General features: G+C 61.2%; 105 protein-coding genes, 7 tRNA genes and 1 other RNA gene (2 of these 113 running past the window's edge). 30 read left to right on the top strand and 83 right to left on the bottom strand.

Annotated features, from left to right (window positions below; translation table 11 throughout):
* From D8M21_RS03535 to D8M21_RS03510, 6 genes are all read right to left on the bottom strand, one after another.
* A protein-coding gene (locus D8M21_RS03535; RefSeq protein ID WP_048678182.1) for a sulfate adenylyltransferase subunit 1 crosses the window boundary here: on the bottom strand, positions 1 to 564 show its start. 810 nt of this gene lie to the left of the window's left edge; the window shows 564 of its 1,374 coding nt (coding positions 1-564); the start codon lies at positions 562 to 564; the stop codon falls past the left edge of the window.
* On the bottom strand, positions 564 to 1,496 hold the full coding sequence (gene cysD, locus D8M21_RS03530) for a sulfate adenylyltransferase subunit CysD (RefSeq protein ID WP_048678598.1): 933 nt from the start codon (positions 1,494 to 1,496) through the stop codon (positions 564 to 566). Before cysD ends, D8M21_RS03535 begins: the two co-directional genes overlap by 1 nt.
* A gap of 26 nt (positions 1,497 to 1,522) precedes the next feature.
* The gene (locus D8M21_RS03525) at positions 1,523 to 2,227 is read right to left on the bottom strand and encodes a phosphoadenylyl-sulfate reductase (RefSeq protein ID WP_048678181.1); all 705 of its coding nucleotides are present in this window, start codon (positions 2,225 to 2,227) and stop codon (positions 1,523 to 1,525) included.
* Positions 2,224 to 3,945, bottom strand: a complete 1,722-nt coding sequence (locus D8M21_RS03520; protein ID WP_082156592.1) for a nitrite/sulfite reductase — start codon at positions 3,943 to 3,945, stop codon at positions 2,224 to 2,226. Before D8M21_RS03520 ends, D8M21_RS03525 begins: the two co-directional genes overlap by 4 nt.
* 169 nt (positions 3,946 to 4,114) lie before the next feature.
* A complete protein-coding gene (locus tag D8M21_RS03515) occupies positions 4,115 to 4,855 on the bottom strand; it encodes a sirohydrochlorin chelatase (protein ID WP_082156591.1) in 741 nt (246 codons plus the stop codon).
* 3 nt (positions 4,856 to 4,858) lie between these two features.
* Entirely contained in the window at positions 4,859 to 5,647 is a 789-nt protein-coding gene (locus D8M21_RS03510) for an SDR family oxidoreductase (RefSeq protein WP_048678178.1), read from the bottom strand.
* Between the two features lie 119 nt (positions 5,648 to 5,766).
* On the opposite strand from D8M21_RS03510, the gene valS reads away from it, so the two are divergent.
* Positions 5,767 to 8,385 carry a valine--tRNA ligase gene (gene valS / locus D8M21_RS03505; RefSeq protein ID WP_048678176.1) on the top strand — a complete coding sequence of 873 codons (2,619 nt, stop codon included), beginning with the start codon at positions 5,767 to 5,769 and terminating at the stop codon, positions 8,383 to 8,385.
* Between the two features lie 112 nt (positions 8,386 to 8,497).
* Positions 8,498 to 9,949, top strand: a complete 1,452-nt coding sequence (locus D8M21_RS03500) for an LssY C-terminal domain-containing protein (RefSeq protein ID WP_065424193.1) — start codon at positions 8,498 to 8,500, stop codon at positions 9,947 to 9,949.
* Here the strand turns inward: D8M21_RS03500 and D8M21_RS03495 are convergent.
* The 7 genes from D8M21_RS03495 to D8M21_RS03465 all read right to left on the bottom strand — a co-directional run bounded on the left by D8M21_RS03495 (position 9,946) and on the right by D8M21_RS03465 (position 16,159).
* The gene (locus D8M21_RS03495; RefSeq protein WP_048678174.1) at positions 9,946 to 10,566 is read right to left on the bottom strand and encodes a mycothiol-dependent nitroreductase Rv2466c family protein; all 621 of its coding nucleotides are present in this window, start codon (positions 10,564 to 10,566) and stop codon (positions 9,946 to 9,948) included. The genes D8M21_RS03500 and D8M21_RS03495 overlap by 4 nt on opposite strands.
* A gap of 77 nt (positions 10,567 to 10,643) precedes the next feature.
* Positions 10,644 to 11,132 carry a hypothetical protein gene (locus D8M21_RS03490; RefSeq protein ID WP_048678172.1) on the bottom strand — a complete coding sequence of 163 codons (489 nt, stop codon included), beginning with the start codon at positions 11,130 to 11,132 and terminating at the stop codon, positions 10,644 to 10,646.
* Positions 11,133 to 11,320: 188 nt separating this feature from the next.
* Positions 11,321 to 12,613, bottom strand: a complete 1,293-nt coding sequence (clpX, locus tag D8M21_RS03485; protein ID WP_048678170.1) for an ATP-dependent Clp protease ATP-binding subunit ClpX — start codon at positions 12,611 to 12,613, stop codon at positions 11,321 to 11,323.
* Positions 12,614 to 12,888: 275 nt separating this feature from the next.
* Positions 12,889 to 13,572: an ATP-dependent Clp protease proteolytic subunit gene (locus tag D8M21_RS03480; protein ID WP_048678168.1), complete on the bottom strand. Its 684-nt coding sequence runs from the start codon at positions 13,570 to 13,572 to the stop codon at positions 12,889 to 12,891.
* A gap of 59 nt (positions 13,573 to 13,631) precedes the next feature.
* Positions 13,632 to 14,234: an ATP-dependent Clp protease proteolytic subunit gene (locus D8M21_RS03475; RefSeq protein WP_048678593.1), complete on the bottom strand. Its 603-nt coding sequence runs from the start codon at positions 14,232 to 14,234 to the stop codon at positions 13,632 to 13,634.
* 361 nt (positions 14,235 to 14,595) lie between these two features.
* Positions 14,596 to 15,933, bottom strand: a complete 1,338-nt coding sequence (gene tig / locus D8M21_RS03470; RefSeq protein WP_048678166.1) for a trigger factor — start codon at positions 15,931 to 15,933, stop codon at positions 14,596 to 14,598.
* A gap of 153 nt (positions 15,934 to 16,086) precedes the next feature.
* A tRNA-Pro gene (locus D8M21_RS03465) sits at positions 16,087 to 16,159 on the bottom strand.
* Between the two features lie 118 nt (positions 16,160 to 16,277).
* Here D8M21_RS03465 and D8M21_RS03460 point away from each other — a divergent pair.
* Positions 16,278 to 16,351: transfer RNA gene (locus D8M21_RS03460), tRNA-Gly, on the top strand.
* A gap of 69 nt (positions 16,352 to 16,420) precedes the next feature.
* On the opposite strand, the gene D8M21_RS03455 is transcribed toward D8M21_RS03460, so the two are convergent.
* Positions 16,421 to 17,884, bottom strand: coding sequence for an 8-oxoguanine deaminase (locus tag D8M21_RS03455; protein WP_082156590.1), 1,464 nt, complete (start codon positions 17,882 to 17,884; stop codon positions 16,421 to 16,423).
* Between D8M21_RS03455 and D8M21_RS11250 the strand changes: the two genes are divergently transcribed.
* Positions 17,883 to 18,044 (top strand): hypothetical protein, encoded by a 162-nt coding sequence (locus tag D8M21_RS11250; protein WP_153245882.1) that lies wholly within the window; start codon positions 17,883 to 17,885, stop codon positions 18,042 to 18,044. The two genes, D8M21_RS03455 and D8M21_RS11250, sit on opposite strands and share 2 nt — an antisense overlap.
* A gap of 185 nt (positions 18,045 to 18,229) precedes the next feature.
* The gene (locus tag D8M21_RS03450; RefSeq protein WP_048678165.1) at positions 18,230 to 19,825 is read left to right on the top strand and encodes a nucleobase:cation symporter-2 family protein; all 1,596 of its coding nucleotides are present in this window, start codon (positions 18,230 to 18,232) and stop codon (positions 19,823 to 19,825) included.
* 9 nt (positions 19,826 to 19,834) lie between these two features.
* Here the strand turns inward: D8M21_RS03450 and D8M21_RS03445 are convergent, their stop codons facing one another.
* Positions 19,835 to 20,725, bottom strand: a complete 891-nt coding sequence (locus tag D8M21_RS03445) for an Fpg/Nei family DNA glycosylase (protein WP_126855657.1) — start codon at positions 20,723 to 20,725, stop codon at positions 19,835 to 19,837.
* Positions 20,726 to 20,770: 45 nt separating this feature from the next.
* Complete coding sequence (locus D8M21_RS03440) at positions 20,771 to 21,265, bottom strand: ribose-5-phosphate isomerase (RefSeq protein ID WP_048678589.1); 495 nt, start codon at positions 21,263 to 21,265, stop codon at positions 20,771 to 20,773.
* A 112-nt stretch (positions 21,266 to 21,377) separates the two neighbouring features.
* Between D8M21_RS03440 and pepN the strand changes: the two genes are divergently transcribed.
* Both pepN and D8M21_RS03430 read left to right on the top strand, forming a co-directional pair.
* On the top strand, positions 21,378 to 23,924 hold the full coding sequence (gene pepN / locus D8M21_RS03435) for an aminopeptidase N (RefSeq protein ID WP_126855656.1): 2,547 nt from the start codon (positions 21,378 to 21,380) through the stop codon (positions 23,922 to 23,924).
* A gap of 50 nt (positions 23,925 to 23,974) precedes the next feature.
* On the top strand, positions 23,975 to 24,388 hold the full coding sequence (locus D8M21_RS03430) for a globin (RefSeq protein WP_048678160.1): 414 nt from the start codon (positions 23,975 to 23,977) through the stop codon (positions 24,386 to 24,388).
* A gap of 3 nt (positions 24,389 to 24,391) precedes the next feature.
* On the opposite strand, the gene D8M21_RS03425 is transcribed toward D8M21_RS03430, so the two are convergent.
* The gene (locus D8M21_RS03425) at positions 24,392 to 25,054 is read right to left on the bottom strand and encodes a hypothetical protein (protein ID WP_048678159.1); all 663 of its coding nucleotides are present in this window, start codon (positions 25,052 to 25,054) and stop codon (positions 24,392 to 24,394) included.
* Between the two features lie 185 nt (positions 25,055 to 25,239).
* Here D8M21_RS03425 and D8M21_RS03420 point away from each other — a divergent pair, with 185 nt between their 5' ends.
* Positions 25,240 to 26,091 carry an acyl-CoA thioesterase gene (locus D8M21_RS03420; protein WP_048678587.1) on the top strand — a complete coding sequence of 284 codons (852 nt, stop codon included), beginning with the start codon at positions 25,240 to 25,242 and terminating at the stop codon, positions 26,089 to 26,091.
* A 123-nt stretch (positions 26,092 to 26,214) separates the two neighbouring features.
* On the opposite strand, the gene ettA is transcribed toward D8M21_RS03420, so the two are convergent.
* Together ettA and D8M21_RS03410 are read right to left on the bottom strand one after the other, a co-directional pair.
* The gene (gene ettA / locus D8M21_RS03415; protein ID WP_048678157.1) at positions 26,215 to 27,897 is read right to left on the bottom strand and encodes an energy-dependent translational throttle protein EttA; all 1,683 of its coding nucleotides are present in this window, start codon (positions 27,895 to 27,897) and stop codon (positions 26,215 to 26,217) included.
* Between the two features lie 94 nt (positions 27,898 to 27,991).
* Entirely contained in the window at positions 27,992 to 28,435 is a 444-nt protein-coding gene (locus D8M21_RS03410) for a DUF6993 domain-containing protein (RefSeq protein WP_048678155.1), read from the bottom strand.
* A gap of 149 nt (positions 28,436 to 28,584) precedes the next feature.
* Here D8M21_RS03410 and D8M21_RS03405 point away from each other — a divergent pair, with 149 nt between their 5' ends.
* Together D8M21_RS03405 and D8M21_RS03400 are read left to right on the top strand one after the other, a co-directional pair.
* Positions 28,585 to 29,124 carry a GNAT family N-acetyltransferase gene (locus tag D8M21_RS03405; protein WP_048678154.1) on the top strand — a complete coding sequence of 180 codons (540 nt, stop codon included), beginning with the start codon at positions 28,585 to 28,587 and terminating at the stop codon, positions 29,122 to 29,124.
* Between the two features lie 541 nt (positions 29,125 to 29,665).
* Positions 29,666 to 30,154: an acyltransferase gene (locus D8M21_RS03400; RefSeq protein WP_082156589.1), complete on the top strand. Its 489-nt coding sequence runs from the start codon at positions 29,666 to 29,668 to the stop codon at positions 30,152 to 30,154.
* Positions 30,155 to 30,206: 52 nt separating this feature from the next.
* Here the strand turns inward: D8M21_RS03400 and D8M21_RS11310 are convergent, their stop codons facing one another.
* From D8M21_RS11310 to mptB, 3 genes are all read right to left on the bottom strand, one after another.
* Positions 30,207 to 30,362, bottom strand: coding sequence for a hypothetical protein (locus D8M21_RS11310; protein WP_161800251.1), 156 nt, complete (start codon positions 30,360 to 30,362; stop codon positions 30,207 to 30,209).
* Positions 30,363 to 30,430: 68 nt separating this feature from the next.
* A tRNA-Arg gene (locus tag D8M21_RS03395) sits at positions 30,431 to 30,506 on the bottom strand.
* Positions 30,507 to 30,564: 58 nt separating this feature from the next.
* Positions 30,565 to 32,094, bottom strand: coding sequence for a polyprenol phosphomannose-dependent alpha 1,6 mannosyltransferase MptB (gene mptB / locus D8M21_RS03390; RefSeq protein WP_048678152.1), 1,530 nt, complete (start codon positions 32,092 to 32,094; stop codon positions 30,565 to 30,567).
* Between the two features lie 131 nt (positions 32,095 to 32,225).
* Between mptB and orn the strand changes: the two genes are divergently transcribed.
* A complete protein-coding gene (gene orn, locus D8M21_RS03385) occupies positions 32,226 to 32,846 on the top strand; it encodes an oligoribonuclease (protein ID WP_048678150.1) in 621 nt (206 codons plus the stop codon).
* 134 nt (positions 32,847 to 32,980) lie between these two features.
* Positions 32,981 to 33,056: transfer RNA gene (locus D8M21_RS03380), tRNA-His, on the top strand.
* A gap of 100 nt (positions 33,057 to 33,156) precedes the next feature.
* Here the strand turns inward: D8M21_RS03380 and D8M21_RS03375 are convergent.
* The 5 genes from D8M21_RS03375 to D8M21_RS03355 are packed head-to-tail and all read right to left on the bottom strand — an operon-like array spanning position 33,157 to position 37,346.
* The gene (locus D8M21_RS03375; protein ID WP_048678148.1) at positions 33,157 to 33,768 is read right to left on the bottom strand and encodes an energy-coupling factor transporter transmembrane component T family protein; all 612 of its coding nucleotides are present in this window, start codon (positions 33,766 to 33,768) and stop codon (positions 33,157 to 33,159) included.
* Positions 33,765 to 34,457 (bottom strand): energy-coupling factor ABC transporter ATP-binding protein, encoded by a 693-nt coding sequence (locus D8M21_RS03370; RefSeq protein WP_048678147.1) that lies wholly within the window; start codon positions 34,455 to 34,457, stop codon positions 33,765 to 33,767. The genes D8M21_RS03375 and D8M21_RS03370 overlap by 4 nt, the downstream gene beginning before the upstream one ends.
* The gene (locus D8M21_RS03365) at positions 34,454 to 35,575 is read right to left on the bottom strand and encodes a thiolase family protein (protein ID WP_048678146.1); all 1,122 of its coding nucleotides are present in this window, start codon (positions 35,573 to 35,575) and stop codon (positions 34,454 to 34,456) included. The genes D8M21_RS03370 and D8M21_RS03365 overlap by 4 nt, the downstream gene beginning before the upstream one ends.
* Positions 35,572 to 36,783 (bottom strand): AMP-binding enzyme, encoded by a 1,212-nt coding sequence (locus D8M21_RS03360; RefSeq protein ID WP_126855655.1) that lies wholly within the window; start codon positions 36,781 to 36,783, stop codon positions 35,572 to 35,574. The genes D8M21_RS03365 and D8M21_RS03360 overlap by 4 nt, the downstream gene beginning before the upstream one ends.
* Positions 36,750 to 37,346 carry a biotin transporter BioY gene (locus tag D8M21_RS03355; RefSeq protein ID WP_053089910.1) on the bottom strand — a complete coding sequence of 199 codons (597 nt, stop codon included), beginning with the start codon at positions 37,344 to 37,346 and terminating at the stop codon, positions 36,750 to 36,752. The genes D8M21_RS03360 and D8M21_RS03355 overlap by 34 nt, the downstream gene beginning before the upstream one ends.
* Before the next feature lie 234 nt (positions 37,347 to 37,580).
* On the opposite strand from D8M21_RS03355, the gene def reads away from it, so the two are divergent.
* Positions 37,581 to 38,162 carry a peptide deformylase gene (def, locus tag D8M21_RS03350; protein ID WP_048678143.1) on the top strand — a complete coding sequence of 194 codons (582 nt, stop codon included), beginning with the start codon at positions 37,581 to 37,583 and terminating at the stop codon, positions 38,160 to 38,162.
* 30 nt (positions 38,163 to 38,192) lie between these two features.
* Here the strand turns inward: def and D8M21_RS03345 are convergent, their stop codons facing one another.
* Complete coding sequence (locus tag D8M21_RS03345; RefSeq protein WP_048678141.1) at positions 38,193 to 38,951, bottom strand: YaaA family protein; 759 nt, start codon at positions 38,949 to 38,951, stop codon at positions 38,193 to 38,195.
* Between the two features lie 28 nt (positions 38,952 to 38,979).
* On the opposite strand from D8M21_RS03345, the gene rnpB reads away from it, so the two are divergent.
* An RNA gene (gene rnpB, locus D8M21_RS03340) (RNase P RNA component class A) lies at positions 38,980 to 39,347 on the top strand.
* 43 nt (positions 39,348 to 39,390) lie between these two features.
* Here rnpB and D8M21_RS03335 read toward each other — a convergent pair.
* Positions 39,391 to 40,278 carry a Nif3-like dinuclear metal center hexameric protein gene (locus D8M21_RS03335; protein ID WP_048678138.1) on the bottom strand — a complete coding sequence of 296 codons (888 nt, stop codon included), beginning with the start codon at positions 40,276 to 40,278 and terminating at the stop codon, positions 39,391 to 39,393.
* A gap of 95 nt (positions 40,279 to 40,373) precedes the next feature.
* Between D8M21_RS03335 and msrA the strand changes: the two genes are divergently transcribed.
* The 3 genes from msrA (at position 40,374) to epsC (ending at position 42,703) form a co-directional block, all read left to right on the top strand.
* The gene (gene msrA, locus D8M21_RS03330) at positions 40,374 to 40,904 is read left to right on the top strand and encodes a peptide-methionine (S)-S-oxide reductase MsrA (RefSeq protein WP_048678583.1); all 531 of its coding nucleotides are present in this window, start codon (positions 40,374 to 40,376) and stop codon (positions 40,902 to 40,904) included.
* Between the two features lie 71 nt (positions 40,905 to 40,975).
* Positions 40,976 to 41,911, top strand: a complete 936-nt coding sequence (gene cysK / locus D8M21_RS03325) for a cysteine synthase A (RefSeq protein ID WP_048678136.1) — start codon at positions 40,976 to 40,978, stop codon at positions 41,909 to 41,911.
* 207 nt (positions 41,912 to 42,118) lie between these two features.
* Complete coding sequence (gene epsC, locus D8M21_RS03320) at positions 42,119 to 42,703, top strand: serine O-acetyltransferase EpsC (protein ID WP_048678135.1); 585 nt, start codon at positions 42,119 to 42,121, stop codon at positions 42,701 to 42,703.
* Between the two features lie 87 nt (positions 42,704 to 42,790).
* Here epsC and gndA read toward each other — a convergent pair whose 3' ends face one another.
* The 3 genes from gndA to D8M21_RS03305 form a co-directional block, all read right to left on the bottom strand.
* On the bottom strand, positions 42,791 to 44,281 hold the full coding sequence (gene gndA / locus D8M21_RS03315; protein WP_048678133.1) for an NADP-dependent phosphogluconate dehydrogenase: 1,491 nt from the start codon (positions 44,279 to 44,281) through the stop codon (positions 42,791 to 42,793).
* Between the two features lie 211 nt (positions 44,282 to 44,492).
* Positions 44,493 to 44,568 (bottom strand) — tRNA-Val (locus D8M21_RS03310).
* Between the two features lie 131 nt (positions 44,569 to 44,699).
* On the bottom strand, positions 44,700 to 45,113 hold the full coding sequence (locus tag D8M21_RS03305; protein WP_048678131.1) for a DUF3052 domain-containing protein: 414 nt from the start codon (positions 45,111 to 45,113) through the stop codon (positions 44,700 to 44,702).
* 348 nt (positions 45,114 to 45,461) lie between these two features.
* Here D8M21_RS03305 and aceE point away from each other — a divergent pair, with 348 nt between their 5' ends.
* From aceE to fabF, 5 genes are all read left to right on the top strand, one after another.
* Positions 45,462 to 48,203, top strand: coding sequence for a pyruvate dehydrogenase (acetyl-transferring), homodimeric type (aceE, locus tag D8M21_RS03300; protein WP_048678129.1), 2,742 nt, complete (start codon positions 45,462 to 45,464; stop codon positions 48,201 to 48,203).
* A 97-nt stretch (positions 48,204 to 48,300) separates the two neighbouring features.
* Positions 48,301 to 49,203: an ACP S-malonyltransferase gene (locus D8M21_RS03295; RefSeq protein WP_126855689.1), complete on the top strand. Its 903-nt coding sequence runs from the start codon at positions 48,301 to 48,303 to the stop codon at positions 49,201 to 49,203.
* A 26-nt stretch (positions 49,204 to 49,229) separates the two neighbouring features.
* On the top strand, positions 49,230 to 50,258 hold the full coding sequence (locus D8M21_RS03290) for a beta-ketoacyl-ACP synthase III (RefSeq protein ID WP_048678127.1): 1,029 nt from the start codon (positions 49,230 to 49,232) through the stop codon (positions 50,256 to 50,258).
* Between the two features lie 194 nt (positions 50,259 to 50,452).
* Positions 50,453 to 50,698 (top strand): acyl carrier protein, encoded by a 246-nt coding sequence (locus D8M21_RS03285; protein ID WP_048678126.1) that lies wholly within the window; start codon positions 50,453 to 50,455, stop codon positions 50,696 to 50,698.
* Between the two features lie 128 nt (positions 50,699 to 50,826).
* Positions 50,827 to 52,095 (top strand): beta-ketoacyl-ACP synthase II, encoded by a 1,269-nt coding sequence (fabF, locus tag D8M21_RS03280; RefSeq protein WP_048678124.1) that lies wholly within the window; start codon positions 50,827 to 50,829, stop codon positions 52,093 to 52,095.
* A 96-nt stretch (positions 52,096 to 52,191) separates the two neighbouring features.
* Here fabF and D8M21_RS03275 read toward each other — a convergent pair whose 3' ends face one another.
* From D8M21_RS03275 to ftsY, 21 genes are all read right to left on the bottom strand, one after another.
* Positions 52,192 to 52,698 (bottom strand): DUF3145 family protein, encoded by a 507-nt coding sequence (locus D8M21_RS03275; protein ID WP_048678122.1) that lies wholly within the window; start codon positions 52,696 to 52,698, stop codon positions 52,192 to 52,194.
* A 163-nt stretch (positions 52,699 to 52,861) separates the two neighbouring features.
* Positions 52,862 to 53,809, bottom strand: coding sequence for a tyrosine recombinase XerC (locus D8M21_RS03270; RefSeq protein ID WP_126855654.1), 948 nt, complete (start codon positions 53,807 to 53,809; stop codon positions 52,862 to 52,864).
* Complete coding sequence (locus tag D8M21_RS03265; protein WP_082156587.1) at positions 53,806 to 54,750, bottom strand: uroporphyrinogen-III synthase; 945 nt, start codon at positions 54,748 to 54,750, stop codon at positions 53,806 to 53,808. The genes D8M21_RS03270 and D8M21_RS03265 overlap by 4 nt, the downstream gene beginning before the upstream one ends.
* Positions 54,747 to 55,982 carry a DNA-processing protein DprA gene (dprA, locus tag D8M21_RS03260; protein ID WP_048678119.1) on the bottom strand — a complete coding sequence of 412 codons (1,236 nt, stop codon included), beginning with the start codon at positions 55,980 to 55,982 and terminating at the stop codon, positions 54,747 to 54,749. The genes D8M21_RS03265 and dprA overlap by 4 nt, the downstream gene beginning before the upstream one ends.
* The gene (locus D8M21_RS03255) at positions 55,979 to 57,514 is read right to left on the bottom strand and encodes a YifB family Mg chelatase-like AAA ATPase (protein WP_048678117.1); all 1,536 of its coding nucleotides are present in this window, start codon (positions 57,512 to 57,514) and stop codon (positions 55,979 to 55,981) included. Before D8M21_RS03255 ends, dprA begins: the two co-directional genes overlap by 4 nt.
* Positions 57,514 to 57,897 carry a YraN family protein gene (locus tag D8M21_RS03250; protein WP_048678116.1) on the bottom strand — a complete coding sequence of 128 codons (384 nt, stop codon included), beginning with the start codon at positions 57,895 to 57,897 and terminating at the stop codon, positions 57,514 to 57,516. Before D8M21_RS03250 ends, D8M21_RS03255 begins: the two co-directional genes overlap by 1 nt.
* Before the next feature lie 114 nt (positions 57,898 to 58,011).
* Positions 58,012 to 58,791 (bottom strand): ribonuclease HII, encoded by a 780-nt coding sequence (locus D8M21_RS03245; RefSeq protein ID WP_048678113.1) that lies wholly within the window; start codon positions 58,789 to 58,791, stop codon positions 58,012 to 58,014.
* Positions 58,791 to 59,579: a signal peptidase I gene (gene lepB / locus D8M21_RS03240; RefSeq protein WP_053089909.1), complete on the bottom strand. Its 789-nt coding sequence runs from the start codon at positions 59,577 to 59,579 to the stop codon at positions 58,791 to 58,793. Before lepB (D8M21_RS03240) ends, D8M21_RS03245 begins: the two co-directional genes overlap by 1 nt.
* A 58-nt stretch (positions 59,580 to 59,637) precedes the next feature.
* The gene (gene lepB / locus D8M21_RS03235) at positions 59,638 to 60,294 is read right to left on the bottom strand and encodes a signal peptidase I (RefSeq protein WP_048678112.1); all 657 of its coding nucleotides are present in this window, start codon (positions 60,292 to 60,294) and stop codon (positions 59,638 to 59,640) included.
* 14 nt (positions 60,295 to 60,308) lie between these two features.
* The gene (gene rplS / locus D8M21_RS03230) at positions 60,309 to 60,659 is read right to left on the bottom strand and encodes a 50S ribosomal protein L19 (protein ID WP_048678110.1); all 351 of its coding nucleotides are present in this window, start codon (positions 60,657 to 60,659) and stop codon (positions 60,309 to 60,311) included.
* Between the two features lie 240 nt (positions 60,660 to 60,899).
* Positions 60,900 to 61,709, bottom strand: coding sequence for a tRNA (guanosine(37)-N1)-methyltransferase TrmD (trmD, locus tag D8M21_RS03225; protein WP_048678109.1), 810 nt, complete (start codon positions 61,707 to 61,709; stop codon positions 60,900 to 60,902).
* Positions 61,706 to 62,275 (bottom strand): ribosome maturation factor RimM, encoded by a 570-nt coding sequence (gene rimM, locus D8M21_RS03220; protein ID WP_053089908.1) that lies wholly within the window; start codon positions 62,273 to 62,275, stop codon positions 61,706 to 61,708. The genes trmD and rimM overlap by 4 nt, the downstream gene beginning before the upstream one ends.
* 122 nt (positions 62,276 to 62,397) lie before the next feature.
* A complete protein-coding gene (locus D8M21_RS03215) occupies positions 62,398 to 62,643 on the bottom strand; it encodes an RNA-binding protein (RefSeq protein ID WP_048678107.1) in 246 nt (81 codons plus the stop codon).
* A 2-nt stretch (positions 62,644 to 62,645) separates the two neighbouring features.
* Entirely contained in the window at positions 62,646 to 63,074 is a 429-nt protein-coding gene (gene rpsP, locus D8M21_RS03210; RefSeq protein ID WP_048678106.1) for a 30S ribosomal protein S16, read from the bottom strand.
* A 204-nt stretch (positions 63,075 to 63,278) separates the two neighbouring features.
* The gene (locus D8M21_RS03205) at positions 63,279 to 64,004 is read right to left on the bottom strand and encodes a response regulator transcription factor (protein ID WP_048678104.1); all 726 of its coding nucleotides are present in this window, start codon (positions 64,002 to 64,004) and stop codon (positions 63,279 to 63,281) included.
* On the bottom strand, positions 64,001 to 65,413 hold the full coding sequence (locus tag D8M21_RS03200; RefSeq protein ID WP_048678103.1) for a sensor histidine kinase: 1,413 nt from the start codon (positions 65,411 to 65,413) through the stop codon (positions 64,001 to 64,003). Before D8M21_RS03200 ends, D8M21_RS03205 begins: the two co-directional genes overlap by 4 nt.
* A 2-nt stretch (positions 65,414 to 65,415) precedes the next feature.
* Positions 65,416 to 66,516: a hypothetical protein gene (locus D8M21_RS03195; protein WP_048678101.1), complete on the bottom strand. Its 1,101-nt coding sequence runs from the start codon at positions 66,514 to 66,516 to the stop codon at positions 65,416 to 65,418.
* A gap of 96 nt (positions 66,517 to 66,612) precedes the next feature.
* A complete protein-coding gene (locus tag D8M21_RS03190; protein ID WP_048678099.1) occupies positions 66,613 to 67,098 on the bottom strand; it encodes an NUDIX domain-containing protein in 486 nt (161 codons plus the stop codon).
* Between the two features lie 10 nt (positions 67,099 to 67,108).
* Positions 67,109 to 68,686: a signal recognition particle protein gene (gene ffh, locus D8M21_RS03185; protein WP_048678097.1), complete on the bottom strand. Its 1,578-nt coding sequence runs from the start codon at positions 68,684 to 68,686 to the stop codon at positions 67,109 to 67,111.
* Between the two features lie 146 nt (positions 68,687 to 68,832).
* A complete protein-coding gene (locus D8M21_RS03180) occupies positions 68,833 to 70,134 on the bottom strand; it encodes an ammonium transporter (RefSeq protein WP_065424191.1) in 1,302 nt (433 codons plus the stop codon).
* A 246-nt stretch (positions 70,135 to 70,380) separates the two neighbouring features.
* The gene (gene ftsY / locus D8M21_RS03175) at positions 70,381 to 71,484 is read right to left on the bottom strand and encodes a signal recognition particle-docking protein FtsY (RefSeq protein WP_048678096.1); all 1,104 of its coding nucleotides are present in this window, start codon (positions 71,482 to 71,484) and stop codon (positions 70,381 to 70,383) included.
* 91 nt (positions 71,485 to 71,575) lie between these two features.
* Here ftsY and D8M21_RS03170 point away from each other — a divergent pair, with 91 nt between their 5' ends.
* Positions 71,576 to 72,859: an MFS transporter gene (locus D8M21_RS03170; protein ID WP_238651005.1), complete on the top strand. Its 1,284-nt coding sequence runs from the start codon at positions 71,576 to 71,578 to the stop codon at positions 72,857 to 72,859.
* 8 nt (positions 72,860 to 72,867) lie between these two features.
* On the opposite strand, the gene smc is transcribed toward D8M21_RS03170, so the two are convergent.
* Positions 72,868 to 76,464, bottom strand: coding sequence for a chromosome segregation protein SMC (gene smc, locus D8M21_RS03165; protein ID WP_126855653.1), 3,597 nt, complete (start codon positions 76,462 to 76,464; stop codon positions 72,868 to 72,870).
* A gap of 238 nt (positions 76,465 to 76,702) precedes the next feature.
* On the opposite strand from smc, the gene D8M21_RS03160 reads away from it, so the two are divergent.
* The 3 genes from D8M21_RS03160 to D8M21_RS03150 are packed head-to-tail and all read left to right on the top strand — an operon-like array spanning position 76,703 to position 81,694.
* Positions 76,703 to 77,734 carry a 3-oxoacyl-ACP synthase III gene (locus D8M21_RS03160; RefSeq protein WP_048678094.1) on the top strand — a complete coding sequence of 344 codons (1,032 nt, stop codon included), beginning with the start codon at positions 76,703 to 76,705 and terminating at the stop codon, positions 77,732 to 77,734.
* A 40-nt stretch (positions 77,735 to 77,774) separates the two neighbouring features.
* On the top strand, positions 77,775 to 80,573 hold the full coding sequence (locus tag D8M21_RS03155; RefSeq protein WP_082156627.1) for an alpha/beta fold hydrolase: 2,799 nt from the start codon (positions 77,775 to 77,777) through the stop codon (positions 80,571 to 80,573).
* The gene (locus tag D8M21_RS03150) at positions 80,570 to 81,694 is read left to right on the top strand and encodes an NAD-dependent epimerase/dehydratase family protein (RefSeq protein WP_082156585.1); all 1,125 of its coding nucleotides are present in this window, start codon (positions 80,570 to 80,572) and stop codon (positions 81,692 to 81,694) included. Before D8M21_RS03155 ends, D8M21_RS03150 begins: the two co-directional genes overlap by 4 nt.
* 61 nt (positions 81,695 to 81,755) lie before the next feature.
* Here D8M21_RS03150 and mutM read toward each other — a convergent pair whose 3' ends face one another.
* The 5 genes from mutM to coaD form a co-directional block, all read right to left on the bottom strand.
* Positions 81,756 to 82,703, bottom strand: coding sequence for a bifunctional DNA-formamidopyrimidine glycosylase/DNA-(apurinic or apyrimidinic site) lyase (mutM, locus tag D8M21_RS03145; RefSeq protein ID WP_048678092.1), 948 nt, complete (start codon positions 82,701 to 82,703; stop codon positions 81,756 to 81,758).
* A complete protein-coding gene (rnc, locus tag D8M21_RS03140; protein WP_048678091.1) occupies positions 82,696 to 83,430 on the bottom strand; it encodes a ribonuclease III in 735 nt (244 codons plus the stop codon). The genes mutM and rnc overlap by 8 nt, the downstream gene beginning before the upstream one ends.
* 13 nt (positions 83,431 to 83,443) lie before the next feature.
* Entirely contained in the window at positions 83,444 to 83,647 is a 204-nt protein-coding gene (gene rpmF / locus D8M21_RS03135) for a 50S ribosomal protein L32 (RefSeq protein ID WP_030014584.1), read from the bottom strand.
* 2 nt (positions 83,648 to 83,649) lie between these two features.
* Entirely contained in the window at positions 83,650 to 84,228 is a 579-nt protein-coding gene (locus D8M21_RS03130; protein WP_048678089.1) for a YceD family protein, read from the bottom strand.
* 156 nt (positions 84,229 to 84,384) lie between these two features.
* On the bottom strand, positions 84,385 to 84,855 hold the full coding sequence (coaD, locus tag D8M21_RS03125; protein WP_048678087.1) for a pantetheine-phosphate adenylyltransferase: 471 nt from the start codon (positions 84,853 to 84,855) through the stop codon (positions 84,385 to 84,387).
* Positions 84,856 to 84,961: 106 nt separating this feature from the next.
* On the opposite strand from coaD, the gene D8M21_RS03120 reads away from it, so the two are divergent.
* Positions 84,962 to 86,218 (top strand): aminotransferase class I/II-fold pyridoxal phosphate-dependent enzyme, encoded by a 1,257-nt coding sequence (locus D8M21_RS03120; protein ID WP_238651003.1) that lies wholly within the window; start codon positions 84,962 to 84,964, stop codon positions 86,216 to 86,218.
* 40 nt (positions 86,219 to 86,258) lie between these two features.
* Here the strand turns inward: D8M21_RS03120 and rsmD are convergent, their stop codons facing one another.
* Genes rsmD through D8M21_RS03095 form a run of 5 tightly spaced genes read right to left on the bottom strand, consistent with a single transcriptional unit; the run spans position 86,259 to position 91,716 of the window.
* Positions 86,259 to 86,843 carry a 16S rRNA (guanine(966)-N(2))-methyltransferase RsmD gene (rsmD, locus tag D8M21_RS03115; protein WP_048678086.1) on the bottom strand — a complete coding sequence of 195 codons (585 nt, stop codon included), beginning with the start codon at positions 86,841 to 86,843 and terminating at the stop codon, positions 86,259 to 86,261.
* A gap of 54 nt (positions 86,844 to 86,897) precedes the next feature.
* Complete coding sequence (locus D8M21_RS03110; protein WP_048678084.1) at positions 86,898 to 89,186, bottom strand: ATP-dependent DNA helicase RecG; 2,289 nt, start codon at positions 89,184 to 89,186, stop codon at positions 86,898 to 86,900.
* A 3-nt stretch (positions 89,187 to 89,189) separates the two neighbouring features.
* Positions 89,190 to 90,146, bottom strand: coding sequence for a DAK2 domain-containing protein (locus D8M21_RS03105; RefSeq protein ID WP_126855652.1), 957 nt, complete (start codon positions 90,144 to 90,146; stop codon positions 89,190 to 89,192).
* A 10-nt stretch (positions 90,147 to 90,156) separates the two neighbouring features.
* Positions 90,157 to 91,263, bottom strand: coding sequence for a thiamine-phosphate kinase (gene thiL / locus D8M21_RS03100; protein WP_126855651.1), 1,107 nt, complete (start codon positions 91,261 to 91,263; stop codon positions 90,157 to 90,159).
* A gap of 18 nt (positions 91,264 to 91,281) precedes the next feature.
* Positions 91,282 to 91,716 carry a hypothetical protein gene (locus tag D8M21_RS03095; RefSeq protein WP_082156584.1) on the bottom strand — a complete coding sequence of 145 codons (435 nt, stop codon included), beginning with the start codon at positions 91,714 to 91,716 and terminating at the stop codon, positions 91,282 to 91,284.
* A 229-nt stretch (positions 91,717 to 91,945) separates the two neighbouring features.
* Here D8M21_RS03095 and D8M21_RS03090 point away from each other — a divergent pair, with 229 nt between their 5' ends.
* Both D8M21_RS03090 and D8M21_RS03085 read left to right on the top strand, forming a co-directional pair.
* A complete protein-coding gene (locus D8M21_RS03090; RefSeq protein WP_126855650.1) occupies positions 91,946 to 92,260 on the top strand; it encodes a hypothetical protein in 315 nt (104 codons plus the stop codon).
* Positions 92,261 to 92,470: 210 nt separating this feature from the next.
* Entirely contained in the window at positions 92,471 to 93,016 is a 546-nt protein-coding gene (locus tag D8M21_RS03085) for a DUF3515 family protein (RefSeq protein ID WP_048678077.1), read from the top strand.
* 87 nt (positions 93,017 to 93,103) lie between these two features.
* Here D8M21_RS03085 and D8M21_RS03080 read toward each other — a convergent pair whose 3' ends face one another.
* The 6 genes from D8M21_RS03080 to leuC all read right to left on the bottom strand — a co-directional run bounded on the left by D8M21_RS03080 (position 93,104) and on the right by leuC (position 99,862).
* Positions 93,104 to 94,231 (bottom strand): D-alanine--D-alanine ligase family protein, encoded by a 1,128-nt coding sequence (locus tag D8M21_RS03080; RefSeq protein WP_048678074.1) that lies wholly within the window; start codon positions 94,229 to 94,231, stop codon positions 93,104 to 93,106.
* Positions 94,232 to 94,288: 57 nt separating this feature from the next.
* Positions 94,289 to 95,401: an NAD(P)H-dependent glycerol-3-phosphate dehydrogenase gene (locus D8M21_RS03075; RefSeq protein WP_174229709.1), complete on the bottom strand. Its 1,113-nt coding sequence runs from the start codon at positions 95,399 to 95,401 to the stop codon at positions 94,289 to 94,291.
* Between the two features lie 56 nt (positions 95,402 to 95,457).
* The gene (locus D8M21_RS03070; protein WP_238651001.1) at positions 95,458 to 96,258 is read right to left on the bottom strand and encodes a lysophospholipid acyltransferase family protein; all 801 of its coding nucleotides are present in this window, start codon (positions 96,256 to 96,258) and stop codon (positions 95,458 to 95,460) included.
* A gap of 29 nt (positions 96,259 to 96,287) precedes the next feature.
* Entirely contained in the window at positions 96,288 to 97,616 is a 1,329-nt protein-coding gene (gene murA, locus D8M21_RS03065; protein WP_048678070.1) for a UDP-N-acetylglucosamine 1-carboxyvinyltransferase, read from the bottom strand.
* Positions 97,617 to 97,849: 233 nt separating this feature from the next.
* Positions 97,850 to 98,449 (bottom strand): 3-isopropylmalate dehydratase small subunit, encoded by a 600-nt coding sequence (gene leuD / locus D8M21_RS03060; protein WP_048678069.1) that lies wholly within the window; start codon positions 98,447 to 98,449, stop codon positions 97,850 to 97,852.
* A gap of 9 nt (positions 98,450 to 98,458) precedes the next feature.
* The gene (gene leuC, locus D8M21_RS03055; RefSeq protein WP_048678068.1) at positions 98,459 to 99,862 is read right to left on the bottom strand and encodes a 3-isopropylmalate dehydratase large subunit; all 1,404 of its coding nucleotides are present in this window, start codon (positions 99,860 to 99,862) and stop codon (positions 98,459 to 98,461) included.
* A gap of 240 nt (positions 99,863 to 100,102) precedes the next feature.
* On the opposite strand from leuC, the gene D8M21_RS03050 reads away from it, so the two are divergent.
* Complete coding sequence (locus D8M21_RS03050) at positions 100,103 to 100,828, top strand: IclR family transcriptional regulator (protein ID WP_048678559.1); 726 nt, start codon at positions 100,103 to 100,105, stop codon at positions 100,826 to 100,828.
* Here D8M21_RS03050 and D8M21_RS03045 read toward each other — a convergent pair.
* The 13 genes from D8M21_RS03045 to ilvC all read right to left on the bottom strand — a co-directional run.
* Positions 100,822 to 102,522, bottom strand: coding sequence for a GTPase (locus tag D8M21_RS03045; RefSeq protein WP_048678067.1), 1,701 nt, complete (start codon positions 102,520 to 102,522; stop codon positions 100,822 to 100,824). The two genes, D8M21_RS03050 and D8M21_RS03045, sit on opposite strands and share 7 nt — an antisense overlap.
* Entirely contained in the window at positions 102,519 to 104,261 is a 1,743-nt protein-coding gene (locus D8M21_RS03040) for a dynamin family protein (protein WP_053089905.1), read from the bottom strand. Before D8M21_RS03040 ends, D8M21_RS03045 begins: the two co-directional genes overlap by 4 nt.
* 93 nt (positions 104,262 to 104,354) lie before the next feature.
* Positions 104,355 to 104,427 (bottom strand) — tRNA-Glu (locus D8M21_RS03035).
* A gap of 128 nt (positions 104,428 to 104,555) precedes the next feature.
* Positions 104,556 to 104,627 (bottom strand) — tRNA-Gln (locus D8M21_RS03030).
* 222 nt (positions 104,628 to 104,849) lie between these two features.
* Complete coding sequence (gene gltX / locus D8M21_RS03025; protein ID WP_048678065.1) at positions 104,850 to 106,370, bottom strand: glutamate--tRNA ligase; 1,521 nt, start codon at positions 106,368 to 106,370, stop codon at positions 104,850 to 104,852.
* Between the two features lie 75 nt (positions 106,371 to 106,445).
* Entirely contained in the window at positions 106,446 to 107,222 is a 777-nt protein-coding gene (locus tag D8M21_RS03020) for a fumarylacetoacetate hydrolase family protein (protein ID WP_048678064.1), read from the bottom strand.
* 87 nt (positions 107,223 to 107,309) lie between these two features.
* A complete protein-coding gene (locus D8M21_RS03015) occupies positions 107,310 to 108,407 on the bottom strand; it encodes a branched-chain amino acid aminotransferase (RefSeq protein WP_048678062.1) in 1,098 nt (365 codons plus the stop codon).
* A gap of 85 nt (positions 108,408 to 108,492) precedes the next feature.
* Complete coding sequence (locus D8M21_RS03010) at positions 108,493 to 109,560, bottom strand: 3-isopropylmalate dehydrogenase (RefSeq protein ID WP_048678060.1); 1,068 nt, start codon at positions 109,558 to 109,560, stop codon at positions 108,493 to 108,495.
* Positions 109,561 to 109,641: 81 nt separating this feature from the next.
* Positions 109,642 to 110,241 carry a hypothetical protein gene (locus tag D8M21_RS03005; RefSeq protein WP_048678058.1) on the bottom strand — a complete coding sequence of 200 codons (600 nt, stop codon included), beginning with the start codon at positions 110,239 to 110,241 and terminating at the stop codon, positions 109,642 to 109,644.
* Position 110,242: 1 nt separating this feature from the next.
* The gene (locus D8M21_RS03000; protein ID WP_048678056.1) at positions 110,243 to 110,851 is read right to left on the bottom strand and encodes a hypothetical protein; all 609 of its coding nucleotides are present in this window, start codon (positions 110,849 to 110,851) and stop codon (positions 110,243 to 110,245) included.
* A gap of 111 nt (positions 110,852 to 110,962) precedes the next feature.
* Complete coding sequence (gene metG / locus D8M21_RS02995; RefSeq protein WP_048678055.1) at positions 110,963 to 112,513, bottom strand: methionine--tRNA ligase; 1,551 nt, start codon at positions 112,511 to 112,513, stop codon at positions 110,963 to 110,965.
* A gap of 135 nt (positions 112,514 to 112,648) precedes the next feature.
* A complete protein-coding gene (gene serA, locus D8M21_RS02990; RefSeq protein ID WP_048678053.1) occupies positions 112,649 to 114,253 on the bottom strand; it encodes a phosphoglycerate dehydrogenase in 1,605 nt (534 codons plus the stop codon).
* 120 nt (positions 114,254 to 114,373) lie between these two features.
* On the bottom strand, positions 114,374 to 115,343 hold the 3' portion of the coding sequence (ilvC, locus tag D8M21_RS02985) for a ketol-acid reductoisomerase (RefSeq protein WP_048678051.1). Its footprint extends 56 nt past the window's final position; 970 of the gene's 1,026 nt are visible here — the last part of the coding sequence; its start codon lies off the right edge, out of view — the gene reads right to left on this strand; the stop codon is at positions 114,374 to 114,376.

Raw genomic sequence — 115,343 nt, 5'->3', positions numbered from 1 at the left:
GACACCCAGTTCCCGGGCGATGTCCTCCAGATCTTGAACGATGGATGTAAAGGTCGCTTCGTCGTAGTCGATCAGGTCGATCTTGTTGACGGCGACGACGACGTGAGGAACCCGTAGGAGACTCGCCACGGCCAGATGGCGGCGAGTCTGCTCTAGGACCCCGTGACGTGCGTCGACGAGCAGGACGACGGCGTCGGCGGTTGAGGCGCCGGTCACGGTGTTCTTGGTGTATTCCACGTGTCCGGGGCAGTCTGCGAGCACAAAATTCCGCGCGTCTGTCGCGAAGTATCGGTACGCCACATCGATCGTGATGCCTTGTTCGCGTTCCGCGCGGAGTCCGTCGGTGAGGAGAGCGAGGTCCAGCCCGTTCTCGTCATCCCCGAATCCACGATCCGCCGAGGTGCGTGCCACGGCGTCGAGCTGGTCCGCCAAAATGGCTTTGGCGTCGTACAGGAGCCTCCCGACGAGAGTCGACTTGCCGTCGTCGACGGAGCCCGCCGTGGCAAACCGGAAGAGGGTACGGGTATCCGCAGACGTCGCGGCGAGGGTATCGGTGCTGCTCATTAGAAATAGCCATCCTTCTTGCGGTCTTCCATTGCGGCCTCTGAGATGCGGTCATCCGCTCGGGTGGCTCCCCGTTCGGTCACGGTCGTCACCGCGACTTCCTTGACGACGTCGTGAGCGGATCTGGCCTCGGACAGGACCGCGCCGGTGCAAGACATGTCGCCGACGGTTCGGTACCGCACGAGTCGAGACGCGACGGGCTCATCGCCGGTTGGTTGAGAATGCTCGCCCACGGCCCGGATCATGCCGTCACGTTCGAAGGTGTCCCTGACGTGGGCAAAGTACAGCGAAGGAAGGTCGATGCCTTCTCGCTCGATGTAGCGCCATACGTCGAGTTCCGTCCAGTTGGAGAGCGGGAACGCTCGAACGTGCTGTCCGGGCGCGTGACGTCCGTTGTAGAGGTTCCACAGTTCAGGGCGTTGCGATCGCGGGTCCCATTGACCGAAGTCGTCCCGAAGGCTCAAGACTCGTTCCTTGGCCCGAGCTTTGTCTTCATCGCGACGTCCCCCGCCGAATACCGCATCAAAGCCGTTATTGGCGATGGTGTCCAACAAAGGAACGGTTTGCAGGGTGTTTCGCGTGCCGTCGGGGCGTTCCATGAGTTCGCCTCGGTCCAGGTAATCCTGCACCGACGTCACGACCAGGCGGGTGCCAAGACGCTGCGCGGTGCGATCTCGGAAGTCCAGTACTTCGGGGAAATTATGTCCCGTATCTATGTGGACCAGCGGAAAGGGTATCCGCGCCGGGAAGAACGCCTTGGCCGCCAGATGAGTCATCACGACCGAATCTTTACCGCCCGAAAAGAGCATGGCGGGTCGTTCGAACTCGGCGACGACTTCGCGGATGATGTGGATGGCTTCGGCCTCCAGGAGATCGAGGTCGGTTAATTCGACATCGGTTGGGGCCCGGGTGGGGTCGAGGGTTGTGGTCATGGTGTCCTTCGTCAGTCGTGGCTGGTTCACAGGTGAATTCCGCATTCCGTTTTGGAGGAGCCGGCCCAACGGCCGGACCGCGGATCTTCACCCTCAGCTACGGGTCGTGTGCACGGTTCGCACCCGATCGAGGGATACCCGTTGGTGAGCAGCATGTTCACGGGTACTTGATGTTCATTCGCGTAGTCGACGAGATCGTCGAAGCTCCAGGTCGCCAGCGGATTAACCTTGATGAGCCGGTGGGAATCGTCCCAGGTGATCAGGGGCGTATTGGTTCGCGTCGGGGCTTCGTCTCGACGAACGCCCGTGAACCACACCTCGTAGCCGCTCAGTGCCTTATTGAGGGGCTCAACCTTGCGCATCCGGCAGCACGCCGCGGGGTCCCTCGCAAAGAGGTCCTTGCCGTACTCGGCGTCCTGCTCGGCCACGGACAATTCCGGGGTGAGGTCGACGACATTGACGTCCAGTTTCTCTTGCACGAGGTCACGGGTCCCGAGGGTTTCACCAAAGTGATATCCGGTGTCGAGGAATAGCACGTCCACGCCTGGCAAACGCTCCGCGACCAAAGCGGGAAGCACGGCGTCGGCCATAGAACATGCCACCGCCACCTGATGAGTGTCGAAATTCTGCGCAACCCAATCGATGACTTCCTCAGCCGTCGCGTTCTCGCCGAGCGCGTGCGAGGCATCCTGTGCTGCTTCTTGCAATCGTGATTCTCGAAGCTGTGTCATACCAGTTCCTCCTCGGTCGCGTGATGTGCCCACTGGGCGAACGACTCGCCGGACGAGTGGCTCGAAATGTAGCGCCGGACCACTCGATCGACGTATTCGGCGACGTCGTCGGAGGCGACCTTGAGGCCTCGGACGGTACGGCCGAGCCCTCCAGCGCCGTCGTTGTGATGATCCGCCAAGCCCCCGCCCAGGTGGACCTGGAAGCCCGATGTTTGTCCGCCATGGCCATCGGGGATGAGCTGCCCTTTGAGGCCAATGTCGGCCGTCTGAATGCGGGCACACGAGTTCGGGCAGCCGTTGATGTAAAGGGTTAATTGCTCCGGCAACTCCTCTCTCACGTCCGCAAGGCGCTTTTCCAGGTCGTCCACGATCCTGGCCGCCGTCGCCTTGGTCTCGACGATCGCAAGCTTGCAAAATTCCAGTCCGGTGCAGGCCATCGTGTCTCGCCGAAAGACCGACGGTGTGGCCTCGAGGCCGAGTTCCCGGGCCTTCTCCACGAACTCGTCCGAAGCGGAAGAATCGATGTCCAGCACCACAACCTTTTGATACGGCGTCGTCCGCAGACGAGAGGTTCCGTACTGTTCCATGAGGTCCGCGAGCGCTCGCAGAGTTCCGCCGTTGACTCGTCCGACGACGGGGCTGAGCCCGATGTAATTTTTGCCGTCCTTTTGGCGGTGTACCCCGACGTGGTCGCCCGGGTGCTGTGGCGTGGGCGGTGCAGGGCCATCGCTCAACTGGTATCCGAGGTATTCGGTTTCTAGGACCTCGCGGAATTTTTCGGGTCCCCAATCTTGCATGAGGAATTTGAGGCGTGCGCGGTTGCGCAGCCGCCGGTATCCGTAGTCACGGAAGATCCGGATGACGCCGTGCCAGACCTCGGGGGCCTGCTCGGGGCGTACGAAGGCTCCAAGCCGCAGGGCCAATTTGGGGTTGGTGGACAATCCGCCGCCGACCCACAGGTCGAATCCGGGACCGTACTCGGGGTGGTCGATGCCGATGAGGGAAATATCGTTGATTTCGTGGACCACGTCTTGGCTCGGGTGGCCGCTGATCGCCGTCTTGAATTTGCGGGGCAGGTTTGACAGCTCGGGATCTCCGATGAAACGGCTTCGGATCTCTTGAATTACTGGGGTGGGGTCGAGGATTTCGTCCTCTGAGACGCCGGCCACGGGTGATCCGAGGATGACGCGGGAGACGTCGCCACATGCTTCGGTTGTGGAGAGGTCGACGTTTTCGAGTCGCCGCCAGATTTCGGGGACGTCTTCGATGCGGATCCAGTGCAGCTGGATGTTTTGCCGGTCGGAGAGGTCCGCGGTACCGCGGGCGAATTCTTCCGAGATACCGGCGATGGTTTGTAGTTGCTCGCGGGTGAGGGTTCCGCCGTCGAGGCGGATTCTCATCATGAAGTAGCGGTCTTCGAGTTCGCGGGTGTCGAGGGTGGCGGTGCGCCCGCCGTCGATTCCTGGACGCCGTTGGGTGTAGAGACCCCACCAGCGGAATCTTCCGTGGAGGTCGTCGTCGGTGATTGCATCGAAGCCTTCGGCGGCGTAGGTGCTTTCGATGCGCTCGCGCACGTTGAGACCGTTGTCGTCGAGTTTGAATTCTTCATTGTGGTTCATCGGGGCGGTGCCGTCGATTTTCCACTGTGCGTTGGGCTTTTTCGCGCGCCGTTTCGTCGCGCTGTTACTCCCCGCGCTTTCCCGTGTGTCTGAAACCATGATGGAACTCTAGGAACACGGGATGGCTTGGGGAAAGTGCCTCTCAACACGCATCAATACAAGGTCTCGGGAGGTCACAGACCACGTCACGTGGCGTCATGGCTTCGGACATATTGCGGGTCATGTCGTCTGGTCGGCGCTACTGGCAACGGCCGGAATGCGTCCGGGCCTAATCGCGTAATTTTTCGCGGGCTCGGGCCAAGGCTAGGTGTGCGACGAGCTCCAACGATTCTGGGTCGGAGATGTGCAGTAATGGTCCGGCGACGCGTGCGCTGGTGCGCTCCAACCGGTCCTGGAATACTCCCGGAGCCAGGATGTATGAGGAGACGTAGACCGTCCGGTCTCCCCCAGAGCTGAGCTCTTGGATCGCTTCGCTCACGGTCGGTTTCGCCGCCGCACCATACCCCACGCGTACGGGGATGCCGAGTTCTTGGCTGAGGAAATCCGCTTGCTTTAGGGCATCGGTCCGCCCAGCGGCGACCGACGAGCCGACGACGCCCATGACCACAGGGTGGTCTCTGTGCCATCCACGCTCTTGGAGCCTGCGAGCCTGCAGCCGCGCCAGATCGGCGGATGGGCCAAGGGGCGCGGAGACGAGCGCTGGTCCTGATCCCTTATCGTGTCCGCCCGATGTTCTCCGTCGTTCCGCCGCACGCATCAGGTCCACGTTCGTGTGAAACCCGGTGGACAGGAGCAGTGGCATCACCAGGCATCGAGAGTCCGGGGGCAACCTTTCGACGACGTCGCCGACTGCCGGCTCCTGAACGTCCACGGAGGCCCCGTGTACGGGCCCGTCCGCGAGTTGCGCAATGGTCCGGACGAGTGCGGCCATCGTTTCTTGCCCTCGTGGGTCCCGAGTTCCGTGCCCACACGCCACAAGATGGGTCGATGCTGCACCGTCGTGGTCCATGAGTTACCGATCCGTGGAGCGGATGACTTTGTGCTGGGCCGCTTGCGCGACGGGGCGCATCGTGATCGAGTCCAGGTTAATGTGATGCGGCAATGTCAATGAGAAAACCGCAACTCGCGCGACATCCTCGGCGGTCAACGGTTTGTCGACGCCCTCATAGACCTTCTCAGCGGCGTCTTCGTTACCTCCGAGGCGATTGACCGAAAATTCTTCGGTGTGCACCATGCCCGGAGCCAGCTCCAGGACGCGCACATTATGCTCCGCCTCTTCGAGTCGCAACGCACGCGTCAGGGCCCGTTCACCAAACTTCGCGGCGTTGTAACCGCCTCCACCCTCATAGGCGGCCTCTGCCGCCGTCGAGGTGAGGTTGAAAATCGTTCCTTCACCGTTGGCACGTAACGCGGGGAGAAAGGCTTGCACCATGTGCAACGTTCCCAGCACGTTCAATCGGTACATCGCCTCCCAATCTTGGGGGTTGCCCTCACCGACGTTGTCCGTGCCGAAGGCCGCACCCGAAATATTGACCAAGGTATCCACGGTCCCCTGTTCTTGGATGACGCGCTCGGCGAGTTCTCGTGCGCCGTCGGCGTCCGTGATATCCAGTGGGTGGGGAATCACGCCGGTTTCCTCGGCCAGGCCTTCCAGACGTTCGACTCGGCGGGCAACCGCATAGACGGTCCAGCCTAGTTCGGCGAGCTGACGGGCCGTTTCTCGTCCGATTCCGGAGCTAGCGCCGGTCACGACGGCGACGTGGTGAGAACGATGGGTGGACTGCGCACGTGGTGAGGTCATGAGTCCAGCCTACAAATCTCCAGCCCGTCGCGGGTCAAACATTGCACGATACGTACCGGCACGTCATGACGCGTCTCACCGTCCGAATCAGAAAGAGCCGAGCGTGACAGAATGTCCCCATGGCTGAAAACACGCAGGGCACAGACACGCCCACCACAGTGACCGTTCCCGACAAGCCCGGACTCGAAGGGCTCGAGGAAAAATACTCGCGTCAGTGGCGCGAACAAGAAACCTACGCATTTGACGAGAACACCGATCGTGCATCCGTGTACTCGATCGATACGCCGCCTCCGACGGCGTCGGGATCACTTCACGTCGGCCACATGTTCTCCTACACACAGACCGACGTCATCGCGCGCTACCAACGCATGACCGGCAAGAACGTCTTTTACCCCTTGGGCTGGGACGATAACGGTCTGCCCACCGAACGCCGCGTCCAGAACTACTACGGCGTCCGTTGCGACCCTTCCAAGCCCTACATCGAGGGCTATCGTCCCCCGGAGAAGCCCGCCAAGAACCAACGCGACTGGGACGTTATCTCCCGTGCGAACTTCATCGAACTGTGTGAAGAGCTCGCCGTGGACGACGAAAAAGTCTTCGAGCACCTGTTCATGACGCTCGGCCTTTCGGTGGACTGGAAGCGCACGTACCGCACGATTGATGACCACTCCCGCAAGGTTTCCCAGCTCGCTTTCCTCAAAGACCTGGAGGCCGGTAACGCCTACATGGCTGAAGCTCCGACCATGTGGGACGTCACGTTCCGCACCGCGGTCGCGCAGGCGGAGCTCGAGGATAAAGAGCGCGACGGCGCATACCACCGCGTGAGCTTCCACCGCCCCAACGGGGACCCCGTGTGGATCGAAACCACTCGACCCGAGCTGTTGCCTGCCTGTGTCGCTTTGGTGGCTCATCCCGATGACGAGCGGTACCAGGACCTGTTCGGGACGACCGTGACTTCTCCCCTATTTGGAGTGGATGTTCCGGTCAAGGCACACACGCTTGCACAACCCGACAAGGGCTCCGGAATCGCCATGATCTGTACGTTCGGTGACACGACCGACGTGACCTGGTGGCGCGAACTCAACTTGGACACCCGTGCGCTCATTGGTCGGGATGGTCGATTCTCCCGTGAAACGCCTGAGTGGATCACCGAACCGTCCGCACGTGAACGGTACGAGCGCCTGGCAGGAGCCACAGTCTTTTCGGCTCAGAAGGCCGTCGTTGAAATGCTCGTTGAGTCCGGCGAGATGGATGGCGATCCCAAGCCCATCAAGCACCCGGTGAAGTTCTACGAAAAGGGCGACAAGCCCCTGGAGATCGTGACTTCGCGCCAGTGGTACATCCGCAATGGCGGACGAGACGCGGACCGTCGGCAAGACCTCATCGAACGCGGCCAAGAAATTCAATGGCATCCAAGCTTCATGCGTTCCCGGTACGAAAATTGGGTCGAAGGGCTCAACGGTGACTGGCTGATCTCCCGTCAACGGTTTTTCGGCGTTCCCTTCCCGCTGTGGTACGCGCTCGACGACAACGGCGACCCGCAATACGATCGCCCCATCATCCCCGACGAGGCCCAACTGCCCGTCGACCCGGCCGCGCAAGCCCCCAACGGCTACCAGGAATCGCAACGTGACCAGCCGGGAGGCTTCACAGCCGACCCCGATGTGCTCGACACCTGGGCCACGTCCTCCCTTACCCCGCAAATCGCCACGGGTTGGGCCGTGAATCCGGACCTCCACAAGGTCACTTTCCCCATGGATCTCCGCCCCCAGGGCCACGACATCATCAGGACCTGGCTATTCAGCTCCGTGGTGCGCGCCGAGACCCTCGCCGGAACCATTCCGTGGACCAACACGGCCCTCTCAGGATGGATCCTTGACCCCGACCGAAAGAAAATGTCCAAGTCGAAGGGCAATGTCGTCGTGCCCGACGAGGTTCTGAAGAATCACGGGGCCGACGCCGTACGGTACTGGGCCGCCTCGGCCCGCTTGGGTGCCGACACCGCCTACGACGAGGGCCAAATGAAGATTGGGCGTCGCTTGGCCATCAAGCTGCTCAACGCCTCGAAGTTCGTGCTCATGCAGGGCGTGGACCAGTCTTCCGTCATCGGCCGTGGAGTATCTGCAGACGTCGTGACTCAAGGGCTCGACCGTTCCCTCTTGGCCCAGCTGCGGCAGGTCATCGAGGCGGCCACCGATGCTTTCAATAACTATGAATACGCTCGGGCATTGCAATTGACCGAGTCCTTCTTCTGGACCTTCACCGACGACTACGTCGAGCTGGTCAAGGACCGCGCCTATGGCGCTCGCGGACCGGAAGAGCAGGCCTCGGTACACGCGGCTCTGGCGACGACCCTCGACGCCGTTTTGCGACTCTTCGCCCCCTTCCTGCCGTTCGCGACCGAAGAAGTGTGGTCTTGGTGGCGGGAAGGCTCGGTGCATCGCTCTTCCTGGCCGACGTCGCAGGGCTGGGACGACGTCGCCTCCGCCGGAGATATCGAGGTGCTCACCGTGGTGGGACAGGCCCTTTCGGGGCTACGCAAGTCCAAGTCGGAAGCCAAGGTCAAGCAACGCACCGAAGTTGCCTCGGCCACCATCTCCGGACCCGCAAGACAGCTGGATCAGCTCCGCGCGGGAATCGGCGATCTCAAGGCAGCCGGCAATGCTCAAGAACTCACGCTGACCGAAGCCGAGGGTGAGCTAGCAGTCTCCGCGGTCGAGCTGATCCCCGGGGAGTAACCAGCAACCCCACCCCCTGGTGGACCACGCACCGGAACCACCTCCGGCAGCCTGCCCGGCAGTCACACACGTGCTGCGGGGCAGGCTTCGGCCGGAAGAAAGCAGGACAAGCATGCGGGACGACCCGAATTACCCCGTCTATCAAGGCGACACCGACAAGACCGGTGAAAGCCGCATCAAACAACAATTTGCCGATGGACGCCGACTCTTCAACGGCTTTTCGGACCAGGTCTACTTCATTTTCGCTGGGTTAGCAGGCCTGTGGCTCGCCGTCGTCTCCCTGACCGAAGCCGTCCACCTGAGCTGGTGGTCCGTGCTCTTTATCTTGATTTTTTGGGCGCTCGCCTCGTACCTGACCCTCCCCCGGATGCACCGCATCCTCACCAACATCTACGTGCCCAACTACTTTTTTGGACGCACGCAAACGGGCGATGGGCTTCTAGGCGACCCGGTCAACCTCGCGCTCATTGCCGAAGAGGATGACATTCACGAGGCCATGACGCGCGCGGGGTGGACCAAAGCCGAACCTGTGACCCTCAAGAGTTCCTGGCGCATCATCGTGTCCTCCGTACGCAAATCCTCCTACCCTGAAGCACCGGTGAGTCCGCTTCTGCTGTTCGGCCGCCAGCAGGATTTTGCGTACCAGCAAGAGGTCAACGGGAATCCCAGCAAGCGGCACCACGTCCGCTTCTGGAAAACACCCAAAGACTGGAGCCTCCCCGGCGGCAAAAAGGTCAATTGGCTGGCCGCTGCGACCTACGACAACGCCGTCGGCGTATCCCTGTTCACCTTTCAGGTGACCCATAAGGTCGATTCCGATACCGACCTCGAGCGTGACTACGTCGTCTCCACCATCCAGTACAAGAACCCGGAAGTCACCGAGGACCGGCTCGAGAACTTCATGGGTGACTACAATTCGCGTAACGGTGGTGGTGACGAGATCAAGACCGACGGTCACCTGCCGATCCTTGATCTCGACGAGGTTGTTCCCGGCGATCACGAGAGCGAGTCAGATCGCGATCCCGACCAGAAGCACCGAAACATCGCGGAATTGGCCAAAAAGACGCCGCCCGACGTCTGGATTGCCGGCGCACTCGTCACCCTGGTGGCTCTGTTGCAAATCGTGCGGACCCTCATGCTGTTCTACCGACCCGGTGTTCAGGAGAACCTTTCCACCGATCTGCTGGCATCCGCCGAGAATTTTGGCACCGACACCGGAAGCGACTTCTGGACCTTTGTGGTGGCCGGCGCTTCACTGGCCATCACCGTGGCCGCGATCCTTCAGGTGTTGCTGGCGATCAACGTGCTGCGAGGCCATAACCGGGCACGGCAGATCTTGTTGGCGCTGCTGTGCATCAGCTTCATCATCATCGCGGTTCAGATCGTGACCGACACGGGAGATTCCTCCAATGTGTACGCGGTCTTTGTGCTGATGGCCAGCCAAGTCTTCGCCATGATTTCCTATACCTCAGACGAAGCTCTCAATTACACCTGGGCCAGCACACAAGAAAAGCGCCAGGCTAAGAAGGCCCGGCGCTCTTCGCGAGACTCGTCAGGGAATTAGTCGAAGATGGGTCCGGTGGTCCTGGACCGCTTGAGTTCGAAGAAACCTGGGTACGAGGCCAGGGCCACCGCACCGTCCCACACTCGGCCAGCCTCTTCCCCCTTGGGAGCCGGTGACATCACGGGGCCGAAGAAGGCCGTGCCGTCGATCGAAATGATCGGTACTCCGACGTCGTCGCCCACGAGACCCAAAGCTCGAGCGTTGGATTCACGGAGCTTTTCGTCGTAGACGTCTTGATCCGCGTATTCACCAAGCTCCGCTGGCAGGCCGACCTCCGCGAGGGCCTTGTCGATGGCCTTCTGATACCGTTGGCGGCTATCCTCTTCACCCGTGTTCTCTGGGTGGATCGCCGTCCCGACGGCGTCGTAGAACGCTTTGACCTTTTCCTGGCCGGCTTCTTCGCGAACGGCCATGGCCACGCGAGCCGGGCCCACCGAATCATCGATGTGCTTCCGATATCCGGGGTCGAGGTCCTTGCCCTCGTTGAGGATTGCCAAGCTAAACGGATGCCAGGTCACCTCGACGTCGCGAATCTGGGAAACCTCAGTCATCCACCGCGAGGTCATCCAAGCCCAAGGGCAAATCGGGTCAAACCAGTATTCAGCGTGCTGAGTCATGTTTCGTTCTCTCCTGCCAGATTGCTACTCGATGCACCATCGATCTTTCGGAGAGTTCAACGAACGAGCCGTGAGTTTTATGCCCGCCAACGGTGAGTCAATTCACGGGCCACTTGCTCACGCCGCTCATCCGAGCTGCGTCCACCGAGCGAGAACTCTCCCCGACGAAGACGGTACGTACCCATGCAATACAGGACAACGGTCAGCCCCACGACGACCAGCGAGGCCCATCCGAGAAACGGCTTGATGACCTCTTCGTAGCTAGGGCTCACTCCCCCTGTACCGACCAGAATTCCCAGGGTGAGCCAGGCATACATGAGCCCACCCGCAAACAGCAGCGTCTCGGCGGTAACGGAATCCTTGGTGTGGATCTCATGATCAAATCCCTGACGGCAATCCGCCGCATACATGACCGCGCGAATACCTCCGATTACGACCGCCATAATGGCAAAGCCACCGGCTTGCTCCGAAGACGAGAGCATCCCGTGATCCCTCAACACGGTAATCACGAAAAAAGACGTCACCAAAAGGAAAATGGAAACAGCAATTCTGACGATACGATGCATCTCATCTCCTCCGGTATTTCTCGTTGAGCCGAGATCTACTTAAGCACGCGCCCGGAGGCCGCTCAAGCTCACCGAAGAATCTTGATCAAACCTTAATCAGAAATACCGGCGACACCCGGTTTGTAACCGGATCGTGACCAAATCATATGATGCATGTCACCATCAAACGCGAATGTGTCGTCCTTTGCCTATGACGCCGATTTCTTCCGATCGTCAGAAACGCGCGTAACCAAGGTAGGCTCCTCGCCGTCGGTGACCACTTTCTCGGTCACAATGACCTGCGCGATCTCCTCCCTGGAGGGAATGTCGAACATGACGGGTTGCAGGAGGTCTTCCAGGATGGCCCTGAGGCCACGGGCGCCTGTTCCACGCTGCGCGGCGAGTTCGGCGACGGCACGGACTGCCCCATCCTCAAACTCGAGGTGGACATCGTCCAATGCGAACATGCGCTTATATTGCTTGATGAGGGCGTTTCGGGGTTCCGTGAGAACCCGGCTGAGGGTTTCGACGTCCAAGCCAGAGAGACTGGTGAGGACGGGCAAGCGTCCGATGAATTCAGGAATAAGGCCAAATTTGAGGAGATCTTCCGGAAGAAGCTTGCGGAGAATGTCTGATTCTTTGGAGGCTTCCTGAATCGGGGCTCCGAAACCAATTCCCTTTTTGCCGACGCGCGAACCCACGATTTCTTCCAGGCCGGCAAAGGCGCCAGCAACAATGAACAACACATTGGTGGTGTCGATCTGCAGGAATTCTTGTTGCGGATGTTTACGGCCTCCCTGGGGAGGAACCGCGGCGACGGTGCCTTCCAGAATTTTCAGGAGGGCCTGTTGCACGCCTTCACCGGAGACATCTCGTGTAATCGAGGGATTCTCAGACTTCCGAGAGATCTTGTCGATCTCGTCGATATAGATGATGCCCGTTTCGGCCTTCTTGACGTCGTAGTCGGCGGCCTGAATGAGCTTGAGAAGGATGTTTTCGACGTCTTCGCCGACGTAGCCGGCTTCCGTCAGGCTCGTGGCATCGGCCATGGCAAACGGGACGTTGAGCTTCTTAGCAAGCGTCTGGGCCAAATACGTCTTACCGGAGCCGGTGGGGCCCACCAGGAGAATATTCGACTTGGCGAGGTCAACATCCTCGCCACCGGTGGCAAGGAGGGATTCACCGCTCTGTGGCGTGACGGAGTCCTTGGCCTGAATTCGTTTGTAGTGGTTGTACACGGCAACCGACAGTGCCCGCTTGGCGGGCTCTTGTCCGATGACGAATTCCTGCAGATATTCGAAAATCTCTCGAGGCTTGGGCAACTCCATCGAAGTAATCTCGGCCACCTCGGCCAGCTCTTCTTCGATGATCTCGTTGCACAGCTCAATGCACTCGTCACAGATGTACACGCCGGGTCCCGCGATGAGCTTCCGCACCTGCTTTTGGGACTTTCCACAGAAAGAACACTTTAGGAGGTCGGTGCTTTCACCGATTCTCGACATGCTGGCTCCTCATTCCTGAAGGTGGTGCGTCGCGAATCTTCGCCGTCTCCGTGCGGCGTACATGACTCGCCCTCCTAGGCTACATGCTGAAGCACCTTGTGACGCTCTCCTCGGCAAGTTTGCCGGCAAGGTTCACCAGGAGTTTTAGAGCTTCACGCGGTGCGTCACAATGCGGCGCGTGAGGTCACCGTGAGTGCGACGACGGCGTCGGCCCCGGCGTGTTTCCGGGTTCCGACGCCGTCTCGATGCGACACATGATGTCGCCCATTCGGTGACTAGTCCGCCGTGTTGATCTGCGGCTTATTGATCTTTCGGGAATCCAAGACCTGATCGATCAGTCCGTAGTCCAAGGCGTCCTTGGCGGTCAGAATCTTGTCTCGCTCGATGTCCTTATTCACCTCGGCGGACTTCTTCCCCGAGTGCAAAGCGAGGGTGTCCTCCAACCAGGTGCGCATGCGCATGACCTCATTGGCGTGAATCTCGATGTCCGACGCCTGACCACCCTGCTGACCGGCCAAAGCGGGCTGATGAATCAGCACGCGGGCGTTCGGCAAGGCCAAACGCTTGCCGGGAGTACCTGCGGCCAGAAGCACGGATGCGGCCGAAGCGGCCTGGCCCAGGCATACGGTCTGAATCTCCGGCCGGATGTACTGCATCGTGTCGTAAATGGCCGTCATCGCGGTGAAGGAACCGCCCGGCGAGTTGATGTACATCGTAATGTCGCGATCAGGGTCCTGGGCCTCCAGAACCAAGAGCTGAGCCATGATGTCGTCGGCACTCGCGTCGTCGACCTGTACACCGAGGAAGATGATGCGATCCTCGAAGAGCTTCGCATACGGATCCTGGCGCTTGTAGCCGTAGGGAGTCCGCTCCTCGAAGCTCGGAAGCACGTATCGGTTGCTGGGCATCTCAACGCCGGCGGCCTGGGGCGCCTGTGGCTGCGGTGAAGTGAAGTTCATGAGTGTTTTTCCTCCAAAAATCTTTGACGTGGTCTCCGGGCGTAACGCCGCGGTATGCCCTACTTCTCGTCCTTGAGCGTTCCGCCGCCACCGGCCACGGAGTTGGCGCTCTGCGCAATGTGGTCAAAGAATCCGTATTCGAGGGCTTCGTCGGCCGTAAACCAGTTGTCCCGGTCGTTGTCTTCCAGAATCTGTTCCACGGTCTTGCCCGTTTGCTCGGCAGTGAGTTCCGAGAGCCGACGCTTCATGGAGAGGATCAATTCGGCCTGGGTCCGGATATCGGACGCGGTACCCCCAATGCCGCCCGAAGGCTGGTGCATGAGGATACGAGCGTTCGGCGTGGCATAGCGCTTCCCCGGGGTTCCGGAGGAGAGCAAGAACTGCCCCATCGAGGCCGCCATGCCGGTGGCAATGGTCACGACGTCGTTCGGAATCAACTGCATCGTGTCGTAGATGGCCATGCCCGCCGTGATCGATCCACCCGGCGAGTTAATGTACAGGTAGATGTCTGAGCTGGGATCCTCAGAGGACAGCAAGAGCATCTGGGAGCAGATGAGGTTGGCGTTGTCGTCACGGACCTCCGAACCCAACCAAATGATGCGTTCTTTGAGGAGACGGTTATATACGTGGTCGTCCTGACCGTTTCCTGCTTCCCGACTCATCATGGGACGGCCGCTGGATGTATCCCGCGCGGTGCTCTCGCCGTAAGGAAGGTTATGAGCCATGGTGCTATTGACCTCTCTCGATGTTCGACGTCGCCCACCTCGTAAAAACACATCGGGTGGGCCTCGTATGCTGCCTTCGACACTAGTAGTCGTTGGCCCTTCAGGCCTGGGTACTCCTCAATAGTTCGCTGTTGGCGTTCCAGTTAACCGTCTCGGCCGACATGGTTTCGCTGTCGGCCATTCCCGAGCCGACGTTGCAACGTACGCCAAAGGCGCCCCACCGAAACCCGGTGGGGCGCCTTCATGAGGTGAATGTCGCGCAACCCTGTGCTGAGGGCTGCGCTCCAAAGCCTAGGAGTTAGGATGCGTCCGCTTCGGAGTCCTTCTCAGCTTCGACGGTCTCGCCGTCGCCCTGCGGCTTGATGTAGGAGGAGAGGTCCACGGAGTTACCCTCGGTGTCCACGACCTCTGCCTTCTCCAACACGCTGGCCAGCGCCTTGGAGCGGCGGACCTCGCCGACCATCATGCCGGCCTGGCCGGAGGAATCCAGCATCTGAGCGAACTGGTTCGGGTCCATGCCGTACTGCGAAGACATCGAAATGATGTAGTCGATCAGTTCGGACTGCTCGACGCCGACCTCTTCCTTATCGGCGATCGCGTCCAACACGACCTCGTTACGGAATGCACGCTCGGTGTTCTCCCGAACCTCGGCGCGGTGCTCCTCAGTGTCGTGGTCCTGCTCGGAGTTCTCCTGCTTGAAGTGCTGCTCCATCTGGTCTTCGATGACCTTCTCCGGGACCGGCACCTCGACCAATTCGAGGAGGCGCTCGAGAACCTTGTCGCGAGCGGCGTTACCCTGCTCGACGACCTTGCCCTGAGCGGCCTGCTTCTTCAGGTCTTCCTTGAGCTCTTCGATCGTGTCGAATTCGGAAGCCATCTGAGCGAACTCGTCATCGGCCTCGGGAAGCTCGCGCTCCTTGACGGCGGTGACCCTAACCTTGACGGTCGCGGCCTCGCCCGAGTGCTCGCCACCAGCGAGAGTGGTCTCGAAGGTCGCATCCTCGTCGGCGGAGAGGCCAGTAATGGCTTCGTCCAATCCGTCGAGCATGGTGCCAGCGCCCACCTGGTACGAGAGATCGTTCGCGGCGTCGACCTCTTCGTCACCAATCATGGCGTTGAGATCGAGGGTCACGAAGTCATCTTCAGCGGCGGGACGGTCTACGGCCTTCAGCGTTCCGAAACGGCCGCGGAGCTCGTCGAGCGCCTTCTGCTCGTCTTCGGCGGTGACCTCTGCGGCGTCGACCTCGACCTTAAGGCCGGAGTAATCCGGCAACTCAACCTCGGGGCGAACAACAACCTGAATCGACACGGAGACATCCGCTTCGCGAGCGTTCTCTTCGGGCTTCTGCTGAACCTCGACCTCGGGCTGAGCCAGCGGGGTCAGCTCATTTTCGGTCAATGCCTGCTGGTAGAAACCGTTCAGGCCCTCGTTGAGGGCATTCTCGACGACGAAATCGAAGCCGACGCGCTGCTCAATGAGCTGGTTCGGAATCTTTCCCTTGCGGAAGCCCGGCATCTGGATCTGCTCAGCCAGTTCCTTGTACGTCTTGGAGAGAAACGGCTTGAATTCCTCGAAAGGAACATCCACCTGGATCTTGGCCAGGGTCGGGTTCAGTTTCTCGACGGCGGTCTTCACTTCCGTTGATCTCCTACAAGTCGGGGACGGTTTCCGTCCGGCGGGGTGCCGGACGTGTCGAATTGCTCTGCAATCTTCAGGTGTCAGAGTCACACCGTAAGCGGCACAGATACAGCGAAGTCGGCCGTATCCACCAGAGCCGGTGTTCCAACGTCGGGGCGACAGGACTCGAACCTGCGATCTCCTGCTCCCAAAGCAGGCGCGCTAGCCACTGCGCTACGCCCCGTGAGGCAAAGGCTAGTTTATGCGCCAAATCGGGAATCCGCGAATTTTTCCCGCGACACGGTTCAGAGGCGGATTTGACGAACCGTTCTCGATTGGGGTTATATAGTCGAGGTTCGCACGGGGATGTAGCTCAATGGTAGAGCCTCAGTCTTCCAAACTGATTACGCGGGTTCGATTCCCGTCATCCCCTCCACGTAGGTCACGAGGCCCCAACTTCACTGAAGTTGGGGCCTTGTGCTTTAACCAGCCGGACGCTCCCGTACTACTGATGAACCAGCCGAAGGGCTTCTTCTCGGTGTTCGGCCATCAAAGCATCCCGGTCCAACCCGATGGCTCGACCGTCCATCACCTTCCACTGACCCGCCACCATCACACGATCGGCCTTCTCCGCGCCGCACAACACCAGCGCGGCAAGTGGGTCATGTGCCCCGGAAAAGGCGAAGCCATCGAGCCGGAACATGGCCAGATCGGCTTGCCGCCCCACTTCGATACTCCCAATATCCTGGCGCCCGAGCGCGCGTGCTGAACCACGCGTACCCCAGTCCAAAACTCGTTGACTCGTCACCCGCTCGGTGCCGAAGCGTAGTCGTTGAAGATACAGGGCCTGACGCACTTCTCGTATCAGGTTGGATGCGTCGTTGGACGCCGACCCGTCGACCCCAAGTCCCACCGCAACTCCCGCCTCCTCGAGATCGACGGCTCGGGCAATCCCGGAGGCCAGCCGCATATTAGACGTCGGGCAGTGCGCCACAGAGACGCCCGCCCTACCGAGCCGGGCGATCTCCTCGTCATCAAAATGTACGCCGTGGGCCAACCACGTTCTGCCTCCGAGCCATCCCACGGAATCCAGGTAATCCACCGTTCGGAGGCCAAACCGTTCCCTGCAAAAGTCCTCTTCATCGAGGGTTTCGGCCAGGTGGGTGTGCAAACGAACATCGAGTTCTTGTGCCAAGTCGGCGCTGTCTCGCATCAGGTGCGTGGTCACCGAGAAAGGGGAACACGGAGCCAAGGCGATCTGCACCTGAGCCCCTGGACCACGTTCGTGGTAGCTATTCACGAGACGCCGCGAGTCCTCCAGGATCACATCCGCGTCCTGGACGGTGTTTTGAGGCGGCAGTCCCCCTTCGTTCTCGCCCAGCGACATGGAACCGCGAGTCAGCGTCGCCCTCATGCCCAAGCGACGCACCACCTCCACCTGGATGTCGATGGCATTTTCCAACCCATCCGGAAAAAGGTAGTGATGATCGGATGTCGTCGTACAACCAGATTCGAGCAGTTCCGCCATGGCGACCGTTGTTGCCACCTCCAAGGCACGAGGTGTGAGGCGAGCCCACACGGGATAGAGGTTGGTTAACCAGCCGAAAAGAGGCAGGTCGGCCACGGGAGCCCATGCACGGGTGAGGGTTTGGTAAAAGTGATGATGCGAATTGACGAGGCCTGGAGTTACCACATGTTCGCTCGCGTCAACGATTTGCCTCAGCGACGTCGGACCCCCGGTTGGTTCGCCTCCGGCCGGCACGAGTTCCACAATGGTTCCCGAGCTGAGGTCGACCACGATTCCTCGTGCCGCTGAGGACGAATCCACGCCGCGCCCCAGATGAATCGCGAGGGGGTCCTTAATCCAGACGGTCGAGGATCGCGAGCCTCCATACCTCTCCGGATCGGCCACACCATGCGCGGTGACCTCCACGCAGGATTCGTTCTTCAACTCATGTTGCTTCACCATGTCAGTCGCCTTCCACGTCATTGCTGCGGTCTATTTCGACCTTGGAGTGGCGACTGAGATGGGACCAGAAGCCACCAGCTCAGGTTTTACGGCGTCTGCTACTCCGCCGGCCTTCGAAGTTGACGTCGGAATCTCCCTCGATAGGCAGCAAGAACTCTAACAGGTGTTCAAAATCACTAAAAGTCCTTGTCAACTAACCTCGGGCGATCTACGATTTTACGATAAGAAAACTTGGTTTCGTATTACGGAATATATAACAGTCCGGTGCAGCTCTTAGACTCCCGCCTCCCCCAGAGTTTGGCGTGTGAAGCCATCGCTGCGCATCACCCTCGATGGAGAGTTCAGATGTCGGCTTCCAAGCAATCCACCACCCAGCCCCCAGAAACCACGAAGCGTCCGGAAGATGAGCGTTTACCCGTCGCTGATTCCTTCGCCTACGGACTCCAACACGTCCTCACGATGTACGGCGGCATCATTGCCGTTCCCCTGATCATCGGAAACGCCGCGGGCCTCGACAGCAGTGGCATCAGCGTGTTGATTGCTTCGTGTCTGTTCATGGGTGGTCTCGCGACGATCCTTCAATCCTTTGGCGTTCCGTTTTTCGGGTCCAAGCTGCCCTTGGTTCAAGGCGTGTCCTTCTCCGGCGTCGCCACGATGACGTCGATTCTCGCGGCCGGCGATGGACTTCAAGGCGTCTTCGGCGCGGTCATTGTGGCCTCAGTTATTGGTCTGATCGTCGCCCCCGCATTTGCTCGCATCGTGAAGTTTTTCCCGCCCGTGGTCACGGGAACCGTCATCACGACCATTGGCCTGTCTTTGATGCCAGTTGCCGCGGGATGGGCCATGGGCGGCGATGCGGAAGCGAGCGACTACGGCAGCGCCCGGAATATTCTCATCGCCGTCGGAACACTGGCCGTGGTGCTGATTCTGAGCCGAATACCTGTCCCGATGATCTCTCGTTTGTCCATCCTCCTCGCGATCGTCATCGGCACGGTGGTGTCCCTGATTTTCGGTTGGACCGACTTTTCGGGCGTGCTCGACCGGGGAATTGTCGCTTTCCCTCAGCCTTTCGCTTTTGGCCTCCCGACGTTCTCCATAGCCGCGATCATCTCGATGTTCATCGTCATCATCGTGACCTTTGCCGAAACCACCGCAGACATCATTGCCGTGGGTGGGATCGTCCGGACGAAAGTGGATTCTCGACGGATCGCCAATGGCTTGCGTGCCGACATGCTGTCCTCTGCGGCTTCCCCGGTTTTCAATTCGTTCACCCAATCGGCCTTCGCCCAGAATGTCGGGCTCGTGGCAATCACCGGGGTCAAGTCCCGGTTCGTGACGGTCGCCGGTGGCGTCATCCTGGTACTGCTGGGGCTGCTACCTGTCATGGGCGGTGTGGTAGCCGCCGTGCCGTCCCCGGTGCTGGGCGGGGCCGGCGTCGTCCTCTTTGGCACGGTTGCGGCATCGGGCATCCGCACGTTGTCCAAGGTCGAATACGAGGGCAATCTCAATATGATCATTGTTGCCGTGTCGTTGGCTTTCGGCCTCATTCCCGTCGTCGAGCCGAATTTTTACCACAGCTTCCCCTCCTGGATCGGCATCATCTTCCATTCGGGAATCTCTTCGGCGACCCTCATGGCGGTGCTTCTGAACCTCGTCTTCAATCACCTCGGAGGCCAGGATCAAGACCGTTCGGATCGCTCGGTTTTCGTCGCCGGTACCGGGCGCGTGATTCGTTGGGACGATCTCGAGAAACTCATCAATGACGAGGCCTTGCTTGCCGAAGGCGACACCATCACGGATGTCACGATCGTGGACTCACAGGGAAAAGAGGTTCCCGTGGTGACGGCCCGTCAGCACAAGATCGTCGTCGAAGCGGCGGAACATGGCCAGGTGAGGTGCCAAGAGGACATCCGCCGCGTCATCGACGAGAACGAGGAATAGCAGGAATGGCTAGGCCTGACAGGTCCGGCACCAATACAGCTTCCGTCCGGCCATGTCCTCAACGACGACGGAACGTTCTCCGCACACGCGACAGGTTTGACCTGCCCTCCCATATACGTAGTGAGCATGGTCTGGCCAAGCATCGGCGGCATCTAGGCCGGATCGGTGCTCTGGGGCCGTCGTGACGATGCGGCCGAGTTCCACTCCCGCGCTCATGAGCTTGGCCGTATCGCGCCACAGCAAGTCGATCTGGGCGTCGGACAGCTCGCAGGCCGCGCGGTGTGGATTGAGGCCAGCCCGAAAGAGCGACTCCGCACGATAGATATTGCCAATACCCGCGATGGCCTTCTGGTCCATCAGGACCGCGGCGATGGGGCGCGAGGTTCGGGCGCAGGATTGATGAAATGGGGTCGGGTCAGCCTCGGGGTTTAGAGGGTCCGGCCCGAGTTGACGCAAAACCTCGGCAACCCCAGTAGGCTCCAGGATCCGACAGGTCGTGGCTCCCACGAGGTCGGCCCATCCATGCTCGGACTCGAGGCGGACGCGGGTCGTCGGGCGAGGCGGTGGCGGACCGTGATATTTCTGCCCCGTGGACTCGTCGGCATGTTCCCGTTCCCCGATCTTTCTGGGCGCCCCAATGGAGGAGGCAGCCCGAAAAGTCTCGTCGCCACCAAAAGTCCAGGCACCATACATTCCCAGGTGGACGTTGAGGGTCAGCCGTTGATCGAATTCCAGAAAGAAATGTTTTCCGACGGCGCGGGACGATACGGCCGTGGCGCCGTCGATGAGCGCCGCTCCCTTGGCGAACCGCCCCTGAGGACTCGTGGCACGGAGCTTCCGCCCCACCATGACGTCCTGGAATTGACGGGCGAGACGATGAATCGAGTGTCCCTCGGGCATGGCTAGTGCGTGCCCGTACGGTTGGCGAGAGCCACGACGGAAAAGTTAGTCATCCGAATCGAGGTGGTGGCCAGCGATGCGCCCCGTATTTTCGTACTCTTCCATTTGCCCAATGCGCCGTTCGTGGCGCTCCTCGGCCGAAAATTCGGTCGAGAGGAAAACTTTAATGATCTCCAGGGCTTCTTCGACCGTGTGTTGACGGCCGCCGACGGCGACAATGTGTGCGTCGTTATGCTCGCGAGCCAGTGCGGCCGTCTCGTGATTCCATGCAAGGGCCGCGCGAATACCCCGAACTTTATTAGCGGCCATTTGCTCACCATTTCCCGAGCCGCCGAGGACGATACCGAGGGAATCGAGCCCGCGTTCCCTGTCGGCGCGAACGCCCAGAGCCGCATTAATGCAGAAACTCGGGTAATCATCGAGAGGGTCGTATTCCCTCGGTCCGTGGTCCACGAGATCGTATCCGAGGCTCGTCAACGATTCGACGAGGAAGCGGCTCGTTTCGAGCCCTGCATGATCGGTGGCTATATGTACACGCACGTTGGTATCCGTCCTCAGAGAATTGATGCTGACATCGTGTGGGTGATTCAAGCCTACCGGCTCCTGTAATAGCCTGAGAGTCAGACCAACTTCACTTCGAAAGGCGACACACATGCCAGGACTCAATCTGACGCGTCAGGAAGCCGCGACGCGCGCGGAGACCGTAACGAAGGTCCACTCCTACCGCGTCACCCTCGACCTGACCGCCTCGGAGAGCGTCTTCACCTCCACCACAACCGTCTCTTTCGACGCTGTGGCCGGTTCATCCACGTTCATTGACGCGATCACGCAACAGGTTCATTCCGTCACGCTCAATGGCCGGGAACTCGATCCCGCCGCCGTTTCCGACGGCGTCCGCATTCAGCTTCCAGACCTCGCGGAGCAGAACGAACTCACGGTGGTGGCGGACGCCATGTACACCAATACCGGTGAGGGTCTTCATCGATTCGTCGATCCCGTGGACGACGAGGTCTACCTTTATACGCAGTTCGAGGTTCCCGATTCCCGCCGAATGTTCGCGGTATTCGAGCAACCCGATCTCAAAGCCGAATTTACGTTCGTCGTCACGGCGCCGAAATCATGGACTCTCATTTCGAATGAGCCCGTGGAACGACGTGAGGAAGGTGCCGAGGCCGACGTCTGGACCTTTGCCACGACACCCCGAATTTCTTCTTACATCACCGCTTTGGTTGCGGGGCCGTACTCCAGCCTGTCCGACCAGGTGACGTCCTCGGACGGCCGGAATATTTCGCTGAATATCTACGCTCGTCGGTCGCTCATGGATTACCTCGATGCCGAGGAAATTTTCGTGTTGACCAAGCAGGGCTTCGAATTTTACGAACAACAATTCGGCGTGCCGTATCCGTTCACCAAATACGATCAGCTTTTCGTGCCCGAGTTCAATGCCGGTGCCATGGAGAACGCCGGTTGCGTCACGATCCTCGAGGATTACATTTTCCGGTCCAAGACCACCGACGCGATGATCGAGCGTCGTGCGATCACCGTGCTGCACGAGCTCGCACACATGTGGTTTGGCGACCTGGTCACCATGAAGTGGTGGAACGACTTGTGGCTCAACGAGTCGTTCGCCGAATTCATGTCCCACCTCAGCGCCGCGGAAAACACCCGGTTCACCCACGCCTGGACCACCTTTTCTGCGATGGAGAAGACGTGGGCCTATCGCCAAGACCAGCTGCCCTCGACCCATCCCATCGTTGCGGACATCAAGGACCTCCATGATGTTCAGGTGAACTTCGACGGCATCACGTATGCCAAGGGTGCTTCCGTATTGCGCCAGCTCGTTGCTTGGGTCGGGCAAGAGCACTTCATGAAGGCCCTCCATCAGTACTTCGACAAGCATTCCTGGGGTAACGCCACGCTCGCTGATTTGATGGCGGAACTCGAGGCCACCTCTGGTCGTGAGCTACGTTCATGGTCCGAAGCCTGGCTCGAAACGGCCGGAGTCAACACCTTGACCCCCTCCGTCGAGGTGGACGACGAAGGCCGTATCGTTCGCATCGAGGTCATTCAGACGGCGCCCAATGAGCACCCCACCCTCCGTCCCCACCGCATGACGGCCGGATTCTACGACGTCGTCGATGGCCGGCTCGTGCGCGTTCACGGCGTGGAGTTCGACGTCGACGGAGAGCGGACGGAAATTCCGGACGTCGCCGGACGCCCCCGTCCCTTGGTGCTCCTCCTCAACGACCTGGACCTGGCCTATGCCAAGGTTCGGCTCGATGATGTTTCCTTCCACCACGCCAAGGTCCATCTGCGCGATTTCGAGGAGTCCCTGCCGCGCGCCGTCGTCTGGGGCGCGGCATGGAACAGCACCCGGGATGGACAGGTTCCGGCCCGTCGTTTCGTGGAAATGGTTCTGAATAATATCGACGCCGAGACCGATTCGACCACGGTTCTGACGCAGTTGCGGAATCTCGCCACCACGTTGCGTATGTACGTCCGCTCGGACGCGCAAGAAGACACCCGCGAGATGGCCGCCGATCGCCTGTGGGACATTTCGCAGGGCGCCCCCGAAGGATCTGACCGCCAGCTCCAGTTCGTGCAGGCCTTCGCAACGCACGCGATCACCGATGAACAGCTCGACACCCTCGAAGGCTTGTACACCGGAAACGTGACCCTGCCAGGCCTCGTGATCGATACGGATCTTGCCTGGAAGATGCTGACGGCGCTCGTCGCCGCCGGCCGCCGAGGCGTGACGGACGTCGACGAATTCGCAGCACGAGACAACACCTCGACCGGCGCTCAGCGCGCCGCTCAGGCTCGGGCCGCCGTGCCGACCCTCGAAGCTAAAGAAAAGGTGTGGGACTTGGTGGTGGACCACCACGAACTCCCCAACGTGATCCAGCGTTCGGCCATTGCCGGATTCAACGCGACGAACCGTGATGCATTACTCCGGCCTTTCGTGGACCGGTACTTCGCGTCGATTGAACGAGTCTGGAGCGAGCTCTCCCACGAGATCTCTCAGCAGATCATCTCGGGGCTGTTCCCCCAGATTGTGGATCGAGATGTCCTCGACGCCGCGGAGGAATTCCTGGTGGAGCTTGGCGAGGGCAAGGATTCACTCCGCCGACAGGTCATGGAGGGACGTGACGCCATCGAGCGTGCCCTGCGGGTGAGGTCGGCGGACGTCATTTCCTGACGTCGTCAGCGCATTCGCCTTAGCCGGGCTCGTCGTAGCACTATGGAACTATGACGAGTCCGGCTTCTGCTGTCCCCACAATGTACGAACAACTGGGCGGTCACGCCGCCATTCACCGACTCACCACGGAGTTCTACGACCGGGTGGAACGGGATCCCGAGTTCAAAGCGATGTATCCGGAAGAAGATCTGGAGCCCGCCCGACGGCGGCTCGAGATGTTTCTGGAACAGTATTTTGGTGGGCCCACGACCTACAGCAAAGAACGAGGGCACCCACGGTTGCGGATGCGTCACGCGCCGTTTGCCATCAACTCGTGGGCGCGAGAACGATGGCTCACGTACATGCGAGAAGCCCTCGACTGCTTGGAGTTACCTCCGTTGCACGATGGCATGATTTGGGGTTACTTCGAACGCGCGGCCCACGCCATGACTAACACGCCCGACGAACCGGACGCCTCCTCGTAACCCTCACACGGCGGATGCCGATTTGGACACCACGTGCCCCTGCGTATTCGATAGCCTGCGCCATGGACCGTTGGAGTAGACGGTGAATCCCTCGTCGGTGTCGTTAAATCCCAAGACGGTGGCGCCAAACAGGGCGCCGCTCACCACGCCTTCACCGGAATCGCTTCCCCACACGCGAGAACGAACGGTATTCAGGACTGCGCCTCCAGGGTTGGTCGGTAGCGCCTCCTCGACGGCCCTCATTCCCTCGTGGGCAATCCGAGCCACCGTTTCGGCGTCCAGCCGACCAGATTCAGTCCACCCACGGGATGGAGGCATGACTCCCGCCCAAGCAGCGTTGACCATCACGGGTGGGACCGGCAGGGCGCCGTCGTTCGCGTCAATCCGGGCCAAACGGTCGAGCACCGCGGAGGCTTCGACCGTGGCGTCGATCTCTGAATCCTCGGCGAGGTGCAAAGCCCGCATCCCCAACACCGTAGGCACCGTATCCAGCAATGTTTCCGCGCTCATGACTGGTGCCCACACAGCCAAGACCCGCCCCCGAGCTTGAAGGCGGACGGCCGCGGAGGAGTCGATGGTTTTGACCCGAGACAGCAACGTCGCGAGATCTTTTGCCTCGCGATGATCGGAAAGCTGAAAGCGTGAATTTTGCAACGGTGAGGGCATCTCTTTCGCAATAGAAAGCGGGAAATCCTTAACTATTATGAATCCTCTCAGGGCACTGGGGACGATCACGATTCCCTATGTCGGCTCATGACGCGGGTGCATGGTCGTAGGATCGAACGGTGAGCACTTTCGAAGAATCCGAGTCCCCCTCCCACATCGTCGACCCCACGCAAGCGCTCGTCAGCATGCTCTCCCTCGAGCCCGAGCAACCCCTGCGAACCACCGAGGACATCTTCGTGGGCCACACGATCGCTCCAGAGTCGGATCGCATTTTTGGCGGGCAGGTCTTTGGGCAGGCGGTCATGGCGGCGAGTCGCACGGTGGACCCTGATCGACCCGTTCACTCGATGCACGGATATTTCCTCCGGCCGGGTGACGTTTCCATACCCGTGACTTTCGGTGTGGAACGAATGCGTGACGGTCGTTCGTTTTCGGCGCGACGGGTGCATGCGTATCAAAATGGACAGGTCATTCTCTCGGCCATCGCCTCTTTCCAAGAACCAGCTCCCGGGCTTGAACATCAGGAACCGATGCCGAGCGGCATTCCAGATCCTGATTCCCTGAAGAGCTCGGAGGAGCTCTGGGGCGACATCGATCACCCCTTCGCTCGCTGGGTGGTACGAGCACGGCCCTTCGAAATTCGTCACGTCACCGACCCCATCTACGTGACTCCCCCGGGACGTCATGAGCCGGTCAATACAGTGTGGTTCAGGACCCACGGGCGCCTACCCGATGACCCGCGTATCCACCAGGCCGCCATTGCCTACGCCTCGGATTACACGCCGATGGACCCTATCCTTCGCCGTCACGGCTTCATGTGGGCTCACCCTGGATTGAGCCTCGCCTCCTTGGACCACGCCATCTGGTGGCACAGACCGGCACGGGCCGACGAATGGTTGCTCTACACCCAGACGTCTCCCAACGCCTCGAGCGCCCGCGGATTGGCGTGCGGACGCATCTTTACTCGCGAGGGAGAACTCGTGGCGACGACGACCCAAGAGGCGCTGGTCCGGGTTCCCGACGAAGACCTCGGCTGACGCACGCTGCCCGTCCGTCGTCGTTCAAGGGCTTTGCGGACACACCCTGGCGTTGTCTCATGAATGCACGATGCCCCCGCAACCTCGACGAGTGATAGCGGGGGCATCGTGGTAGACCAGCGATTAGTCGCGGGTCAGGCGTCGGTGAGTGAGACGATGCGGGCGGGCGGCTTCGGGTCCAAGCCGCTCGACCTTATTCTCTTCGTAGGATTCGAAGTTGCCCTCGAACCAGTACCACTTGTCCGGTTCTTCTTCGGTTCCTTCCCACGCCAGGATGTGCGTGGCCACCCGGTCGAGGAACCACCGGTCGTGGGAGACGACCACGGCACAGCCCGGGAAGTCTAGGAGGGCGTTTTCCAACGATGCCAGTGTTTCGACGTCGAGGTCGTTCGTCGGCTCGTCGAGGAGGAGAAGGTTTCCGCCCTGCTTGAGCGTCAACGCCAGATTCAGGCGGTTGCGCTCGCCACCGGAGAGGACTCCGGCCTTCTTCTGCTGGTCCGGACCTTTGAAACCGAAGGCCGATACGTACGCACGGGACGGCATCTCTACCTGGCCGACGTGGATGTAGTCGAGCCCGTCGGAGACAACCTCCCAGAGGGACTTTTCCGGGTCAATGTTGGCGCGGTTCTGGTCAACATAAGAGATCTTGACCGAGTCGCCGATCTTCAAGTCACCACCATCGAGAGGCTCCAGGCCCACGATGGTTTTGAACAACGTCGACTTACCGACGCCGTTCGGACCAATCACGCCGACGATGCCGTTGCGGGGCAAGGAAAACGAGAGGTCCTTGATGAGACTACGATCGCCGAAACCCTTCTGCAGGTTTTCGGCCTCGATGACGAGGTTACCCAGTCGGGGTCCCGGCGGAATCTGGATTTCTTCGAAGTCCAGCTTGCGGGTCTTCTCCGCTTCAGCCGCCATTTCTTCGTATCGGGCAAGGCGGGCCTTGGACTTGGTCTGACGCCCCTTCGAATTGGAGCGGACCCAGTCGAGTTCGTCGGCCAGACGCCGCGCGAGCTTGGCGTCCTTCTTGCCCTGAACTTCCAGGCGCTTGCGCTTGGTTTCTAGGTATGTGGAGTAGTTGCCCTCGTAGCCGTGCAGGCGTCCGCGCTCAACCTCGCAGATCCATTCGGCGACGTGGTCCAGGAAGTACCGGTCGTGCGTCACGGCTAACACGGCGCCGTGGTAGGACGCGAGATGCTGCTCGAGCCACAGAACCGACTCAGCATCCAGGTGGTTCGTGGGCTCATCGAGCAGCAAGAGGTCTGGCTTCTGCAAAAGAAGCTTGCAGAGGGCGACGCGACGACGCTCACCGCCGGAGAGGTTAGACACCTGTGCGTCGCCGGGTGGGCAACGCAGGGCGTCCATGGCCTGTTCGAGCTGGCTATCGAGGTCCCACGCGTTCGCGGCGTCGATGTCGCCCTGCAGCTTGCCCATTTCTTCCATGAGCGCGTCGAAGTCAGCGTCGGGGTTTGCCATTTCTTCGGAAATGGCGTTGTAGCGGTCCAGCTTTTCCTTGATCTCGCCGACGCCTTCTTCGACGTTGCCGAGAACGGTCTTCTCTTCATTCAACGGCGGTTCCTGCAGCAGGATCCCCACGGAATAACCGGGGCTCAACCGCGCCTCGCCGTTGGACGGCTGGTCGAGGCCAGCCATGATCTTCAGGATGGTCGACTTACCGGCACCGTTGGGGCCGACGACGCCGATTTTGGCGCCCGGATAGAACGACATGGTGACGTCGTCCAGGATGACTTTGTCACCCACCTTCTTGCGGGCTTTAGACATCGTGTAAATAAATTCAGCCATGTTCCCCAGGCTACTATGTCCGGGCAGACTGGGGAGTCATCGCGTCGCGCTGTGTGACCAGGGACTATCCAGACGCCGTCGACCGCGGCGTCGATTATTCGTTGTGTATGGTTCCGATCATGCATCGCCCATCCGACAAAGGTGCGGCGGTCGTGACGTAGACGTCTTTATCAGCGCGCACGTCCACCATGAGGCAGCGTCCCTCCGTGGCGATGGCGGCATCGACGTTATCGACGTCCAGGCCGGTAGGTGTAATGTTCTGGCCTGTCTCGATCTGGTTCGAGGGCCATCCCGCTCTAACCAGTGATTCCCGGAGGCTCTGCTCGGTCGGGGCATCTTGCATCGCCTGTTTCACGGTGTTTCGCACACGCTCGACCTGCGAATCACTGGGCCCGGACGATGCGGTTGCTTGGGAGCTCCCCGACGACGAGGAGTTCCCGCTGGCCGTCGTCGTCTCGGAACACGCAGTCGCCAAGAGAATGGCCGCCACGGCCGCACCGACGGCAAAGTTTTTACGCCCCCACGAAGTTCGCGTCATGGAATGAGCCTCTCGTACTGCACCGACGCGGTGGGCATCGGGATGATCGTGACAAAATTCTGCTACACATTCTCGTTCTCGGCACGGATTTACCCGCACGAAACACAAAGCTGACACCCTGTGTTTCACGCCCAAACCGAGGAGCTCTCATGAACAGTGTGATTCGACGCGCCGCAAAAGCCGATGCGGAAGCCTGCGCATCCATTTACCGGCCTTACGTCGAAAACACCGACATCACCTTTGAAACAGTCGCGCCTTCGTCCGCCGACATGGAAGAGCGGATTGCCTCGGCCCTGGAAACCCACGAATGGCTGATTCTTGAAGACGACGGCGAAGTCGCGGGTTATGCCTACGCTGGAACGTTCAACCCCCGGGCCAGTTACCAATGGGCCTGCGAAGCCAGCGTTTACATGGATGGTGCTCGGAGGTCGAACGGGGGCGGAACGCGGCTATACACCGAACTGTTGAATCGGCTTCGTCAGAAAGGTTTTCGCCGAGTCATGGGAGGGGTCACCCAGCCCAATGACGCCAGCAATCGTCTTCATCAAAAGTTTGGATTCGAACTCATCGGGACTTATACGAAGGTGGGTTGGAAGAACGGCGCATGGCACGACGTCTCCTGGTATGAGTTGGATTTGTGCCCCGACGACCACCGGGACACCGACCCCGGACTACCGCCGACGAATTAAGGCCAGCCCTTCCCGGTCGTCGCGACCGGACGGTTGCCTCGCGCCATTGAAGAAACCCGTCGGCAACAGAAATCATAAACCCAAAGCGATATTAATCGTGACGGATTAATCTCATGACATTCGAAAACTGAATTCTTAAAGGCCGCATTTTATCCAGGCCCAGAAAGCTTTGAGGGTCCGAGGACAAACTAATTATTCTCGGCGTCACAACAAGCCTCACCGACACTCACGATCCCGAGATCGAAGATTGGCGTCAGGAACTCATCCGGCGAGTTCCCCACCGCCGGCAAGCCTCAGCGTGATGAGCGAGACGTAGATCAGCCGCCGATCTTTGACGCCCATGGACACTCATCCAGTAGAGATGGCGTGATTTTGACAACACCCCTGGCGCTCCTTCGGCGACGGTTATAGAGGAGCTCGCTGCCGACATTTGCAATTCTGCAGGTGAAAGGCGCTTTTCAATGACGCGGGCCCATTCATTCATGGAGTCAAGAAACAATGACCAATCTGAGCACGCTAGCGCTCAACCTATTATCAATCCATGAAAATCATCCACTGTGCTCGTGAGGTCAAGCACTTTATTTTCACGTGTCGTAAGCGGCTCTCTCCCAGTGCCAGATATAGCCGGAGGCTGAGAATTCGAGGGGTCCGTCTCAGCAAAACGGCCTTTGTGGCACCTGGCTCTCTCTTGGAACGGGGCGTCGTGGTGGGCGACCGAAGTTGGGTGAACTATGGGGCCTTCATCGAGAGGGGCACAACCATTGGAAACGGTGTCGCCATTGGGCCCAATGCAACCATTTGCACCGCCACGCATGAATTTGGCCCAGAAGATGCTCGTGCCGGACATACGACGAAGTTACCGGTGACGATCGAGGACGGATGCTGGTTTGGTGCATGCGTGACGGTCCTCCCAGGAGTCACGATCGGCCGGGGCTGCGTCATCGCGGCCGGGGCTCTTGTTCGACAGGACTGCGAACCCAATGGCCTGTACGCCGGCGTGCCCGCTCGACGGGTCAGAGACTTGGACTGACGCCGGAAATCCATCTGGCCACAACAAGGCACCTAAGCCGCGCATCACACCGCTAGGAGTCCGGGATCGGAAGGTATTGCTGCCGGGAGAAATCCCCGAGCCCCATCTGAGATTTTTGGTCCGCATGAAATACATGTCGACGAGGCCCCGCCAGAAAGTTTCCCTGGCGGGGCCTCGTCGTGTCCACGGTGGTCAGCTTGGTGCGCATGCTCAAGCTCTTTCCGTTGACCGACCCCTGTACATATCAACGAGAGGCCGCGGGTCAGCGGAGTGTCATGGTGCCCCAGGAGGGAGTCGAACCCCCGACCAAGAGATTAGAAGGCTCCTGCTCTATCCACTGAGCTACTGAGGCGTGGCCATCAGGCCTCATCTAGGGTACCGCGCAAGGGCCTGGCCCTCCACTTGGCGGCTCAAATGATTGCACTCACGCGATGTTCGCGCCGGAACACACGGCGCGTGGAGGGGTCGATAAACATGATGTACAAGCCATACACCAGGGCGACGACGCCGGCCACCAAACGGCCCATGTTGAGGTCCAAGCTGAGGTACGGGAACACATCAAGCTGATCCGAAACGGCCCACATCATGAAGAACAAGGTGGTCAAGAGGAAGAAATCCACGTGCCAATCGGCCCGAATCCCGGTGGCGGCGAAGAACGGGATGAGCCACACGACGTACCAGGCCTGAATCATCGGGTTGAGCATCACGACCAGGGTCAAGCCAATGGTCAGACGACGAATGATCTTCTCGTCGCGCCCGACAAACGCCATGACGGCGGCCCCGAGAACTCCCACCATCTGGCCGATCTTGAACAGGTAGGACTGCAGATCCCCACCCGGAAGGCCGAGCGAATCTCCCCATAGTTTGAGGAGGAACCCGAGCAATCCCACGGGCGCATACCAGATCCATACTCCGCCCGTGGTTGAGAGCGCGCCAACCCAGTCGAAGCCAAATCCATTCGCCATGCCCAAGGCCCACAGCTCCGCGAGAGATATGGCCGCCGTCAGAAACCAGTACACAAATCGACGAGGCCATGAGGCACCCCGGCCGGCCCACAGCAAGCCGATAAAGGGCAGAATGAGCAGGGCGATCGGCTTGACCGCAATCGCGATCGTCGTCAACGTGATACCGGACAAACCACCGTAAACGTTGCGCCACCGCGCGGCCACATAGATGCCGGCGATCATCAGACCGATCATCAATGCATCATTGTGTGCCGAGACAATGAAGTGCACCAGAAACATCGGGTTGGCCAGGCACAACCAGGCCGCGCGCGTCGGATTCACTCCGTGCATCCGAGCCAATTTGGGCAGGAAGATCGCGATCAATGCGACGCCGATCAGAGATACGCCCCGGAAGAGATAGAACGCGGTATCGGGAGAATCGCCCGCTATGCGAACCACGATATCTTCGATCCAGAGAAAGACCGGGCCGTATGGCGGTGGAGATTGGCTCCACAGCTGGTCGGCCCCATTCTGCAAAAAATTGTTAACCGAGGACACCCCGGACTCATACGGATTGAGACCCGATTGGTATACCCGCCCTTGGGCGAAATAGGAATAGACATCGCGGCTGAAGAGTGGAAAGGCCACCAGCAAGGGGGCCGTCCAACTCAGGATGGCGGCAGTCACCCATTTCTTCGCCGAAGCCTCCGCCCAATTCACTTTCTGACTCAAGCGCATCCATTCGCGAGTGAGCGCCATAGCGCCCACGGCAGTCAAGATGATGCAGAGCACCACAGCGCCGTCGGTGTAGCGAAGGTTAATGACCCACTGCTGCAACCTCAGCTGGGAAATCGGGGCGAGCCATCCGATACCGAAGGAACCCACCATCATGAGCAACGAACCTATGGTTCCGATGATGATGGTCCGAAGGGGGCTGCGCTGGACGAACCGTGGTTCCTTGGGCCGTCGCTGCCGAAGCCGTGCACTGTGGCTCAAGCGTCCCCCTGCCGTGAAATTGGTTACTGATCTGTCTCCACCTCGATCGAGGCTTCGCCCAATTTTACAGGTTGCCCCACGGATTCGCGCCGAGCCCGCCGGCCCGCGACCAAGAGATGTAGGTTGTCATTGTGTCTATTTCAAATGAACGCATCGTGTGGATCGACTGTGAGATGACCGGCCTGGACTTGGAGCAGGATGCTCTCATCGAGGTCGCAGTTCTCATCACGGACGGCGAATTGAACATTCTGGACGACGGCCTGGACGTCATTATCAAACCCAGCCAGGTCGCCGTCGACCAGATGAATGACTTTGTGCGTACCATGCACACCACGTCCGGCTTGCTGGAAGAACTCCCTTCCGGCATGAACATGAAAGAGGCCGAGCGGCAGGTTCTCGATCACATCAAAAAGTATGTGCCCGAACCACGCAAAGCCCAGTTGGGCGGCAACTCGGTGGGGACTGACAAGACCTTCCTCGTCCGTGACATGCCGGAGGTCATCGATTACCTGCATTACCGCATCATCGACGTCTCGACGATCAAAGAGCTTTCGCGCCGCTGGTACCCGCGCGCCTACTACCAGTCGCCAGAGAAGACGGGCAACCATCGGGCGCTCGGCGACATTCGCGATTCGATTAACGAACTCCGCTACTACCGGGAGGCAGTGTTCGTGCCGCAGCCCGGCCCAGATTCGGATGCCTCCCGCGCCATCGCCCAGCGTATTTCGGGGCAAGATTCCTCGAACTCCTAACTTGGGTGTTTGCGTGTGAGAGTTATCACTCGTGACGAGGTGGGTTCAGTTGGCCCCCTCGGCGCGGCTGATGTAAGCTCTTATTCGTTGTCCGATCGACGGGTCACTAAGCACCCACGGTCGAAGACGGCGTGGTGGGCGTAGCTCAGTCGGCAGAGCGCCTGGTTGTGGTCCAGGAGGTCGCGGGTTCAAACCCCGTCGCTCACCCCAGAAAAATGAGGCCCCGAAACATCTGTTGCAGATGTTTCGGGGCCTCATTCGTTAAGCCTCAACCCTCATGATGCCGACCAAGCGGCGGGCCTCTCCCCCGCTACGAGCCCTCGTCATCCCCCACACCGCGCGCATCGAGCGCATCGCCGACCTGATCCGCGTGCTGCAAGGTCAAGATCAACATCGGCATCACCCAGGCCCACGGCGCAATACGAACGCCTCTCGCTGCCTGAGCATCGCGCACGTCTCGGACGATTCCCCCGAGTTGATTCACGGACGTCAGAGTCAGCGCCATCGCGAGTCCCATGCGCTCAGGCTTGACCCCGAAGCGTCGGAAGGGCCCAAGGACTCTCTCACAAGTCTCGATCATGCCGTCGATGGGCGTCGTCCGGGTTACCACTTGGGCAAGGAGCACAATCGAAATCACGCGCACGGTGTTCCGGGTCGCGTCCATCGGGTCGAGAAAAATCAGCTGGGTCACGGCCAGGAAGACCACCAGCAGAAGCAGGCCACGCAAGTCCCGGAAGAAAGTCCTGGTTCCCAAGCGCGCCACGGCGTATCCCAGAACGGGAAGGATCACGCAGAGGACGACGGTCACCCACGTTGCTGGGGCGAACGACAGAGCCAAGGCAATGACCGCGAAGGCCGCAAGCTTATATCCCGCAGACAGCCGATGAATCAGGCTAGATCCTGGCTGATACAGAGAGATCATCCAAGAATCTCCTCATACCGCTCGATCATGTCCTCCGGCGATCCCTGGCCTTCAATGCGTCCGTCGGCCACTAATACGGCCTCATCGCAGCGTCGTGCCAGTTCGAGGTCGTGCGTCACGAGAATTACTTGTGGGGCGGCGGGTTTAAGGAGGCGCTCGGCAATGATGCGCCGATGGCGAGCGTCCAATAGGCTCGTCGGCTCATCGGCAAGGACGAGCTGAGGTTCCCCGACCAAGACCGAACACAGGGCGAGGCGTTGCATCTGCCCGCTCGACAACGAGTGACATGGGCGGTCAGCTAACGACGTCAGTTCGTGCTCTTCAATGGCCCGTTCCACCCGCTCAGAAATCTCCTGACGTGAGAGCTTGCGGCCCCGAAGCGTGAGCGCGATGTCCTCGCGAACCGTTGGCATGATCACCTGCGCCGCGGGATTTGCAAAGACGAACCCGACCTCACGACGGAGTCGTTTGACCTCCTTGACCACGTCGATCCCATTGACCTGTACGGCGCCTTCCGCGGGGGCGATGAGCCCTGCCAACGTCTTGGCCAAGGTTGACTTTCCGGAGCCGTTTTCCCCCAGGATCGCCGTCCTCGGAGCCTCAAGGTTCAGAGTGACATCCTCTAAGAGCGTCACCGGCCCCTGATGGCCGTCCACTCGGACGTGCATATTCGTGATGTTGACGGTCATTCCACATACTCCAGCATCATTGCCGTTCCCATTCCTCCGCCTATGGCACACGCCGCAACGCCTACCGCCCCGGGGCCTTCCCTCCGAAGACGATGGGCGAGCCGCACCAGTGCGACTGCTCCCGAGGCACCCCACGGGTGTCCCAGCGCTAATGCGCCGCCCCAGGCATTAACCCGCGGGTCGATGTGGCCTCCAACCGCGAGACCGAGGTCATCCGCAACGGCCAGGGTTTGAGCGGCGAACGCTTCCACTATTTCGACGGCGGCGAGCCTCTCCAGGCCCATACCCGAGGCCTTCAGCGCACCGCGGATCGCCGAGACGGGCAGTATTCCAGGAAGCGCCGGATCACCGCCGGTCATCGCGGATCCGCGGATGATCCACCGCGGGCCCGAAGCCTGGCTTTCTGGCCGAAGCAAAACCGCGGCGGCGCCGTCTGAAATCCGTGCCGCACTGACCGGAGTCACCGTGGCCCGCGGCTCGGTGCGGACCGGGGAAAACCGAGACGTGGTGTGTGGGGTCAGCTTCCTCGGGCCGTCATCGATGATGGAGTTGCCAGATTCGGGATGACGCAAGCTAATGAGCTCTTCCCCCACAAACTCGGCGGACGACAGTGTGAGCGCGTGGCTCCGTACGGCAAATTCATCCTGTCTGGCCCGCGATATTCCGCGCTGAGCCGCGAGGTGGTCGGCGGCCTCGATCATGTCGGGATCCGGGAACCCCTCTGGCGCGAACGGTGCACGCTCGAAGGCCTCGCCATTGATCGAGCGGACGGGCGCCGTGCTCGCCGACTCTGTTCCCCCGGCAGCGACTATCTGCCCGGTACACGCCACATGCTGAACAGCCTGCATGACGGCGAGCATTCCGGAACCGCATTGCGCGTCCAAGCCCCACCCCACGCAGTCCGTACCAAACCCCGCCGCCAAAGCCGACATGCGTCCGAGGTTTCCACCAGGCCCGGTGCAATTGCCCAGCACGACGGCGTCCGGACTGATGCCGCTCATCTCGCGCAAGGCCCGAAGGGTGTTCCCGGCGAGTGTCTCAGCACCGTATCCAGACAATGCGCGGGATCGTCCCGTGATGGGGGTTCGTGCCACACTAATGATTGCGACGTCGTTCATGTTCGGCCCCCCTCGACTGAACCAGAACCACCGTCCATGGGCCTCACCTCTGGTAGCGCTTCGAATTCTTCCGCCGTGATGCGCCGAACCTTACCCACCGACGTGCGTGGCAGCTCCTTCACCATTTTCCAACGACGCGGTCGCTCGGCGACCGACAGCTCACGGTAGGCACGAGCTGTGATCTCCCGAAGGTTCGGCTCAGCGAGGCTCGATTCGACGGCCGCCGCAACAATCTGCCCAACGCGCGCATGGGGTATGCCGACGACGACGGATGCTCTCACTCCGGGCAATGTCTGGAGTACTGACTCAACATCCGACGGAATGACCGTAGCGCCTGCGGTGAGGATCGCGTCGTCGTCGCGCCCATGCAGTGTGAGCCGGTCATGGTGCAGACTGGCCCGGTCACCGACGCTGGCCCACTCGCCGTCGCGCCGCAGACTTCCGGAGCCCCCAAGACACCCCAGAGCGAGCTGCTCTGTGCGGACCCACAAGACAGAATCTCGAATATCGACCTCGACGCCGTCGAATATTTCGGCTCCATCGCCGCTGTCCACGGCAATCAAACTGAGTTCTGAAGCGCCGATATAACTGTGAACCGTAATGCCATGTCGTTCAGCCCGACGGCGTAGTCCTGGTTCCACACGGTCACCACCCACGAGAGCCTTTCGAAGCGGGGTGGAGCACCCGGCATCGAGGAGGTCGAGAACGTCCCTCACATGCCAGGGAGTCCCGTGAAGCACGGTCACGTCCCTCAGATCCTCTGCGCTCACTCGGGCGCGCTGTGGAACCGTGAAGTCGAAGCCGGTGTGTTCGGAATGTGAAGCCGCAAATGTGGCCATCGACGAGACCGGGTGCGCTGCGATGAGCATCCGATCATGATTCGTGATTCCGGCGATCCGATTCAATCCAGGGTATGCCACATCCCAGGAGCGCTGTGTTCGCAGAATAACCCGCGGATGTCCCGTGCTACCGGAGGTGAAAACCGCCCACTCTGCTTCGGGATGGATCGCACGTCGGTCGAGAGACCGCAGCATCGTCGTCCACCGAGCGTCCGACCATCGTTCGTCGCCGATGAGCGGCACGTTCCCGGCCCGTCGCATCTCAAGCGCACGTCTCAATACCGCTTCGTGGTCGGGTCCACGAAGCGGCATCAATCGGGCAGATCCCGAGGACGTCACCGCTGGAATGCCCTCGGATACGCTTTCCACAGGGACATCGTGACCAGGCAAGCAATCACCAACTTGATGAGGTCACCCGGGATAAACGCCAAGGACGACAAAGCCGCTTGACCCATCGACATTCCCGTGACGAACGACTGCACCGGAATGCCGATCGCGTAAATGGCGAGAATCCCGCCGAGCAAACAACCGACGATGCACTTGGTCCAGGTAGGCCGACCATCGCCCGAGCGCATGACCCATCCGATCACCGCGGCACCCAAAATCCAGGACACGAGATATCCCGCACTCGGCCCCACAAAGGCGCCCAAGCCACCCCGGCCGCCAGAGAGCAACGGAAGCCCGATGGCCACCAAAACCAGAAAAAGGGCCATGGATGCCGCCCCGCGCCACGGACCAAGAATCGCGCCGGCCAGCATGACGCCGAGCGTCTGCGCCGTGATCGGCACGAGGCCAGGCAGCGGAATATTGCCGGGGAGCCCCAACACCGCTACCAATGCGGCGAATACCGCGATGTACGCGATCGAACGGCCGGTACTGGACCGTGAGACGGGTTGAGCCGCCGGTCGTTGGCTACTGGACAAACTATTCATGGTGGACTCCACTTCGGTGCGCACCGGTCGTTGTTAGCTCGCTGGAAGTCAGCGGTATGGACCGGTCACTGAGTTTTGAACGGTGTTCAGAATACCTGAGAATTCGTGTCCCCGTCTCATCGACGTCAGGCACCCTCCACCGACACCCTCGCCACCAACCCTCCCCGTGAGTGGGCACCGGAAAAATTGGATACGGTGAGGTGACGCCCATAGTCCGACCATCTTGGAGCTTCCATGACCATTCGACCCATCGTGATCACCGGTGAACCCGTACTTCATCAGCCCACCCGTCACGTCACCGTCTTTGACGATGAGCTCCGTGACCTGGTCAAGGACATGTACGAAACCATGGACCGCGCACACGGGGTCGGACTCGCAGCAACACAGGTTGGCGTGCCCCTCAGACTCTTCACCTATACCTATGACAACGACGACGACGCACCCAACCGCGGCGTTCTCATCAACCCTCAGCTCACTCTCGGCAAGATTCCTGAAGTCGCCCCCGACAAGCATGACGAGTCTGAAGGCTGCCTTTCGGTTCCAGGCCTGGCTTTCCCACTCAAACGAGCCGAGTGGGTCCACATGAAGGCCCAGGATGAATACGGTCAGATGGTCGAATTCGACGCAACGGGGTGGTTCGCGCGTGTCATGCAACACGAAACCGACCACCTCGACGGCAAGCTCTATGTTGACCGCCTCAACGACCGGTGGGGACGCAAGGCCCGTAAAACCATCAAGGCCGAAGGTTGGGGTGTACCCGGGCTGACCTGGATGCCTGGGGTTGACGAAGACCCCTTCGGCCACGACGAAGAGTAAACCTTTACTTGAGGTTCTGCGACAAGGCCTTCATTCCCGGAGAATCAGGGTGATCTGGGACCCTTGGCGCCCCTGAGTAGACAGTTCAACCTCCATATGAGGTGCAAGGTTCTCGGCGACGTCGTCTATTGACTGTGCGGCACATTCTGATTCCAACAGAATGCGAGCCGCCTGCCCTCGATAATGCTTGGCCATGTGAGAAACGACGCTCCGCTGACCGTGGCGCTCCCGAACCACTCGAATCGACACCGTTCGGTCCGACGGCGACTTCCATGCCGCCGCATACCCCGACGATCGGCAATCTACGATGATGCGGCCCTCTGCGGCACGGTCCAAGACGGGTTGCAGTCGCGGTTTCCACCACGACGCTAACGGTTGACCGTCGACCACCTTGGCTCCCATAGAAAGCCGGTACGCGGGAATGAGGTCACCAGGTGTCACGGCACCCCAGAGCGCGGACATCACGAGGAGCGAACCATCCGCTCTGCTTCGCGCATCGCGATCGAGCGTGTGATACCCGAGCGCGTCATAGAGCACGCCGTTGTAGATACCCATCGCTGGCGCCGTGGGTGCTTCTTCGAGTCGAATGTTCCTCTTGACTTCCTCGGAGAGGCTCGGACCGGTCTTGAGTAGCTCGGCGGCATCGTCCCGGGCGCTTGCCTCAACCAGTCGACGCACCATCTCCCGACGGTCGTCACGGAGTTCGGGAAAGCTCAGCCCGGCGATGTCGAGCTGCGGGCCACTCTGTGGTGCGATTTTCGATTCGGAGGGAGGAAGCAAGATCAGCATTCTTCCCAGTGTAGAGTTGTCCCCCGGACGGGTCGGACAGACGGTCGCGCGGCGTTTCACGCCTCGAGGAAAGTCCGGGCTCCGCAGAGCAGAATGGTGGATAACGTCCACTCGGGGTAACCCGCAGGCCAGTGCCACAGAAATGAAACCGCCCGCTTAAACGGGTAAGGGTGAAACGGTGGTGTAAGAGACCACCAGTTCCCGCGGCGACGCGGGAAGCTCGGTAAACCCCATTCGGAGCAAGGTCAGACAGAATGCGCCACGAGGGCTGCTCGCCCCAGCATTCGGGTAGACCGCTTGATCCGCCGAGCAATCGGCGGGCTAGATGGATGACCGTCGCCTCGCCTGGGTAACCTGGCGCAGGCACAAGACCCGGCTTACGCTCCGGCCCGTCCATTCCAAACGATCAAGGAACCCGAACTCCACGGCTCATGCGCCGCTACCGGGCGTAGCCGGAGCCCTCCGGATCGGTCGATGCTGAGACCGGAACCTCATTCGGCGTGATGGAAAAATCCCACGGGTCGGTATTGAGGCTGCTCAGCAGAATCTCGACCTCAAAACCCTGATCCGAAAGATGCACCTCCAGCATTTTCGCTCCCCTGGCGAGCCAAAGTTCCTCGCTGGCGAAATGTGAGCAATCCACCAGGTACGGCGTTCCGCCTTGGAGCAGTGCACGTTCGCGAGCTTCGGAAGCCGGGTGGTGGCGTAGATCCGCCGTCACATATACATCGGCAGATTCGGCTCTGACCACGTCAAAGAGGGAATCGCCCGCGCCTCCGCAGACGGCGACGCGGCGTACACGACCGTCCTTGGGCCCCGCGATACGCAACCCACCGGCCGTCGGCTGAAGCACAGAGGCTAACCGCATGGCCAATTCGTGGAGAGAGACCTCCTGAGGCAAATCTCCCACACGTCCGATGCCGGTCTCCCCCTCCGGGTCGCCCAACGGTCGAGCTTCGGTGACCCCACACGCCTCAATGAGCGCGTCGGAAACACCGTTGCGCATACTGTCGGCGTTCGTGTGCGATGCGAGGAGGCCACAACCCCCTTCAATCAGCGTGTGCACCACACGGCCTTTGTCACTCGACGCAGGGAGGAAAGACGCACCGCGCATCAAGAGCGGGTGATGGGTAATCAGGAGCTGGCACCCCGCCTCGACCGCCTCGCGAGCAGTTCCCTGAACGGCATCGACGGCGAACAGAATACGTTCGACCGGCGCCTCCGGATAACCACTGACAAGACCGCTCGCATCCCAATCTTCCGCGAGGCTCACGGGCCATAGATCGTGGGCAGCTTGGACGACGTCGTGCAGGCTCGGTGTAGTCATGAGATCAGTCTATGGAACCGAAGCTTCCGCGTCATGGCTCCCCCAACAGCGAAACCGTGATGACGGAGTGCTTCCGCCGGTCAGACAATGGAGCAATGAAGGAATTTACTGTAGCCGCAGGATGCTTTTGGTGTCTCGACGCGATTTACCAGCGAACCCGAGGAGTGGAATCCTCCATCTGCGGATATACGGGTGGTGAGACCTTAAACCCCACCTATTCCGATGTGTGTACCGGGCAGACTGGCCACGCGGAGGCAGTGCGGGTGCGCTTCGATGAAAACGTCGTGCCCGAAGACGTCATCATGGACATGTTTTTCACGACACACGACCCCACGAGCCTCAACCGGCAGGGATTCGACGTCGGCACCCAATATCGATCAGCGTTGTTCTACCGCGACGACGCAGAAAAGGCCTTCTTCGAAAAGCAGATCGCGCGAGCCCAGCGCCTCTTCGACGAGCCCATCGTCACGACACTGGAGCCCCTCTCGACTTTTTATCGAGCCGAGGAAGTCCACCAAGACTTCGAGCGTGAGAATCCGTATAACGGCTACTGCCAAGCGATCATCGACCCCAAGCTCCGCAAGGCCCGCGAATATTACAAGATGTGGCTCGAGCCCCAAGCCTAACCGCGCGGCAGACTACCGTAGTCGGTAGAAGCCCTCATCAGCAGAGACACTTCATGACGAAAGGCGACACTATGACAAAGATATTGGACAACGTTACCGAGGCCATCGGTTCGACGCCGCTCGTCCGTCTCAACCGACTGGACAAGGATCTTCCGGGCAACGTCGCCGTCAAGCTGGAGTTCTACAACCCGGCGAACTCGGTCAAGGACCGCATCGGAAAAGCCATCGTCGACGCCGCCGAGGCATCCGGACAGCTGCGCCCAGGTGGAACGATCGTCGAGGGAACCTCCGGCAATACCGGCATTGCGCTCGCCATGGTTGGCGCCGCTCGCGGTTACAAGGTCATTCTGACCATGCCCGAGACGATGTCGACCGAGCGCCGAGTCATGCTCCGGGCCTACGGTGCCGAAATCGTGCTGACCCCCGGTGCCGAAGGTATGCGGGGCGCCGTCGACAAGGCGGCCGAGATTGTCGAAAACTCTGACAACGCCGTCTTGGCACGTCAGTTCGAGAACGAGGCCAACCCGCAGGTGCACTACGACACCACGGGCCCGGAGATCTGGAATGACACCGATGGCGCAGTCGACATGCTGGTCGCTGGCATCGGTACCGGTGGAACCATTTCCGGCGCGGGTAAGTACCTGAAGGAACAGAACCCGAACCTCAAGGTCATCGCCGTCGAGCCTTCCGATTCTCCATTGCTGACTGAAGGTAAGGCCGGCCCCCACAAGATCCAGGGCCTAGGCGCCAACTTCATTCCCGAAACCTTAGATCAGAATATTTACGACTCCGTGACTGACGTGAAGATCGACGACGCCGTCCGAGTAGCTCGTGAACTCGGTGCCCAGGAGGGAATCTTGGGCGGCATCTCTTCCGGTGCGAACGTGTGGGCCGCACTGGAGGAAGCCAAGAAGTCCGAGAATGAGGGCAAATTGATCGTGACCGTGGTGTGCGACTTTGCCGAGCGGTACATCTCCACCCTCCTGTACGAGGACATCCGGGGCTAGCCCTAGAACTCCTGACAACGCACGGTGCCTTCGCGAATCGTTCGCGTGGGCACCGTGCTTCATGTCTGCCTGGCAACGTCACTTTTCCCGTGAGGGAATAGGCAAGCCGATGACGAGGTTGGACCTCAGCAGAGCCTGAAATCCATTCGCCCCGCGTCTCGGTGCCACGGCCCACGCACGCACACCCTTTCGAAAGAGACTTCGACCGTGAGTTTCCTCAGCCGCCTTCGGGAAGATCTGTCCACCGCTCGAACCCACGACCCCGCGGCGCGTGGCGACCTCGAGATTCTCCTGAACTATTCCGGCCTCCATGCCATCTGGGTCCACCGGTTAACCCATCGCCTCTGGCGCCAAGACCGATACAAGACCCTCGCCCGGACGCTGTCGCAAATCACCCGGTGGCTCACGGGCATTGAGATTCACCCCGGTGCCACCATCGGCCGCCGCTTCTTCATCGATCACGGCATGGGAATCGTCATCGGAGAAACCACGGAAATTGGCGACGACGTCATGCTCTATCACGGCGTCACTTTGGGCGGGCGATCCCTGGAGCGAGTCAAGAGGCACCCCACACTAGGAAACCGGGTCACCGTGGGCGCTGGCGCCAAGGTGCTGGGACCGATCACCATTGGTGACGATTCCGCCGTGGGCGCCAACGCCGTCGTCGTTCACGACGCCCCTGCGGATTCGATCGTCACGGGTATCCCCGCTGAGGCCCGTCCGAGGACGCCAGAGAAGAAAGCGCCCCTCGTCGATCCGGTGACGTACATCGATCCCGCCATGTGGATCTAGCCTTCCGGGACGCCAAACGCCGGCGCCGCCCCGCATACACGGGACGGTGCCGGCGTTTTTTGGACGTGCCGTTGGCAGACGTACTGGTTAGGCCGTCTGGACCTCGGACCGGTCCTCAGACCACAGCGTGTGGAAAGAACCCGGCTCGTCGACACGCTGGTAGGTGTGCGCACCGAAGAAATCCCGTTGTCCCTGAATGAGCGCCGCTGGAAGACGATCGCGGCGCAAGCCGTCGTAGTAGGACAGCGAAGAAGCAAAGACCGGAACAGGAACGCCCAAAGCCGTCGCCTTGGAGACCACACGGCGCCACGACGGAAGGAGGTCCTCGAGCGTCTCGAGGAAACCAGGGGCCAGCAACATATTCACGGGCGCGTTATCGCCCTTGTAGGCCTCCATGATTTCTCCGAGCAATTCCGCGCGAATGATGCAGCCATTGCGCCAGAGCGAAGCGATCGTGTCGAGCTTGAGGTCCCAGCCGAATTCCGCACCGGCCGAGGCCAACATGTCCAGACCTTGAGCATAGGAGACGAGCTTCGAGGCATACAGCGCCTTCCGAACGTCTTCAACGAATTCTTCGTCGCCCTTCGCGACACCGGTGGAGGCAATAAGGCCGGCCGGCAACTTTTCTTGGGCCTGCTCACGGGCCTCGGGGTTCGACGAGGAGAGGGCACGCGCGAAAACCGATTCCGCGATGCCTGACACGGGGGAACCCAGGTCCAGGGCCGACTGAACGGTCCACCGCCCGGTCCCCTTCTGCCCTGCCTGATCCACAACGACGTCCACCAGCGGTTTGCCGGTCTTCTGGTCCACCTGCGACAGCACCTCGGAGGTGATCTCGATCAGGTACGAATTCAAATCGGTGGTGTTCCACCGCTTGAAGACTTCGGCTTGTTCCTGCGGCTCCAGGCCCGCGACCGAACGGAGCAGGTTGTAGGCTTCACCGATGACCTGCATATCGGCGTACTCGATGCCGTTGTGCACCATCTTCACGAAGTGACCGGCACCGTCCGTGTCGATCCACGCACAGCAGGGCGCGCCGTCGTCGGCCTTTGCAGAGATTTTCTCCAGCATGGGCCCAAGCGACTGATACGACTGCTTCGACCCACCGGGCATGATGGACGGTCCGTTCAAGGCACCTTCCTCGCCACCGGAAACGCCCACACCCACGAAATGCAGCCCGTGCTCGGCGCATTCCTTCTCGCGACGGATGGTGTCCTTAAAGTACGAGTTACCGCCGTCGATGATGATGTCGTCGCGATCCAAGAGCGGGATCAGGGACTCAATCACGGAGTCGACCGGAGCGCCGGCCTTGACCATGATGAGAATGCGACGCGGCCGTTCCAAGGAATCCACGAGTTCCTGAAGGGTCTCGGTCCTGACAAAGTTGCCCTCCTCACCGTGCTTCGAGAGAAGGTCATCGGTCTTCGCGGAGGTGCGGTTGTGTAAGGCTACGGTGTAGCCATTTCGAGCCAAATTTCGGGCGAGATTTGCGCCCATGACGGCCAAACCGGTCACGCCAATTTGGGCCTTACCAACATTTTCCGCGGAATTCTGGGGAGAAGTACTTTCAACTGCCATGTTCCCTAGGCTACGCCGTCCGGATAGGCCCGTGGCCGCGAAGCGCCATTATTTCTGTAACGCTCGCGGAGGGCGGACAGCATCAACAGAATTTTTGCGTGGAAATTCGTCCATCAAATGTCCGCAGCTTACTCGGAAGATCAAGACGTCGAATGGACAGTGGCCAAATGCGCCGATGGCCTGGACGCTGGGGATCGGCCAGCAACCTGAGTGGTGGGTCCTACCGGGATCGAACCGATGACATCCACGGTGTAAACGTGGCGCTCTACCAGCTGAGCTAAAGACCCTTGAAAATCGAGTGGGCCACTTTTTCAGCAGCCAGCACCCGATCTGATTGATTACAGTACATGGATCGTCGTGCCCGAGAACAATTCAGCGGGCCCTGACGGAGGTGAGGTTTGACACAGCCAGGTGGAGATTAGAAGCGGGTCGTGACCAAACGCGTCGCAGACCAGTCGCTCGAAGCCTGCGCACTCGTCGTGAGCTTGAGGCCTGCGACCTGTGCCGCCTCCTGGATATCGGCCGGAGGAACGTGGCCGTCGCGCCCAGCCTTTGGGGTCATGAGCCACACGACGCCCTCTTCGTCGAGCGTGGTGAGGGAATCAACCAAAGCGTCCACCAGATCGCCGTCTTCCTCGCGCCACCAGAACACGACGGCGTCCACCACTTCCTGGTCATCTTCGTCGAGAAGTTCCGAACCGGTGACGTCTTCGAGGTCGTCCCGCAGGACGAAGTCGACGTCGTCGTCGTAGCCGAACTCCTGGATGAGATCCCCATCCTTGAAACCAAGCAGGACTGCCGGGCGGTCACCGGCGGTCTTGGTCTCGCTCACGTATTTTCCTCCTGATGTTGATTCACCCCGGATGACCCCGGGGTGGGTGCGCATCGTTGAGCGCTACGATTGAACTAGGTCAACACGTGATATCCACTCTATCAAGTGACGCCAGAATCCTCGTGATCCCGAACACTGCAACATTGCAGAGCCCCAAGGAACACGGGGTCTCAGCGAGATGAAACCGCTTCAGACCTCCCTAGGAGCACTTGGAATGTGCGTAAATGTCCGGTCTGGTGTGACAACATAGGATGTTGTAAAGCCCAGGTGGGTCGAACGTGCCCTGCCCTACTCACCCCAACCACGGGGTGTGAGCTTTCTCCTCACATCGACAAAGAGAGGTTCCACGTGGCTCCCTCAGAGACGAATGACCACATCCTCAGCGCCCTCACCTTGGGTCTGTCGGACCAGGATCATGAAGAGACCTCCGAATGGATCGAAGCCTTCGACGCCTTGGTTGAATCCCAGGGTACGGAGCGTGCCCAGTTCATCATTCGGCGATTGCTGCAACGCGCTGGAGCGAAGAGCATCCAGGTCCCGACCGTCACCACCACTGACTACGTCAACACCATTCCCGTCGACCAGGAACCCGAGTTCCCCGGTGACGAAGAAATCGAACGACGCTACCGTGCGCTGATGCGCTGGAACGCCGCCGTGATGGTGCACCGCGCCCAACGTCCCGAAATCGGCGTGGGCGGGCATATTTCCAGCTTCGCCGGCGTGGCGACGCTCTACGAAGTGGGCATGAACCACTTCTTCCGCGGCCAAGACCACCCCGGCGGTGGCGATCAGGTCTTCTTCCAGGGCCACTCCTCGCCCGGCAACTACGCCCGTGCTTATCTTGAGGGCCGCTTGACCGAAGAGCAGCTCGATGGTTTCCGTCAGGAGAAGACCAAGGGCGAAAACGGTCTCCCCTCATACCCGCACCCCCGGTGCCAGCCGGATTTCTGGCAGTTCCCGACCGTTTCGATGGGCATCGGGCCGCTGAACGCAATTCACCAGGCGCAGTTCAACAAGTACCTGCACAATCGCGGCATCAAGGACACCTCGCAGCAGCACGTCTGGGCCTTCCTCGGCGACGGCGAGATGGACGAGCCGGAGTCGCGCGGCGCACTGCAACTGGCCGCCAATGACAAGCTGGACAACCTGACCTTTGTGGTCAACTGCAACTTGCAGCGCCTCGACGGACCTGTGCGCGGTAACGGCAAGATCGTTCAGGAACTCGAAGCCTTCTTCCGCGGTGCCGGATGGCACGTCATCAAGGTTCTCTGGGGCCGCGAGTGGGACGACCTGCTCCAGAAGGATGAAAACGGCGAGCTCGTTCGCATCATGAACGAAACTCTGGACGGCGATTACCAGACCTACAAGGCCGAATCCGGCGGTTTCGTGCGTGAGCACTTCTTCGGCAAGTCCCCCGAGACCAAGGAAATGGTCGCGGACATGTCGGACGAAGAGATTTGGGCCATGAAGCGCGGCGCCCACGATTACCGCAAGGTTTATGCCGCGTATAAGCAGGCCATGGAGACCAAGGGTCGCCCGACCGTCATCTTGGCTCAAGGCATCAAGGGCTACGGCCTGGGCAGCCACTTCGAGGGACGCAACGCGACCCACCAGATGAAGAAGCTGACCCTGGAAGATCTCAAGGTCTTCCGCGATCGTTTGCGTATCCCGATCACCGACGAAGAGCTCGAGAAGGATCTCTACGGTGCGCCGTACTACCACCCCGGTAAGGACGCTCCGGAGATCAAGTACATGTTGGAGCGCCGCAAGGAACTCGGTGGCTTCTTGCCGTACCGAGACGGCTCTCAGCGCGAGCTGGTCCTCCCCTCGGACAAGGCCTACGCCGTCACCAAGAAGGGTTCCGGGAAGCAGATGGCGGCCACCACCATGGCTTTTGTCCGCCTGCTCAAGGACCTCATGCGAGACAAGGAATTCGGTCAGCACGTGGTGCCGATCATTCCCGACGAGGCCCGTACCTTTGGCATGGACTCGTTCTTCCCGTCGCAGAAGATTTACAACCCGAACGGTCAGAACTACCTTTCGGTGGACCGCGAACTCATGCTGGCCTACAAGGAATCTGCCCAGGGGCAGCTCCTCCACGTCGGCATCAATGAGGCCGGTGCCACGGCTGCCTTCACGGCGGTTGGTTCGTCGTATTCGACACACGGCGTGCCGATGATTCCGATCTACATCTTCTACTCGATGTTCGGTTTCCAGCGAACCGGAGATTCCTTCTGGGCCGCCGCCGACCAGCTGACGCGCGGTTTCATTGTGGGAGCCACGGCAGGCCGCACAACGCTCACGGGCGAAGGCCTCCAGCACATGGATGGGCACTCCCCCATCTTGGCCTCGCAGAACCCTGCGGTCATCCACTACGACCCGGCGTATGGCTACGAAATCGGCCACATCGTCAAGCGCGGCCTCGAGCACATGTACGGCACGGGCGACGAAGACCACAACGTCATGTACTACCTCACGGTGTACAACGAGCCCATCATCCAGCCCGCCGAACCTGAGGACCTGGATGTTGAAGGCCTGCTCAAGGGCATGTACTTGCTCAAGCCGGCTGAGGTGGATGGCCCCCGTGCTCAATTGTTGGCCTCCGGCGTGGGTGTCCCGTGGGCGCTCGAAGCTCAGAAGCTCCTCGCCGAGGACTGGAACGTTTCGGCCGATGTGTGGTCCGTGACGTCCTGGAACGAACTCCGTCGCGACGGTCTGGCCGCCGAGCGTGAATCCATGCTCCACCCGGAGCAGGAGCCTCGCGTTCCGTTCGTGGCTCAGCAGCTCGAAGGCGCCGTCGGCCCCATCGTAGCCACTTCGGACTTCGTCTCTGAGGTTCCGGACCAGATTCGCCAGTTCGTTCCGAACGAGTTCGCGAGCTTGGGTGCGGATGGCTTCGGCTTCTCCGACACCCGTGCCGGTGCCCGTCGCTTCTTCCACATCGATGCCCACTCCATGGTGGTGCGCACGCTTGAAATGCTTGCTCGCCGCGGAGAGGTAGATCAGGATGCTCCGGCGAAGGCCATCGAGAAGTATGACCTCCTCGATGTCAACGCTGGCACCAGCGGAAACGCCGGTGGCGACGCCTAAGTCGTGATCGAGGCGCTGCGGTCGATTCACTCCGATTCGACCGCAGCGCCTTTTTTGCGACGTGACTGATACCTACATTTCTGGAAAGCTGTTGAACGTGTTAGCAATTCTCTGCCCTGGACAGGGCTCCCAAAAACCTGGTTTTCTGACCCCGTGGCTCGATGTCGATGGAGTGCCTGAGCGGTTAAAGGCCCTCGGCACCGCCGCCGACCTCGACCTCATTCATTACGGCACCGAAGCCGACGAAGAAACCATCAAAGATACCGCTATCGCACAGCCCCTCATCGTCGCGGCGGGCATCGTCGTGGGCGAACTCTTGACGGAGCGCGTCCGTGAAGAACGCGTGCTGTGGGCAGGCCACTCCGTTGGTGAGATCACCGCAGCAGCGCTGTCCGGTGTCATGACGCCTGAAGATGCCATGCGCTTCATCAAGGTTCGCGCCTCGGGAATGGCCCGTGCCTCCGCAGCGGAACCCACCGGAATGTCCGCCGTATTGGGCGGCTCCGAGGACGACGTGCGGCAAGCCATTGAGCAGGCCGGGCTGACCGCGGCCAATTCCAATGGCGGCGGTCAGATTGTGGCCGCTGGATCGATCGAAAATCTGGAGGCTTTCGCCGCCAATCCGCCCGCGAAGACGCGAGTCATCCCGTTGAAAGTCGCTGGGGCATTCCATACGTCATACATGCGCCCCGCAGTAGCCGACCTTCAAGAACTCGCCCACGACCTCTCGACAGACGAACCCGTGACCACCCTCTTGTCGAATAAAGATGGCAAGCCGGTCACGTCAGGCGCGGCCGCTGCACAGAGCCTGGTTGACCAGGTCACCCGCCCGGTCCGGTGGGATCTTTGCATGCAGACCATGCAGGAATCCGGAGTGGATCGGTTGATCGAGCTGACCCCCGCCGGCACATTGGTCGGCCTCGCAAAGCGCGGCATGAAGGGCGTTCCCGGAACGGCGCTCAACACTCCCGATCAGCTGGACGAGCTGTTCGAAAAGTAGCTCGAACCTACTGGAAAGAGAGCATCGTGGTTACCCTCAAGACGGCCCCTGTTCAGAAGTACACCAGAATCCTCGGCGTCGGCGAGGCGCGACCCGACGTCGTCGTCACGAATGACGACATCTGCCAGTGGATTGATTCCTCGGACGAATGGATTCGCACGCGCACCGGCATCTCCACACGGCGCCGGGCCGGTGCGGACACATCCGTTTTCGACCTGGCCCTGGAGGCCGCTCAGGATGCGATGTCTCGTGCGGGAGTCTCTGGGGAACAGATCGACACCGTGTTGGTTTCGACGGTCTCCCATCCCTACGCGACGCCCTCACTCGCCACGAAATTGGCTGACGCCATCGGTGCCACTCCGGCCCCGGCCTACGACATTTCGGCCGCTTGCGCCGGCTACTGCTACGGGATCGCTCAGGCAGATGCTCTGGTCAAGGCCGGAACGGCAGGCATGGTATTGGTCGTTGGAGCCGAGAAGCTTTCGGACTTCATCGACAACTCCGAGCGAAGCATCTCATTCCTCTTGGGCGACGGCGCAGGTGCGGCCGTGGTGGGTCCGTCGGATCACCCCGGCATTTCACCCACGGTGTGGGGTTCGGATGGTTCAAAATGGGAAACCATTAATATGAGCCATTCAATGCTCGAGGTGAGGAATAGGGATTGGGCACACGAGCCCGTCACTGCTGAGGATAAGATCTGGCCGACCCTGTACCAGGACGGTCCCTCTGTTTTCCGTTGGGCGGTGTGGGAAATGGCCAAAGTCGCCCAAGAGGCCTTGGAATCTGCCGGTATTTCTTCCGAGGACTTAGGTGCATTTATCCCTCATCAGGCGAATATGAGGATCATCGATCAAATGGTCAAGACCCTCAAAATTCCGGAGCATGTTGCCGTCGCCCGAGATATTGCCGAGATGGGCAACACCTCCGCGGCGTCCATCCCCCTGGCCACGTGCCGCCTCTTGAAGGAGCAACCCGAATTGTCAGGCAAGCCCGCCCTGCAGATCGGTTTTGGCGCGGGGTTGGTTTTCGCCGCTCAGGTCATCATCCTGCCCTGACTGATCACATCACTATCCCCTGCCGCGAAATTGCAGCGTGTGGAATGGCCGAGCTACCGGCGCGTTCGGCCTCGAAACGATAAAGTAGGGGTTAGTTCATGCCCGTTGGCACGGGATGCTTCGGTTTTACATGACCGCATGACAACGCATGCATCGTTGACTCGATGTGTGTTCACACAAAAAAGGAGAACATCATGGCTGATAAGAACGAGATCCTCTCCGGCCTCGCCGAAATCGTCAACGAGGAGACCGGCGTGGAAACCGCCGACGTTCAGCTCGAGAAGTCCTTCACCGAGGACCTCGACATCGACTCGATCTCGATGATGACCATCGTCGTCAACGCCGAGGAAAAGTTCGGCGTGACCATCCCGGACGAAGAGGTCAAGAACCTCACCACCGTGGGTGAAGCGGTCGATTTCATCGCTAACGCTTCCGAGTAGTCGTTGTGTGGGCGCGGTACTAAGGTGCCGCGCCCTGGCTTCTCCCCAACTGTTCCCTTTCGCCCACCTATAGGATGTCCGACGCGGACTGAGCCCATCGACGTGGGCGGAATCAAGAAAGACGTGAGATGAGTCAGAAAGTTGTAGTCACCGGATTGGGCGCATTCAGCCCCATCGGCGGCACCGTATCCGAGACGTGGGACAATGCACTCCAAGGCGTTTCCGGCGTCAAGACCCTTACGGACGATTGGGTCGCCGAGTACGACCTCCCCGTATACATTGCCGGACGTGCAGGACAGTCCGTCGAAGATTCCGAATTCATCTCCAAGGTCGAGACCAAGCGGCTCGACCCCTCGGGACAATTCGCCGTGATCGCCGCTCGCGAGGCTTGGAAGGATGCCGGATTCACCGCCGACGACGCCGACGCCGCTGAGGAACTTGATCCCGATCGCCTCGCCGTTTCTTTTGGCACCGGCATTGGCGGCGTCTGGACGTTGCTCAATAGCTGGGACACCCTTCGTGAACGGGGCCCCCGCCGCATTCTGCCGATGACCGTTCCCATGTTGATGCCGAATGGCTCCGCGGCCGCGATCTCTCTGAACCATAAGGCACGTGCGACCGCCCAGACCGTGGTTTCGGCCTGCGCCTCGAGCACCGAATCGTTGCACGCCGGATTGGACTTGATCCGCAGCGGTAAAGCTGACGTCGTCATCGCCGGAGGTACCGAATCGGCGATTCATCCCATGACCCTCGCTTCGTTTGCCAAAATGCAAGCCTTGTCTAAGCGCAACGACGACCCCGAAGCGGCGTCACGCCCCTACGATGTCGATCGCGACGGCTTCGTCATGGGTGAGGGCGCTGCGGCTCTGATCCTCGAGTCTGAGGAGCATGCTCAGGCGCGCGGCGCGCGGGTCTACGCGGAACTCGCCGGATCTGGGGTGTCTTCCGACGCCCATCACATCACCGCCAATGATCCGGAGGGCATCGGCGCCGCCCGAAGCATCCGCGAAGCGTTGACCGCCGGTGACATCGCGGTCGAGGACGTGGTGCACGTCAATGCACACGCGACGTCGACCCCCGTCGGTGATCCGGCCGAGGCTATCGCGCTTCGGGTGGCCTTTGGCGAACACACGGATAATATTGCTGTTTCGGCGACGAAATCGATGACGGGCCACCTTCTCGGTGCCGCCGGTGCATTGGAAGCCGTGATGACCGTTCTATCCGTGTACGACCGCAAGGCTCCGGCCACGATCAACCTCGAGAATAAGGACTCGGAGATCGACTTGGACGTCGTCACGGAGGCTCGCGAGTTGCCCTCGGGCGACATCGTGGCTTTGTCCAATTCCTTCGGTTTCGGCGGACATAACGCCGTCGTGGCTTTCCGGAGCGTCAACTAGGTACTGAGCTCCCGCGAGGTCGCCCGGAAGGGGACCACGCGAAAGGGCCCCATCAGTCATGGAACCGATGGGGCCCTTTGCTATCTGGTTTCGATGCTAGCCAACGCGGTGCAGGTATCGCACGTTGCTTGGCTCGATGGCACGCTCACGAAGCGGCTCAAGTTCGGTGTCCCAGGCTTCGCCCAACGCGAGAGCAAATTGGCGGAGTAGAACTTCGGGGTTTCCTTGAGAAAACTCATAGGCGTACCGCACACGGTCCTCCGTAATGACCGTATTGCCCAGGGAGTCGGTCATTCCGTAGAAGATACCCAGTTGAGGGGTGTAAGCCCATCGCCCCGCATCGGAGCCGCTGCTCGCTTCTTCGGTCACTTCGAAACGCAAGGACTTGAGTCGTTGCAAAGCCGAGGCGATCAGGGCGCCTGTGCCTTGAGGGCCTTCCCACTCCATGGTGGTTCGAAGTTGTCCCGGCAGGGCCTCCTGCGGGTACCACTCAAGATCCGCTGACCGGCCGGCCACGGATTCCAGCGCCCAGCGGATGTGTGGGCACAATGCACTCGGGGTTGCGTGTACGTGCAAAACCCCTCGGGTTGACGTCGTATTCACCTTAGGCTCCCATGTCATCGACAGATACGTCTTCCCCTACGACCTGACGACGGTGAACCATGAACGGGTCAACGATTAGTATTGTGCCCGATATTTTGCGCGAGGCATAGACCCGGAGAGCCGTGGATCATCGGTGGGCTTTCTGTGAATTCCCTGGACCCCCTTACGCTCGCGGGTGCGCCTGACGGTACGTCTTTTGAAGCCGGTCCACGGAAACGTGCGTGTAAATCTGCGTTGTGGCCAGGGTTGAGTGCCCAAGCATTTCTTGGACTGCACGGATATCAGCGCCGCCGTCGACCATGTGAGTGGCCGCTGTGTGGCGGAAAATGTGCGCCCCGGTGGCGCCTGCGCTGGTGGCTCGGCTCAGCAGCGCGTTGAGATCATCCCGAATTTGTCGTGCTCCAGCGCGCTTGCCGCGGACGCCGATGAAGAGGGCATTCTCGGCGGAATGGACCCATTGGATGCGCCCGCGGCGTATCCAATGGTCGATCGCCGACATTGCCGGGATTCCTACGGGGATAGTCCGTTGCTTATTGCCTTTACCTGTAACGGTGATGGTCCTGCGTTCGGTGTTGATGTCACCCAGATTGAGTCCACAGAGTTCTGCAATGCGCACCCCGGAGCCGTACAGCAGCTCGACGACGGCACGGTTTCTCAGGGCTCGTACGTCCTCGGGGTTCTCGAGGATGTCGCTCTCGACGAGTTCGAGAAGCTGTGTGATGTCCTGAGTGCTCAGCACTTTGGGAAGGGTACGATGCCCTTTCGGAGATTGGATTCTGAGGGCGGGGTTCGTGTCGATTTTTCCCCTGCCGTGAGCCCAGGCGTAGAACGTGCGGGCACTGGACGCCTTTCGTGACAAGGTCGTTCTGGCTTCGCGACGTTCAAATCCCCAACCGAGCCATTCACGGAGGTGCTCGAGTTCGAGCTCCCAAGGCGAGGTCAGGCCTACCTTTTGGGCGAAGCGGAAGAGCTCCAGCAAGTCTGATGTGTAGGCCCGAAGGGTTTCCGGGGAACGCGCCTTCTCATAGCGAAGGTATTCTTCGAACTCGCCGAGGGCTTGGGTGAACGTTTCTCCCAGTTCATGGTTATCTTGTGAATTTGCGGTGCTCACGACGTCGTCTCCATCGTGGGAGTTCTCAGATCGGACGCCCACCTTGTGATGAGCGTGAGAACAGCGCCCAGGCGGAATCGACTCGGCACGCGCACACTCAATCCGGCGGCGACCAGTGGTGCTGCCGTGACGTCCCCGACGGCAAAAAGTGCCGTTTCTCCTGTCCGGGTCGCCCTCTCGATCTGGGCGCGGTCTGTCTCACTCATCAACGCTAACCATTCTTCACTGCCGCTGGCCGAGGTGAAGAGAACCCCAATGGCACCGCCGTGTGCGGCCGCCCGGATGCTGTTCCGCAACGGCTCGGAGTCAGAGGGCGGGTCAGACCTGTAGGTCACAACGGGTTCGCTCTTGCCACCCCGTGATTCGATGAGCTCGTCGAGGCCATCCGAACCTGTTCCATGGTGCTGGACGACGACGGTCCGCCCTTCCAACGGCAATGTCGAAAGGTACCGCCCAACGTCCGCAGCCGTCTCTTCGTGAGACACCCACTCGACGGGAATCTTTTCGCCCCGCAAGGCGCCGAGGGCCTTGGCCCCGCGGGCCACAATTCTCGCCCCTCTCAGCGTTTCGCGGAGCTCCGTTCCACAGCCCTCCGCATCCGCCGCCGAGAGCCATCCACGAAGCCCTCTGCCGGTGGTGACGACCACGAAGTCCGGTGAACTCTCGATGATGTGCCGAGTCGTGGCCATGAGCCGAGGATCGTCTTCAACCGGGGTCGTGAGCAACGCAGGACAATGCTCCACGCGCACACCTTTGCGCTGGAGGGCGCCCTCGATCTCGGTTGCTTTACGTTGGGCAGTCACGAAGACGCAGGGCTCATTCGTCACGTCCGACATCGCGGCACCTCCTCCTACGTTGTGATGGTCCTGATCGAGACCCTCGGATTTCCCTACTGTACCCGGGGGCTTCTCCCCTGGTGGATTGGTTGCGTTACGCGTCATGCGCGGCCACCTGTCGACATCTTCCACAAACCGTCACGGCATTCGGCCAAGTCACGCTGCTCCAGTTGAGCTAGTGTGGCGAGGACGTCGCGGATGGGCAACCCGGCGGAGCTACAAAGCCTCTCAGGCGGTACGGGATGACGAGCTGGCAGTGCTTCTCTCACCAACACCTGCATCTGGGTCAGGGCCAATTCGGTCTCCACATTGTCTCGAGGCGGCGCCTTCGTTGTATGTCTGGAGCCCGTTCCTCGGTGTTCACCACTGGGTAGCAGGTTCAGCAGGTCATCACTGGAAGTCACGAGTTCTACCGGTGCTTCGGAAACCAATCGATGGCATCCCGCCGACTGCGCGCTGAACACCGGACCCGGAACCACACCGACCGTGCGGCCCATCTCCAAGGCATGACGGGCGGTGTTGAGGGCACCCGATCTAAGCCTTGCCTCGACCACGAGAGTCACCGCCGACAGGGCCGCGATCAGTCGATTGCGTTGCAGGAATCGGTGACGCATGGGACTCGAACCTGGATTCAGCTCTGTCAGAATCAACCCTGACCTCTCGATGTCCCGCAGGAGTTCTTCGTGAGCCCGTGGATAGGTTCGGTCGATTCCACACGCGAGGAACGCGATCGTTGAAGGCGCCCCCGTCCCCGTGGCTAGAGCTGTTCGGTGCGCGACGGCGTCGATACCGAAAGCGGCACCAGACAATATGCCGTAGCCTTCCGCGGCCACCGCGCTCACCAAATGACCCGTGACTTCGTGCCCGTAATTGGTGGAATCTCGGCATCCAACGACGGCGAGTTGCGTGTCCACCGGCGTGGAGAGGCCGGCCCTGTCTCCCCGCCCCCAGAGACCGATCGGTGCCCTCTCCCCTATATGCGCCAAAGCTTCGGGCCAATCCTCGTCCTCCGGTACGGCGAGCCAGGATCCTCTATCAGTCAAAGTTCGTTCCATGGACAAGGGGCTTCGTAGGGGTTGTCGTTGACGCCATCGGTACAGAGTCTTCTGTAAAGGCTCCTCGTCTATTCGTTCGGAAAGTTCGGGACGCTCTTCCCTCACGACATCCAGTTCCGCGGATGAGGGAGCTCGGCCCGCCACGATCTCGTAAGCTTTCACGGGGCCGAGCACATGGATTAGCGCCATGCCCAAGTGATCTTGGGGTTCGAGGAAGTGCATCAGCTGGATTCGGGCGCTTCGAACGTCTTCAGCGGCCATCCGCGTCGATTCCCGCGTCATGCAGAACACCCCACTCCGGTCCGCAGGCCAATGGCCGCATCGATATGCTCTTGTCGTGGCGACTCGGCGTCGTCGAGATCGGCCAGCGTCCAGGCGACCCGTTCAATACGGTGACACCCACGCAGTGAAATCTGACCACGTTCCTGCAGTCTGCGCAGCCCGCCGAGGACGCTCGCCGGTAACCGAAGTTCATTCCGCAGTTGGCTTCCCCGAACTTCGGCGTTACACGATAGGCCCCACCGGGCGAGTCGTTCCCGTGCCCGAGCACGCGCATGAGCAACCCTGCCCGCAACAATGTCCGAAGTTTCCGGGACCTGCCCCTGCGAGATCTCGGCCCACGAAAGCTTCGGCACCCGCAACTGAAGATCGATGCGATCCATCAGTGGCCCCGACAGGCGACCTAAATATGAACGCTTTTCCCGAGGTGCGCACGAACAGACTTCTCCGACGCTCAGAGAGCGACCACAAGGGCACGGATTAGCGGCCAACACGAGCTGAAATCGAGCGGGATACTTCGCGCTCCCTTGAGCCCGATTCAGAGTGATCCACCCGGACTCGAGGGGCTGACGCAGAGCATCAAGTACCCCTCGGCGAAACTCGGGCGCTTCGTCGAGGAAGAGGACTCCGTGGTGAGCACGAGAAATCGCGCCCGGCCAAGGTAATCCACTCCCGCCGCCCACGATCGCCGACGCCGAAGAGGTATGGTGTGGTGCCTCCCATGGAGGCTCGGTCATCAGTTGATTCAATCGGACGTCCGGAACACCCACCGAATGAATCGACGTCACCTCCTGAGAAGCCGATTCGTCCAGGGCCGGCAAGATGCTCGGCAGTCGTTCCGCCAACATCGTTTTTCCCGAGCCCGGAGGTCCGAACATCGCGAGGTGATGACCCCCGGCGGCTGCAATCTCCAAGGCCCAACGGCCCTGTTCTTGACCCAGCACATCACACAAATCGGGGCGTGCCCTGGCCTTTTGTACCGCCGGCTCCAGGACGCGCCGATGAGCCGGCCACCGAAGACGCGCATCCTCCGCACCACACCAACGCAATACATCCGCCAAGGCATCGAACCCATGGACCTCGGCCCCATGCACCAACTCCGCTTCGGCACGGTTTTCACGGGCCACCACCACGACTCGATGCCCAGCCGCCACCGCTGCGCTGACCGCCGGATACACGCCCTGAACCGGACGCAACGAACCGTCCAACCCCGTCTCGGCGAGAAAGACGCACCGATCCGTCGGACGCGCTTGACCGGCCGCCTGAATCGCCGCCACCACGATCGCCAGGTCAAAAGCAGTACCCGCCTTCGGGAGACCTGCGGGTGAAAGGTTGACCGTCAGTTTTCGCGGCACGAGGGGTACACCTGAATTCTTCGCGGCCGAGCGGATACGTTCCCTCGACTCTTTCAACGACGAATCCGGCAAACCCAGCAATACGAAAGCCGGCAGAGTCTGCCCGATATCCGCTTCAACCTCGACCACGTGACCCGACAACCCCAACAACGCCACCGTGAACGTCCTGGCATACCCCATCAGAGCACCCCCACCAGGTGCTCCACCGAGAACCTCCGCTGATCACCAACGATCGCGATCACATCGACACGCACGCGCTCCCGGTCGGTCCCCGTTGCCGCGCACCACGCACCCGCCAAGCGACCCAGCCGCGCGGCCTTTGACACATCCACAGCCTCAAAAGGATGCCCAAATCGCAGACTCGAGCGCGTCTTGACCTCACACACCACAAACTGCTCACCCTGAACGGCGATGATGTCGATCTCGCCACGCACGGTCGAGCACCCGGGACGCGGTCTCCAGTTGCGTTCCAGGACCTCCCAACCCAACGAACACAACAAGGACGAGGCGACCTCCTCGCCCCACAAGCCAAGACTGATCCGAGAATTGCTACAACGCTTCATGCCCCACAAGATGCACCATTCCGGCTCGGCGCACCGTGATGCACGCACAATTTGGGCATTATTTGTGGATAAGCACCGTAGATTCCCCAAAACGAGGTCATCCGTGGACGGCGCCTACGTTCCGCGCTGCACCTCCCGGGTCCGTAACGCCGCCCGGATCTGTGCTTCCGAAGCTCCCAAGGACCACGACAACCGATGCTCCGCGCAAGGCCCGTACCGAAGAATTCCGTCCCGATGCGACGACGAACCGTACCCCTTATTCCGATCCCACGCATACATCGGATGGTCCTCCGACAACTCGACCATGACGTCGTCGCGCTCTACCTTCGCGACCACACTGGCCGCGGAAATGGACGCACACCGAAAATCGCCTTTGACCTGCATCGTCACCGGCAAATCCCACACGTCATTCTCAGAGCGGTGGCGAGCCAACGGATCTGGTTCCAGCGCGGACAATAGGTCCCCAGCACGTGTCAGCCAGTCGTCACGGCCATCCAACAAGACCGCGGATGCCAATATCGTGCTTCGCCCAACTCGCGAACACAGTTGATCCATGGCTCTCATCCCCGCCAAGCGCAACGCTTGCGTGATCCCCAACTCGTCAATCTCCTGGGGCGTCGAGCTACCGGTAGCGGCCACCACCCAGTCGAGGATCTTGGGGACCATATTCCGACGTCGGACCGGGCTTAGAGCTTTACTGTCCGTCAGACCTTCCACGGCCAAGGCAAGTCCCGGAGGTACCCACGTCGCGCCGACGGTTACCGGTCCCGCCAATGCTCCCCGGCCAACCTCATCCATGCCAACGACTCCGGCATAGCCGTGTTCGAGCAACTCTTGCTCCACGGCAAGGTTCGGCCCCCGGTCCAAGTTAGGCTCTTGCGAACCCGAGGGCATTACTTATCGCTGTTCGTTGCTTTGGGACCGGGAATGTCGCTGAAGACGTTGTCGGCGGAATCTAGCCACGTCCAACGGCTAATGGGCCACGCGGTAACGAACGCGCGTCCTTCAATATCGTCGCGCTTGACGAATTCCGTACCTTGCTGAATGTGGTACCGCGAGTCAGCCGAGGCGTTACGGTGGTCACCCATCACGAAGTATTCGCCCTCCGGGACGGTGACATCGAAAGGAAAATCTGAGGGCTTGGCGCCGGGATAGAGGTACGAGGATTCATCAATAGCCTTGCCATTGACCTGAACCTTGCCGTCGGCGGAGCAGCACGTCACGTGGTCACCGCCCTTACCAATCACGCGCTTGATGAGGTAATTCTGCGAGGAATCCGGCAGGACGCCCACAAACGAGAGAGCATCACGAATCGGGTTAGACGACGTATTCGACTGATTCTCAGGAATCCAGTGCTGGCTATCCTTGAACACCACGATGTCACCACGATCCGGGTCGGAAAGGTAGTTACCGGCGACATTCACGAAAATTCGATCGTTGAGTTCCAGCGTGTTCTCCATGGAACCGGACGGAATATAAAATCCGCGGATCAGGAACGTCTTGACGATGAAAGCAATGATGAGGGCGTAGAAGATGACCAGCAGGATCTCTTTAATCTTCGGCCAGAGGCCCTCTGGCTCCTGCTTCTTGTCACGTCGAGCTGCTCGACGGGCAGTGCGAGATTCTTCGACCGTCGATCCACCCAAGGAGTCGTCGGCGGAGGCGTTCTGATCAGATGCCATGGGGTGTCCTTTTCTCACAAGCTCAGGTCTCAGCCAAGTCTACTGGCGTCGGCGTCCGTCATCGGCGAATTCGGGTCACGGAATCGAGCGGCCACAACACGGCGACGGGGCGACCCACGATCTTATCGGTACGAATCAGGCCCCCACCGGGTGCGCCGAGCAGCGACCTGGAGTCCCGCGATTCGGAACGGTGATCGCCCATGACCCACATGCGGCCTTCGGGAACGACGACGTCGAATGGCGTCGTCGACGGTGCGTCGCCGGGCATGATGTACGGCTCGTCGAGAGGTTTTCCGTTGACGGTGATCTTCCCATCGGCGGCGCAGCAGTGCACGTGATCCCCGGCGACGCCGATCACGCGTTTCACGTAAATATCGTCACGCTGAGTCATTCCGACCCACGCGCCAACTTCCGAGGCGAAGCGAGTCAACGCGTTCGCCCCAGAATCGTAGGGAGCCAACGACCCCGAACCATCGAAGACCACGATGTCCCCGCGCTGAGGCTCGCCGGCGTCCAAGCGCCACACGGCAACTCGATTGCCGCCCTTCAAAGTCGGTTCCATCGACCCCGAAGGGATGTAAAACACATCCAGGACAAATCCACGGATGCACACTATGACGACGACGGCAATCGCCAACGCCACCACGACCAAGCGCCGGTTCCCCGAGAGGAACCGGCGCTTGGCGGCGTGGGCCGAGGTATCGGCCGAAGTCATGATGACGAAAGACCTTACTTGGTCTCGCGCTTCTCACGGATACGAGCTGCCTTACCGTGGCGGTCACGCATGTAGTACAGCTTGGCGCGACGAACGTCACCGCGCGTCAAAACCTCGATCTTGTCGAAAATCGGGGAGTGCAGGGGGAACGTACGCTCCACACCGACGCCGAAGGAAACCTTGCGGACGGTGAAGGTCTCGCGCACGCCGGCACCCTGACGGCCGACGACGTAGCCACGGAAAACCTGAACACGGGAGCGATTGCCCTCAGTAATGTTCACGTGAACATCGAGGGTGTCGCCCGGGCCGAATTCCGGGATATCCGTGCGGAGGTTTTTCTGGTCAATGAAATCCAGAGTCTGCATGAGATTATTCTCCTCAGCCAATGCCGCAGGCCACCAACTGATTGATACGACGGAGGCTTCCTCGCCCTAAGCGAGAATGCTTCCGAAGAAATGTTTCACCTCAACACGATTGGTGCTGAGGTGCCGTCTTCCGTATGGTCGCTCTTCCCCCTGCGGCAGGGGCGTGCCCGGAGACGGCGCGATCCCCTATTCTGCCACACCGCACTGATCAGTTCCACGGAGGAACGCGGGGTAAATGAACTACTCGGTGTTGTCCTCATCACTGTGTTCGGTCACGTCACGCAGCACCGCCTGGTCCTTCCGATCCAACGAGGACTCTGGCAGCCCCTCGATGAGATCTGGACGACGTCGTGCGGTCCGTTCTAATTGCCAATCACGACGAGCCCGCGCGATGACGGCGTGATGACCCGATAGGAGGACCTCCGGAACGGGCCGGTCCCGCCATACAGATGGCTTGGTGTAGACGGGGTATTCCAGCAATCCGTCGGAATGGGACTCTTCAACCAAAGACTCGGGATTACCAATCACGCCGGGCAGGAGGCGAGCGGTGGCCTCGATCATCGCCATCACCGCGACCTCTCCCCCGTTCAACACGTAGTCCCCCAGGCTGACCGGCAGCACTCGAAAGCGATCCGCGGCCCACTCGAGAACCCGCTCGTCGATGCCTTCGTACCGGCCACAAGCGAAAACGATGTGCCGTTCCGTAGCAAATTCTTCAGCCGTGCGTTGCGTAAAGACGTGTCCGGCCGGGGACGGAACGACCAAGAGAGGGCGATCGTCGACGTTCAAAATGCTGAACATTTCGGCGTCGTCGTCTTCGGGAAGCAGGGATTCCAGCGCCTGCGCCCAAGGTTCGGCCTTCATGACCATGCCCGCTCCGCCACCGTACGGGGTGTCGTCTACGGTTCGATGACGGTCTGTGGTGAAATCGCGAAGATCGCTGATCGTTAGGTCCAGCAAGCCTGCGCGGCGGGCCTTGCCAATCAGGGAGAGCTCGAGCGGCTGGAGGTATTCGGGAAAAATGGAGATGACGTCGTAGCGAGGAGTCATTGCGCCGCCTCGTCATCCTCGTCGTCCGAATTTACGGTGAGGAGCCCGGGCGGCGGACACAACACGACAAAGCCCTGCTCCAGGTCGACGTCCGGGACAATCTCTTCCACAAACGGGATCAGCGCTTCGGTGCCATCGTGAAGGGTGACGGTGAGGAGGTCCTGGGTGGGCATGGTCTGGAGTTCTGCGACGGTTCCCACCGGCTCCGTCAGTTCCGTTTCATCAGGCGAGGAGACAACGTAGACGTCCAGCCCTTCGAGTTCGTGCTCGTAGTAACCCTCAGTCGAATCTTCCTCGGTGTCGGTATCCAGCACCAAACGGTGCTCCCGAAGAGCTTCCGCGTCATTGCGGGTGCGCACTTCCCGGAAGCCCAGCACCATGATGGACTTATTCCACCGTGCGCTCGAAATGGTCACGGTACCGTGAGGCGCCAAGGGATGCGGCGGCTCCAAGACGAATTCTGCGCCCTTGGCCATGCGGGCCTCCGGGCTATCCGTGTACAGCTGAACCGTGACCTCCCCCTTGATCCCGTGGGGTTTGCCGATACGCGCAACCTGCACCTTCACAGCGGTGGTCTCCTTCACTTCGGTGGCCAGATCGCCACGGTGTACTCCACGGAAATATAACAGGCCCGCGTCCACCACAAAGGTGAACGCGGGCCCATCGTCACGGCATAACGCCGTTCATGTTATGAGTGACGCCTGTCGGTATCGACGACGTCCACCCGAACCTGTTCTCCGTCGGCCAGAGCATTAATCACGGTACGCACCGACTTTGCGGTACGACCGCCCCGGCCGATGACGCGACCTAGATCCTCAGGATGGGTGCGGACCTCAAGGGTCTGCCCTCTCCTGCCGGATCGGGAACGAACATCGACATCTTCGGGGTGATCAACAATCCCCTGGACGAGGTGCTTCAAGGCTTCGGACAACATGATTATTCGGCAGACTCTTCGGCGGCCTCGGCCTTGTCCTCAGACTCCTGAGCCTCTTCAGCCTTGGCGTCACCCTTCTTGGTGATCGCCTCGGTGATGATCACGGAGTCCTTTTCCGGGACCTGGAACTCAGGCTTGCTCTCAACCGGCTTAACGGTCGATTCAGCAGCGCCCTCGCCCTTGAACTTGGCCCAGTCGCCGGTCAGCTTCAACAACGCGAGCACCTGTTCGGTCGGCTGAGCGCCGACGGACAGCCAGTACTGCGCACGCTCGGAATCGATCTGAACCAACGAGGGGTTTTCGGTCGGCTGGTAGATGCCGATCTCCTCGATGGCACGACCATCTCGCTTGGTACGGGAATCGGCCACGACCACGCGGTAACGCGGATCGCGGATTTTGCCCAAACGCTTCAAACGAATCTTAACAGCCACTTGTGTGGACTCTCCTGTATCTATACAAGGTCGGATCCAGACGCACACCCGTGGGGCGGGGTTGTCGTGCAAGATCCTGCGGACCTAATGTCACACGGTGAGAGGGGCCGCGCGCATTGAGTACCCGTCAAGTATGCCAGACGTGTCCAGGCATGACCAGCACGTCAACCTTCCCGGCGTGGTCGTCTGCATCACGTGGGAGGCCTACTCCAGATCGGCTAGTCCGGTACGCAGGGCAAAGATCACGGCCTGCACCCGGTCTCGACTTCCGGTTTTGGCGAACACCCGAGATACGTGGGTTTTGACGGTAGCCAAACCGAGGAAGAGTTCGGCAGCAATTTCGGTATTGGACTTACCCTGAGCCATCAGCACCAGCACTTCTTTCTCCCGCTCCGACAACTCGTCCAAAGCCCGTGCCTGGTCGGGAGAAATTTCCTCGTCACGCGCAGTTCCACGGTTTCCTGGACCCGCGGTGTGTGCCCCGTCCCCGGAGCGGAACGAATCCGGCTCCACGAAACGTCGGATCAACGGAAGCGTGACTTCCGGGCTCAAGAGTGCATGTCCGTCGGCCACTGCCTCAATCGCGGCCACGAGGTCTTCCGCGCTGGCCGTTTTCAGCAAGAATCCGCTTGCTCCGGCTTGGAGGGCACCAAAGAGGTAATCCGACCGATCAAAGGTCGTCAACATGATGACCTGCCCGAGGCCCTCGGCGACGACGGCGCGAGTCGCCTCGAGACCACTCATTCCTGGCATCTGAATGTCCATGAGCACGATGTCGGCGGGATCGGCCCGCAGCTGTTCCAAGGCCGACATTCCGTTGGCGGCCGAACCCACGACCTCGATCCCCGGTTCGACCGATAGGACCAACGAAAATCCCGACCTGACCAGTTCTTGGTCGTCGACGAGAAATACCCGCGACGGCTGTTTCATTCGGAGTCCTCTCCACTGCTCCATGAAACGGGCCAGGGAATAGTCCATGAGATAGTCCACCCAGCCGTTTCACTCGACGGTCCATACTGGATGTGGCCTCCCCACCGTGTGACCCGTTCTTCAATGCCCCGAATCCCTGCGCCACTACTGGAAACCAGGCGTTCTGATGTTGCGGCTCGTGCCGGTCCGGCGTCGAGAATCTGCACTTCGAGTTCCTGCGTGGTGCGGCGGGACTTCACGGCCAGTTTGGCCTCCCGAGAGACGGAATGCTTGAGCACGTTGTTCAGGGCCTCCTGAATCATCAGATAGAGGCCTCTCCTCACTTCTGCGGACGGATGTTCGGCCAATTCATCGAAGACCAATCCGTTGTCACCGCTAATCCACAACCGCGTCGTGAGGCCCAGCTCTTCAAAATGTTCGAGCATGGCTGGAAGGTCTCGGAAAGCTTCCGGACCTCCTTCGTTGTCCTCGTCTTCGGCACGAAGCACCCTCAGGACGGTCTGGAGTTCGCCGATGCCTTTCTTGGTGCTGGATTCGATGGCCTGTAAGGATTCCTTCACGAGGCTCGTCTGCTCCTCGTTTAATATCACTCGATCCACCACGACCGAGCGTTCCACGATTCTCCTGACGCCTCCGGCTTGGAGGCCCACCCCGGTAAAATGATGGCCCACGGAATCGTGAAGGTCACGGGCAAGCCTCAATCGATCTTCGACTATCGCCTGTCGCGTTAGCATCCGTGTTTGGCTTTCGATGGTGCGCGTCTGTTCGGCCAGGCGGGAGCGTCTCAGCGCCCCCTTCCAGGAACTTCTTCCGAAAAGGGCGGCGCCACACAGATATGCGACGTTCACGAGCGCCGAGAACATGGCGTAGGCGATCACCGGATCGAGCGGCCCTTGCGTGTCGTCAAGTTTGATTCGCAGGCCGGTTTCATACGTGGATTGGAGCATCCAGGGCACCGCAATCAGTGCTAGGAAGCCGACCACCACCAAACCGACGACGATCCACGTACGGCGACGATGCGGCGCCCAGGCCACCGCCGTGTAGATGGCGGAAAAGTAGCACGCCTGAAAAATCCATGATGTCGCCACGGCGGGCGAGAGGGTAGACAGCCCCAGAAAGAGAACGGTGGCCACCATCAATGTGACCAGCGGAAATCTTCGTCGGAAGAGAAGGCCGAGAGGCATGAGAACCGCCGCACCGTAATCGACCGGCGAATAGGTGCTCTCGCCTAGCGGACCGCCAAATGACTGCATTAGGCCCGTCAGCAGGAAACTCAAGACGGCCAAAACCACTGCCAGCAGAACGTCGGCCCGTTGCGATCTCTTTCCCGGGCGTGGGCGTATCCATTCGGGGGCTTCTGGATCGTTGAGCCACCCGTTGAGGGCCGCGAGTTTCGGGTGGTGAGCCACGCCTATCGCTTACGACGTAGCAGCCACGCACCAATACCGACGCCGGTTGCGGCGGCCAAGGCCCATCCGCTTCGGCGCGCCGTGACCCCCAGCTCCTGGGCCGCGTGAAGAGCCGCGCGGCCGTCGTCGAGATTCAGGGCACGGCCGTGCGCTTCCACCCGTTCGTAATCTGGCTGATCGGCCATGGCCTTACGACCGTCGATGATCTTTGCGGGCATATCGGTGAGCCCCAAGAGTTGGAGGACGGACTCGGGAGCAAAACGTCCGTGATCGTCCGCTGCGTATCGCGCAAGGCGGCGTGCACCGACGTCATCCAGCCCGAAGGCTTCCGTCAGGTTTTTCACCGCTTGAGTCCGAGCGGCGTCGCGGACCTCACGCTCCTCCTGGCCGGCGATTTCGGATTGCAGTGCACCGGCCGGGGAATTGGTGGGATAGGTGAACACCGCGCCTCGGACGGGACCCCACGCCAAGGTCACAGGGTCGCCGACGGTGGGGCAGAATGTCGCGGCACGATGCTCACCGTCGGTGTCGAGTACGACGGCTCGGTGCGGAAGTTCGTCGACGATCGATAGGAGATCCTCGTAACGTTCCGAGGTCACGATGACCCATCGGTCGCCCGCGCTGGCGCGCTCAATCCATCCCTCGGGCTTCGACTGAACGATGGCACGCTGCACCTGCCGGTGGCTTGCTTCGAACATGGCGACGGCGCTTGGCGCACCCGTTATGCCGTCGCCAGTTTGCCATGAGGCGTATTCCAGACCTGGGAAGGCAAGAATGGTTTCCATGAACTCACCGAGTTCGCCGCCCAGGCTAAGCTCGCCGTTTTCGTCTGCCCTGGCCACGTGGGTGATCTCGTCGCGGATATGTACCGGCACCATCAGCCGTAAGTTGTGATCGCCGACTGTATAGAGGGCTGGCACCGACTGTTCACGAATCACCGCAAGTATGCGCTCACGCTCGGCGTCAACACCGCTGCCCGTCACGACGACGCCGCCTTCTGACGTCTCCCGAAGCTGGCGGTGAAGATCCAAGCGAACGGGGACCCACTGCCAGGAGATGCCTCCGGGTTCAGGCGTTGGGTGGGTAGGACGCTGTTCCGTCACGAAATTCCCCTTTCGCAGTGGTCGGTCTGTCTATTCCTCACGCTACTCGTGTTCTCCTCACGTGAGGTGAGGATGCGAATGATGTGGATGGTCGGTTCAGCCGTGTGAGCTGAGCTCGATGACCGCGTCCGTCCCCCGGACGTCATGTGCTTGGCGCAATCGGTCCGAGAACCCGGGGCTCAAGAATCCGTCCAATTCAGTCAACGGGACGAAGCGGTAGTCCGTCAGCTCCTCTTCCTGAAGAGTGATCGGGGCATCCGAGCTGATGGAACCGCCGTCGTACATGAAGTACGCGGAGTCGCCCCATTCGCCCATATTGAGGCCGTGAAAGACCAGAAGCATGCGCCCTCGGGGCAAGTCGAGCCCGACCTCCTCGAGGACCTCGCGGAAGCATCCTTCCTGAGGAGACTCCCCTGCCTCAACCGTGCCACCCGGCAAAGACCATCCGGACTTGTAATTGGGCTTGACGATCAGCAACCGATCGGACTCGTCCGTAATGATTGCCCCAGCGGCCATGCGTCGACGCGGCAGAGATTCGACGAAAGCCTTGAAATCCTCGGGGGAAAGGTATGTATCGACCATGACTCTAGGTCTACTTGTCCCCGAGGAATTTCTCAAAGCCCTTCGGCAAATTCATGGAATCCATATCGAAATCCTGGCTCTTTCCGAAACTCGAGCCGTTCTTCTGCGCCGGCTTACGGACCTGACCCTTGAGCTCCGCTTCGCGCTTTGCAGGATTACCCGAGCGGCCCTTCTTCGCGTTCTTGCCCTTGACGTTCTTGCGGTTCTTCTTCGCACCGCCGGCTCCACCCATGCCCGGAATTCCGCCGGGCATTCCGGGAACGCCCTGGCCAGAGGCCATGCGCTTCATCATCTTTTGGGCCTGAGCGAATCGTTCCATGAGCTGGTTCACTTCTGAAACCGTCACACCGGAACCGCGAGCAATACGGGCACGTCGAGACCCATTGATAATCTTCGGCGCCACACGCTCGTGGGGCGTCATCGAGCGCACGATGGCCTCGATCCGGTCGATCTCACGGTCGTCAAAGTTTTCGAGCTGCTGACGCATCTGAGCCGCACCCGGCATCATCATCAGCATCTTCTTCATCGATCCCATTTTGCGGATCTGCTGCATCTGGGCCAGGAAGTCCTCGAACGTGAAGTCCTCACGGTCCTGGAATTTCTTGGCCATCCGATCGGCTTCGGCCTTGTCCCAGCTCGCCTCGGCCTGCTCAATCAAGGTCAGGACGTCGCCCATGTCCAGGATGCGGCTGGCCATACGGTCCGGGTGGAACTGTTCGATGTCGGTGACGTTTTCACCGGTCGAAGCGAACATGATCGGCTTGCCCGTCACGGAAGCGACGGACAGTGCCGCACCGCCGCGGGCGTCGCCGTCGAGCTTGGAGAGCACGACGCCGGTAAAGTCGACGCCCTCGTTGAAGGCCAACGCCGTGTTGACGGCGTCTTGACCGATCATGGCGTCGATGACAAACAGGACTTCGTTCGGAACAATGGCATCGCGAATATCGCGGGCCTGCTTCATGAGTTCTTGGTCCACACCCAAACGGCCGGCGGTATCCACGATCACGACGTCGTGGAGCTTGGCGCGAGCCGTAGTCACGCCGTCGCGCGCCACCTGCACGGGATCGCCGGTGGGATCGTCGAATTCACTCGTCGTTCCGGGGTGCGGCGCGTACACCGGGACGCCAGCCCGCTCGCCGACCACCTTCAGCTGGGTGACGGCGTTGGGGCGTTGGAGGTCGGACGCGACCAGCAGCGGCTTGTGGCCCTGGCCGGCGAGCCAGCGTCCCAGCTTGCCCGCAAACGTCGTTTTACCCGAACCCTGAAGGCCGGCCAGCATGATGATCGTGGGGCCCGTCTTGGCCATGTTGATGCGTCGGGTTTCCCCACCGAGGATGCCTTGGAGCTCCTCGTTGACGATCTTTACGACCTGCTGCGCCGGGTTGAGGGCCTCGGAGACCTCGCTACCCGTAGCACGTTCCTTAATGGATGCCGTGAAGGCACGAACCACGGGGACCGCGACGTCGGCGTCCAACAGCGCGCGCCGAATCTCGCGAACGGTGGCATCAACATCAGCCTCCGAAAGTCGGCCCTTGCCGCGGAGGTTTTTGAAGGTCGAAGCTAGACGGTCGGAGAGGGAATTGAACACGTGACGTGGTCTACTTTCAGTGCAGTGGTCTCCGGGCGCGGCACTCAATCATGGCCGGTCGCCACGGGTGGTCGGTCAGCTTACAAGACTAGCACCGGCCGCCCCATAGCCTCATCATTTTTCCACGCCGCGAACGGCCGATCGCCTCACACTCGGGGATCCTCCCCACCTGCCGGAGACGCCGATGCCATCGATTCCCCGGAGCGCTCCCCCGACGCCCCGCTCATCAGCGAGTATGCCGTTTCCGCGTGCACCATGGCGTCGATGCCCGCTTCCTCGTCACTTTCACTGATTCGGAATCCTATGGTGCGCTTGAGAACCCACGCGATGCAGAACGTTCCCAGGGCCGTGAATCCCACAGTCGCCACCGTTGCCACGACCTGAGTCACAAGCAGGCCGAGGCCTCCTCCATAGAACAATCCAGGACGTCCGGTGCTTGACGTGGCAATGAACCCCAGAGCGAGCGTTCCGATGATGCCGGCGACGAGGTGCACTCCCACGACGTCCAAGGTGTCGTCATAACCCCAGCGATATTTCAGCCCGACGGCGAGCGCACACGCCACCCCGGAGACAAAACCCAGGACGATGGCCCAGGCCGGGTCCACGTTGGCGCACGCTGGGGTGATGGCGACGAGGCCGGCGACGATGCCAGATGCCGCTCCGAGGGAGGTGGGGTGCTTGTCGCGGAGGCGTTCGGTGAGGAGCCACCCGAGCATGGCGGCCGCCGGGCACACGAGGGTGTTGACCCAGATGCGACCAGCTTGGGCGGCGTCGGTGGCGGCTCCGGCGTTGAATCCGAACCAGCCGAACCAGAGAATGGCGGCGCCGAGCATCACGAACGGCACATTGTGGGGGCGGTGTTCGGCCCGAGTCGTGAAGTTTCTCCGGACGCCGAGGACGAGGCAGAGCACCAGGCCCGCGACGCCAGCGTTGATGTGAACGACGAGTCCACCGGCGAAGTCGATGGCTTCTCCGAGTCGTTGGCCAATCACTCCGTGTTCTGCGAAGAGGCCGCCGTCGGCCCACACCATGAAGGCCAATGGGGCGTAAACGAGCGTTACCCATAGCGGCACGAAAACGCACCACGATCCGAATTTCGTGCGGTCCGCGATGGAGCCGGAAATCAGCGAGACAGTAATGATGGCGAAGGTTGCGGAGAATCCGGCCGACATGAGGTCCCCGTCAGAAATTGACTGGCCGAGACCGAAGTTGCCGGTGGGGTTTCCCACGATTCCCGGGATCATGGCAGGTGCCGTGGCCATGGAACTTCCCCAGAGTGCCCAGACCACGCCAACCAATCCGATCGAGACGAAGCTCATCAAGATCATGTTGAGGGCCGAGTTCACCCGGGTCATTCCTCCGTAGAAGAAGGCGAGTCCCGGCGTCATGAAGAGGACGAGCGACGCGGCGACGATCGTCCACACATCTTGGGCAGTGAGGTGGTCCATGAAGTGTCCCTTCCTGGCGGGACCTCGTCACGGTCCCTGGGTTGGCAGTCAACCCCAGTCTCGGGATGGCGTGTTTCGTCTCGACGCAGGAATGATGTCCGGGATGTTACAAATCTGCCGCGAACGTTTCGGGAATGTATACGAATTCGGCTTGGGACCGGACAACACGAAGGCCCGATGTCCTCCCGCGCGGGAAAGGCATCGGGCCTCGGTGCAATAGGTCCGTGGTTTTCGGCGACTGCCAGGCTAGTCGATGATGGCGTCCACGAAGCCTTCGGGGTCGAAGGGTGCCAGGTCGTCCGGGCCTTCGCCGAGTCCGACCAGTTTTACGGGCACTCCGAGTTCATTCTGGATCGCCACCACGATTCCGCCCTTGGCCGTGCCATCGAGTTTGGTCAGGACGATGCCGGTGATGTCGACGACCTCGGCGAAGACCTTGGCCTGCACCATGCCGTTTTGGCCCGTAGTGGCGTCGATGACGAGGAGTACCTCAGTCACGGGCGCAACCTTTTCGAGCACACGCTTGACCTTGCCGAGCTGGTCCATCAGCCCGGCCTTGTTTTGCAGGCGTCCTGCGGTGTCGACCATGAGGGTGTCCACGCCGTCATTCTTGGCGCGCTCGGCGGATTCATACGCGACGGACGCGGGGTCGGCCCCCTCTTTGTCGGAGCGGACGGTCTCGACGCCAACGCGGTTTCCCCACGTCTGGAGTTGGTCCGCGGCCGCGGCGCGGAATGTATCGGCAGCACCGAGCAGGAGGCTCTTGTCCTCGGCCACCATCACGCGGGCGAGCTTGCCCACGGTCGTCGTCTTGCCGACGCCGTTCACGCCCACCACCAGGACCACGCCTGGATTATCGCCGGCGCCGTCGAGGGCGAGTTCGCGGTCCATGGTGGGGTCCACGAGTTTGAGGAGTTCTTCCCGCAACATGGTCTTCACCCGGGCGGGATCTTCCGTGCCTTCAACCTTGACGCGGGTCTGTAGTGCCTCGACCATCCGCTGGGACGGTTCGGAACCGAGGTCCGCCATGAGGAGCGTTTCCTCGATTTGGTCCCACACGTCTTGGTCGATCTTGTCGCTCGAGAGCAACGCCAAGAGGCCCTTGCCCAGCATGGAGTTGGAGCGAGCGAGTCGTGCGCGGAGTCGTTGGAGGCGACCAGCCACCGGGGCGGGACGCTCGTAGGCTGGCTTGGTCGTGACCGAAGTCGAGCCCTCGGTATCGTCTTCGTCGCGAGTCTCCGGGTAGCCCTCCTTGGGGGCTTTCGGGCCTTTCAAGAAGACGAAGGCCAGACCGCCAAGCACCAGAACTCCGGCCAGGATGTACAGGATCAGGATCAGGGTGTCGTTCACGTTCCCAGCTTGCCACAAGCACGCTGGTGCTCAACACCACGGTGCAGGTTGTGGATCGCGGGTCCGTCCGCGGTCGAGTAGGGTGCTTCCCGTGACCCCCAATCCCCCGCACGACGCCGCAGAGTCGTCCCCTGAATCATCCCAGCCGAGCCCCGGACGAAAGGCCCCACGTCCCAAGGTTCCCACGGACCTGAAAGTGCTCGTTGTGGCGGCCTTCGTGATCGCCGCAGGCTACGGCGTCGTGGCCCCGGTATTGCCGCAATTCGCTACCTCCTTTGGCGTGGGCGCGACCGCTGCGGGAGCCGTGATGTCCGCCTTTGCGCTGATGCGGGTGGCCTGGGCCCCGGTGGCCGGACCGATCATGTCCCGAGTCGGTGAACGGCGCACGTATCTGATGGGCTTGGCCGTGGTGGCGCTATCCTCCGCGGCAACGGCCTTCGCGCCCTCATATATTTTGCTCGTCATTTTGCGGGGTCTGGGTGGCATTGGATCGGTCATGTTTACGGTCTCAGCGATGGGGCTGATCGCCCGCTTGGCCCCGCCGTCGATTCGCGCCAAAGTTTCCGGCTACTACGCGACGTCGTTCATGCTGGGAAGCATCATGGGACCGGTCATTGGTAGTCTCACGGCGGCCTGGGGGCTGCGGGCGCCTTTCGTGATCTATGCGCTCGCGTTAGTTTTTGCGATCGCCGTCGCCGCTTGGAAGCTCAGGCCGGTCGAGGCCCGTACGGATACCGGGTCCGTGCTCCTGCCGATGACCTTTTCTCAGGCATGGTCAATCGGCAGCTACAGGTCCTTACTCTTGGCGAGCTTCGCACACGGTTGGGCCAACCTCGGGGCTCGCGTCGCGATCATTCCCCTCTTCGCCACGGCCATAGCCACCGCTAGTGGGGCGCCCGCTTCCGGGTTCGGTTCGGGAGCCAGCGTCGCGGGGATCGCCCTGGGCGTCTTCGCCGGAGGATCGGCGCTCTCCCAGATTCTCTTCGGCGGCCTATCGGACCGCTATGGACGCCGCCCCTTTCTGGTCACCGGGCTCGTTGTGGCCGCTATCCTCACGGGCGTGTTGGGCGGAGCCGGTCATGCCTGGTCCCTGTGGGCGCTCTGCCTCTTGGCGGGTCTCAGTACCGGGCTGTACACGCCCTCCATGCAGGCCACGCTCACGGACATCGTGGGATCGAAAAGGTCCGGCGGCAACGTGATGTCCGCCTATCAGGCCTGCGCCGACGTCGGGCAAATCATCGCCCCCATCGTCCTCGGTGCCGTGATCGACGACGTCGGCTTTGCCCCGGCATTCGGTATCTCAGGCGGGCTCCTCGCGCTGGCCGGAGTCGTGCTCTTCCTGACCCCGCGGGCATCCTTCCCGCAAAAGGACTGAACGAATTATCAGCGCAGGTCCGCCAACTTTTGCGAAATGACTTGGGTAATACCGTCGCCGCGCATCGAAACGCCATAGAGGGCATCCGCAATTTCCATGGTGCGCTTCTGGTGGGTGATGATGATCAACTGCGAGCTGAGCTGAAGTTCCTTGAGGATCGTCAAGAGTCGACCCAGGTTTCGGTCGTCCAAAGCGGCCTCGACCTCATCCATCACGTAGAACGGCGATGGCCGTGCCTTGAAGATCGCCACCAGCATCGCGATGGCAGTCAACGAGCGCTCGCCGCCGGATAAGAGAGAGAGTCTCTTGACCTTCTTCCCGGCAGGTTTGGCGTGCACCTCGATGCCGGTGGTCAGCATGTCGCTCGGATCGGTCAGGACCAGCTTTCCTTCGCCGCCGGGGAAGAGGGTGGAAAATACTTTGACGAACTCTTCTTGGGTGTCGTGGAAGGCCTGGGTGAAGACGGTTCGCACGTGATCATCGACATCGCGAATGATTTCTTCAAGATCGGCACGCGAGGCCTTGAGGTCCTCGAGTTGTTGCACGAGATACGTATGGCGCTCTTCCAGGGCCGCGAACTCTTCGAGGGCCAAGGGATTGACCTTGCCCAAGGCCTTGAGATCCTTGCGGGCTCGTTGGAGCCGTCGCTCCTGGGCCTCACGCACGAAGGGTTCCTCGCCCGTCGTCTCCCCAGATTCGTCCAGAACCGGAATCGGCAGGTGCGGACCGTAGTCAGACACCAAGGTGTCCGTCGTCAGGCTCAATTCCTCCAGGATCGATTCGCGGAGCGATTCCAATTTGGCTTCACGGGTGGCACGCTCCAGTTCTCCCGAATGGGCCTTGGAGCGTTGCGCGTCCAGTGCGTCTCGCTGGGATTTCTCGCGAGTCCGGGCTTCCGCTAGGCGTGATTCGAGTCCGGCCCGTTCTTTTTGGAGTCGTTCCCGTTCCGCGTCGGCCACGGTGAGGGAGGCCTCGAGACGTTCGCAGACCGAGCCGATCATGCTCAGAACTCGGCTGGTGGCCTGGTATTGGATGCGGCGGCGCTTTTCTTGGCGCTCGACCTCCGCATGTGCCGCCTTTTCCGTGGACACCGCACGCAGGGCGGCGTCTTTGCGTTGTTTGAGCTGGTCGATCTGGCTCTGCGCACTTCGAACTGCCAGGAGTGCTTCGGTCTCGCGAGTGCGAGCAGTCCTGGCCGCTTCCGTTGCGTCCTTCCTGGCGACCTCGGCGCGTTCCAACGCCTCGCCGCCGTCTTCGTCCTGGAGCTCCAATGCCGCCGAGACGGCCCCGACGGCGTGTTCCAGCTTCTCGGCCAATGCGGGCTCTCGCGCAGCGAGTTCTTCCAATCGGCGTTTGGCGCCGTCGAGCTCTTCCTCTGTGGAAGTCACGAGGGTCCGTGCCTGGGCGAGCACCGCGGCATTGGAACTGCTCTCCTTGCTGATGCGCGCGAATTCTTCGCGAGCGGCCCGCGCCGCCTCTCGGGATCGACGGTGTTCTTCCGAGGCTTTCCCGTGTTTGGCCACGGCTTGATCGTGCCGTTCTCGGAGCCCTGCCAGGGCTTCCTCGGCGGACGCCAAGCGGGCACTAATCTCCAGCCCGGTGGCCCCCGAGGCGCTTCCGCCGCGTGCTTGACCGGCGGCGATGACGGTCCCATCCGCGACGACGACCTGCCACCCCGGCGTCGTCAATTCGCCGTCGGGCAGCTCCAGCAGGCGGTCCCTCAATGCACAGGCAACGTCGAGGCTCGGGGCAATCAGGCACCTGCTCACGATGGTGCGCACGCTCTCGGCGAGGTCTCCACCGGTCACCACGCGAGGTGCCCACACGACGTCCGAGGCCCACGATTCCTTGATGCGATGAAGGGCATTCTCTAGGTCATCGCCTCCGCCACGCACCACATTCGGAGAGTCCACCAGCAGACTCACGACGCCGAGTCCTTCTTCGCGTGCATGGTTCAGAATGTTTTGAAGTGCTTCCGGCTCGCGGACGGCTAGCCCGTCGGCCACCGCGCCGAGTGCCACCGAGAGGGCTCCCGCATGTTCTGGTTCCACCGTGACGCCGTCCCGCACCCTGCGTATCTGGTCGCCAAATGCGGACGCTATCGCCTCCGTAGCGTCAGCGGCTGGAAGAGATTCTTTCAGCGCCTCAACCCGAGCCAGCGCCGCATCGAGTTCGCGCCGGGTCGCGTTGAGGGACGTCGCCGCCTTGTCCAACTGGGCTTGCGTGGACTCCGTTGCGGCGTGGGCTTCATCCGAGGCACGAGAGGCGGCGGTATCTTCATCGGTCGGGCCTGAGGCGCCAGAGAGCCTCTCGAGGTCCGTGCGATACGTGTCCAAGCGCTGTTGCACGGATGCGACTTCGGCCTCTTGTTCGCGACGTCGCGTCTGAAGCGATTCGTGTTCAGAACGTGCGGTGGACATGGCGCCTCGGAGAGACGCGAGGTTTTCCCGCCGCTCGGCCGAGGCCGCAACCAAGTGTGCGTGGTGGGCCTCAGCGGCTTGCGCCTCGTCCTCGGACCGGGAACGTTCCTCCCCGGCCTCGAGATGGCGCTGTTCCACCTGTTCCACGGCGTGCTCAGCGTCCTCAAGTTCGCGAGCAATCCGCTCGGCGTTGGCCTGAAGCTGTTCGGGGTCCCGCAGATGGGCCCTGCCAACGGGCGTGGACTGGGTGCGCTGCCGCTCCTGCGCCAATTGCTTGAGCGATTCGTAGCGTTCCCGCAGTTGGGAGAGCGCATACCAGGTGTCCCTGGCCCGAGACACTCGAGGGGAAAGGCCTGCCGCTTCCGCCTCGATCTCGGCGATGGCTCGAATCGCCTCCTCCTGCTCCGCCTCGAGACGCCGCAATTCGTCCGCAACACGTTGCAGCTCTTCTGCGTCGGTCTCCAATGCGGTCGAGGCTTGGACCCAATCGTCAGCGAATAGACGCGCGCGGGCGTCACGGACATCGTGTTGGATCCGCTGAGCGCGACGGGCCACCTTGGCTTGACGCCCCAGTGGGGTCAATTGCCGGCCAATCTCCCCGGTGAGATCCTCCAGCCGCGAGACGTTGGTTTCCATCGACGCGAGTTTGCGAAGCGTTTTCTCCTTGCGCCGGCGGTGTTTCAGGACGCCGGAAGCTTCTTCGATGAAGCCACGCCGCTCTTCCGGGGTCGCGTGCAAAATGCGGTCGAGTTGCCCTTGGCCCACGATCACGTGCATCTCGCGCCCGAGGCCGGAATCCGAAAGAAGCTCTTGGATATCGAGCAGGCGGCACGAGTTGCCGTTGATCGCGTATTCGGAGCCGCCGGTGCGAAACAAGGTCCGAGAGATCGTGACCTCGGAATATTCGATGGGTAATGCGCCGTCGGTGTTATCGATGGTCAGCGAAACGTGAGCACGGCCGAGTGGTGCACGGCCAGAGGTTCCCGCAAAGATGACGTCTTCCATCTTGCCGCCACGCAAGGATTTGGCTCCTTGTTCGCCCATGACCCAGGACAACGCATCGACGACGTTGGATTTTCCAGAGCCATTTGGCCCGACAACCGCCGTCACACCGGGCTCGAATTCGAAGGAGGTAGCCGAGGCAAAAGATTTGAACCCTTTGACCGTCAACGTCTTGAGGTGCATGCCTCTCCCTCGATTATGGTGCTCGGACGGATAGCGGGTCACCGTGAGAGATGACCGATCGCCCACTCTATCGCGTGCGTGTGCCGGCAACCCACCACAGGCATCAAGGTCCCATCTCACGTTTCGTGACCGGTGAAATGACTGACCGGCGGCGCACCGGGTAGTAGACTTGCCTCTTGAGTGTCGAGGACGATCCTCGCAACCACACCGCCCACTTTCCGGATAAAGGCTCGATTCATTGATCCCTAACTCTTCTATCCACCACCGCAACTCTGCGCTTCTTTCAGTGACCAAGGTGGAGGCCGAAGAGGAGTTGCCCTCCTCATACTTCGACGAGCAACTCGCGGATACCTATAGGCGTTTGAAGATGCCCAAGGGCCTTCTGGAGCGCCTCGCCGGAATCTCCTCTCGACGAGCATGGTCTGCCGAAAGTTCCTTCGAGCACGGCGCAGCCCAAGCGGGCCGTGCTGCACTGGCCGAAGCCGGTATCCAGCCCGAGCAGATCGGGCTCATCATCAACACGTCCGTCACCCGGGATAATTTCGAGCCCGCCGTCGCGGTGGGGATCCACCACGAGATCGGTCTCCCCCGCCACGCGTTGAACTTCGATATGACCAACGCGTGCCTCGGATTCGTGAACGGCCTCACCGTTGCATCATCCATGATTGATGCTGGAGCCATCGAGTACGCGCTCATCGTGTGCGGCGAGGACCCCACCCCGTGGCATGACACCGCCCTCAAAATGCTGAATGATCCGTCCGCAACTCGCGACGACGTCCTCGCACAGTTCGCGACGTTGACCCTCGGTTGCGGTGCCGCAGCCGCCGTCGTCGGACCCGCCGACCGCCACCCGGAAGGCCATCGGATTCTGGGATCAATTTCGCGAGCCGGAACCGAACACAAGGATTTGTGCATCGGAGGCGAAGCCGGCCAAGGCATGAGCACAGATGCCACCGGTCTGCTCAAGTACGGTCTCCAGCTCGTGACGGACGCATGGGATCGCGCGCACGAAGACGGTTGGGACTGGTCCGATATGGATGCATACGTCACCCACCAGATTTCCACTTCCCACACCAACGCGATTATCGACGCCGTTGGCATCGACCGCGACCGTATCCCCGTGACCTTCCCGTACTGGGGAAACGTCGCGGCGGCGGCACTTCCCATGACCCTCGCGCTGGAGGCCGAGCGACTCAAACCCGGCCAGCGTGTCCTGTGCATGGGCGTGGGTTCAGGTTTGAATACCGCCCTCATGGAAATCGCCTGGTAACCACCGACTCACCGCAAGGAAGAGGTACTCATTGGTCGCCGTGAACCGGACAGATCCCCACACGCCGCAGCCCGGACCGATTCCGCTCAAGCGTTGGCCCGGTGTGGCCCGCGATCAGAGCCGAACCCTCACGGTGCCCTCTTCCGCGCCCGTCGACGCTGGGACCGAGCGGACGTGGCATTTCTTGGACAACGCCGCGGAACTCGAGCGATTGGGCGTCGACCCAGTGGGGACCATCCTGTGTGTGCATGGCAACCCCACGTGGTCTTACCTGTGGCGAGACGTGGTCTCGGCCGGTGCAACCGCGGGGAGCCAGCCCTGGCGCGTGGTTGCCGTTGATCAGTTGGACATGGGGTATTCCGAACGAACCGGCACCGAAAGGAGCCTGACGGATCGCATCAGCGATCTCGGTGATTTCACCCGCACTCTGGGCATTGATGAGAATCCTGGTGAGCGCGGCATCGTGACGCTGAGCCACGACTGGGGCGGACTCATTTCACAAGGCTGGGGCGTGGAGCATCCCGAACTCCATAAGGGACGGATTTTCACCAACACGGCGTTGCACCACCCCCGCGAGGAGAAGATTCCCGCAGCACTACGGCTCGCGCTCCATCCGTCCGTGCATCGCCGAGGAACCTCGAGTACCACTGCCTTCCTGGATGTCACGCTCTCCTTACATCGAGGCGAGTGGGACCCCGAGGTCAAGGCGACCTTCCGGGCACCGTACCGTTCCGCCGAGGACCGCCTAGGGATCCAGAATTTCGTGGCGGACATTCCCCTCGACCCTTCGCACCCGGCGCATCCGCACATGGAACGCATCGCTCAAGCGGTCAATGATGACGATCTGCCCTGCCTGGTCCTCTGGGGCCCCGCCGATCCGGTTTTCCAACAGCGCTACCTCGACGACATCCTCGCACGGAATCCCCAGGCACAACTGCACCGTTTCGACGACTCCGGACACCTCGTCGCGGAAGACCAGAACATCGCCCCGGTGCTTTTCACCTGGCTGGATGAGGCCCTCTTGGGCGCACGTTCCGTGGTCAATCACCATCGCATCACCCGAGAGAAGGAACGCCGCGCCTCTCCCCTGGCCCTTCAGTACCGGCCCATGACGGCCGAACTGGACGAACGCCGCGACGACGAATCCCTCGCCGTCGTCGACATGGGCCCCGCCCACAAGTCGGCCAACCCGACGTCGCATGGGAAGCATGCTTCTGCGCCCTTGGCCACCATCCGGCGGCAATTGTCGTGGCGCGAACTCTCCGAAAACGTCGATCATGCGGCTGGCGTACTTCGGGACCTTGGTGTTCGAGCCGGAACTCGTGTGAACCTTCTGGTCCCGCCGGGTTCACGACTCACCATTCTCATTTACGCGTGTCTGCGCATCGGGGCCGTCATCGTGATTGCCGATACTGGGTTGGGAATCCGCGGTCTGACCCGTGCCTTGAAGGGGGCTTCCCCGGAATTCCTGATTGGCACCCCTCAAGCTCTCCTCGCGGCCAAGACCGCCGGGTGGCCGGGACGGCGAATTCTGGCAGGTACGGGGCATTCGAGCACCCTCAAATTCCTTGGTGCTGAGGCAGGCATCGACTCTCACGGCGGCCGCCAGGCTCAACCGTCGACGCCGTGGGATACCCCCCAACCCGATAACGTGGCCGCGATTCTCTATACCTCCGGTTCCACCGGGCCGGCCAAGGGCGTTGCCTACACCCATCGCCAGCTTTCCGCGATGAGGGACGCCATCCAGAACACGTACAACCTCTCCGCAGGTGCCGGCCTCGTCGCGGGCTTTGCTCCCTTTGCGCTGCTCGGACCGGCTCTGGGCGCCACCTCGGTCACCCCTGACATGGACGTGACCAAACCCAAGACCCTGACGGCCCGCGCCCTCGCCCAGGCGGTGGAGGCAATCCGTGCGACCGTCGTTTTCGCGAGCCCAGCCGCCCTCATGAACGTCGTGGCCACTAAGGACGACTTGAGCGAACGGGAACGCGGCGCCATGCAACGCGTAGGGCGCTTGCTCTCGGCAGGTGCCCCTATCACCATCCCGCTCCTCGAAGAGGTCGCGACGGTATGCCCCAACGCCAAACTTCATACCCCGTATGGCATGACGGAATGCCTACCGGTGACCGATATCAACCTCAACCAGATCCGTGAGGCCGCGGCAGACTCCGAACCGGAAAATGGTGTGGACGGTGCCGGCAGCGGTGTCTGCGTAGGAACTCCCGTTTACGGTGCCCGTGTGGCGGTGGTTCCCCTCGACGAGGAAGGCCGCGCGACCGGGAATCCGACCTACACGCAAAACGTCACCGGCGAAATCATTGCCTCCGCACCGCACGCCAAGGATCACTACGACCGACTGTGGTGGACCGAACGTGCCTCGGATACCATTCCGGGCTGGCATCGCACCGGCGACGTCGGACACTTCGACGCGAGCGGGCGCCTCTGGGTCGAAGGACGGATGTCCCACCTTCTCTCCACGCCTGAAGGCATCATCACGCCCGTTGCCGCCGAGACCGCCGCGGAACACATCACTGGGGTCCGCCGCGCCGCGGTGGTGGGCGTCGGGCCGTGGGGCGCTCAGGTGCCGGTCATCGTCGTCGAACGCGACGCCGGTGAGAACGGAAGCAAGCACGCACGAGTCAAGGACGGCCCGGCACCGCCCAATCTGACCCGTGCCGTACGGTCCGCAGTGGAATCCGCCACCGGCATTCGAGCTGCGGCAATTCTTCAGGTACGTGAGCACCCGACCGATATTCGTCACAACTCCAAGATCGACCGCCCGCGCCTGGCCTCTTGGGCCACGTCGGTACTATCCGGTGGAAAGGTCACGAAACCATGAGCAAGCGCACGCCTTGGAAGGCCCCCGATCCGAGTACTCGCCGCGAGATCCTGGCAGACCATTCGCTGGCCAAGTCCCGCAACCGCACCATCGTGGTCACGGGCGCGAGTGGATTGCTTGGCTCGCGCGTCGCGTTGCGGCTGATCGCCCGCGGATACACGGTGCGTTGTTTCCAGCGACGCGACGCCGTGGCGGTGCGAGAATCTTTGCAGAGCAAGGGCCTGGAGCGTCTCGAACAGCATCGCGGGTCCATTACGAATCCTGGACACGTCGCTCGTGCGCTGGAGGGCGCCGACGCCGTGATTCACCTTGCCGCCAAGGTATCGGTGACCGGACCGTGGGAAGAATACGTCCGGACCAATGTGACCGGAACCCGACTGCTCCTGGAAGGCGCCCGCGCCGCGGGGATGCGAAAGTTCGTCTACGTTTCGTCCCCCTCCGTCGCACACTCGGGCTCCGCCATCATGGGCGAAGCCAATGAACCCGCCGACCCGGCGGCGGCACGGGGCAACTACGCACGGTCCAAGGCCTACGCCGAACGCCTCGCCCTCGACTACGACGCCGAGGATTTCCTCGTGGGCGTCGTTCGCCCGCACCTCGTGTGGGGTCCTGGAGATACGCAATTGGTCGAGCGCGTGATCGAACGCGCCCACCGGGGCGGCATCCCCCTTCTGGACGCCGGTGCGGCCCTGATCGACTCCACCTACGTGGATAATGCCGCCGAGGCCATCGTGAAGGATTACAAGCGGCTCAAGACCGTTCACGGCAAACCGCTGGTTATCAGCAATGGCGAACCGCGCACGGTCGGTGAACTGATGACCATGATGTGCGACGCCGCGGGAGTTCGTCCGCCGGAACGCACGGTCCCGGCCTCGCTCGCGAAGCTCGCGGGAAGTGTGGTCGAGAAAATCTGGGAGAAGCGCCCGAATGGCGATGAGCCGCCGATGACGCGCTTCCTCGCCGAACAACTCTCGACCTCACATTGGTTTGATCAGCGCGAAACCCAGCAACTGCTGGGTTGGACGCCTGAGGTGAGCATCGACGAAGGAATGCGCCGGTTGCGGCGCTACTACCGCCCGCGGGTGGGTGAACACACCGCGGCGCTGAAGCCACTGGTCTGAGGGTCGACGCGGCCCGGCCGGCCTCGTCCGGGTCGCGAAGTGACGGTGCGCCTCGCCTGAGCTATACCAAAGGACGAAAGCCTTGAGGAGCACGTTGACACTTGGGGCATCGATACGAGGATCGATTCATCAACGGCTCCCGCACGATCGCTGCCCCACATCGTTTGCACGGCAACCCAGCGCGCCCATAAACATTCAACCCGCGCTCAAAATAGCCGGATTCCCCATTCACATTCACGTACAGCGCATCGAAGCTCGTCCCGCCTTGAGCCAGAGCCTCCGTCATCACCTCGGCAGCCGCATGGACGACCTCGCGGGTTTTCTGCGCCGACAGCGACCGCGCCGGCTTCGCGTAGTGAATCCGGGCGCGCCACAGCGCTTCATCCGCGTAGATATTTCCGATGCCGGAAATCACCGACTGATCCAAGAGGACGCGTTTGATGCCGCTGGTCGTCCGAAGAATGCGCCGTCGGAATTGCTGCGCGTCGAAATAGGGGTCTAGCGGGTCGCGGCCAATATGCGCGACAGTCTGGGGAATTTCGGGAAGGTCCAACACACTGGTGGACGCGGCCGGCACGGGTCTCCCCTGCGCGTCAGCAACCGGAACGACGTCGTCGAGAAAGAGCCCTCCGAAAATCCGCTGATCAACGAACCGGAGCTCCACCGCCTGGCCGTCGGCGGTTTCCAGCGTGAACGTGATGCGGGTGTGTCGATGCGGAGGCATGTCCGCGGTCGCCAACAGTAGTTGTCCGCTCATCCCCAGGTGCACGACGACGCCGCGAGGGTCGAGCTGCCCGTCGTCAGAAGAGAACCGCAGCCACATGTATTTTCCCCGGCGGCACACATCCCGGATGACGGCTCGGTTCAGGGCAGACGCGAAGTGTTCCGGGGTTCCAGGATGGCGCCGCAGAGAGCGGGGATCAGCGACCTCAACGCCCACGATCCGGGCACCCATGATGTGCCTGGCGAGCCCGGACCGGACTACCTCAACCTCGGGTAGTTCAGGCACGATCCTGGCTGTTGTCTCGCAGCTGGGTGACGTCGGCCGACTCCTGTGAGGTCAGGTGGCGGTATGCCGCCTCGGCCGCAGCTCGCTCGGCGTGTTTCTTGGCTGTACCGGTGCCGACGCCTTGGGTCGTATTTCCGACCTCGAGCCGCGCTTCAAAGACGCGAGCGTGATCCGGTCCGCTTCCGGTCACGTGGTATTGAATGTCGCCCAAATCCATGGCGGCAGCCAGTTCTTGAATTTCCGTCTTCCAATCCCGGCCAGCGCCCAGAACGAAGTCATCGTCCAGAAGCGGTGTGGTCAAGCGAAGTACGAGGTCCCGGGCGGGAGCTCCACCGCACGATATGTACGCGGCACCAAAGAGGGCTTCCATGGTGTCGGCAAGGATTGAGTCCTTGTCCTCACCGTGGGTCAACATCTCGCCTCGGCCCAACCGAATATGGGGGCCGACCTCGAGGGATCGGGCGATCGCCGCAAGGGACCGCTCAGAGACGACGGCTGCCCGACGCTTGGCTAATTCACCTTCCGGGAGGTCAGGGAATCGACCGTAAAGCTCCGAGGTGACCGCCAGGCCCAGCACTGAGTCGCCAAGAAACTCGAGGCGCTCGTTGTGTGGGATACCGCCATTTTCATAGGCGTAAGAACGGTGTGTGAGCGCAAGCTGAAGCGTCTCGGCGTCGATGTCGACGCCGAGACGCTTCAACAGGTCTCCGTGTTGCACGGTAGTCATAGGGACGCCGGTCTTAGGCGTCGGCCACCTTGCGACCCTTGTACTCAAGGTACAGGGGGGTGCCGGCGGTATCGGTGACGACCTTCGCCTGGTGGGGAAGGCTGTAGGTCACCTTGCCATTTTCAACAGTCTTGACCAGCTGAGGCGCGGAGGCCTTCCACTGGGAGCGACGTGCGCGCGTATTGGCACGGGACATTTTCCGCTTGGGAACAGCCACGGCTATCTCTCTTCTCTCGTCTCGGTTGTCTCGTTTGCGGTCTCCGCACCGAACAGCCCGGAAAGGGCCGACCAGCGAGGATCCAGGTTCTCGTGGTGATGATCGGGATTCTCGTCGAGGCGCACTCCACATTCGGAGCACAGGCCCTGACAATCCTCCCGGCACACGGGCTGGAACGGCAGTTGCGTGATGACCGCATCTCGCAGCACCGGTTCAAGATCGATTGAATCGTTCTCTACGCAGTACTGCTCGTCTGCTTCGTCTTGCGACTGGCCTTGGGGTTCACGTTCAAAAACATACAGCTCTTGAATGTCAGCCGTCACTGGATAGTCGATGGGATCCAAACACCGGCTGCACTCTCCGTGAACATTCACGGAGGCAACACCATTGACAAAGATACCATCATGCACGGATTCCAGGCGGAGATCGAGTGTGATGTCGGAACCCTCGGGCGCCCCAATTTGGGGATTCCCGAAGTCCTGAGGCACAGTCACGGTCTCATCGAGGTGTTCCGTGCTCCCCGGCCGCTTGGCCAGCTCCCTCACGGAAACCGTCAGGGATGAAGAACTGTCATTACTGATGATGAACTCCTGATACGACGTGATGACCGACTGTCTAGCCTACTCAGCCAATCGTGAGTAAACAACCCTCGACCCTCTGGGGCGCAGGGCTTATGACCAACATCATATGGTGGCCGGTTGAAGCAGGCTAGGGGAAACCTCCGATTCCGGGTCCGCCTATCCCCCGAGACGACGCCCGACCGAGCGGGGAACAAAACTCCGAATGTCGCCCCCGAATGAGGCCACCTCTTTGATGAGAGAGGAGGACAAATGTCCGTTCTTCGGGTCGCCCGCCAGAAATACCGTTTCGACACCGCTGATATTGCGGTTCATGGTCGCCATGGGAGCCTCGTAGACGAAGTCTTTCGCGTCTCGGAGGCCTTTGACGATCGCCGTCGCCCCGCGCGACCGAGCGTATTCGGCAAGAAGCCCCTCAGCCATCGGCTCGACGGTTACGCCGTCGAGCCAGCCGAAGACCTCGGTCACCATCTCGAGGCGCTCCTCGAGGCTAAATCTGTACTTTTTGGCGGGATTATTAGACACGGCGACGATGACACCACTGGAGAAAATCTTCGTGGCGCGGGTGATCACTTCGACATGTCCGTTATGAATCGGGTCGAAAGAACCCGGGCAAACGGCAAGACTCATGGCTCCAAGTTACCAGGGCTCGCCTCGCCGGGGCTTGTCGTGCCGGGGAATGACTCCGCACGTCGCAACTTTCGCCACCCGTTGTGACGGCCCTTACCATGTAGGGATGCAGGATGATTCCCAGGACACCGCAAACGTCACCGCGAAGGGTTCGATGCCCGCTCCCCCGTGGGTTGGATTGGCCGAGTCTGCCGGCCTGTTGGACGCGCAGGGTTCACTGTCCTCCACGATTTTTGAGGAAATGAGCGCGTTGGCCAACCGGCACGATGCCATCAACCTCGGTCAGGGCTTCCCGGACACGGATGGTCCCGCCGTCCTCGCGGATGCCCTGTCTCGAGCCGTGGCCCAAGGCCGGAATCAGTACGCCACCATTGCCGGCAACCCCACTCTTCGTTCGGAAATCGCCATCCATGAGGAGATCGCTGGACGACGCCGACCTGATCCGGACACCGAAATCACTGTGACGGCCGGCGCCACGGAAGCCCTCACCGCCACCATGATGGCGTACCTTCGGCCTGGCGACGAGGTCATTCTCTTCGAACCGTTTTATGACCTGTATCCGGCCATCGCTGGACTGACGGGCGCCCGAATCGTCACAGTTCCGTTGCTTCCGCCGACCTTCGCCCCAGACCTCGAACGGTTGCGGGATGCCTTTTCGGATCGCACCAGAATGGTGCTCGTCAACGATCCGCATAATCCCACCGGCGCGGTATTCGGCCACGAGACCATGCAGCTGATCGCCGATCTGGCCGAGCGTCACGACTCGATCATTCTGACCGATTCGGTGTACGAGCACATGGTGTTCAACGGAAATCCGGTGGACCTCGGTTCACTCGAGTCGGCCCGCCACCGAACCGTCCGGGTTTCCTCCGCGTCAAAGACTTTTTCGATCACCGGATGGCGCGTCGGTTGGGCCATTGCGCCTCCGGAATTGACACGCGGTTTGCGTGCCACCAAGGGATATCTCTCGCACTCCGCGGCCGCACCCCTCCAAGTTGCGGTCTCGGAAGCCATGGCTTGGGCTCGCGAACAGAGCTTCTACACCGAGCTGAACGACCAATACCTCCAACAGCGAGAGGTTCTCCTGAACGGGCTCGACGGGGGCGCCTTCCGTGCGCGCCGACCCGAAGGGACCTTTTTCGCGGTGGCCTCCACGGAGAGTGTTCCCGAAACGTGGGGGCGGGACGGCCTGGAAATCTCCCGCTCCCTCGCGGAGCGGGCGGGTGTCGCGGTGGTGCCTCTTCAGGCCTTCGCGACTGCGCCCCATCGAACCCTCTATGCCTCCTGGATCCGCTTTGCGTTCTGCAAGCGTCCCGACGTGCTCCAGCAATCGGCGGAACGCTTGCAGCGGGCGGGACTCTGATGGTCCGAGTTGCCACGCGGACCCGCAGTTGGGCCGGAGGTTAGTCCTCGCCGTCCGCGGACCCGAGTTCCGGTTCCGCAAACCAAAGCGTCGTCTCCCCATAGGCCTTATGGCCAAACCGGGATAGACCATCACCCCACGCAGGCTCGGGGCTGCGGGTCGACCTCTCCACCACGACGACGGCGCCCTCCGTCAATCGTCCGGAGAGGGACGCCAAGATCTCGGTGAGTTCGGCGTCGGTCATGGCATACGGAGGATCGACAAACACCACGTCCCAGCGGTTATCGCCATGTCCCAGGAAGGTTCCGGCCTGGGCGTTGACCACGGAGATCTCGGCGAAGAGACCCGTCTTGGCCACGACGTCGCGATTGGCCCGGCAAGCTTCCAGGGCTGCGCGGTCTCGATCGACCAGGGTCACGTGCGAGGCTCCACGGCTCGCCGCCTCTAACCCCAGGGCCCCGGACCCCGCGAAAAGGTCCAGCACGTGAGAGTCCGTGAGCACATCGTAGGTGTCTAAACGCGAGAACAGCGCCTCTTTAACGCGGTCCGTGGTGGGGCGGGTCTTGTCGCCGCGGACCGATGCCAACCGGGCGCCGCCTGCGGCACCGGCAATGATGCGTCCCATTGAGTGTCCGTCCTTGATTCGTATCTACCAGTGGCGTGCTCGAGGCAGCATCCCTCAACCACGGTAGAGGTACTCCGTATTTTCTTGACTATCGGCTTCCACCACGGCGTGCCGCAGAGTCGGGAACCTCTCCAATTGGGGGTCGTTCCCTACGAGCTCTCTCGCGTCGGCCCTCGCCTGCTCGATGATCTTGGCGTGGCGGACCACCGACAGATTGCGAAGCGTCGAGCGTCGGCCCGACTGACTGTCGCCCAGAATATCGCCTTCTCGCCGTTGCTCCAGGTCGAGCGTGGACAATTCGAATCCATCCCGGGTGGAAGCGACGGCGTCGAGCCGGGGCATCGAGGCTCCCTCACTATCTTGTTCCGTCACCAGGAGGCAGGTTCCGGCGTGACCGCCACGGCCGATCCGCCCCCGCAGCTGGTGCAAGGTCGACATTCCGAGCCGGTCCGCATCCATGATGATCATCAACGTGGCGTTGGGAACGTCGACCCCTACCTCGATCACCGTCGTCGCGACCAGAAGATCGATGTCCCCCTGGGCCATGCCGTTCATGGTCTCGGCTTTGGTGGCACCGTCCATTTTTCCGTGAAGGGCCTCGATCCGACACCCGGAGAGCACCGGCAATGACCTCAAGGTCGCGGTGAGGCCTTCTACCGACTGGAGGCGTTTGCCGGAACCGCCACGGCCGGATCCCTCCTGATCGGTGGAAGAATCGTCCGCCACGTCGGCGTCGTCGGAACCGTCCCCGATCGTGGGTACCACCACAAAGACCTGATGTCCTCGGTCGATTTCCTCCCTGGCCCTTTGCCACAAGCGGGCCTCCCACGAGGGATGATTCGCCAAGGAGACCACATGTGTGGCGACCTCTTGGCGGCCGGCGGGGAGTTCATCGAGCACCGACACGGCGAGGTCTCCGAAGACCGTCATGGCCACGGATCGAGGTATCGGCGTCGCCGTCATGACGAGCCGGTGTACGGGCGAACCGTCCGTCCCCATGAGCGCGTGACGTTGCCGCACGCCAAACCGATGTTGTTCGTCGACCACCACGAGACCCAGCTCGGCAAAACTCACGTGCTCTGCCAACACGGCGTGGGTGCCGATCACAATCGACGCCGACCCGGACGCGATGTCGGCCAGGACCCGGCGCTTCGTGGCAGCGGGCATGGACGCGGTCAGCACGACGACGCCGGCTTTCTCCGCTAGCTCGCCGAATGCGGTCCGAATAGACCGTTCGTGCTGCCCGGCCAGGACTTCCGTGGGGGCCAAGAGAACGGACTGCCCGCCGCCGTCGGCCACTTGCAACATGGCACGAAGGGCCACGAGGGTCTTCCCTGACCCGACGTCTCCTTGCAAGAGCCGATTCATGGGACGCTCCCCCGCAATATCGCTGCCGATCTCCTCACCGACCCGCTTCTGTCCGGACGTCAAGGTGAAGGGAAGGTTCGCGTTGAAAGCTTCGAGGAGGCCGCCCGCGATGGCTGGGTACGCCTTGGTGCGTTGCGCGTCCAACACGGCGGCGCGGCGGGCCAAGATCACCTGCAGCACGAGGGCCTCCCTGTACCGGAAATACCGCAACGCCCGGTGGGGATCGCCGTCCTCCCGAGGCTGATGGATCAGCCGGTAGGCCTGGGCGATGCTCGGCAATCCATGTTTGCGATGCAGGTCGCCCGGCACAGGATCGTGACAGTCTCGGAGATCCACCTTCTCCAGGAGCGTCCGCACCGCGGCCTCGATGCGATCCGTTGGGTACTTTGCGGTGGCCGGATACACCGGCAATGGCGGCAGGGGCGCGTCCGGGTCGTGCGCTTCACCGTCCAATGCGCCAGGTTCACTCAGCACCGCGTAGTGGGGGTTCGTCAGGGTCAATTGCCCCTTGAACTCCGAGACCTTGCCGGAAAACATCACGTGGTCGCCGACCGCAAGCTCTTTGGACGCGGTCCAGGCGTTGAAGAACGAGAGGGACATCGTGTTGCCCTGCGGACCCGTGGGCACCGTGACCGAGGAGCCGGCCAGCGCGTCGAGCCGTCCGGCGTCGTCAATCTCCGGCGCGAGGGATTCCTCCGGGGCCAGTTGGTCCGTGACGAGGACTTCCGCGATGGACCCTCGACGGGAGTGCAGACGACGAGTGGTCACGGAGAGGACTCGGGAAATAATCGAGACTTCCTGACCCCAGACGAGGTCGGAGAATTGGGTGAGCTCGCCCCGTGGCAGGTAACGCCGAGGAAAATATTCGAGGAGATCGCCGACCGTGTTGAGGTCGAGATGACGAGCCAGAGCATCGGCAGTCTTAGGATGCAGGACCGACCGGAGGGGACGTTCCTCGAGAGCCTCGGGTGCCATGAATCAGGTGTCCTCGGCCGAAAGCGACTCTGTGGTGATGTCCAGAGGCTTACCGAAGTGGCTCAAAACGCTCATCGCGGTGGAGGCGTCCGGTACGTGAACGTGCACGCGCCACCGAATCTTGTCGTTCGGCTCTTGGGAGACGGCGGTCATGATCACCGAGTCACCCACCTGCGACAGTTCGTGCCGGAGTTGAGCGGCGGCGAGAGCCTCGAGCTCGATGGCACACATCAACTCGACGCCGTCTTCCCCGACGGCCGGACCAGTTCCAGAAGAACCAGCGCCCCGCGTCACGGGCATATGTTCCTCGCGTTCCGCTTCAAGCCACGCAGCATATGGGCGGGCTTCGGCCCCGGGGTAGGTTTCTCCGCGAACGGTGTGGGCGAGCACGTCGAAGATGATCAACATTCCCAGCGCTCCCGCGTCCACCCGACCGCTGTCCCGAAGCACTTCCAGTTGGGTGCTGGTGCGACCGACCGACTTATGACCGACATCCACCAGATGGGTCAGCATGAGGCACAGATTCTTATTGGAATCGTCTGGATCCGTCCACTGACCGGCAGCCCGGGAGATGTCATTGACGAAGGACAAAATGGTGCCTTCCACGGGATCGTGCAAAGCGCCAAGAACTCGGGTTCGTGCATATTCCAATGCACGGGCAAAGCCAAAGGCCGTCATGCGCGTCTGATCGCGAAGAGGCTCGGCGCATCCCGCCAAAATCACCGCAAAGAGGGTTCCGGAGTTTCCCTTGGCTTCCTCAAGGCAGTGCCGCCCGCAGATCTCGAAAAGTTCCCCCACCAGCGTCGTATTGACCATGTCCGCGGCCTGCGCACCGGCCCGTACCGTGACGGCCAGATTCGTTCCGGTGTCGGCGTCGGCTACGGGAAAAATATTCAGGGAGTTCAGTTCGTCCTGGTGACGGTCCAGCACGTCCGCGGCGTCCGTCAGCCATCGCCTCATGACGGCGGCGCTAGAACCGGTCCTTTGCTGCAAAATGGTCCCATCCCCTATGAATCCGGGCTTTCCCGTCCACGAGGACGCAGGCTTCCCGGCCCGTTAATTGTCCACACGAGCCTATCGCACGTACCCCCTCGGGAAGGGGTTTCGACGAGGGAATGCAAGCCAAAAGTCCGTGGTCCTCTCCCCCAGACAACACCCACTCCAGAGGGTCGAGGCCCAGTTCCGAAGCAGCTGGGCGCAAGGGCTCGACCAGGGGTTCCAGCAAGTCCGAGTCCAGCTCGATGCGGACGTTCGATGCCGTGGCGAGGCGTTCGGCGTCCCGCAGGAGCCCATCAGAAACATCGATCATCGCGGTCGCGCCGTACTCCGCGAGGATCGGCCCCTGGACGATCGGTGGTTGGGGACGCAGCTGAGACGCCATCAGGGCGCTCAGGTCGGACCTCGGATGGGCCCAGGACTCTGGTGCCGCGGTGTCGAGGTTCGGTACCGGACCCTGGCTGGCCCTCAAAAGATCAAGGCCTGCGGCGGCCCGCCCCACCGTGCCGGCCAAAACCACGACGTCGCCCGGTTGCGCGCCTGAGCGCCTCACTACGGGAGTGCCACAGTCTCCGGAGACCGCGGTTGAGGTTTTCGCCGGTATCAGGCCAAAGGCCGCTACGGTGAGTCCGATTTCCGTTCCCGACCCCACGTCACCGCCACCGACGGTGCAGCTCGTCGCGCCCAGGGATTGGAGGGCTGCGCAGTACCCACGGGCCATGTCCTGCACCATATCCACCGATGTGTCGGGCGGGAGGACGAGGCTAATGACCAGACCCGTGGGGATCGCGCCCATAGCGGCGACATCCGCCACATTCTGAGCCGCCGATTTCCACCCCATGTCGAAGCCTGTGGTGCGGTATCCGTTGGGCCATTCGAGCAGGTAATCCTGATCCTGGGTTTGCGAGTCAATCGTGACGACGGTTCGCCCGGCGGAAAGGTCGTAGACGGCGCAGTCGTCACCCGGACCCAGCATCAGCTCGGTACCGTTATTCTGCCGAGTCACCCAGCGTCGATGTTCCTCAAATATGGCGAGGACGGGACGCAACACCTCTTCTTCGGACGTTTCTCCGACCGTCACACCGGCAGGGGCCACGGGTCAGCGGTCGTTCTGGTCTGCGGAGCGAGATTTGGACGTACGTGAAAGCACAGCCCAGATTCCGCCCAAGGCCAAGATGGTGAAGGCAAGGATCGGCCATGGCCCACGCAGCGAGCTCAGATTGCGTTGACTCGAGACGTCCTGCTGTTCCGCCCCGGCGTTAGACCGCTCGTCGATATTGCTCACGCCCGCGTTCGTGTCGGAATTCACGGCGTCCGAGTTGTCCGACTTCTTCGAATCGAGGTAGTGGCTCACCCAGCTCGAGATGCCGTTGACTTCACCCAAAGACGAACCTCCGGCGGGGCCCGACCCACCCGAATTGGATTCACCGTTCACGAGGGCACCGGGACTCGGCGATGCGACCGAGGTCGGAGCGGGTTGCGGAGTCTGAATCGTCGAGCTGGTGTCTTGAGGACCCTGCGCAGGTTGGGGCACCGAGTTCCCTGGCGTAGTCGGTTGAGGGGCCTCGACCTGTCCGCCGTTAGGGGCGGAGTCTCCGTTCGGGGCCACGGGCTGTTGGGTCGGGGCCGGCTGTTGCGTCGGGGCCGGTGCCGGAGCAGGTTGATAGGAGGGTTCCGGTGTCGGGCGGACATCGGGCGTCTTCGTCGGTTCCGGCGTCGGTTCGGGGGTAGGTTCCGTAGTCGGCGTCGGTTCAGGAATCTTGGTGGGCTCCGGGGAATGGGTGGGCTCCGGCTCCAAAGTAGGCGTCGGGTCGGGCGGCGTCGTCGGTTCGCTCGTTGGCGTGGGAACCGAGGTTTGCGACGTTTGCGGGGTGGAATCGCCGGTGCTGGGCTGGCTCGTCGTGGACCCGTTGTGGGTGGGCTCCGCGGTGCTCGTGGCCCCTGGCGTGTTGGAGGGCGACTCAGCGTTCACGGCCATGGCCGCGCTCAAGGACGTCATTCCCACGACGCCGACCGCCACCGTACACGCAACCCCGCGCACCGTGGCTATCCGCGCTTTCTTGAGAGTACGCCCCTGACTATGGCTGATGATAATGTCCGCTCCTTCCCCTGACTGAATACACAGACGGGTGCTACCTGCCCACTGGGAGGAGCCTGGACGGCACCTCCATAAGTTCATCTGAGGTATCCTCGTGGACGTGATTTCTGTACCTCAGGGTCCCTTCAAAGTCCTTAGTTTAGGGTCCAGCCCCCGGCCGTTACAAGGCAAAAAGTTCCCGGGCCGCGCCATGATTCCTCTTGCTGCCGCGCTCACGTTGGCGTTGAGCGGTTGCTCGCAGGCTGTGACGCTCGATCCGGCGCCCGACGCCGCCAACCCAGATTGTGCCAAGGCCATGGTCGCCATGCCGGACACCCTCGCCGGACAATCGAAACGGGAGACAACCGCACAGGCAACCACGGCATACGGAGACCCGGCGACCATCATCGTCAAGTGCGGCGCTCGCGTGAAGGAACCGGTCATGGATCCGTGTGTCCGAGTCAACGACGTCGACTGGACCATCCGCAAGGATGACGATCATGATGCGACTGCTTCTAAAAGTTCCGCTGGATCCAGTGCATCAGCTTCGGGTACCGCTCAGGGGCAGAATTTTGACGGCACCGGAACGTGGACTGCGACCTCATTCGGCCGCACCCCTGCCGTTCAGGTGACGTTCGATGCGGGCAAGGTGAATTCCTCGACCATCCTCGTTGATCTGCAATCGTCGGTGAATCGTATCCACCAGTCGAAGCAGTGTTCCTCGGTCTCCGATAACTTGGATCTCTCCGACCAATGATGATCACGCACGCGACGGGCGGCGGCGTGATGCCCCGCCCGCCGTGGTGCATAATCGACCGTCCGAGGACGGCGACACAGTGATCCCTTAGCGCAGACCCACCGGACGCTCTAGTGCCAACCGGATGAGCCGATCCACGAGCTCACCGTAACCAATTCCCGATTCGGCCCACATCATGCCGTACATCGAGATGGGGGTAAATCCGGGCATGGTGTTGACCTCGTTGATGACCACGCGGCCGTCGTCCGTGTAAAAGAAGTCGCAGCGTGACAGGCCTTCGCCGTCCAAGGCGAGGAACGCCTGGATCGCCTTGGCACGAATTTCCTCACGAACCTCCTGCGGAAGGTCCGCGGGGCAGCGAAGTTCCGAGGAGGAAGATTCCAGGTACTTCGCCTCGAAGTCATAGAAGGTGTGGGTGTCCCCCACGATTTCAATCTCTCCGGGGTGCGAAGCCTTCGGAAGTTCATGATTCGCACCATCCAACACGGCACACTCGATCTCACGACCGCTGATGCCTTCCTCGATCACGAGTTTGGGATCCAGTTCATGTGCCGTAGCGATCGCGGCATCCAACTGGTCCCACGAATCGATGCAGGTGATGCCGCACGAGGAACCGGCCCTGGCAGGTTTAACGAATACCGGAAGAGCGAGTTCACGAATCCGGCGCGTGACGTTCTCACGATCGTTCGCCCAATCGCGTGCCGTCACCACACGATACGGGCCGACCTCGAGCCCCGCCGCCTCGAAGGCTACCTTCATGAAGTGCTTGTCCATGCCCACGGCCGAAGCGGTGACCCCCGCCCCAACGTACGGGAGCCGAGCCATCTCGAGGAGCCCCTGGACGGTACCGTCCTCGCCGAAAGGCCCGTGCAAGAGGGGAAAGACGACGTCGAGCCGCGGTCCTTCCTCAAAGGATCCGTCCGCGTGGCGCAGGAATATACCTCGCTGCCCCTCGCCCATGGGCAAAGAAGCCTGCGGTCCTTCGCCACGAAATTCCGGGAGCTTGGATTCCGCCGCCAAACGGGACAGTTCGTCCTCGCTACTCAAGTGCCAGGTGCCTTCACGGGTAATGCCGATGAGCACCGGTTCGTATTGGTCGTGATCGAGCACGCCCAGCACGCCTTGAGCGGTAATCAGCGAAATGGAATGCTCCGACGAGACCCCTCCAAAGAGAATTCCGACGGTGGTGCGTCCTGCAGTGGCATTGGTGGTCATGGCGTTACTTTCTGACGACGTGTGGTGCAAAATTCAAGGGCCGCGGCGCAGAGTGCGTCAATGCCCGGGGGCGCTGGTTCCCTGCGGTCCCCCATGAGGAGTCTCGGCTTTGAGGGCACGGCCGAGGAGCATCGGCTGCAGCTGGTCGACGGTGATCTGCCCGTCCAAGACGGCGGAGACGGCCTCCACAATGGGCATTTCGACGCCGTGGCGTCGGGCCAGGTCGCGAACGACCGACGCTGACTTCATGCCCTCGGCGGTCTGTGTCATGCGCTGGCCGACCTCGACCTCACTCAGCCCGAGAGCCAAGAGGCGCCCGGCCGTGTGATTGCGCGACAACGGAGAGGAGCAGGTGGCCACGAGATCCCCCATGCCGGCGAGCCCAGCAAGAGTCTCGGCTCGCCCGCCCAGAGCGACCGCCAAACGCGTGGTCTCCGCCAGTCCGCGGGTCATGATGGACGACTTCGAATTGTCACCGTAGTCCCGTCCTTCGCAGATGCCTACACACAATGCGATGACGTTCTTGACGAGACCGCCCAGCTCGACGCCGACGACGTCGCCCGAGGTGTAGGGCCGAAAATACGTCGTGGCGCAAACCCGAGAGACCAGGGCGGCGGAACGCTCCGAAACGGAGGCAACGACCGAGGCCGTCGGTTGTTCTTGAATGATTTCCTTGGCCAAATTAGGGCCGGAGAGCACGGCGATTTGTTCCCCAAATCCGGGGAGCGTCTGTTCGATGACCTCCGACATGCGCAACCCGGTGCCACGCTCTAACCCTTTAGCCAGGGAGACGACCACCGCGTTGGACTCGATGATCGATGCCATCGCTACGAGCTGGGACCGCAGTGCCTGGGCCGGAATCGCGACGACGACGACGTCGGCTCCCCGCAAAGCTTCCTCAGGGTCAGACGTAAAGGAGAGATTTTCCGGCAACCGGGTGTTGGGGAAATATCGCTCGTTGATGCCAGAGGTGCTGATCGATGCCATCGAGTCACGATTGCGACCCCACAGCACGACCTCCCACGAATCTCCGTCTGATGCGCCCAAGCGGGCAGCGTCGGCCGCGACCTTGGCGAAGGCGGTGCCCCAACTTCCGGCACCTAAAACGGCGACACGGCGAGGTGTCGGTACGGATGGTGGAACGGTGGGTGCTTGCTCCTGAACGTTCACGATTTTCCTTCCGTTCGCGGGTGTCCCGGCGGGTTGAGGGGCGCCCTCGGGGTTGGCTACCTAGCGGTTTTCCCGGAAGTTCGAGGAACCCGGCGGTTCAACCGAGGATCCCACCGCCCCTCAGGGGCCTTCTCACCTCGCAATTGCTCGACCAGGCCGGTCAGCGCGTCCATCATGCGCTCCGTAGCCTCAGCCAGCGCATCACGGCTCACGTGATCCGTCCGATTCTCCGCACGAACATCCGACAGGTCGATGGGGTCTCCCACCAAGACGTGAGCGGTTTTGCGCGGGAAAAATTGGGGCTTGGTGGCCTTGGGAGCCAAGAATTCTTGGTCGCCCCAGTGAGCAATCGGCACGACGGGTGCCCCAGTGGCCAAAGCAAGCCGCGCGGCACCAGACCTACCAGCCATGGGCCAGAGGTCGGGATCTTTGGTCAAAGTTCCTTCTGGATAGATCAGCACCGCACCCCCGGCGTCGATGACCGCTCGAGCACTCTCCAACGACTTCCGCGCATCCATGGAACCGCGGAAAACGGGAATCTGTGCGGTGCGGTGAAGTATGGTGCCGACCACCGGAATGCGGAACAGGGACTCTTTGGCGAGGAAACGCGGGATCGTTCCGGACATGTACACGAGGTACGCGACCGTCAACGGATCCACCTCGGTCACATGGTTTGCGACCACGATGTACCCCTGGTCGCGCGGCAATTTTTCCACGCCTTTCCAGGAACGCTTCATGGCCAGGTCCAACGCACGTCGCACGACCGCCGCGGTCGCCCGAAACAGCAGATCCCCGCCGCGACTCGGTGCCACGGTCTCCAAGGGCCGCTTCTTCTTCGACGGCGCGGATTCACGCACTCCCGCTTTTCCTTCGCCCGCCATGACTGCTAGGCCGCCAGGTCTTCGATGTCGAACTTTGCTCCGAGGCCTTCCAGCTTCGCAACGAATCGCTCGTAACCGCGATTGATGAGTTCGACTCCGGTCACCTTGGAGTCACCTTCGGCGGCCAAAGCCGCGATCAGGTGGCTGAACCCGCCGCGAAGATCCGGAATATTGATGTCGGTTCCGTGCAACGGCGTCGGTCCCGAAATGACCGCCGAGTGCAGGAAGTTGCGCTGCCCGAAACGGCATGGGACCGAGCCGAGGCATTCGCGATGAAGCTGAATGGTCGCGCCCATGCGGTTGAGAGCCCCGGTAAATCCGAAACGGTTTTCATACACGGTTTCGTGGACGATCGAGACGCCGTCGGCCTGTGTCAACGCCACCACCAAGGGCTGCTGCCAGTCGGTCATGAAGCCAGGGTGCACGTTGGTCTCGACGATGAGCGGGTTCAGTTTGCCACCAGGGTGGTAGAACCGGATGCCTTCGTCCGTGATGTCGAGGCCACCGCCAATTTTCCGGAATGTATTCAAGTAGGCCATCATGTCGGCCTGATGAGCTCCACGAACGAAGATGTCGCCGCCGGTGGCCAGCGCAGCGGAACCCCAGGATGCCGCCTCGATGCGGTCTGGCAGGGCCTTGTGGTTATATCCGCTGAGGCTCGGGACACCTTCGATGTGAATCACGCGATCGGTCTGAACCGTGATGATCGCGCCCATCTTCTGCAAGATCGCGATGAGATCCATGATTTCGGGCTCAGTGGCCGCACCGCGCAATTCGGTGTTGCCCTCAGCGCGCGTGGCCGTCAGCAGGACCTGCTCGGTTGCTCCCACAGAGGGGTACGGCAGGTCGATTTTTGCCCCGCGCAAACCCTTGGGTGCGGTCATCCGAATACCCGACGGAAGTTTATCGACCTCAGCACCGAAGTTCCGCAGAACCTCTAAGTGGTAATCGATCGGGCGGTCGCCGATTTTGCATCCGCCGAGGTCCGGAATGAAGGCCTCGCCAATGGCATGCAACAACGGGCCACACAGCAGGATCGGGATGCGGGAGTCACCCGCATGCGCGTCGATATCCGCGTGTCGGGCCACCGAGACGTTAGTGGGGTCCAGCTTGAGATCCCCGTTCTCGGGATCCTTGTTAACCGTGACGCCGTGCAAGGACAGCAAGTCGGTCACGACATTGACGTCCTTAATTTCCGGGACGCTACGCAAGACGGACGGGCTTGCACCGAGTAGGGCCGCGACCATGGCCTTCGGCACGAGATTTTTCGCGCCACGGACCGAGACTTCCCCTCGGAGGGGTTCCCCACCCTGTATGTGCAATGCGCCGATCATAGAGTTCCAATCCTCGTGTGTGCGGGCGAGAAAAGCCCGACGATTCGCGCGTGTCCGCAAGTGACACGCATTCTGGGACCATTTTACGGTACCAATGCGCCCGTCGAATGCGACTCACCCTTCCCGCGCCGTCGCGAGTCCGGAACAACCTTTTTCGGGAGTGTGCACGGCGCAGACCGGCCGCTCCTCACGCCTCGGGGCGGTTGAAGAGCGGCCGGGAATCTTTCGTCACACTAGAACTTCGCCGGTAGCGTACGGGGTTTGAAGGAAGGACGCTCGGCCTCGAAAGCCTCAATCGCGTCCTCATGCTGGAGGGTCAGAGAAATATCGTCTAGCCCATTCATGAGGCGCCAGCGGGTGTATTCGTCGATCTGCAACGTCACGGTCAATGAGCCGCATGTCACTGTCCGTGATTCCAGATCGACCGTCACCTGGATTCCGGGGTTCTCCTCGATGGATTTCCAGATCAGCTCGATATCTTGCTGCTCCAGCTGGGCCGCGACGAGGCCCTGCTTACCGGAATTTCCTCGGAAGATATCCGCAAATCGCGACGAGAGGACCACGCGGAACCCGTAGTCTTTCAAGGCCCACACGGCATGCTCGCGAGAAGATCCTGTACCGAAATCTGGACCGGCCACCAAGACGCTCGCATGACGGAACGGCTGTTGATTGAGGACGAATTCCGGGTCCTTCCGCCACCCCGCAAACAAGGCATCGTCGAATCCCGTTTTAGTGATTCGCTTCAGGTATACGGCCGGAATGATTTGGTCGGTATCCACATTCGAGGCCCGCAAAGGTGCGGCGACGCCGGTGTGTTGAGTAATCGGTTCCATCGGTTCCTCCTAGGCTTCCTGCAAGTCGGACGGCGAGCTCAACGTGCCTCGCACTGCTGTCGCCGCTGCGACTAGGGGCGAGACGAGGTGGGTGCGGCCGCCTTTACCTTGCCGTCCCTCGAAATTTCGGTTGGAGGTTGATGCGCAACGCTCCCCCGGGGCCAACTGGTCTGGATTCATGCCAAGACACATCGAACATCCCGCAAACCGCCAGTCGGCGCCGAATTCCTGGAACACTCGGTCCAGGCCTTCCTCTTCCGCCTGAAGACGCACGCGTGCCGATCCCGGGACAACCATCATGCGGATGTTCGGGGCTTTCGTCCTCCCTCGGAGGATCTCCGCCGCCGCGCGAAGATCCTCGATGCGGGAATTGGTGCATGACCCTAGGAACACCGTGTCTACGGCAATATCCTTCATGGGCGTGCCTGCTTTAAGGTCCATGTACTCGAGGGCCTTGACCGCCGATGCCTTGGCGTTCTCGTCACCCGCATCCTCTGGATCCGGGACACATTCGGAGAGAGCCACACCCTGGCCAGGGTTGGTTCCCCACGTCACGAATGGCTCCAGCTCGTTCGCATCGATGACAACCTCGGCGTCGAACGATGCGCCCTCATCGGTACGCAATGACGACCAGTATTCGACCGCACGATCCCAGTCTTCTCCTTGGGGCGCATGCGGCCGTTGTCGAACGTAGTCGAACGTCGTCTGGTCTGGGGCAACCATGCCGGCACGCGCGCCTGCCTCGATCGACATGTTGCAGATGGTCATGCGGCCCTCGATCGACAATTCTTCGATCGCGGAGCCTCGGTATTCCAGCACGTAGCCTTGCCCGCCGCCGGTTCCAATTTTCGCGATGACGGCAAGAATGATGTCTTTGGCCGTCACGCCCGGCTTGAGGTGACCGTTGACGGTAATGGCCATCGTCTTGAAGGGCGCCAAGGAAAGGGTCTGGGTTGCCATCACATGCTCGACCTCGCTGGTACCGATGCCGAAGGCCAAGGCGCCAAAGGCACCGTGAGTCGAGGTGTGCGAGTCTCCACAGACGACCGTCATGCCGGGTTGAGTCAAACCCAGCTGGGGACCGACGACGTGCACGATGCCCTGTTCCGCGTCTCCCAGTGAATGAATTCGCACGCCGAATTCCTCGGCATTCGCACGCAAAGTTTCGATTTGTTGCCGCGATGTCTGGTCAGCGATGCGAGAAAAAATATCTTGCGTCGGAGTGTTGTGGTCTTCCGTCGCGATCGTCAGATCCGGGCGACGAAGTTTCCGACCGGCCAGGCGAAGGCCTTCAAAGGCCTGAGGAGAGGTCACCTCGTGGACGAGATGCAGATCGATGTAGATGAGGTCGGGACGGCCATCTTCGCCCGCGACGACGCGGTGATCCGACCAAACCTTCTCGGCCAAGGTCATTGGGCGATGCGCTGAGTCAACCAAGGTGTCCTCCGATGTCCTGTGTGTGTTGCTCTCATTGTGCCCGGCGATTTTTGGGCTTTCCACAACGTGGACTTGCATTCCAACATTTGAGACCTCACCATTAGCACCATGAGCCATTCTCCAGAATCAACAGACGACACCACGGCCGAGAGCATTGCCCCGCCCACAGGAACCGCCCGAGAGGGAATCCTGGGAGGCAAAGGAACGGCCAATCCCATGTCCGTTACCGTTCACCCCAGCGGCGTCGGCGTTCTGGACAAGGCAACCCATATTCTCGATTGTCTCGAGGCGGGGCCCGCGAGCCTCTCCCAGCTCGTGGAAGCGACCGGACTCGCACGTCCCACCGCACATCGACTTGCGGTGGCACTCACCCACCATCGTCTGGTCTCCAGGGACATCCAAGGCCGTTTCGTACTCGGTCCTCGCCTCGGAGAGCTGGCCTCGGCGGCCGGTGAAGACCGTTTGATTGCCGCGGCGGGCCCGGTGCTCAATCAGTTGCGCAACCTGACCGGGGAGTCCTCGCAGGTGTACCGACGTCAGGGAGAATGGCGAATCTGCGTGGCGTCTGCGGAACGGCCGATCGGATTACGAGACACGATCCCCGTGGGAACTCAGCTGTCCATGAAGGCCGGATCGGCTGCTCAGGTGCTCATCGCGTGGGAGGATCACAACCGACTCTTGGACGGCTTGCGTCAGGCTCGCTTCTCGGCAACGGTGCTCTCCGCGGTTCGACGCCGTGGCTGGGCGCAGTCTGTCGGGGAAAGAGAACGAGGTATCGCCTCGGTCTCGGCTCCCGTCCGTAATCCTTCGGGAAAGGTCATCGCAGCCGTCTCCATCTCTGGCCCGATCGAACGGCTCACGAGGCAACCTGGCCGCCTCCACGCCGACGTCGTATGTCAGGCGGCGCGGCAACTCACCGATGCGCTCCGCGCGCATCAGTAAATGTGATGGTCGCTGGCCTGAGATAACGACAAGAGCATCCGGTTCCGACGCTCTAAAACCTCACCCATCGGCGCCAAGACTTCTCGTTCGCCGACCTGCCGACACTGCTCATGGATGCGGGCTCGCAATCGCTTGGCGTGCAGTCTCGCGCTCAAACCACGAATCCAGGCCGCCACCCCGCTCGTCACAAGGCCTAGCGCCACGCCACCAGCAAGGAGCACGGTGGGCACCGGAATACCCGTCCCCCGTACATCGGGGGGATCCGCGAGGGGCATCCTCACGTAATCGGCCGCAAAAAGCGCGGTCAGCCAGCCGATGCCTACCACCAAAGTAGCCAGTGCCAGCCATTGCACGACGTTGAGGGGACCCCACCACCAACGACGACGCTCCGTCTCGAAGTCCGACGCCGTGACGGCGCGCTCCAGGGCGTCGGGAATCGCGGACATCCGAGAACGACCGGCGTCTCGCACGGCATGATGCCAAGGCTCCCCCACGCCACTCGCAGACTCCTCAGCGCACCGGCGAATGGCCGCAGACACGGTAGCTCGGGCGCCGGCGTCGAACTCTGGAAGAGCTTGCCTGCTCATGCCGGCGTGATCGCCGGTAGGCCGGGTGATTCCCACTCTCCGCAAGGGGTCTTGACCCACACGACGGACCCATCGCAACGGAGGCCACGCGGTGTGCCGGGCCGAGCGTCGTAGCTGGGAACGCCGGGAAGCTTCGACCAAGTCGTCGGCGCGAAGAGCCGAGGACAACCCCACGGCGAGGTCATCAGCGGCTCGCCCTCCGATCTCGATCTGTTCGGGGCCGCCGTCATAACGGGAGAGCCGCTCCGCTACGGCGTCGAGGTCCCCGGCGAGTCGACGGTTAAGGGCATCCTTGCCTCGGACGACGTCGTTGATAGCCTCGCCCAATTCATCAATACCCCTACCGTCCCGCGCCGACACGGCAAAGGGCGGACGCGCCAGGTGGGACGCCGCGCCATCTATGTCGAGGCGTTCGGCCAAGTGATCGAGCACCGGTGGCAACTCCGTGTCGTGGAGGGTATCGGCTTGATTGAGCACGGCGAGCATCAGGCCCCCGTGCCGCGAGAGCGGGGTGATGAATTCGGCATGGATCAGATGGTCCGCGTACTTCTGCGGATCGAAGACCCACACCATGACGTCGACTCGTTCGGCAAAACGTTCGACCACCTCACGGTTGAGACGTCGAATCGAATCGAAATCGGGCAGATCCACGAGGACCACGCCACCGGACGATTCGTTCCCGCCACCGCCCGGGAAGGCCTGACGACGCAATTTTTCCCAGAACGACTTTTCACCAACCGCCCCTGGTCGGTGCCCCGAGCCCAGACGATGAACGGTTTCAATGCCCAACCATTGTGTGAGCGGCCGATGATCGCCCTCGCCCCAGACGGCCGCCATAGGCTCAGTGGTTGCCGGGCGTGTAACGGCCACTGTCGCAAAATTCTTGCCCGTGACGGCGTTGAACAGGCTGGACTTTCCGGAACCCGTGGCTCCGAAGAATCCCACGACCGTATCCTCGGCACAGACGCCGGCCCGCTCCAGGACCCGCCCCACCACGTCGTCGGCCTGAGCCACGACGTCGTCCGGCACTATCCCCCGGCCCGCATCGAGGGCCTCCGAAAGGGCCGCGGCTCGCTGGTCGATGCTGAACAGCTCGTCGTTTTTCATTCCCGACCGCCCTTTTTCACGTGTCGCTCGCGTGAGCGGAGCTCCCGCCCGGCAGCCGCCATCCGTTGCCTCGTTTCGGCAATTACCCGCACAGCGTCTTCCGTTTCGGGCAGACGCGCCCGAAAAGCCTCCATTGCCTCGTCCAAGAGTTCGTCAATCCGTTTCACGAGGTCGGAGCGCGCTTGTTCGGCCATCCGGCGCACCGCATCTTCTCCGAAAATGGCCTCCAGGAGTTTGAGCCCGACGACGCCGGTTCCCCCGGCGATGCCCACCTCGATTCCCGTGAGGCCACCTGTAGCCGAAAACACCACGATCATCAGGACGACCGCAGCAGTGTTCAGACCCATCGAGAGGAAGCGAGCACGCTGCCTCTTGCCGGCACCTTCCGTTGACATCATGGTCATAATGCCTTGTTGCCAGGCCCGGATTTCTTCTTGGGTACGGTCCGAAAAGTCCGAAGGCAGGTGACCGAGGTCGTCCCCGTCCAAAAGACCACGTCCGGCCGGGTCTCGGTACCAGGCACGGTGGGCGTCCTCCACAGCCGTTGCCGTCTCCTCGACGATCACGCGAAATAACCCCGATTCGAGCTCCGACTCGATGCGCTCGGCACGTCGCGGGTTTCCTCGCAGATAGTTCCCGAGCTTGTCCCTCACACGACCGACGCCGTTTTCCAGCCGGCGGAACCATTCGCCCGTCCCCACGAATTCCTGCCACCGGGTGAGCACCTCGCCCCGTAGCAAGGCGCCGTCGCTCATCGAATCCACGATATTTTTGCGGGCGGCTTCTTGGGCGGCAACGACGTCGTGCTCCAACTGTTCGAGAGCTTCGTGCTGTTCTCGGACCGTCTCTTGGAGGGCCGCGAGATCGGCATCGAGGGCGTCCACTGCACCCGCCAAGGAGCTCGCCGCGATATCCGCTCGGGCCTCTGCATCTCGACCCAAAGCATCGAGCCACGACCGGAGCCCTTCAACTGCCGACTCCGGAAGCATGCCGCGTTCGTCCCGCTCCTGTTCAGAAATCGACACCGTCAAGGTGGGGTGCAATCCCTTTTCGGCCAGTAGACGCCGCAGGTCTGCGAGGATTTCAGCTCCCCCACCGGCCGGCACACGGTTCAGGACGACCGCCACGGCGATCCGGCGCTCGGCCGCTCGTTCCAGGACGGCCCAAGGAACCGCGTCCGCATATCGATTGGCTGTGGTCACAAAGAGCCAGACGTCGGCGGCCTCGAGCAGCTGCCTGGATAATCGCCTGTTGTCGTCCGACACAGAATCAAGATCCGGTGCATCGATCAGTGCGATGCCGCCCGGCGCGGCGTCGCTCACGCACACTTCGAGTTCTTGATCATCGTTGCCGGACTTGGTCGATCCGTGTTCGACGCGCGGCATGTGAGGCAGTAGCCGGTCGGGTCCCATCCATGCCGTGTCTTCGGCCCGGTGTACTAAGACAGGACGACGAGTAGTTGGGCGCACCACGCCCGAGGCGCTGACACTGGCCCGCATGAGGGAGTTGACCAAAGTGGACTTGCCTGCTCCGGTCGAGCCACCGACAACCATGGTGAGAGGCGACTCCAGATGCCGGGCTCGAGGCAAGAAATAGTCGCGCACCTGGCCTATCAAGCGATCTCGCATCAGGCGGCCTGATGCGACGTTCCGAGTTTCCACGGGGAAATCGACGCGGTTCAGGGCATATTCAAGCCCCTCACAGGCGGTGAGAAATGATGCGTGCTCGGGTGTATCCACGGTGCCATCTTGGCATACACAGGAGCGGCTCCGAAGAAAGAACCGTCAGATACGCAAAAAGTCCGGCACAATGTGCCGGACTTTTTGTAGCCGTGACCCCAACCGGATTCGAACCGGTGTTGCCGCCGTGAGAGGGCGGAGTACTAGGCCGCTATACGATGGGGCCAAATTGATTTCCTGTGAAAGATGTATTCTTTTCTCAGGAAGACTCGACTTAGTTTACACACTTTCAAGTGTGTTTCCAAATCGAAGAATGTTACTTCCATCACTGTTGAAAGTGATGATCCGTAACCGCTGGGATACCAGGACTCGAACCTAGAACGACGGTACCAGAAACCGCTGTGTTGCCAATTACACCATATCCCACTGTGCGTCTGCGCCCTGGCCGAAAGGCCCTGCGTCATCGCCGCAACGAATAAAGACTCTACCGCCCCATCCCAGGCCGTGCAAGCTGAGAGGACGTGGGGTACGACACTCGCAATTCACCCCGAGTTCGTTTGCGCCCCACGTCCACGACCGACTCCAGCGGCATGACCTCCCGACACACGACATAGCCACATGTGTCGAGAGGCCATGGACCCGTGTCGGCTAGGAGCTGGATGCCGCCAGGTCTTGCCGCAAGGCCTTGATTCTCGCCAGCGACGACTCCCGTCCCAAGATTTCGAGCGACTCAAAGAGGGGCGGGGAAATTCGAGCCCCGGAAACCGCGATACGCACCGGGCCGAAGGCCAAGCGCGGCTTGATCTCCAAGCCTTCAACGATGGCTTCACGGAGTGCTTGTTCGATCGTTGATGCCTCCCAGGATTCAAGGTTCGTCAACGCTGCTTCCGCCGCTTCCAGGACCTGAGGCGCGGATTCCTTGAGTTGCTTCCGGGCGTCGTCGGCAATCTCGATGTCGGAATCGGCGCGGAAGAGGAATCCGAGGAGTCCAGGGGCCTCCCCCAGCAACTGCATACGCTCCTGGACCAGCGGAGCGGCCTGGCGGAGAATGGCGCGCTCCCGGTCACTGAGTTCCTCACCGACAATGCCTCCCTGCCGCAAATACGGCAACAGACGCTCTTCGAAGTCGGCCGGCTCGAGCATCCGAATGTGCTGCCCGTTAATCGCTTCCGCTTTTTTGACATCAAATCGTGCGGGATTCGCCAAAACATCATGAACGTCGAAATTCTCCACGAGCTGTTCCACGGTGAAGATATCTTCGTCCGCAGAAAGCGACCATCCCAGGAGCGAAAGGTAATTGAGAAGGCCTTCCTTGATGAAGCCTGATTCCCGCAACAAGAACAGATTGGACTCGGGATCGCGCTTGGAAAGCTTTTTATTTCCCTGACCCATGACGTAGGGAAGGTGCCCAAATTCAGGAATAAATTCCGCGACGCCCACCTGGACAAGCGCCCGGTACAAGGCGATTTGCCGCGGTGTCGAGGAGAGAAGATCCTCGCCCCGAAGCACGTGGGTAATGCCCATCAGAGCGTCATCGACGGGGTTGACCAAGGTGTACAACGGCTTGCCATTGGCGCGAACCACGACGTAGTCGGGAACAGAACCGGCTTTGAAGGTGATCTCCCCTCGGACGACGTCGTTGAACGTGATGTCCTCATCCGGCATTCGCAAACGAAGCACCGGCTCCCGGCCCTCTTCACGGAACGCGGCCTTCTGTTCCTCCGTGAGATTTCGGTCGTAATTGTCGTATCCGAGCTTGGGGTCTTCGCCCTTGGCGCGGTGACGCTCCTCAACTTCCGCAGGAGTCGAGAAGTCCTCATAGAGGAAGCCGCCCTCTTGTAGTTTGCCGATGACCTCTTGATAGATCTCACCGCGCTGGGACTGACGATAGGGCTCGTGGGGACCACCAACGTCCACGCCTTCGTCCCACTCAATCCCCAACCAGCGCAGAGATTCGAGAACCTGGTGGAACGACTCCTCCGAATCGCGTTGGGCGTCCGTGTCTTCGATGCGAAACACGAGCTTTCCACCCGTGTGACGGGCATGGGCCCAGTTAAATAATGCGGTACGGACCATGCCCACGTGCGGAGTTCCCGTGGGCGACGGGCAGAATCGAACGCGGACGGGGCGGTCCTCGCTCACGGTGGGCTGAATAGCTTCGGTCGTCATGATGATGAGTTACACGTCTCTTTCGTCGTCGGTGGGGCTCGGGACAAGAACCACCCAGTTCAGCGGACTGTGGTCTTAGGCCCGACGCATGCGGTTGGTCAGCGCTCCAATGCCTTGGATTTCGATCTCGACTTCCTGGCCGTCGTCGACGAGGCCCACGCCCGCGGGCGTTCCCGTCAAAATCACGTCACCAGGCAAGAGTGTGAAGGCTTCGGAGATGTGGGAAATCAATTCGGCGACACCGAAGGTCATGTCCTTGGTCGAGCCATCTTGTTTGAGATCTCCGTCAACCCACGAGCGAATCGAAAGGTCTTCGGTTTCCAGCTCGGTCTCGATCCACGGGCCCAAGGGGCACGCGCCGTCGAAACCTTTAGCGCGCGTCCATTGCAGATCAGAACGCTGGAGGTCCCGGGCGGTGAGGTCATTACCGCAGGTGTACCCGAAAACGACCTCGGGCACGCGCTCCGGAGGAACCGACTTACACATGCGGCCGATGACGACCGCAAGTTCGGCCTCGTACGAGACTTCCTCGCTGTTGTCCGGCAACGTGACAGGGTCTCCGGGGCCAACCACAGACGTATTTGGTTTGAGGAAAAACTGGGGAGTCGTCGGCGCTTCGTTGCCTAATTCGCTGGCATGGTCGTTCCAGTTGCGAGCCACGGCGACTACTTTGGAACGCGGGATGATCGGCGCAACGAGCCGAACGTCCTCCATTGAATAGGTTTTGTCCACGGGGTTAATTCCCGTGTAGAAGGGGTCTCCAGCGAGCACCGTCAGGGTTTCCTGACCTTCTTCTCCGTCGACCCGTCCGTAAAACAGCTGGTCCTCTGCGGTAAATCGAGCAATGCGCATGCCCCTAGGTTAGCGTGTACCGGAGCCCCGACGCCCGTCGAGCGCGTTGGGCGAACACGCCTCCGGGCCGTCGTAGGGCCGCCGCGCTCAGATCACCTGCTGCATCCAGCCAAATCGGTCCTCAACTCGTCCGGTCTGGATGCCCGTCAACTGAGATCGCAACCACGTGGTGACTTCGCCGTTGGTCTGAGCCGCCGCTGGAATTTCGCCGTCCTCATAGACCAAGCGCCCCATGGGGGCGATCACCGCGGCCGTTCCGCAGGCGAAGACCTCGCTGATCTCTCCAGATTCAACGCCGCGACGCCACTCGTCCACGGTGATCGTGCGCTCCTCCACCGTGTGGCCTCGCTCTTGGGCGAGCTCGATGATGGACATTCGGGTAATGCCTTCGAGGATCGTCCCCGTCAATGCGGGCGTGACGAGGGTCCCATCCCGAAGGACGAAGAACACGTTCATTCCCCCGAGCTCTTCGACCGCGTGATCCCGATTCTCGTCCGTAAACATCACTTGCTTGCAGCCGTGTGCTTCACCCTCCATTTGAGGCACCAGACTCGCGGCGTAGTTGCCTCCACATTTGGCTGCCCCGGTGCCGCCAACACCCGCGCGGGCGTACTGGCGAGACCACCAAATGTCGACAGGTTCAGGGGTGCCAAAGTAGTTGGCCGCCGGCGACGCGACCACCTCAAATAGCGCTTCCCGCGAGGGACGCACCCCCAGGAATTTCTCCGTCGCAATGATGAAAGGACGCAGATAGAGCGATGTGCCTTCGCCATCGGGAATCCACCGTGAATCCTGACGGACGAGCGACGTCACCGCCTCCAGAAACAGTTCGTCCGGCAACTCAGGCAGGGCCAGACGACGTGCCGAACGTCGCAACCGCTGAGCATTCGCCTCCGGACGGAATAACCACACCGACCCGTCCATATGGCGATACGCCTTGAGGCCTTCGAAGACCTCCTGGCCGTAGTGGAATACCGAGACGGCGGGGTCAAGAACCAACGGACCGTACGGCTCAATACGTGCGTTCTTCCACTCGCCGGAGCCTGCGCCGTCACCGGACCAATCAACCTTGGCGACGTAATCGGTCGTGTACTCGCCAAAGCCAGGGGCCGCGAGGATCTCATTCAGCAGCGCGGAGGAGGCCGGGTCGGGGTTTTCAGTGAAGGCGAATGATTGCTGAGTCATGGGAGCTCCATTTCGGCGATGGTGGGGTGATGCGCCGGAGTGGGTATCGCATCATTGCGACGTCGCACCCCGTCATTGTTCGTGGTTAGGCAAGTCGGCCGAGAATCGCCGATCCAACCTCTCGAGTTGACCGACGGCTGGATCCATGGGCCTCCATATCCGCCTCGACCGCTGCTTCGATCGTACTCGCTGCCGATTCCTCCCCCAGGTGCCGCAGCAAGAGGGCCCCCGCGAGGATCGCCGCACGTGGGTCGGCAATCCCTTGGCCGGCGATATCGGGCGCCGAGCCATGTACCGGCTCGAACATCGACGGCGCGGTGCCGGCGGCATTGATATTGCCGCATGCTGCGTAGCCGATACCACCGGAGATCGCGCCAGCCTGGTCTGTCAAGATGTCGCCGAAAAGATTGTCGGTGACGATCACGTCGAATCGGGACGGCTCGGTGGTCATGTAGATCGTGGCCGCGTCCACGTGAATATAGTCCGTGCTGACCTGCGGATATTCTGCAGCAACTCTTTCGAAGGTGCGACGATACAGCCCACCGGAATGCACCAGAACATTGTGTTTGTGCACCAAGGTCACGTGCTGTCGATCCCGTGAATCTGCGAGCTCGAAAGCGTAGCGAATCAGGCGTTCAACACCATGAGCGGTGTTGACGGATACTTCCGTCGCGATTTCCTGTGGGGTGTCCTGCCGGACCGTGCCGCCATTGCCGACGTAAGGCCCCTCGGTGCCCTCACGAACGACGACGAAGTCGATGTCTCCCGGCTCGCGCAAGGGTGACACCGCACCCGGGTACAAACGCGACGGTCGGAGGTTGATGAAGTGGTCAAAGGTGAAGCGGAGCTTGAGCAGAATTTCCCGCTCGATCAAACCAGACGGCACTTCTGCCGACCGGGGATCCGCACCCACTGCGCCGAAAAGAATGGCATCGTGACCCCGCAAAGCATCAAGCTTTTCCGAGCTCAAGGTCTCGCCTGTTCGAAGCCACGCTTCCGCGCCGAGCTCGTACGGCGTCGGGTCTACGGTGGTGCCGTGAATTCGTGCCGCCTCGGTGACGATTTTCAGGGCTTGTTCGATGACCTCGGGGCCGATCCCGTCTCCGGGAATAACGGCAAGGTCGATGGTCCGGCTCATGGTGGTCTCGCTCATAGGGATAAATTAGCGGTCTCTCCAAGCGCCGGTCCACATAGTAGAACGCCTTCTCACATTGTGGCCGAACGTGACGTCAATCTAAACCTTGTCGATCAAGAGCAGCGCAACGCCCGCCCAGGCAGCGGCCCATAGAAATGAGGCGAAGGTGCCCAAAATGAACCTTTCGACGGCGTCCGCCCTCTTGAGTTCCGTGAATCGCCCGAGCGCTTTGATGGCGGCCAAGACGGTCAATCCCGTGGGCCATCCGACCAGTATGGTCACAACGACCCCTACTCGCTCGAGGACTCCGATCCATAACCCACCATGAAGCGTGGACGTCCTTTCGGGGTCATCGATGTCGCCCAGCGGACCGTCCACCGACTCCCCATCCTCCGAGGAAAGATAATGGCGGTCACTCCGCTGGGAGAGTTCCAAGACCGCTGCCGTCACGGGTGAACCCGTCAAGGCGGCGGCCACCGTGGCGACAGCGGGGACTACCGCACCGACGAGCGGCGAGAGGCCCGAACCTTCCGTCCGGATCGAGCCGATGGCCGCGAGCACCGCAGCCGCCGCCAAAAGTACGGCAAATGCGCCCGCCCAGCCTTGCCGAGCCCTCACCGAAACTCCGGGCACGCGGAAACAACTGGCCATCCCGCCCAGGGCGGCCAAGGTCATCAGGATCAGTGCACTATAGGCCACGCTATGACCTTGCCTCTCCGGGAAGAGTCGCCCGATCCAACGCCTCTGCCCAGTGCAGGGCCCCTGCCTTCAGATCTTCCAATTCACGGTACATACCTGAAGCCAGTCGGTCGGATACGGCCTGTTGGCTAATGCCTAGGCGCTCGGCGATGTGGGCCTGGGTGCCTCCTTCGAGCGCGAGGTCATAGGCCTCTCGAGTGGTGAGGCGCTGTTTGGACCGAAGCGCGACGACGACGCGCAAGGCGGCCTGAATGCCGGCACCCAAGGGGTCATCTGACACAAAACCCAGGTGGTGCGACCCAGATTTCTTGGCCGCTTCTACCGCCGACCTGGCATTCACGAAGGCCGATCCTCGACCTTCCCTCGCCGTGTCAGGCAAGGGCAGATCGATCTGACCTTGGCCAATGCCACAGTGCCAGGTTCCCATGATGGCAAGACCGAGAGCGCACGTCAGTGCCGCGGCGGCGTCGTCGAAAACGGCTTGGGCCTCATCTCCCGCCGTGCGATCGAAGCCCACGAGGGCCCGGTTTGCACCGTCTACCTCGTCGAGACTCGGCACCGCGTCGCTTTCACGTCGGGAACCCACTTGGTCAACGGTCAGAACGAACATAGAACGATCCTCTCACCCGGGACCACATCAAACAAGCCTTAAACCCGGTATATCAAATAACCGGGTTTAAGGCTTGTTTAATGAATTACCGGGATGGTGCATGCACCCGTTCTATTCAGCGGCCTCGAAGCGCGGGAAAATCCCCTCGGGCTTCGGCAAGGGCGTTCCAGGCTCGATTCGATCGCTTAAGGCTGCGAAGACCCGGCGGTTGCCCTCCGGTTGCCCCAACTGGCCCAGAAGTTTCTCCATAGACTCGGGCATCACCGGCTGGACCAAAATTCCGACGATGCGAAGACACTCGACCGTCACGTACAAGACGGTTGCCATACGCTCGGCGTCAGTCTTCCGAAGCTTCCAGGGCTCTTGCGCGGTGAAGTACCTATTAATATCCGCGATGGCTCGCCAAATGCGCTCCAGTGCCCTGTGGTAGTCGAGTTCCTCGAAGTCCGCGCGAACCGCCGGATAGAGGTTGTCAACGGTCTCCAAGATGGACTCATCTTCCGCGGTTAAGACGCCGGGAGTGGGAACGGTCCCCTCACAATTCTTGGCGATCATGGACAACGAACGTTGTGCCAAATTGCCGAGGTCGTTGGCAAGGTCGGAATTGATACGGGAAATGATGGCTTCGGCGCTATACGAACCATCCTGACCGAAGGTCACCTCGCGCAAAAGGAAAAAGCGCAGGGGGTCGACACCGAAGCTGTCGACCAATTGCGCCGGATCGAGCACGTTGCCGACCGACTTGGACATCTTGGCACCATCCACCAGGAGGAACCCATGGGCGAAGACGCGGCGCGGAACGTCGAGGCCGGCGGACCATAAGAAAGCAGGCCAATAAATGGAGTGGAAGCGTGTGATGTCTTTGCCGATGACGTGGTAGTTGGCCGGCCAATAGGAGCGGTACATGTCGCTCTCCGTATCGGGGAAACCCACGCCGGTGAGGTAATTGGTGAGGGCATCGACCCACACGTACATGATGTGTTTGTCATTGCCCGGAACCGGAACTCCCCAATCGAAGGTCGTTCGCGAAATAGAGAGGTCCCGAAGACCGGACTTCACGAACGAGGCGACCTCATTGCGCCGATACTCCGGGTACACCAAACCTTCGGTGGAATAGAGCTCCAGGAGACGATCCTGATACTTCGACAACCGGAAGAAGTATGACTCCTCTTCGGTCCATTCCACCTCGGTGTCGGTCGGAATGGCATACCGAATGCCGTCCGCACGAACTTCGGTCTCTTCCTCGGCGTAGTAGGCCTCATCACGAACGGAATACCATCCCTCGTACTTGTCGAGATAGATATCGCCATTGGCCTCCATACGACGCCACATTTCCTGGCTCGCGGCCATGTGGTCTTCGTCGGTGGTGCGAATGAACCGGTCATAGCTGATGCCGAGGAGGTCATCCATTTTCCGGATTTTCGCCGAGTTCGCGTCGGCGAGTTCCTTCGGCGTCACGCCCTGTTTGTGAGCCGACGTCTGCATCTTCTGGCCATGCTCATCCGTGCCCGTCATAAAGCGGACGTCGAATCCGTCGAGGCGCTTAAAACGCGCCATGACGTCCGTCGCAATGTGCTCATACGCGTGACCAATGTGGGGATCCCCATTGGGATAAACGATCGCGGTGGTGATGTAAAACGGCTCGGCAGGCGTGGAAGTCATGGCTCCTACTCTAAAGCAGACTCGAGTTCAGACTGACTCGGTCTGAGGTCTGTGGACGACAAACTGGGGCATACAGACGCCGGCCAGGTCCCGTTCGGACGAGGCCGGCGTCTGCGTCGGCTCAAGGACGCTGCCCTATTCCGCCAAGGAGACGGAGGCCGCCAAGTCGGCGTCGATCGTCGTCTTGATCGATGCCAGCAGTTCTGGCGTGGCGGCCGAATCGAGGGCGAGGACCGAGAAAGCCCGCTGTTCCTTGGACGGGTCCGAGCTACTCGAGACCTGCATGCCCGCGATGTTGATGCTCGCGGTTCCCAGCAAAGTTCCCATCGCCGCGATGACACCGGGACGATCGCGATAGTCCAAGAAGAGCATGTTCTCTGTCAGGGCGACCTCGAAATCGAAACCGTTGATCCCTGTGAGCTTTTCCACGAGTTTGGGCCCGGTCACGGTTCCCGAGACGCTGACCCGCGAACCATCCGCGAGGATTGCCGAGAGTGTGGTCTCGTTGCGGAATCCCTCGACCTCGTGCGTTGTGGTCAACGACGTTTCGACGCCTCGCTGTTCCGCGATCCCCGGCGCATTGACGTAGGAGACCTTCTCGGAAATGACATCGGTGAAGACGCCCTTGAGAGCGGCGAGCTTGAGTGACGACACATCGCGATCCGCGATCTCCCCCGCGATCTTGACCTCGACGCTGGCGAGGGCGGAATCTTGGGTCAATGACGTCAGCACGCGACCGAGCTTCTCCGCCAACGGGATACCGGGACGCACTTCGGCGTCGATTGGTCCACCGGCCACGTTGACCGCGTCGGGCACGAGTTCGCCTTCCAGGGCCAACTTCACCGACTTTGCGACGGAAATTCCGGCCTTCTCCTGGGCTTCCACCGTGGAAGCACCAAGGTGAGGCGTGGTCACCACATTATCTAGCCCCACGAAGTCAACGTCCTCGGCAGGCTCGGACACGTAGACGTCAATGGCTGCCCCGGCAATGGTCTTATTCTTCAAGGCCTCAGCCAGATCGTCCTCGTCAATGAGGCCTCCGCGGGCCACGTTGACCACCAAGGCCGAGGGCTTCATGAGCTCAAACGCCTTGGCATCGACCATTCCGACCGTCTCGGGGGTCTTGGGCATGTGAATCGTGATGATATCCGACTCACGGAACAACGTCTCGAGGTCCACCATGCTGGCACCGAGCGAGGCCGCGCGCGAGCCACTCACGAACGGATCGTAGGCCAGGATCTCCGTGCCGAAGCTTTGCAGACGCTCGGCCACCAGGCCGCCAATCCGGCCCAAGCCGATGATGCCGACCTTCTTCTCGAAGAGCTCCACACCGGTGTACTTCGAGCGCTTCCACTCCCCTGCCCGCATCGAGGCATCGGCGGCAGAAATATTGCGGCACAGGCCAAGAATGTGTCCGACCGTCAATTCCGCGGCCGAAATGATATTCGACGTCGGCGCGTTGACGACCATCACACCGGAAGCGGTGGCCGCCGCGATATCAACGTTATCGAGGCCGACGCCGGCTCGGGCAACGACCTTGAGATTCTTCGCCGCGGCAAAGGCCTCGGCATCCAATCGGGTCGCGGAACGAATCATGATGGCGTCGACGTCGGCGATGTCGCGAAGCAACTCGTCACGGTTGGCGCCATGGGTGGAACGAATCTCGAAACCGGCGCCGAGCGCGTCCACGGTCGCGGGAGAAAGCTCTTCGGCGAGAAGAACCACGGGGGTCTGGGTCACTGGTAGTTCCCTTCGAACTATTGAGGGGGGTGGAAGTGGTGGAAGGAGCACTCACGACGGCGGCCGGCCATCCGTGTTGTCGGATGACCGGCCGCGTCGGGTGTCACCGATCGATGGCGATCAGCGAGCCGCCGAACCGTCGGTGTAGTCAGCATCGCTGGACTTCCAGGAGAAGAGCTTCCTCAATTCCTGGCCGGTCTTCTCGATCGGGTGCGAAGCCCCCTTCTCCCGCAGCTCCTTGAACTCCTTGGCGCCATTGGCCTGGTCATCCATGAAGCGCTGAGCGAAGGTGCCATCCTGAATGTCCGAGAGGACCTCCTTCATGTGGTCCTTGACATCCGGGGTGACCACGCGGGGGCCGGAGACGTAGTCACCGTATTCGGCGGTATCGGAGCAGGACCAACGCTGCTTGGTGATTCCGCCTTCGTTGATGAGGTCCACGATCAGCTTCAGCTCGTGGCACACCTCAAAGTAGGCGATCTCCGGCTGGTATCCGGCCTCGGTCAGCGTCTCGAAGCCATACTGGATCAACTGCGACACACCGCCGCAGAGAACGGCCTGCTCACCGAAGAGGTCCGATTCGGTCTCCTCGGTAAAGGTGGTCTTGATGACGCCGGCACGAGTCGCTCCCAGGCCCTTGGCATAGGCCAGAGCCAACTCGAAGGCCTTACCTGAGGCGTCAACTTCCACGGCAACGAGGGCCGGAACCGCACGGCCCGCTTCGAATTCACGGCGCACGGTGTGGCCGGGGCCCTTCGGGGCGACCATGGCGACGTCCACGCCATCGAGCGGCTTGATGTACCCAAAACGGATGTTGAATCCGTGAGCGAAGAACAAGGCATCGCCTGGCTGAAGATTCGGCTCAATGGATTCCTTGTAGAGCTGCGCCTGAACCTGGTCCGGGGTCAGGATCATGATGACGTCGGCTTCCTCGACGGCCTCGGCGACCGTGAGCACCCGCAATCCCTCGGCTTCGGCCTTGGCTCGCGAGGATGAACCCTCGGCGAGGCCGATGCGCACGTCGACGCCTGAATCGCGGAGGTTCAGAGCGTGTGCGTGCCCCTGGGAACCGTAGCCAATGATGGCGACG

This window comes from Kocuria sp. HSID16901, assembly GCF_003989425.1.
GTDB classification, from domain to species: Bacteria; Actinomycetota; Actinomycetes; order Actinomycetales; family Micrococcaceae; genus Rothia; species Rothia massiliensis.
The sequence above is the reverse complement of the archived record's forward strand: the minus strand, read 5'-3'. Positions and strand labels throughout refer to the sequence as shown.

Bases quoted from the DNA above. Each gene is read 5' to 3' on its own strand.
- cysD (WP_048678598.1), bottom strand. From the start codon at position 1,496: ATGACCACAACCCTCGACCCCACCCGGGCCCCAACCGATGTCGAATTA.
- D8M21_RS03525 (WP_048678181.1), bottom strand. From the start codon at position 2,227: ATGACACAGCTTCGAGAATCACGATTGCAAGAAGCAGCACAGGATGCC.
- D8M21_RS03520 (WP_082156592.1), bottom strand. From the start codon at position 3,945: ATGGTTTCAGACACACGGGAAAGCGCGGGGAGTAACAGCGCGACGAAA.
- D8M21_RS03515 (WP_082156591.1), bottom strand. From the start codon at position 4,855: ATGGACCACGACGGTGCAGCATCGACCCATCTTGTGGCGTGTGGGCAC.
- D8M21_RS03510 (WP_048678178.1), bottom strand. From the start codon at position 5,647: ATGACCTCACCACGTGCGCAGTCCACCCATCGTTCTCACCACGTCGCC.
- valS (WP_048678176.1), top strand. From the start codon at position 5,767: ATGGCTGAAAACACGCAGGGCACAGACACGCCCACCACAGTGACCGTT.
- D8M21_RS03500 (WP_065424193.1), top strand. From the start codon at position 8,498: ATGCGGGACGACCCGAATTACCCCGTCTATCAAGGCGACACCGACAAG.
- D8M21_RS03495 (WP_048678174.1), bottom strand. From the start codon at position 10,566: ATGACTCAGCACGCTGAATACTGGTTTGACCCGATTTGCCCTTGGGCT.
- D8M21_RS03490 (WP_048678172.1), bottom strand. From the start codon at position 11,132: ATGCATCGTATCGTCAGAATTGCTGTTTCCATTTTCCTTTTGGTGACG.
- clpX (WP_048678170.1), bottom strand. From the start codon at position 12,613: ATGTCGAGAATCGGTGAAAGCACCGACCTCCTAAAGTGTTCTTTCTGT.
- D8M21_RS03480 (WP_048678168.1), bottom strand. From the start codon at position 13,572: ATGAACTTCACTTCACCGCAGCCACAGGCGCCCCAGGCCGCCGGCGTT.
- D8M21_RS03475 (WP_048678593.1), bottom strand. From the start codon at position 14,234: ATGAGTCGGGAAGCAGGAAACGGTCAGGACGACCACGTATATAACCGT.
- D8M21_RS11250 (WP_153245882.1), top strand. From the start codon at position 17,883: ATGTCAGTCGCCTTCCACGTCATTGCTGCGGTCTATTTCGACCTTGGA.
- D8M21_RS03455 (WP_082156590.1), bottom strand. From the start codon at position 17,884: ATGGTGAAGCAACATGAGTTGAAGAACGAATCCTGCGTGGAGGTCACC.
- D8M21_RS03450 (WP_048678165.1), top strand. From the start codon at position 18,230: ATGTCGGCTTCCAAGCAATCCACCACCCAGCCCCCAGAAACCACGAAG.
- D8M21_RS03445 (WP_126855657.1), bottom strand. From the start codon at position 20,725: ATGCCCGAGGGACACTCGATTCATCGTCTCGCCCGTCAATTCCAGGAC.
- pepN (WP_126855656.1), top strand. From the start codon at position 21,378: ATGCCAGGACTCAATCTGACGCGTCAGGAAGCCGCGACGCGCGCGGAG.
- D8M21_RS03430 (WP_048678160.1), top strand. From the start codon at position 23,975: ATGACGAGTCCGGCTTCTGCTGTCCCCACAATGTACGAACAACTGGGC.
- D8M21_RS03425 (WP_048678159.1), bottom strand. From the start codon at position 25,054: ATGCCCTCACCGTTGCAAAATTCACGCTTTCAGCTTTCCGATCATCGC.
- D8M21_RS03420 (WP_048678587.1), top strand. From the start codon at position 25,240: ATGCTCTCCCTCGAGCCCGAGCAACCCCTGCGAACCACCGAGGACATC.
- ettA (WP_048678157.1), bottom strand. From the start codon at position 27,897: ATGGCTGAATTTATTTACACGATGTCTAAAGCCCGCAAGAAGGTGGGT.
- D8M21_RS03410 (WP_048678155.1), bottom strand. From the start codon at position 28,435: ATGACGCGAACTTCGTGGGGGCGTAAAAACTTTGCCGTCGGTGCGGCC.
- D8M21_RS03405 (WP_048678154.1), top strand. From the start codon at position 28,585: ATGAACAGTGTGATTCGACGCGCCGCAAAAGCCGATGCGGAAGCCTGC.
- D8M21_RS03400 (WP_082156589.1), top strand. From the start codon at position 29,666: ATGAAAATCATCCACTGTGCTCGTGAGGTCAAGCACTTTATTTTCACG.
- D8M21_RS11310 (WP_161800251.1), bottom strand. From the start codon at position 30,362: ATGCGCACCAAGCTGACCACCGTGGACACGACGAGGCCCCGCCAGGGA.
- D8M21_RS03375 (WP_048678148.1), bottom strand. From the start codon at position 33,768: ATGATCTCTCTGTATCAGCCAGGATCTAGCCTGATTCATCGGCTGTCT.
- D8M21_RS03370 (WP_048678147.1), bottom strand. From the start codon at position 34,457: ATGACCGTCAACATCACGAATATGCACGTCCGAGTGGACGGCCATCAG.
- D8M21_RS03365 (WP_048678146.1), bottom strand. From the start codon at position 35,575: ATGAACGACGTCGCAATCATTAGTGTGGCACGAACCCCCATCACGGGA.
- D8M21_RS03355 (WP_053089910.1), bottom strand. From the start codon at position 37,346: ATGAATAGTTTGTCCAGTAGCCAACGACCGGCGGCTCAACCCGTCTCA.
- def (WP_048678143.1), top strand. From the start codon at position 37,581: ATGACCATTCGACCCATCGTGATCACCGGTGAACCCGTACTTCATCAG.
- D8M21_RS03345 (WP_048678141.1), bottom strand. From the start codon at position 38,951: ATGCTGATCTTGCTTCCTCCCTCCGAATCGAAAATCGCACCACAGAGT.
- D8M21_RS03335 (WP_048678138.1), bottom strand. From the start codon at position 40,278: ATGACTACACCGAGCCTGCACGACGTCGTCCAAGCTGCCCACGATCTA.
- msrA (WP_048678583.1), top strand. From the start codon at position 40,374: ATGAAGGAATTTACTGTAGCCGCAGGATGCTTTTGGTGTCTCGACGCG.
- cysK (WP_048678136.1), top strand. From the start codon at position 40,976: ATGACAAAGATATTGGACAACGTTACCGAGGCCATCGGTTCGACGCCG.
- gndA (WP_048678133.1), bottom strand. From the start codon at position 44,281: ATGGCAGTTGAAAGTACTTCTCCCCAGAATTCCGCGGAAAATGTTGGT.
- D8M21_RS03285 (WP_048678126.1), top strand. From the start codon at position 50,453: ATGGCTGATAAGAACGAGATCCTCTCCGGCCTCGCCGAAATCGTCAAC.
- fabF (WP_048678124.1), top strand. From the start codon at position 50,827: ATGAGTCAGAAAGTTGTAGTCACCGGATTGGGCGCATTCAGCCCCATC.
- D8M21_RS03265 (WP_082156587.1), bottom strand. From the start codon at position 54,750: ATGACGCGTAACGCAACCAATCCACCAGGGGAGAAGCCCCCGGGTACA.
- dprA (WP_048678119.1), bottom strand. From the start codon at position 55,982: ATGACGCGGGAATCGACGCGGATGGCCGCTGAAGACGTTCGAAGCGCC.
- D8M21_RS03255 (WP_048678117.1), bottom strand. From the start codon at position 57,514: ATGGGGTATGCCAGGACGTTCACGGTGGCGTTGTTGGGGTTGTCGGGT.
- D8M21_RS03250 (WP_048678116.1), bottom strand. From the start codon at position 57,897: ATGAAGCGTTGTAGCAATTCTCGGATCAGTCTTGGCTTGTGGGGCGAG.
- D8M21_RS03245 (WP_048678113.1), bottom strand. From the start codon at position 58,791: ATGCCCTCGGGTTCGCAAGAGCCTAACTTGGACCGGGGGCCGAACCTT.
- lepB (WP_053089909.1), bottom strand. From the start codon at position 59,579: ATGGCATCTGATCAGAACGCCTCCGCCGACGACTCCTTGGGTGGATCG.
- lepB (WP_048678112.1), bottom strand. From the start codon at position 60,294: ATGACTTCGGCCGATACCTCGGCCCACGCCGCCAAGCGCCGGTTCCTC.
- rplS (WP_048678110.1), bottom strand. From the start codon at position 60,659: ATGCAGACTCTGGATTTCATTGACCAGAAAAACCTCCGCACGGATATC.
- trmD (WP_048678109.1), bottom strand. From the start codon at position 61,709: ATGACTCCTCGCTACGACGTCATCTCCATTTTTCCCGAATACCTCCAG.
- D8M21_RS03215 (WP_048678107.1), bottom strand. From the start codon at position 62,643: ATGTTGTCCGAAGCCTTGAAGCACCTCGTCCAGGGGATTGTTGATCAC.
- D8M21_RS03205 (WP_048678104.1), bottom strand. From the start codon at position 64,004: ATGAAACAGCCGTCGCGGGTATTTCTCGTCGACGACCAAGAACTGGTC.
- D8M21_RS03190 (WP_048678099.1), bottom strand. From the start codon at position 67,098: ATGGTCGATACATACCTTTCCCCCGAGGATTTCAAGGCTTTCGTCGAA.
- D8M21_RS03180 (WP_065424191.1), bottom strand. From the start codon at position 70,134: ATGGACCACCTCACTGCCCAAGATGTGTGGACGATCGTCGCCGCGTCG.
- smc (WP_126855653.1), bottom strand. From the start codon at position 76,464: ATGCACCTCAAGACGTTGACGGTCAAAGGGTTCAAATCTTTTGCCTCG.
- D8M21_RS03150 (WP_082156585.1), top strand. From the start codon at position 80,570: ATGAGCAAGCGCACGCCTTGGAAGGCCCCCGATCCGAGTACTCGCCGC.
- rnc (WP_048678091.1), bottom strand. From the start codon at position 83,430: ATGACTACCGTGCAACACGGAGACCTGTTGAAGCGTCTCGGCGTCGAC.
- coaD (WP_048678087.1), bottom strand. From the start codon at position 84,855: ATGAGTCTTGCCGTTTGCCCGGGTTCTTTCGACCCGATTCATAACGGA.
- D8M21_RS03120 (WP_238651003.1), top strand. From the start codon at position 84,962: ATGCAGGATGATTCCCAGGACACCGCAAACGTCACCGCGAAGGGTTCG.
- rsmD (WP_048678086.1), bottom strand. From the start codon at position 86,843: ATGGGACGCATCATTGCCGGTGCCGCAGGCGGCGCCCGGTTGGCATCG.
- D8M21_RS03110 (WP_048678084.1), bottom strand. From the start codon at position 89,186: ATGGCACCCGAGGCTCTCGAGGAACGTCCCCTCCGGTCGGTCCTGCAT.
- D8M21_RS03105 (WP_126855652.1), bottom strand. From the start codon at position 90,146: ATGAGGCGATGGCTGACGGACGCCGCGGACGTGCTGGACCGTCACCAG.
- D8M21_RS03085 (WP_048678077.1), top strand. From the start codon at position 92,471: ATGATTCCTCTTGCTGCCGCGCTCACGTTGGCGTTGAGCGGTTGCTCG.
- D8M21_RS03080 (WP_048678074.1), bottom strand. From the start codon at position 94,231: ATGACCACCAATGCCACTGCAGGACGCACCACCGTCGGAATTCTCTTT.
- murA (WP_048678070.1), bottom strand. From the start codon at position 97,616: ATGATCGGCGCATTGCACATACAGGGTGGGGAACCCCTCCGAGGGGAA.
- leuD (WP_048678069.1), bottom strand. From the start codon at position 98,449: ATGGAACCGATTACTCAACACACCGGCGTCGCCGCACCTTTGCGGGCC.
- leuC (WP_048678068.1), bottom strand. From the start codon at position 99,862: ATGACCTTGGCCGAGAAGGTTTGGTCGGATCACCGCGTCGTCGCGGGC.
- D8M21_RS03050 (WP_048678559.1), top strand. From the start codon at position 100,103: ATGTCCGTTACCGTTCACCCCAGCGGCGTCGGCGTTCTGGACAAGGCA.
- D8M21_RS03045 (WP_048678067.1), bottom strand. From the start codon at position 102,522: ATGAAAAACGACGAGCTGTTCAGCATCGACCAGCGAGCCGCGGCCCTT.
- gltX (WP_048678065.1), bottom strand. From the start codon at position 106,370: ATGACGACCGAAGCTATTCAGCCCACCGTGAGCGAGGACCGCCCCGTC.
- D8M21_RS03020 (WP_048678064.1), bottom strand. From the start codon at position 107,222: ATGCGCATTGCTCGATTTACCGCAGAGGACCAGCTGTTTTACGGACGG.
- D8M21_RS03015 (WP_048678062.1), bottom strand. From the start codon at position 108,407: ATGACTCAGCAATCATTCGCCTTCACTGAAAACCCCGACCCGGCCTCC.
- D8M21_RS03010 (WP_048678060.1), bottom strand. From the start codon at position 109,560: ATGAGCGAGACCACCATGAGCCGGACCATCGACCTTGCCGTTATTCCC.
- D8M21_RS03000 (WP_048678056.1), bottom strand. From the start codon at position 110,851: ATGTTCGTTCTGACCGTTGACCAAGTGGGTTCCCGACGTGAAAGCGAC.
- metG (WP_048678055.1), bottom strand. From the start codon at position 112,513: ATGACTTCCACGCCTGCCGAGCCGTTTTACATCACCACCGCGATCGTT.